The sequence below is a fragment of the Halorussus ruber genome (genome assembly GCF_004765785.1).
Lineage (GTDB): Archaea > Halobacteriota > Halobacteria > Halobacteriales > Haladaptataceae > Halorussus > Halorussus ruber.
On sequence record NZ_SBIT01000001.1, the window covers coordinates 276562 to 387251 of the forward strand.

At 64.1% G+C, this 110690-nt stretch carries 117 protein-coding genes, 1 tRNA gene and 1 pseudogene (2 of these 119 only partly in view); 51 read left to right on the forward strand and 68 right to left on the reverse strand.

Features of this window, described 5'->3' with window-relative positions; genetic code table 11:
- Positions 1-425 carry the 3' portion of a sugar phosphate isomerase/epimerase family protein gene (locus tag EPL01_RS05925; protein ID WP_135824335.1) on the forward strand. It extends 544 nt beyond the left edge of the window, so only the last 425 of its 969 coding nucleotides appear in the window; the start codon falls outside the window, past its left edge; the stop codon is at positions 423-425.
- Here the strand turns inward: EPL01_RS05925 and EPL01_RS05930 are convergent, their stop codons facing one another.
- Positions 426-866 (reverse strand): NUDIX hydrolase, encoded by a 441-nt coding sequence (locus EPL01_RS05930; RefSeq protein WP_135824336.1) that lies wholly within the window; start codon positions 864-866, stop codon positions 426-428.
- A 192-nt stretch (positions 867-1058) separates the two neighbouring features.
- Between EPL01_RS05930 and EPL01_RS05935 the strand changes: the two genes are divergently transcribed.
- From EPL01_RS05935 to EPL01_RS05945, 3 genes are all read left to right on the forward strand, one after another.
- Entirely contained in the window at positions 1059-1478 is a 420-nt protein-coding gene (locus EPL01_RS05935) for a DUF7522 family protein (protein ID WP_135824337.1), read from the forward strand.
- 12 nt (positions 1479-1490) lie between these two features.
- The gene (locus EPL01_RS05940; protein WP_135824338.1) at positions 1491-2249 is read left to right on the forward strand and encodes a class I SAM-dependent methyltransferase; all 759 of its coding nucleotides are present in this window, start codon (positions 1491-1493) and stop codon (positions 2247-2249) included.
- 66 nt (positions 2250-2315) lie between these two features.
- Entirely contained in the window at positions 2316-3425 is a 1110-nt protein-coding gene (locus EPL01_RS05945) for a Gfo/Idh/MocA family protein (protein WP_135824339.1), read from the forward strand.
- On the opposite strand, the gene EPL01_RS05950 is transcribed toward EPL01_RS05945, so the two are convergent.
- Positions 3318-3617 (reverse strand): hypothetical protein, encoded by a 300-nt coding sequence (locus EPL01_RS05950; protein WP_135824340.1) that lies wholly within the window; start codon positions 3615-3617, stop codon positions 3318-3320. The genes EPL01_RS05945 and EPL01_RS05950 overlap by 108 nt on opposite strands.
- Before the next feature lie 64 nt (positions 3618-3681).
- Entirely contained in the window at positions 3682-4533 is an 852-nt protein-coding gene (locus tag EPL01_RS05955) for an eIF2B alpha/beta/delta subunit family protein (RefSeq protein ID WP_135824341.1), read from the reverse strand.
- Between the two features lie 593 nt (positions 4534-5126).
- Here EPL01_RS05955 and EPL01_RS05960 point away from each other — a divergent pair.
- Complete coding sequence (locus EPL01_RS05960; protein WP_246045634.1) at positions 5127-5474, forward strand: DUF7969 family protein; 348 nt, start codon at positions 5127-5129, stop codon at positions 5472-5474.
- 19 nt (positions 5475-5493) lie between these two features.
- Here EPL01_RS05960 and EPL01_RS05965 read toward each other — a convergent pair whose 3' ends face one another.
- The 3 genes from EPL01_RS05965 to EPL01_RS05975 form a co-directional block, all read right to left on the reverse strand.
- On the reverse strand, positions 5494-5700 hold the full coding sequence (locus tag EPL01_RS05965; protein WP_135824342.1) for a ribbon-helix-helix protein, CopG family: 207 nt from the start codon (positions 5698-5700) through the stop codon (positions 5494-5496).
- A gap of 126 nt (positions 5701-5826) precedes the next feature.
- A complete protein-coding gene (locus EPL01_RS05970; protein WP_135824343.1) occupies positions 5827-6030 on the reverse strand; it encodes a DUF8015 family protein in 204 nt (67 codons plus the stop codon).
- 213 nt (positions 6031-6243) lie between these two features.
- Entirely contained in the window at positions 6244-6504 is a 261-nt protein-coding gene (locus EPL01_RS05975; protein WP_135824344.1) for a hypothetical protein, read from the reverse strand.
- A 124-nt stretch (positions 6505-6628) separates the two neighbouring features.
- Between EPL01_RS05975 and EPL01_RS05980 the strand changes: the two genes are divergently transcribed.
- Positions 6629-6937 carry a HalOD1 output domain-containing protein gene (locus EPL01_RS05980; RefSeq protein ID WP_168215825.1) on the forward strand — a complete coding sequence of 103 codons (309 nt, stop codon included), beginning with the start codon at positions 6629-6631 and terminating at the stop codon, positions 6935-6937.
- 329 nt (positions 6938-7266) lie between these two features.
- On the opposite strand, the gene EPL01_RS05985 is transcribed toward EPL01_RS05980, so the two are convergent.
- Both EPL01_RS05985 and EPL01_RS05990 read right to left on the reverse strand, forming a co-directional pair.
- Positions 7267-8745 carry an RtcB family protein gene (locus EPL01_RS05985; protein ID WP_135824345.1) on the reverse strand — a complete coding sequence of 493 codons (1479 nt, stop codon included), beginning with the start codon at positions 8743-8745 and terminating at the stop codon, positions 7267-7269.
- A 95-nt stretch (positions 8746-8840) separates the two neighbouring features.
- The gene (locus tag EPL01_RS05990; protein WP_135824346.1) at positions 8841-9278 is read right to left on the reverse strand and encodes an archease; all 438 of its coding nucleotides are present in this window, start codon (positions 9276-9278) and stop codon (positions 8841-8843) included.
- Between the two features lie 115 nt (positions 9279-9393).
- Between EPL01_RS05990 and EPL01_RS05995 the strand changes: the two genes are divergently transcribed.
- Complete coding sequence (locus EPL01_RS05995; RefSeq protein ID WP_135824347.1) at positions 9394-9912, forward strand: GNAT family N-acetyltransferase; 519 nt, start codon at positions 9394-9396, stop codon at positions 9910-9912.
- A 39-nt stretch (positions 9913-9951) separates the two neighbouring features.
- Here the strand turns inward: EPL01_RS05995 and EPL01_RS06000 are convergent, their stop codons facing one another.
- Positions 9952-10323 carry a hypothetical protein gene (locus tag EPL01_RS06000; RefSeq protein WP_135824348.1) on the reverse strand — a complete coding sequence of 124 codons (372 nt, stop codon included), beginning with the start codon at positions 10321-10323 and terminating at the stop codon, positions 9952-9954.
- Between the two features lie 109 nt (positions 10324-10432).
- Here EPL01_RS06000 and priS point away from each other — a divergent pair, with 109 nt between their 5' ends.
- Positions 10433-11590: a DNA primase small subunit PriS gene (priS, locus tag EPL01_RS06005; RefSeq protein ID WP_135824349.1), complete on the forward strand. Its 1158-nt coding sequence runs from the start codon at positions 10433-10435 to the stop codon at positions 11588-11590.
- 42 nt (positions 11591-11632) lie between these two features.
- Positions 11633-12616, forward strand: a complete 984-nt coding sequence (locus tag EPL01_RS06010; protein WP_135824350.1) for a hypothetical protein — start codon at positions 11633-11635, stop codon at positions 12614-12616.
- Between the two features lie 381 nt (positions 12617-12997).
- On the opposite strand, the gene EPL01_RS06015 is transcribed toward EPL01_RS06010, so the two are convergent.
- Together EPL01_RS06015 and EPL01_RS06020 are read right to left on the reverse strand one after the other, a co-directional pair.
- A complete protein-coding gene (locus tag EPL01_RS06015) occupies positions 12998-15265 on the reverse strand; it encodes a CDC48 family AAA ATPase (RefSeq protein ID WP_135824351.1) in 2268 nt (755 codons plus the stop codon).
- On the reverse strand, positions 15262-15507 hold the full coding sequence (locus EPL01_RS06020) for a DUF7127 family protein (RefSeq protein ID WP_135824556.1): 246 nt from the start codon (positions 15505-15507) through the stop codon (positions 15262-15264). Before EPL01_RS06020 ends, EPL01_RS06015 begins: the two co-directional genes overlap by 4 nt.
- Positions 15508-15751: 244 nt before the next feature.
- Between EPL01_RS06020 and EPL01_RS06025 the strand changes: the two genes are divergently transcribed.
- Positions 15752-16531, forward strand: coding sequence for an alpha/beta fold hydrolase (locus EPL01_RS06025; RefSeq protein ID WP_135824352.1), 780 nt, complete (start codon positions 15752-15754; stop codon positions 16529-16531).
- Between the two features lie 283 nt (positions 16532-16814).
- Here EPL01_RS06025 and panB read toward each other — a convergent pair whose 3' ends face one another.
- Positions 16815-17627, reverse strand: coding sequence for a 3-methyl-2-oxobutanoate hydroxymethyltransferase (panB, locus tag EPL01_RS06030; protein ID WP_135824353.1), 813 nt, complete (start codon positions 17625-17627; stop codon positions 16815-16817).
- Positions 17628-17671: 44 nt separating this feature from the next.
- Positions 17672-18013 (reverse strand): SHOCT domain-containing protein, encoded by a 342-nt coding sequence (locus tag EPL01_RS06035; protein ID WP_246045635.1) that lies wholly within the window; start codon positions 18011-18013, stop codon positions 17672-17674.
- A gap of 133 nt (positions 18014-18146) precedes the next feature.
- Between EPL01_RS06035 and EPL01_RS06040 the strand changes: the two genes are divergently transcribed.
- Positions 18147-18383, forward strand: a complete 237-nt coding sequence (locus EPL01_RS06040; protein ID WP_135824354.1) for a DUF5822 domain-containing protein — start codon at positions 18147-18149, stop codon at positions 18381-18383.
- A gap of 52 nt (positions 18384-18435) precedes the next feature.
- Here the strand turns inward: EPL01_RS06040 and EPL01_RS06045 are convergent, their stop codons facing one another.
- Together EPL01_RS06045 and EPL01_RS06050 are read right to left on the reverse strand one after the other, a co-directional pair.
- A complete protein-coding gene (locus EPL01_RS06045; RefSeq protein WP_135824355.1) occupies positions 18436-18972 on the reverse strand; it encodes an HAD family hydrolase in 537 nt (178 codons plus the stop codon).
- Between the two features lie 58 nt (positions 18973-19030).
- Entirely contained in the window at positions 19031-20158 is a 1128-nt protein-coding gene (locus tag EPL01_RS06050; protein ID WP_135824356.1) for an acyl-CoA dehydrogenase family protein, read from the reverse strand.
- Positions 20159-20480: 322 nt separating this feature from the next.
- Between EPL01_RS06050 and EPL01_RS06055 the strand changes: the two genes are divergently transcribed.
- Complete coding sequence (locus tag EPL01_RS06055; protein WP_135824357.1) at positions 20481-20780, forward strand: hypothetical protein; 300 nt, start codon at positions 20481-20483, stop codon at positions 20778-20780.
- A 27-nt stretch (positions 20781-20807) separates the two neighbouring features.
- Here the strand turns inward: EPL01_RS06055 and EPL01_RS06060 are convergent, their stop codons facing one another.
- The 6 genes from EPL01_RS06060 to EPL01_RS06085 form a co-directional block, all read right to left on the reverse strand.
- Positions 20808-21227, reverse strand: a complete 420-nt coding sequence (locus EPL01_RS06060) for a DUF8215 family protein (protein ID WP_135824358.1) — start codon at positions 21225-21227, stop codon at positions 20808-20810.
- A gap of 15 nt (positions 21228-21242) precedes the next feature.
- On the reverse strand, positions 21243-22310 hold the full coding sequence (locus EPL01_RS06065; RefSeq protein ID WP_135824359.1) for an mRNA surveillance protein pelota: 1068 nt from the start codon (positions 22308-22310) through the stop codon (positions 21243-21245).
- A gap of 28 nt (positions 22311-22338) precedes the next feature.
- On the reverse strand, positions 22339-22749 hold the full coding sequence (locus EPL01_RS06070) for a hypothetical protein (RefSeq protein ID WP_135824360.1): 411 nt from the start codon (positions 22747-22749) through the stop codon (positions 22339-22341).
- A gap of 74 nt (positions 22750-22823) precedes the next feature.
- Positions 22824-23513 (reverse strand): DUF4013 domain-containing protein, encoded by a 690-nt coding sequence (locus tag EPL01_RS06075; protein ID WP_168215826.1) that lies wholly within the window; start codon positions 23511-23513, stop codon positions 22824-22826.
- 146 nt (positions 23514-23659) lie between these two features.
- Positions 23660-24409, reverse strand: a complete 750-nt coding sequence (locus tag EPL01_RS06080; protein ID WP_135824362.1) for a DUF4013 domain-containing protein — start codon at positions 24407-24409, stop codon at positions 23660-23662.
- A 109-nt stretch (positions 24410-24518) separates the two neighbouring features.
- Positions 24519-24941: a winged helix-turn-helix domain-containing protein gene (locus EPL01_RS06085; protein ID WP_168215827.1), complete on the reverse strand. Its 423-nt coding sequence runs from the start codon at positions 24939-24941 to the stop codon at positions 24519-24521.
- Between the two features lie 110 nt (positions 24942-25051).
- Between EPL01_RS06085 and EPL01_RS06090 the strand changes: the two genes are divergently transcribed.
- A complete protein-coding gene (locus tag EPL01_RS06090) occupies positions 25052-25753 on the forward strand; it encodes a DUF7509 family protein (RefSeq protein ID WP_135824364.1) in 702 nt (233 codons plus the stop codon).
- A 38-nt stretch (positions 25754-25791) separates the two neighbouring features.
- Here EPL01_RS06090 and rqcH read toward each other — a convergent pair whose 3' ends face one another.
- The 6 genes from rqcH to EPL01_RS06115 form a co-directional block, all read right to left on the reverse strand.
- Positions 25792-27912 carry a ribosome rescue protein RqcH gene (gene rqcH, locus EPL01_RS06095; RefSeq protein WP_135824365.1) on the reverse strand — a complete coding sequence of 707 codons (2121 nt, stop codon included), beginning with the start codon at positions 27910-27912 and terminating at the stop codon, positions 25792-25794.
- Positions 27913-28267: 355 nt separating this feature from the next.
- Complete coding sequence (locus tag EPL01_RS06100) at positions 28268-29155, reverse strand: MBL fold metallo-hydrolase (protein WP_135824366.1); 888 nt, start codon at positions 29153-29155, stop codon at positions 28268-28270.
- Positions 29156-29218: 63 nt separating this feature from the next.
- Positions 29219-29344, reverse strand: a complete 126-nt coding sequence (locus EPL01_RS22380; RefSeq protein ID WP_281275336.1) for a hypothetical protein — start codon at positions 29342-29344, stop codon at positions 29219-29221.
- A 9-nt stretch (positions 29345-29353) separates the two neighbouring features.
- The gene (locus EPL01_RS06105) at positions 29354-29866 is read right to left on the reverse strand and encodes a hypothetical protein (protein WP_135824367.1); all 513 of its coding nucleotides are present in this window, start codon (positions 29864-29866) and stop codon (positions 29354-29356) included.
- Between the two features lie 465 nt (positions 29867-30331).
- Entirely contained in the window at positions 30332-31987 is a 1656-nt protein-coding gene (locus EPL01_RS06110; RefSeq protein ID WP_135824368.1) for a tRNA uridine(34) 5-carboxymethylaminomethyl modification radical SAM/GNAT enzyme Elp3, read from the reverse strand.
- Between the two features lie 63 nt (positions 31988-32050).
- Complete coding sequence (locus EPL01_RS06115) at positions 32051-32689, reverse strand: phosphoesterase (protein ID WP_135824369.1); 639 nt, start codon at positions 32687-32689, stop codon at positions 32051-32053.
- A 150-nt stretch (positions 32690-32839) separates the two neighbouring features.
- Here EPL01_RS06115 and EPL01_RS06120 point away from each other — a divergent pair, with 150 nt between their 5' ends.
- Positions 32840-34162: an MFS transporter gene (locus tag EPL01_RS06120; RefSeq protein ID WP_135824370.1), complete on the forward strand. Its 1323-nt coding sequence runs from the start codon at positions 32840-32842 to the stop codon at positions 34160-34162.
- Between the two features lie 286 nt (positions 34163-34448).
- Complete coding sequence (locus tag EPL01_RS22385) at positions 34449-34583, forward strand: hypothetical protein (protein ID WP_281275337.1); 135 nt, start codon at positions 34449-34451, stop codon at positions 34581-34583.
- Positions 34584-34662: 79 nt separating this feature from the next.
- Here EPL01_RS22385 and EPL01_RS06125 read toward each other — a convergent pair whose 3' ends face one another.
- From EPL01_RS06125 to EPL01_RS06145, 5 genes are all read right to left on the reverse strand, one after another.
- Entirely contained in the window at positions 34663-36777 is a 2115-nt protein-coding gene (locus EPL01_RS06125; protein ID WP_135824371.1) for a DHH family phosphoesterase, read from the reverse strand.
- 54 nt (positions 36778-36831) lie between these two features.
- Positions 36832-37068 (reverse strand): hypothetical protein, encoded by a 237-nt coding sequence (locus EPL01_RS06130; protein ID WP_135824372.1) that lies wholly within the window; start codon positions 37066-37068, stop codon positions 36832-36834.
- 49 nt (positions 37069-37117) lie between these two features.
- A complete protein-coding gene (locus EPL01_RS06135) occupies positions 37118-37381 on the reverse strand; it encodes a hypothetical protein (protein ID WP_135824558.1) in 264 nt (87 codons plus the stop codon).
- A gap of 166 nt (positions 37382-37547) precedes the next feature.
- Positions 37548-38165, reverse strand: coding sequence for a YIP1 family protein (locus tag EPL01_RS06140; RefSeq protein WP_135824373.1), 618 nt, complete (start codon positions 38163-38165; stop codon positions 37548-37550).
- A 9-nt stretch (positions 38166-38174) separates the two neighbouring features.
- Positions 38175-38759 carry a thymidine kinase gene (locus EPL01_RS06145; protein WP_135824374.1) on the reverse strand — a complete coding sequence of 195 codons (585 nt, stop codon included), beginning with the start codon at positions 38757-38759 and terminating at the stop codon, positions 38175-38177.
- 480 nt (positions 38760-39239) lie between these two features.
- On the opposite strand from EPL01_RS06145, the gene EPL01_RS06150 reads away from it, so the two are divergent.
- On the forward strand, positions 39240-39449 hold the full coding sequence (locus tag EPL01_RS06150) for a hypothetical protein (protein ID WP_135824375.1): 210 nt from the start codon (positions 39240-39242) through the stop codon (positions 39447-39449).
- Here the strand turns inward: EPL01_RS06150 and EPL01_RS06155 are convergent.
- The gene (locus tag EPL01_RS06155; protein ID WP_135824376.1) at positions 39446-40033 is read right to left on the reverse strand and encodes an NADPH-dependent FMN reductase; all 588 of its coding nucleotides are present in this window, start codon (positions 40031-40033) and stop codon (positions 39446-39448) included. The genes EPL01_RS06150 and EPL01_RS06155 overlap by 4 nt on opposite strands.
- 394 nt (positions 40034-40427) lie before the next feature.
- Here EPL01_RS06155 and EPL01_RS06160 point away from each other — a divergent pair.
- From EPL01_RS06160 to gdhB, 4 genes and pseudogenes are all read left to right on the forward strand, one after another.
- A pseudogene (locus EPL01_RS06160) lies at positions 40428-41520 on the forward strand (PstS family phosphate ABC transporter substrate-binding protein).
- 469 nt (positions 41521-41989) lie between these two features.
- Complete coding sequence (locus EPL01_RS06165) at positions 41990-44929, forward strand: bacterio-opsin activator domain-containing protein (protein WP_135824377.1); 2940 nt, start codon at positions 41990-41992, stop codon at positions 44927-44929.
- An 80-nt stretch (positions 44930-45009) separates the two neighbouring features.
- The gene (locus tag EPL01_RS06170; protein ID WP_135824378.1) at positions 45010-45159 is read left to right on the forward strand and encodes a rubrerythrin-like domain-containing protein; all 150 of its coding nucleotides are present in this window, start codon (positions 45010-45012) and stop codon (positions 45157-45159) included.
- Between the two features lie 3 nt (positions 45160-45162).
- Positions 45163-46452 (forward strand): glutamate dehydrogenase GdhB, encoded by a 1290-nt coding sequence (gene gdhB, locus EPL01_RS06175; RefSeq protein WP_135824379.1) that lies wholly within the window; start codon positions 45163-45165, stop codon positions 46450-46452.
- 218 nt (positions 46453-46670) lie between these two features.
- On the opposite strand, the gene EPL01_RS06180 is transcribed toward gdhB, so the two are convergent.
- Both EPL01_RS06180 and EPL01_RS06185 read right to left on the reverse strand, forming a co-directional pair.
- Positions 46671-47150 (reverse strand): GIY-YIG nuclease family protein, encoded by a 480-nt coding sequence (locus EPL01_RS06180; RefSeq protein ID WP_135824380.1) that lies wholly within the window; start codon positions 47148-47150, stop codon positions 46671-46673.
- A 164-nt stretch (positions 47151-47314) separates the two neighbouring features.
- Positions 47315-48262 (reverse strand): HhH-GPD family protein, encoded by a 948-nt coding sequence (locus tag EPL01_RS06185; RefSeq protein WP_135824381.1) that lies wholly within the window; start codon positions 48260-48262, stop codon positions 47315-47317.
- 84 nt (positions 48263-48346) lie between these two features.
- On the opposite strand from EPL01_RS06185, the gene EPL01_RS06190 reads away from it, so the two are divergent.
- Positions 48347-48592: a hypothetical protein gene (locus EPL01_RS06190; protein ID WP_135824382.1), complete on the forward strand. Its 246-nt coding sequence runs from the start codon at positions 48347-48349 to the stop codon at positions 48590-48592.
- A gap of 1 nt (position 48593) precedes the next feature.
- Here the strand turns inward: EPL01_RS06190 and EPL01_RS06195 are convergent, their stop codons facing one another.
- Positions 48594-48851 carry a YgaP family membrane protein gene (locus EPL01_RS06195; RefSeq protein WP_135824559.1) on the reverse strand — a complete coding sequence of 86 codons (258 nt, stop codon included), beginning with the start codon at positions 48849-48851 and terminating at the stop codon, positions 48594-48596.
- A 412-nt stretch (positions 48852-49263) separates the two neighbouring features.
- On the opposite strand from EPL01_RS06195, the gene EPL01_RS06200 reads away from it, so the two are divergent.
- The 3 genes from EPL01_RS06200 to EPL01_RS06210 all read left to right on the forward strand — a co-directional run bounded on the left by EPL01_RS06200 (position 49264) and on the right by EPL01_RS06210 (position 51627).
- Positions 49264-49599: a ribbon-helix-helix protein gene (locus EPL01_RS06200; protein ID WP_135824383.1), complete on the forward strand. Its 336-nt coding sequence runs from the start codon at positions 49264-49266 to the stop codon at positions 49597-49599.
- Positions 49600-49601: 2 nt separating this feature from the next.
- Complete coding sequence (locus tag EPL01_RS06205) at positions 49602-50846, forward strand: lactate racemase domain-containing protein (RefSeq protein WP_135824384.1); 1245 nt, start codon at positions 49602-49604, stop codon at positions 50844-50846.
- A gap of 400 nt (positions 50847-51246) precedes the next feature.
- Positions 51247-51627, forward strand: coding sequence for a tautomerase family protein (locus EPL01_RS06210; protein ID WP_135824385.1), 381 nt, complete (start codon positions 51247-51249; stop codon positions 51625-51627).
- 31 nt (positions 51628-51658) lie between these two features.
- On the opposite strand, the gene EPL01_RS06215 is transcribed toward EPL01_RS06210, so the two are convergent.
- The 4 genes from EPL01_RS06215 to EPL01_RS06230 form a co-directional block, all read right to left on the reverse strand.
- The gene (locus EPL01_RS06215) at positions 51659-53290 is read right to left on the reverse strand and encodes an SLC13 family permease (protein ID WP_135824386.1); all 1632 of its coding nucleotides are present in this window, start codon (positions 53288-53290) and stop codon (positions 51659-51661) included.
- 148 nt (positions 53291-53438) lie between these two features.
- Positions 53439-53684, reverse strand: a complete 246-nt coding sequence (locus tag EPL01_RS06220) for a hypothetical protein (RefSeq protein WP_135824387.1) — start codon at positions 53682-53684, stop codon at positions 53439-53441.
- A gap of 55 nt (positions 53685-53739) precedes the next feature.
- Complete coding sequence (locus EPL01_RS06225) at positions 53740-56511, reverse strand: ATP-dependent helicase (protein WP_135824388.1); 2772 nt, start codon at positions 56509-56511, stop codon at positions 53740-53742.
- 320 nt (positions 56512-56831) lie between these two features.
- Positions 56832-57254, reverse strand: coding sequence for an SRPBCC family protein (locus tag EPL01_RS06230; protein ID WP_368279130.1), 423 nt, complete (start codon positions 57252-57254; stop codon positions 56832-56834).
- 219 nt (positions 57255-57473) lie between these two features.
- On the opposite strand from EPL01_RS06230, the gene EPL01_RS06235 reads away from it, so the two are divergent.
- The 3 genes from EPL01_RS06235 (at position 57474) to EPL01_RS06245 (ending at position 59500) form a co-directional block, all read left to right on the forward strand.
- Positions 57474-58211: an MBL fold metallo-hydrolase gene (locus EPL01_RS06235; protein ID WP_135824389.1), complete on the forward strand. Its 738-nt coding sequence runs from the start codon at positions 57474-57476 to the stop codon at positions 58209-58211.
- Between the two features lie 141 nt (positions 58212-58352).
- A complete protein-coding gene (locus EPL01_RS06240) occupies positions 58353-58832 on the forward strand; it encodes a VOC family protein (protein ID WP_135824390.1) in 480 nt (159 codons plus the stop codon).
- Positions 58829-59500 carry an alpha/beta hydrolase gene (locus EPL01_RS06245; RefSeq protein WP_135824391.1) on the forward strand — a complete coding sequence of 224 codons (672 nt, stop codon included), beginning with the start codon at positions 58829-58831 and terminating at the stop codon, positions 59498-59500. The genes EPL01_RS06240 and EPL01_RS06245 overlap by 4 nt, the downstream gene beginning before the upstream one ends.
- Before the next feature lie 636 nt (positions 59501-60136).
- Here EPL01_RS06245 and EPL01_RS06250 read toward each other — a convergent pair.
- The 3 genes from EPL01_RS06250 to EPL01_RS06260 form a co-directional block, all read right to left on the reverse strand.
- Positions 60137-61354, reverse strand: a complete 1218-nt coding sequence (locus EPL01_RS06250) for an alanyl-tRNA editing protein (RefSeq protein WP_135824392.1) — start codon at positions 61352-61354, stop codon at positions 60137-60139.
- A gap of 58 nt (positions 61355-61412) precedes the next feature.
- The gene (locus tag EPL01_RS06255; RefSeq protein ID WP_135824393.1) at positions 61413-61859 is read right to left on the reverse strand and encodes a hypothetical protein; all 447 of its coding nucleotides are present in this window, start codon (positions 61857-61859) and stop codon (positions 61413-61415) included.
- A 103-nt stretch (positions 61860-61962) separates the two neighbouring features.
- Positions 61963-62742, reverse strand: coding sequence for a phytanoyl-CoA dioxygenase family protein (locus EPL01_RS06260; RefSeq protein ID WP_135824394.1), 780 nt, complete (start codon positions 62740-62742; stop codon positions 61963-61965).
- A 208-nt stretch (positions 62743-62950) separates the two neighbouring features.
- Between EPL01_RS06260 and EPL01_RS06265 the strand changes: the two genes are divergently transcribed.
- Positions 62951-63541: a GNAT family N-acetyltransferase gene (locus EPL01_RS06265; protein ID WP_135824395.1), complete on the forward strand. Its 591-nt coding sequence runs from the start codon at positions 62951-62953 to the stop codon at positions 63539-63541.
- Positions 63538-64890, forward strand: a complete 1353-nt coding sequence (locus tag EPL01_RS06270) for a lysine N(6)-hydroxylase/L-ornithine N(5)-oxygenase family protein (RefSeq protein WP_135824396.1) — start codon at positions 63538-63540, stop codon at positions 64888-64890. Before EPL01_RS06265 ends, EPL01_RS06270 begins: the two co-directional genes overlap by 4 nt.
- Before the next feature lie 3 nt (positions 64891-64893).
- On the opposite strand, the gene EPL01_RS06275 is transcribed toward EPL01_RS06270, so the two are convergent.
- The 3 genes from EPL01_RS06275 to EPL01_RS06285 form a co-directional block, all read right to left on the reverse strand.
- Positions 64894-65814 carry a DMT family transporter gene (locus tag EPL01_RS06275; protein WP_135824397.1) on the reverse strand — a complete coding sequence of 307 codons (921 nt, stop codon included), beginning with the start codon at positions 65812-65814 and terminating at the stop codon, positions 64894-64896.
- Positions 65815-65882: 68 nt separating this feature from the next.
- On the reverse strand, positions 65883-67214 hold the full coding sequence (locus EPL01_RS06280; RefSeq protein ID WP_135824398.1) for an aminotransferase class III-fold pyridoxal phosphate-dependent enzyme: 1332 nt from the start codon (positions 67212-67214) through the stop codon (positions 65883-65885).
- Positions 67215-67301: 87 nt separating this feature from the next.
- Positions 67302-68567: an MgtC/SapB family protein gene (locus EPL01_RS06285; RefSeq protein WP_135824399.1), complete on the reverse strand. Its 1266-nt coding sequence runs from the start codon at positions 68565-68567 to the stop codon at positions 67302-67304.
- Between the two features lie 196 nt (positions 68568-68763).
- On the opposite strand from EPL01_RS06285, the gene EPL01_RS06290 reads away from it, so the two are divergent.
- From EPL01_RS06290 to EPL01_RS21500, 3 genes are all read left to right on the forward strand, one after another.
- A complete protein-coding gene (locus EPL01_RS06290; RefSeq protein ID WP_210424095.1) occupies positions 68764-69213 on the forward strand; it encodes a DUF7528 family protein in 450 nt (149 codons plus the stop codon).
- 211 nt (positions 69214-69424) lie between these two features.
- Complete coding sequence (locus EPL01_RS06295) at positions 69425-70351, forward strand: DUF1028 domain-containing protein (RefSeq protein ID WP_135824401.1); 927 nt, start codon at positions 69425-69427, stop codon at positions 70349-70351.
- Positions 70352-70685: 334 nt separating this feature from the next.
- Entirely contained in the window at positions 70686-70832 is a 147-nt protein-coding gene (locus tag EPL01_RS21500) for a hypothetical protein (RefSeq protein ID WP_168215828.1), read from the forward strand.
- A 710-nt stretch (positions 70833-71542) separates the two neighbouring features.
- Here EPL01_RS21500 and EPL01_RS06300 read toward each other — a convergent pair.
- Positions 71543-71833, reverse strand: coding sequence for an amphi-Trp domain-containing protein (locus tag EPL01_RS06300; RefSeq protein ID WP_135824402.1), 291 nt, complete (start codon positions 71831-71833; stop codon positions 71543-71545).
- A gap of 180 nt (positions 71834-72013) precedes the next feature.
- Between EPL01_RS06300 and EPL01_RS06305 the strand changes: the two genes are divergently transcribed.
- Positions 72014-72301, forward strand: a complete 288-nt coding sequence (locus EPL01_RS06305) for a PadR family transcriptional regulator (protein WP_135824403.1) — start codon at positions 72014-72016, stop codon at positions 72299-72301.
- A 40-nt stretch (positions 72302-72341) separates the two neighbouring features.
- Here the strand turns inward: EPL01_RS06305 and EPL01_RS06310 are convergent, their stop codons facing one another.
- On the reverse strand, positions 72342-73574 hold the full coding sequence (locus EPL01_RS06310; protein WP_135824404.1) for an AI-2E family transporter: 1233 nt from the start codon (positions 73572-73574) through the stop codon (positions 72342-72344).
- A gap of 116 nt (positions 73575-73690) precedes the next feature.
- On the opposite strand from EPL01_RS06310, the gene EPL01_RS06315 reads away from it, so the two are divergent.
- The 3 genes from EPL01_RS06315 to EPL01_RS06325 all read left to right on the forward strand — a co-directional run bounded on the left by EPL01_RS06315 (position 73691) and on the right by EPL01_RS06325 (position 75396).
- On the forward strand, positions 73691-74431 hold the full coding sequence (locus EPL01_RS06315) for a DUF7117 family protein (RefSeq protein ID WP_135824561.1): 741 nt from the start codon (positions 73691-73693) through the stop codon (positions 74429-74431).
- Positions 74432-74625: 194 nt separating this feature from the next.
- Entirely contained in the window at positions 74626-74982 is a 357-nt protein-coding gene (locus EPL01_RS06320) for a hypothetical protein (RefSeq protein ID WP_135824405.1), read from the forward strand.
- A 96-nt stretch (positions 74983-75078) separates the two neighbouring features.
- Complete coding sequence (locus EPL01_RS06325; protein WP_135824406.1) at positions 75079-75396, forward strand: RPA12/RPB9/RPC11 RNA polymerase family protein; 318 nt, start codon at positions 75079-75081, stop codon at positions 75394-75396.
- 31 nt (positions 75397-75427) lie between these two features.
- On the opposite strand, the gene EPL01_RS06330 is transcribed toward EPL01_RS06325, so the two are convergent.
- The 3 genes from EPL01_RS06330 to glyA form a co-directional block, all read right to left on the reverse strand.
- Positions 75428-76321 (reverse strand): bifunctional methylenetetrahydrofolate dehydrogenase/methenyltetrahydrofolate cyclohydrolase, encoded by an 894-nt coding sequence (locus tag EPL01_RS06330; protein WP_135824407.1) that lies wholly within the window; start codon positions 76319-76321, stop codon positions 75428-75430.
- Between the two features lie 110 nt (positions 76322-76431).
- Positions 76432-77070, reverse strand: a complete 639-nt coding sequence (locus tag EPL01_RS06335) for a hypothetical protein (protein WP_135824408.1) — start codon at positions 77068-77070, stop codon at positions 76432-76434.
- A 74-nt stretch (positions 77071-77144) separates the two neighbouring features.
- Positions 77145-78392, reverse strand: coding sequence for a serine hydroxymethyltransferase (glyA, locus tag EPL01_RS06340; RefSeq protein WP_135824409.1), 1248 nt, complete (start codon positions 78390-78392; stop codon positions 77145-77147).
- Between the two features lie 103 nt (positions 78393-78495).
- Here glyA and EPL01_RS06345 point away from each other — a divergent pair, with 103 nt between their 5' ends.
- The 6 genes from EPL01_RS06345 to EPL01_RS06370 all read left to right on the forward strand — a co-directional run bounded on the left by EPL01_RS06345 (position 78496) and on the right by EPL01_RS06370 (position 85891).
- Positions 78496-80616: a hypothetical protein gene (locus EPL01_RS06345; RefSeq protein WP_135824410.1), complete on the forward strand. Its 2121-nt coding sequence runs from the start codon at positions 78496-78498 to the stop codon at positions 80614-80616.
- Positions 80617-81078: 462 nt separating this feature from the next.
- Entirely contained in the window at positions 81079-81903 is an 825-nt protein-coding gene (gene tbsP / locus EPL01_RS06350; protein WP_135824411.1) for a transcriptional regulator TbsP, read from the forward strand.
- 81 nt (positions 81904-81984) lie between these two features.
- The gene (locus EPL01_RS06355) at positions 81985-83742 is read left to right on the forward strand and encodes a YcaO-like family protein (RefSeq protein ID WP_135824412.1); all 1758 of its coding nucleotides are present in this window, start codon (positions 81985-81987) and stop codon (positions 83740-83742) included.
- A 344-nt stretch (positions 83743-84086) separates the two neighbouring features.
- Positions 84087-85043 (forward strand): hypothetical protein, encoded by a 957-nt coding sequence (locus EPL01_RS06360; RefSeq protein WP_135824413.1) that lies wholly within the window; start codon positions 84087-84089, stop codon positions 85041-85043.
- Positions 85044-85224: 181 nt separating this feature from the next.
- Positions 85225-85398 carry a zf-TFIIB domain-containing protein gene (locus EPL01_RS06365; protein WP_135824414.1) on the forward strand — a complete coding sequence of 58 codons (174 nt, stop codon included), beginning with the start codon at positions 85225-85227 and terminating at the stop codon, positions 85396-85398.
- A gap of 118 nt (positions 85399-85516) precedes the next feature.
- Complete coding sequence (locus EPL01_RS06370; RefSeq protein ID WP_168215829.1) at positions 85517-85891, forward strand: CBS domain-containing protein; 375 nt, start codon at positions 85517-85519, stop codon at positions 85889-85891.
- 44 nt (positions 85892-85935) lie between these two features.
- Here the strand turns inward: EPL01_RS06370 and EPL01_RS06375 are convergent, their stop codons facing one another.
- The 3 genes from EPL01_RS06375 to EPL01_RS06385 form a co-directional block, all read right to left on the reverse strand.
- Positions 85936-87063: a DUF63 family protein gene (locus EPL01_RS06375; RefSeq protein WP_135824415.1), complete on the reverse strand. Its 1128-nt coding sequence runs from the start codon at positions 87061-87063 to the stop codon at positions 85936-85938.
- 66 nt (positions 87064-87129) lie between these two features.
- The gene (locus EPL01_RS06380; protein WP_135824416.1) at positions 87130-87594 is read right to left on the reverse strand and encodes an Lrp/AsnC family transcriptional regulator; all 465 of its coding nucleotides are present in this window, start codon (positions 87592-87594) and stop codon (positions 87130-87132) included.
- Positions 87595-87668: 74 nt separating this feature from the next.
- Positions 87669-88463: an inositol monophosphatase family protein gene (locus EPL01_RS06385; protein ID WP_135824417.1), complete on the reverse strand. Its 795-nt coding sequence runs from the start codon at positions 88461-88463 to the stop codon at positions 87669-87671.
- Positions 88464-88793: 330 nt separating this feature from the next.
- On the opposite strand from EPL01_RS06385, the gene EPL01_RS06390 reads away from it, so the two are divergent.
- A complete protein-coding gene (locus EPL01_RS06390; RefSeq protein ID WP_135824418.1) occupies positions 88794-90116 on the forward strand; it encodes an RNA-guided endonuclease InsQ/TnpB family protein in 1323 nt (440 codons plus the stop codon).
- 417 nt (positions 90117-90533) lie between these two features.
- On the opposite strand, the gene EPL01_RS06395 is transcribed toward EPL01_RS06390, so the two are convergent.
- Positions 90534-91265 (reverse strand): hypothetical protein, encoded by a 732-nt coding sequence (locus tag EPL01_RS06395; RefSeq protein WP_135824419.1) that lies wholly within the window; start codon positions 91263-91265, stop codon positions 90534-90536.
- 617 nt (positions 91266-91882) lie between these two features.
- On the opposite strand from EPL01_RS06395, the gene EPL01_RS06400 reads away from it, so the two are divergent.
- Both EPL01_RS06400 and EPL01_RS06405 read left to right on the forward strand, forming a co-directional pair.
- Positions 91883-91967: transfer RNA gene (locus EPL01_RS06400), tRNA-Leu, on the forward strand.
- Positions 91968-92635: 668 nt separating this feature from the next.
- Complete coding sequence (locus tag EPL01_RS06405; protein WP_135824420.1) at positions 92636-92884, forward strand: hypothetical protein; 249 nt, start codon at positions 92636-92638, stop codon at positions 92882-92884.
- A gap of 6 nt (positions 92885-92890) precedes the next feature.
- On the opposite strand, the gene EPL01_RS06410 is transcribed toward EPL01_RS06405, so the two are convergent.
- Positions 92891-94312 (reverse strand): MATE family efflux transporter, encoded by a 1422-nt coding sequence (locus tag EPL01_RS06410; RefSeq protein WP_135824421.1) that lies wholly within the window; start codon positions 94310-94312, stop codon positions 92891-92893.
- Positions 94309-94926 (reverse strand): TetR/AcrR family transcriptional regulator, encoded by a 618-nt coding sequence (locus EPL01_RS06415; protein WP_246045638.1) that lies wholly within the window; start codon positions 94924-94926, stop codon positions 94309-94311. Before EPL01_RS06415 ends, EPL01_RS06410 begins: the two co-directional genes overlap by 4 nt.
- A 117-nt stretch (positions 94927-95043) precedes the next feature.
- Here EPL01_RS06415 and EPL01_RS06420 point away from each other — a divergent pair, with 117 nt between their 5' ends.
- A complete protein-coding gene (locus EPL01_RS06420) occupies positions 95044-95547 on the forward strand; it encodes a hypothetical protein (RefSeq protein ID WP_168215830.1) in 504 nt (167 codons plus the stop codon).
- A gap of 19 nt (positions 95548-95566) precedes the next feature.
- On the opposite strand, the gene EPL01_RS06425 is transcribed toward EPL01_RS06420, so the two are convergent.
- The 3 genes from EPL01_RS06425 to EPL01_RS06435 form a co-directional block, all read right to left on the reverse strand.
- Complete coding sequence (locus EPL01_RS06425; RefSeq protein WP_246045639.1) at positions 95567-96346, reverse strand: PHP domain-containing protein; 780 nt, start codon at positions 96344-96346, stop codon at positions 95567-95569.
- A gap of 208 nt (positions 96347-96554) precedes the next feature.
- Entirely contained in the window at positions 96555-96743 is a 189-nt protein-coding gene (locus tag EPL01_RS06430; RefSeq protein ID WP_246045640.1) for a HalOD1 output domain-containing protein, read from the reverse strand.
- Positions 96731-97579, reverse strand: coding sequence for a helix-turn-helix domain-containing protein (locus EPL01_RS06435; protein WP_210424081.1), 849 nt, complete (start codon positions 97577-97579; stop codon positions 96731-96733). Before EPL01_RS06435 ends, EPL01_RS06430 begins: the two co-directional genes overlap by 13 nt.
- A 147-nt stretch (positions 97580-97726) precedes the next feature.
- Between EPL01_RS06435 and EPL01_RS06440 the strand changes: the two genes are divergently transcribed.
- From EPL01_RS06440 to EPL01_RS06450, 3 genes are all read left to right on the forward strand, one after another.
- Positions 97727-98212, forward strand: coding sequence for a DUF309 domain-containing protein (locus EPL01_RS06440; RefSeq protein ID WP_135824425.1), 486 nt, complete (start codon positions 97727-97729; stop codon positions 98210-98212).
- Positions 98213-98383: 171 nt separating this feature from the next.
- A complete protein-coding gene (locus tag EPL01_RS21985) occupies positions 98384-99079 on the forward strand; it encodes a DUF7344 domain-containing protein (protein WP_210424082.1) in 696 nt (231 codons plus the stop codon).
- A 43-nt stretch (positions 99080-99122) separates the two neighbouring features.
- Complete coding sequence (locus EPL01_RS06450; protein WP_135824426.1) at positions 99123-99923, forward strand: M14 family metallopeptidase; 801 nt, start codon at positions 99123-99125, stop codon at positions 99921-99923.
- Positions 99924-100064: 141 nt separating this feature from the next.
- Here EPL01_RS06450 and psmA read toward each other — a convergent pair whose 3' ends face one another.
- From psmA to EPL01_RS06480, 6 genes are all read right to left on the reverse strand, one after another.
- Positions 100065-100808: an archaeal proteasome endopeptidase complex subunit alpha gene (psmA, locus tag EPL01_RS06455; RefSeq protein ID WP_135824427.1), complete on the reverse strand. Its 744-nt coding sequence runs from the start codon at positions 100806-100808 to the stop codon at positions 100065-100067.
- Between the two features lie 4 nt (positions 100809-100812).
- On the reverse strand, positions 100813-101292 hold the full coding sequence (locus tag EPL01_RS06460; RefSeq protein WP_135824428.1) for an Rpp14/Pop5 family protein: 480 nt from the start codon (positions 101290-101292) through the stop codon (positions 100813-100815).
- Between the two features lie 128 nt (positions 101293-101420).
- Positions 101421-102524, reverse strand: coding sequence for an MBL fold metallo-hydrolase (locus EPL01_RS06465; RefSeq protein WP_135824429.1), 1104 nt, complete (start codon positions 102522-102524; stop codon positions 101421-101423).
- A 365-nt stretch (positions 102525-102889) separates the two neighbouring features.
- Positions 102890-103516 (reverse strand): class I SAM-dependent methyltransferase, encoded by a 627-nt coding sequence (locus EPL01_RS06470; RefSeq protein WP_135824430.1) that lies wholly within the window; start codon positions 103514-103516, stop codon positions 102890-102892.
- Positions 103500-104210: an RNase P subunit p30 family protein gene (locus EPL01_RS06475; RefSeq protein WP_135824431.1), complete on the reverse strand. Its 711-nt coding sequence runs from the start codon at positions 104208-104210 to the stop codon at positions 103500-103502. Before EPL01_RS06475 ends, EPL01_RS06470 begins: the two co-directional genes overlap by 17 nt.
- An 84-nt stretch (positions 104211-104294) precedes the next feature.
- Complete coding sequence (locus EPL01_RS06480; protein WP_135824432.1) at positions 104295-105359, reverse strand: M20/M25/M40 family metallo-hydrolase; 1065 nt, start codon at positions 105357-105359, stop codon at positions 104295-104297.
- A 174-nt stretch (positions 105360-105533) separates the two neighbouring features.
- On the opposite strand from EPL01_RS06480, the gene EPL01_RS06485 reads away from it, so the two are divergent.
- Positions 105534-105962, forward strand: a complete 429-nt coding sequence (locus EPL01_RS06485; protein ID WP_135824433.1) for a GtrA family protein — start codon at positions 105534-105536, stop codon at positions 105960-105962.
- A 600-nt stretch (positions 105963-106562) separates the two neighbouring features.
- On the opposite strand, the gene EPL01_RS06490 is transcribed toward EPL01_RS06485, so the two are convergent.
- Positions 106563-107537 carry a hypothetical protein gene (locus tag EPL01_RS06490; protein ID WP_135824434.1) on the reverse strand — a complete coding sequence of 325 codons (975 nt, stop codon included), beginning with the start codon at positions 107535-107537 and terminating at the stop codon, positions 106563-106565.
- A 152-nt stretch (positions 107538-107689) separates the two neighbouring features.
- Positions 107690-108841: an acyl-CoA dehydrogenase family protein gene (locus EPL01_RS06495; protein WP_135824435.1), complete on the reverse strand. Its 1152-nt coding sequence runs from the start codon at positions 108839-108841 to the stop codon at positions 107690-107692.
- 115 nt (positions 108842-108956) lie between these two features.
- Between EPL01_RS06495 and EPL01_RS06500 the strand changes: the two genes are divergently transcribed.
- Positions 108957-110690, forward strand: partial view of a 3-hydroxyacyl-CoA dehydrogenase/enoyl-CoA hydratase family protein gene (locus EPL01_RS06500; protein WP_135824436.1) — the 5' portion only. Its footprint extends 249 nt past the window's final position; only the first 1734 of its 1983 coding nucleotides appear in the window; it begins with the start codon at positions 108957-108959; the stop codon falls past the right edge of the window.

Genomic DNA, 110690 nt, shown 5'->3' on the forward strand with positions numbered 1-110690 from the left:
TCCGCCTGCGCGAGGAGACCAACGACCGCATCGGCGCGAACTTCGACCCCAGCCACCTCTACTGGCAGGGCATCGACGTGACCGACGCCATCCGATTGCTGGGCGAACACGACGCCATCCACCACTTCCACGCCAAGGACACCAAGGTCTACGACGCGCAGGCCCGGACGAAAGGCGTCCTCGACACGACGCCCTACGACGAGGAGGCCGACCGCTCGTGGCTGTTCCGCTCGGTCGGGTACGGCCACGGCGAGGAACACTGGAAGGACATCGTCAGCACCCTCCGGATGGTGGGCTACGACGGCGCGCTCTCCATCGAACACGAGGACTCGCTGACCAGTTCCAACGAGGGCCTGGAGAAGGCGGTCGCCATGCTCCAGCGCGCGGTGTTCCGCGAGCAACCGGGCGAGGCCTACTGGGCCTGACTACAGGTCCGCCAGCGCCGCCTCGGGATAGAATGGCTCGCCGTCTTCTTCCAACTCGCAGACCGGCTTCCAGACGCACTCGAACGCCTCGCCATCGGGTTCGGAGGCGGTGAACTGCTCGCGCTGGTAGGGCCAGCCGTCCGAAATCTCGACGTCGTAGACTCGCCAAATCTCGTGTTCGGCCCGGCCCTCGAAGGTGAACACGTTTTCGTAGGTTCCGAGAGAGGAGATGTCGGCCAGTTCGACGCCCAACTCCTCGCGGAACTCCCGGCGGAGGGCCTCCTCGCTGTGTTCGCCGAACTCCACGCCACCGCCGAGGAGGTAGTAGAACGATTCGCCCGCTGTTGGGTCGCGCTCGCGGGCCACCAGTAGCTCCTCGGTCCCGCCGCGCGTTCGCCGGACGAGGCCCCGCGCGACGACTCGGATAGCGCGCTCGGTCACGGATTCGGGAGAATGTCCGATTGGTTAAAAAGTGTTTCAATCCCTTCCCGGGTTTTCTGGGTCCTGTGACCCGCTCAACCGGTTCGACCGCTCTGGACTTCTTCGTCAGCCATCGCCAAAACCGTACAGGTCAATTCCCGAATTCCGGTGACGCCAACAGCATTTTTCCCCTAGTCCGTGGTAGTCTCACGCATGCCGGAATCAGTACCGTCAGACCTCGCCGACCAACTCGTCAGTACCTGCCGGACCGCCGTGGGGGACGAACTCCGGAGCGTGACCTACTTCACCGACGACGAGGAGGAACAGATCTACCTGCGCGACGACCTCGAATCCGACGCCGACCTCGTGGGGTTCGCCGACAACGAGCGACTGGGCTTTCACTCCCAGTCGCTGTATCAGGAGACCGAACTCGGCCAGTACCACTTCACCATCCGGGTGTTCGACTACGGCTACCTCACGCGGGTCATCGTCGGCGACCACGGCGCGTTCGTGACCACCGACCCGATGGAGATGGACCGGTTCAAGGAACTGGCCTCGGCGGTCGAGTCGGTCCTCGGCGAGGAGGAAGGCGACGAGGCGAGCGGGAGCAAATCGACCGAAGCCGAGGAGTGACGGAGAGAAAGTTTGGGAGACGACGAAAACGAATCCAATCGCTCCACACCTCCACCCTCGACGGTCGCCGAGGGCTACGACCTGCTGGCCGAGAGGGCCCGAGAAGCCGACGGCGACCTGCATCGCGCGGACAGCCCGTGGGGCGACAGCCACTTCCAGCGACACTACTCGTGGCCCGCGACGGAGCGCGTGCTTCCCGACGTGTCCGACGAGCGAGTCCTCCTCGCGGGGTGCGGCCGCGGCGACCACGTCGAGTGGTTCCGCGAGCGCGGGGCGGGAGTCGTCGGCGTGGACGCCAGCGCGGAGGCGATTCGGACGGCCCGCGAGCGATTCGGCGACGTAGCGGCCTTCTCCGTGGCGGACATCACCGACTCACTCGACTTCGAGGCCGGCGCGTTCGACCTCGTGTTCAGCAACCTCGTGCTGAGCCACGTCGAGGAGTGGACGCCGGTCTTCGAGGAGTTCCACCGCCTCCTCTCGCCCGACGGGCGACTCGTGTTCACCACGGTCCACCCGGAATACCTCCGCGCTGGCACCGACGCGAACTACTACGAGGTCGCCGAGTTCTCGAACAGTTGGCCGGGCGTCGAGATTCCGACCTTCTACCGACCGATTGGCGCGATTGTCGGGGCGCTCCTCGGGGCCGACTACCGACTCGACGCCTTCGAGGAGCCGAAACCCGAACCCGAATTTCGGGACCACTACCCCGACCGGTACGAGGCCGCGATGGACGCGCCCGAGATTCTGGTGGTCCGAGCGCGTCGCGGGTGAGAGACCGCTGGCGAAATTCCGCGCCTGCCTGAACTACTAAGCGTCTCGCTACAGTACACCGCCACGATGACGCTCACAGTCGGAGTCCTCGGCTACCGGTTCATGGGCAAAGCCCACGCCAACGCGATGGCGCGATTACCGATGTTCTTCCCCGACGCGCCCGAAATCGAGCGCCACGTCCTCGTCGGCCGCGACGAGGCGGCGCTCGCGGACGCCGCCGACCAGCTCGGGTTCGAGACCACCGCGACCGACTGGGAGGACGTCGTGGACGAGGTGGACGCCTTCTACAACCTCGGGCCGAACCACGTCCACGCCGAGCCGTCCATCGCCGCGCTCGAAGCCGGGACCCCGGTTCTCTCGGAGAAGCCGCTGGCCAACGACCTCCAGTCGGCCGAGCGCATGGCCGAGGCCGCCGAGTCGGCGGGCGTCCCGACCGCGACCGCGTTCAACTACCGGTTCGTCCCGGCGATTCGGTACGCGAAGAACCTCATCGAGGACGGCGAACTCGGCGAGATTCGGCACTTCCGGGGCACCTACATGCAGGACTGGCTGGCCGACCCCGAGGCCCCGTGGTCGTGGCGCAACTCCGAGGAGATGGCCGGGAGCGGGGCGCTGGGCGACTTGGGTGCCCACACCATCGACCTCGCGCGCTTCCTCGTCGGCGACGTGGAGCGCGTCTCGGGCCACCTCCAGACCTTCGTGGACGAACGCCCGGTGGAGGGCGATGGCGACGAGACCGAGATGCGCGAGGTCACGGTGGACGACGCCTACTCCGCGCAGGCCGAGTTGGAGGGCGACGTGATGGCGACCTTCGAGGCCTCGCGGTTCGCCACCGGGCACAAGAACGACCACAGCATCGAGATTCACGGCTCGAAGGGGAGCCTGAAGTTCTCGCTGGAGCGCCTGAACGAACTCGAAGTTCTGCGGGAAGGGAACCGGGGATACGAGACGATTCTGGTGACCGACGCCGACGACCCCTACGTCGAACACTGGTGGCCGCCGGGCCACGTCCTCGGGTGGGAACACACCTTCGTCCACGAGAACTACGAGTTCCTGAGCGCCGTTGACTCAGGCGAAGCGTATCATCCGAACTTCGCCGACGGTCTCGCAGTCCAGCGGGCGCTGGCGGCGATTCAGGAGAGCGACGAGAACGGTGAGTGGGTCGCGGTGGAGTAGTCGGTCGAAGTCGATGAAGCCGAGCGAACCGAATCCCAGTAGCGCCCCCAAGACGAACAGGAACACCGTTCCGAGGTCCGGCATGCCGAACGGGTGGATGAGCATCGCGCCCGACCCCCAGACCGTGAGCGTGTAGCCGTAGGCTTCGGATTCGGCGACGAGATTGTGCGTGAGCCTGTCCGTGGGGTCCATCGAGAAGGATAACCTCGGGAAGTCCCTTCGGCCTGCTGACTAAACCGCCACGCGCTCGGGGTCCTCAGAACTCGCGGACGCCCTCGTCGGTCACGACCGAGTCGAGGAGGTCGGTCGGCGTCGCGTCGTAGGCCGGATTCTCGACGGAGAAGCCCTCTGCGGGTTCGCGCAGGACCTCGCTGGGCGAGCGGAAGTCGTTCTCGAACCGGAAGCCCTCGCCGACCAGCTTCGCGGAGGAGCCGACCACCGTGACGGGCACGTCGGTCCGGTTCGCGGTCGCGGCCAGCGGGAAGGTCCCGACGCGATTGTAGAGGGTGTCGTCCACGATGCAGTCCATGCCGATGAACACGCGGTCGCACTCCGGCAGGTAGTGGCCACAGGCCCCGTCCACGACGAGGTGGGCGTCCACGCGGTCCATCTCGGCGAGGGCGCGGGCGGTCTTGCGACCGAGGTAGCGCGGCCGGGCCTCGGTGACGTAGACGGTGACGTACCGGCCCTCCGAGACCGCCTGCTCGATGGCCTCCAGCACCGTCGAGGAGTAGTCGTGGGTCAGGATGGTCGCGCCGTCCTCCACGAACTCCGTGGCGTTCTCGGCGGCCCGGCGCTTGGCTGTCTCGACCTGCTGGACCACGTCGTCGATGGCGTCGGCGAGGGTGGCTTTGGCCTCCTCGACAGTCCCGGCGTCGGCGTCCTCGACCATCGAGACGATGGCGCGCTGGGTCGTCACCAGCGAGGCGTGGGAGGGGTTGGCACGCCGGAGCGCCGACGAGTTGCGTTCGAGGTCGCGCTCGAAGTCCTCGACCGAGGCGAAGTCGCGTTCGAGCAGGTCCTCCAGCGCGCGGGCGGCCTTCACCGCGACGACGGAGGAGCTATGGGTCTGCATCTCGCGTATCTCCTCGACCGTCTCGTCTATCATACCCGAATGCTCTCTTCGGCGGGCCAAATGTCTTGCTCCTCGGGGCGCGGGCGGAGATTCACGACGGGGAGTCGGGACCGACTCGGGGTTCGCTCTCGAACAGTTTTCTTCCACTCCGGCGCGCGCTGGCACGACCTCCGTGTCGTGCCATCGGCGTGCGAGGGACGAGTGAGCGACCAGCGGGAGCGAACGAGGAGGCTGGGGAGGCGTGAGGCACGCGCTCAGTGGCACTTTCACCTGCAAACGCTTGACTGAGCAACTGCCACGGGTGGATGAAGGGGCCGCCCGGTCGCGTTCATTTCAGTCGTTGCTCGGCCGCTATCCGAGGTCGGGCGGTGCGGAGAGACCGAGGATATGCCGAGCAACGACTGCGACCGGACGGGGGCTTCAAGAAAACTCCACGATGACAATTCTGCGGTTCGTGCTCACGGTCACGCCACAACGAAGCGACCGAGTAGAGGCTTGCGACCGAGTAGAGGCTTCAGAAACTACCATCGCTAATCGGTTCTCAGTCTTCGACCTGATTCTCGTTCACCTTCGATCCGATTTTCCTAGTCGTCAATCGAAAGTGCCCGGCCCACCTACAACACACCATGACCGAGGTCCGCTACTACTGCCCGCGCTGTGGGGCAATCGCCACCCTCGACCGCGAGGGGTACCTCGCCGACAAGTGCGTGACGCCGACGCCGCTGGACGGGTGGGAGTACGCCGACGCCTACGACGACTTCGAGGAGGCGGACGGCGTGAAAATCGTCTGCGGGGCCGACGAGACCGAGGGCGAAGGCTGTGGCGAAGTCTACTACCTGAGTTTCGTGAAGTACGAGGAGGGAACAGAGATAGACCCCAAAGACCGGTCGTTCGTGCCGCCGTCGGTCGAAGGGCCGTCGATAGACGACCCCGACTCGGACGACGACGGCCCGCGGTTCGACTTCAAACCGTAGGTCACCCTCGAATCGCGGGTCACTCGTCGCAGGGCGCTCCGGATTCGGACTCCTCTGCCTCGGCGTCCGCTCGCTTGCGGGCCTTCAACCACTGGTCGAGGAGTTCCCGAATCGCGGCCTCGCGGTTGTCCCGGTGGTCCGCGAACGCGATGTCGTCGATGCGGTCGAGTTCCTCCTCGGAGAGTTCGAGGGTGACCGACTCCATGTCGAGGTGGTCCTGGTGCATATTGGAAACTCACCGCAGAGCGAACACAAATAAATACGTCAGACGAGCGGCCGACGCGGACGAAGCGAGTCGGGCAAAAGAGTAGTAGTCGAGAAGAGAGCGGGAGTCGAGAAGAGAGCAGTCTATTTATCGCGTTTCGACCAGTGTGGCGGGGGTCTCGACCACGTCGGTCGGCGTGCGGACGAACATCGCGTGGCCAATCATCCCGGCCGAAATCGTGCCAGCGAGCGGGACGGCGGCGGTGAGCGCGAACCCGGCGGTGGTGAGGAGCGCGGTCAGACCGAGGAGGGCGAGCGGGATGAGGCCGAGAACGAGGTCGTAGTAATTCATACTATATACTACGCTCTATGGGTATATAAATACATTGGGTTGGAAAGAGAGTGGTTCAGAAAATAATCTACATAAGTTATGAGCTCGCCGAGAGCGAGGCCCGTCGCTCGACGGACTCACGACCACCGCCACAAAAGACAGCTATAGAGTTATTTAGAAAATAAAAACAAGTTCGAGAGAATGAATTAGATTGCTAGCTCGGTTTCTCCTCGCTCAGTCGCTCGCGCGGCGCTCGACCACCACCTCCTTGGTCTGTTTGGCGTCGATGCCGAACAGGAACCCGGAGATGAACAGCAGTTCGTTGCCGAGGTAGTACCGCTGGACGATGTGGTCCAAGAGCGTAATCTGGGGCGTGGCGACCCCGAGAATCACCAGAACCAGCGCGACGAACGCCGCCAGCCCCGCGAACCAGCGGACGACCGTGCCCGAGACGAATCCGACGACGAAGACGACGAGTGCTTCCAGAAGGGCCATCGTCTCGCCGTTCGCGGGGCAGCCACATCAAATTCCGGGCAAACTGGTGGTTCCGCCCTCGAAAAATAAGAAATAACTGATATTTCCAGCAATGCATATTACACTTCGGATTGCATAATCAGGCATGACCGAGGAGGGTGGGGAAACACCACCAGACTCTGACAGCGTCATCGTCCACCGCGAACTCTTCGAGGGCCAGCTTCCGGGCGACGCCGACGACCCCGAGATCGACATCGCGCGAATCGTCGCGGACCTCGAAGGCGAGGACCCGACCGACATCGGGTCGCTGTACGACACCATCGACCACGTGGTCGAACACCTGTTCTCGAACCCGCCGCCAATCGAAGCGCAGGCCGAACTGGCGTTCACCTTCGAGGGCTACCGCATCGAACTCTCTCAAGACGGGCGGGCGACGTTCCTGAAAATCGACTAGGTGTGTTTTCAGGCCTCTTCTTCGCTCTGTCGCGGCAGTTTGGATTCGGGAGACGAACCGCACCACGACAGAATACGCGGCTGTGAACGCTTCTTGAAGCCCCCGCCCGGTCGCGGTCGCTGAGACGACCACGGGCCTAACGGCCACCGGCGGACAAACCGCGTCCGCCGAGCAGTCGTTCGCTTCGGTCACGACGGCCGCGACCGGGCGGTCCCTTCATCCCCCGGTGGACTGGTCGAGGAAGCTCTTTCTCGGTGGTTTGTTTGGCCGAGCGTTTGCTTGTGGTCTGTTCCACCGAGCGCGCGCTGGCCGAAATCAGGTGTCCGGAGCTACCCCTTGATGTTACAGACCGGGAAGGTCCGGGCCACCTTGTCGCCGATGCCCAGCGCGTCCGAGACCCGAACCACCTCGTCCACGTCCTTGTAGACGCCCGGGGCCTCCTCGGCGACCGTGGCACCGCTCTGGGCCTTGACGTAGATGTGTTCCTGCTCCAGTTCGTCCTGCACGTCGCCGCCCCAGTAGTCCTTCTTGGCCTGCGTGCGGCTCATCGTCCGGCCCGCACCGTGGGCGGTCGAGCCGAAGGTCAGGTCCATCGAGTCCTCGCCGCCCCGGAGGACGTAGCTTCCCGCGCCCATGCTTCCGGGGATGATGATGGGCTGGCCCACGTTGAGGTACGCGCCGGGGACCTCCTCGTGGCCCGCCGGGAAAGCTCTGGTCGCGCCCTTCCGGTGGACGTAGAGTTCTCGCTCCTCGCCGCCCTCGACGGTGTGGGTCTCCTTCTTGGCGATGTTGTGGGCCACGTCGTAGAGGAGGTCCATGCCCATCGACTCCCAGTCGTTACCGAAGACCTTCTCGAACACCTGCCGCGTGCGGTGCATGATGAGTTGGCGGTTCACCCACGCGAAGTTGATGGACGCGCACATCGCGTCGTAGTAGTCCTCGGCCAACTGGCTCCCTGCGGGCGCGGCGGCGAGTTCCTTGTCCGGAAGCTGGTCCAGCAAGCCAGCGTGGGCCTTCTCGATGTCCCGCAGGTAGTCGGTGCAGACCTGATGGCCCAGCCCTCTGCTCCCGCAGTGGATGAGGACGACGATTTGGCCCTCCTCCAAGCCATACGCGTCTGCCACGTCGTCTAGATACGTGTCGGTCACGCGCTGGACTTCGAGGAAGTGGTTGCCCGACCCGAGGCTTCCAATCTGGTTCTTGCCCCGGTCCTTGGCCTTCTGGGACACCTTCGAGGGGTCCGAATCGTGGCGCACGCCCTCGTCCTCGCAGTGGGCCAAGTCCTCTTCGACGGCCCAGCCCTCTTCGAGCGCCCACTCCATCCCTCGGTCGAGGATGGCCTCCACGGTGTCGATGTCGCCCTCGACCACGCCGCCCCCGCCGAGGCCCGAGGGGATGTTGGCGAACAGCGCGTCCAAAAGCTCCTCCTCGCGGCCCTTCAGGTCCTCGTATGTCAGGTCGGTCTTCATCATCCGGACGCCGCAATTGATGTCGTAACCGACCGCTCCCGGCGAGATACAGCCCTCCTCGGCGTCGATTCCGGCCACGCCGCCGACCGGGAAGCCGTAGCCCTGATGGCCGTCGGGCATGCAGACGTTGTACTTCCGGACCCCCGGCAGGTGCGTCGAGTTCTGCAACTGCTCTAAGGTCTTGTCGTCGGCGATTTGGTCGAGTAGCTCCTCGCTGGCCAGCACTCGCGCCGGGACGCGCATGTCCCCCTCTCGGGGAATCTCCCAGACGTAGTCACGGACCTTCTGTAGCGTGACCTCGCCCGCCTCGTAGGTGTCTCCCGCGTCGTTGTCGGTCATACTCGCCAGTTGGTCGCCCTGCCGGAATACGTTTCGCCATTCGTCTCTGCGCGTGACGTGTCAACAGCGGTGCCCCTCGCGCCACGCTCTCGCACTCACACGTCGAAGACGACGTAGGCCCGCCATCCCGACTCGGTCTCCTCTAAGGCCATCTCGGAGTAGGTCACGGCCTTGATTTCGCGGGCCGAGATGTCTGCGAGGGGGAGACCGCGGGCGCTGGCCTCCAACGCCCATTCCCCACTTTCCCCGTCCTCGTCTCCCCTCTCTGGCTCTCGAATCTCCACCTCGTTGTCCACGGGGAGGACCGACCGCACGTCTCGCTCGTAGATGAGGTCGTCGAGATAGTCGAACAGCAGGGCCTCGCGGCCCTCGGCGCGGACCTCGAACTCGAAGCGCTCGCCGCCCGCCTCGGGAATCTCCTCGCACATCGCGGCCGCCAGTCCGTCGCCCGCCGCGGCGAACACCGATTCGAGGGTCGGCCCGGTCGCCTCGACCGCCACGTCGGCGGTGTGGTCCCGAAGTTCGTAGCTCATACCGGTTCTCACGAGGCGACGCCGGAAACTGTTTCGCCATCGCTTCGGGTCGAGTACCGGCGACCGACGCGCGCGGGCGGTGGAATTATATTGACCACGGGCTTACGGCAAACTAGTGAGCGTCAACGTCGATTTCGAAATCGCCCGCCCCGGCGACGATAGCTACGTCGAGGCGGCGTGGCGGCTCAAAGAGCGCATCCGGCGCGAGGAGGACGTGCTGAAACAGCGCAAGGGATTTTTCACCGACGCGTATCGGCGCTCGACGGTCCACCTCCTCGTGACGCGCGAGGTCCGCGGCAGTTCCGAGCGGGGGAGCGGCGGGGGCGACGAGACACTGATGGGGTTCGCGGCGGTCCGGCGCGACGGCTATATCCTCTTTCTCGCCGTCAGCCCGGAGTTCCGCGGCGAAGGAATCGGCAAGCGCCTCGTCGGACAGGTCGCGGAGAACCACGACAGCGTCACCTGCCACGCCCGCGCCAGCAATCAGAACGCCCTCGGGTTCTACGAGCATCTCGGGTTCGAGGTCGAGCGACACATCGAGAACTACTACGAGGACGGCGGCGACGCCTACTACCTCAAACTCGGTGGGAACGGCGGCCTGACCCAGAAGATTTCGGAGTTCATGCGGGGCTGAGGTCGGCCGGGCCGAAGTCGGTCTGTTCGACTGGTCGCGCTACTGGAGGTACTCCCGTCGCTGGAGGACGTAGACAGTCCCGACCAGCGGCGAGAACGGGAGCGCCCCGAGCATGTACAGCGCCCGGTTGGGCGACCACTGCACGTCGGACTCGGCCACCGCGGGCGCGTCGAAGAAGATGCCGACTTCCACGAGGAGCAGGGTCAGAAAGCCTCCGAGGATGAGGACGACGAGTCCGAGTCCGCTCAGGACTGCGAGGAATCGCACCTCGGTCGCCAGATAGAGGCCGATGCCGAGTATCGTCAGGATGGACAGCACCATGTTCACCGGTCCGGCGTACACCAGATAGTGCCACGGGAACCCGTCGTCGGTCGGCGAGTCGGTCTCGGTCGAGTTCGTCTCGACGTTCATACCCGGTTCTGTCTCGTCGGTAATTTAATCGTACCGATATTTGGTGAGGGTTCCCGACCGAGTAGCGATTAGGTAGCGTTTTAGGGTCCGCCCGAGACAGCAAAACAGCATGGAAGAGCGCACCCGAGCGTACCTCCGCGGTCGCTTCCGCGACCACTACCGACGGAGCGAGCTGACGCCGCCGCCGGACCCGCAGTTCCGCGAGTGGGGCTACATCCCGTGGACGACGGGGCCGACGACGATGGTCCGCCACCAGTCGCTGCTGGAACTGGGCGAGGTTGGCGATTTCCTCCAGCGCGAACGCCCGCGCCACGTCTACTTCTCGGCCGGGCGCTACGACGACCCCGGCGCGGACGACATGGAGGAGAAGGGGTGGCGCGACTCCGATTTGGTCTTCGACATCGACGCCGACCACCTGACCGGCGTGGACCCCCAGCGGGACTCCTACGGCGAGATGCTCGCCGAGGGGAAAGAAGAGGTCCTGAACCTCGTGGACCTGCTCGAAGACGACTTCGGCTTCTCGGAGCTGACCGTGGTCTTCTCGGGCGGTCGAGGCTACCACGTCCACGTCCGCGACGAGGGCGTTCGGGGCCTGAATCGGGACGAGCGCCGGGAAATCGTGGACTACATCCGGGGTGAAGGTGTGAATTACGAATCAATTATTCAGAAGAAGCAACGGGTAACAACAACTGCTCGTGTAATTCCGAACGAGGGTGGTTGGGGCCAGCGCATTCATAATACCCTTCTTGCGTTTACTGACGAACTACAGAACCGTGACAAAGATAGCGCATTGAAACGATTGGAATCGTTCGACAGAATTGGCGGTGAACGAGCAGAGAAAATTCTAGAAGCTGTTTACGACGATTATGAGAAAATTAAGTCCGGTAATATCGAAAAAGGAGGACAGGGGATTCGTATCTTAATTAAACATCTCATAAAGGAAACTGTCGAATCCCAGTCGGCCGCCATCGACGAACCCGTCACCACCGACCTCCGGCGGCTCATCCGCCTGCCGGGGAGCCTCCACGGCGGAACCGGACTGAAGGTCATTCGCATCCCGCGCGACGAGGTCGAGGCGTTCGACCCACTCAGCGACCCGGTTCCCGAGACCTTCGAGGGCAACGAGGTCGCAATCGAGGTCACCGACCCCGGCCCGGTGGAACTGAACGACGAAAGCTTTACCCTCTCGGACGGTGACGTATCGGTTCCGGAATACGTCGCGGTGTTCCTGATGGCCCGCGGTCGGGCGGAGAAGGGGCGCGAATGAGTACGACCACGAAACTGACTGGACAAACATGACGGGACGACGATGAATCTGGACGAACTCCGCACGGTACAGAGCAAGGAGCGGTCGAAAGACAGCCTCCAGCACCTGCGGGAGTCGTTTTACGCCGACGTGGCCGACTACATCGCCGACCTGAAAGACCAGCGCGAGCGGGCGGCCGAGCAGGCAGATAGCCCGTTCGACGACCCTGAGGTCAACCGCCTGACCGACGAGGTCAACACCGCCGAGGACGTGGTAGAAGCGATTTACGAGCGCCGCGTCGGCAAAATCGTCAAGCGCGCGAGTCTCGCCGCGGCGGGGATGCCCGCCGACGAGGAGGGCCTGACCAGCGAGGAGCAGGACCTCTTCGAGGGACTGGTAGAGCGCATCGAGTCGAACAAACAGGAGGTGCTGGACATCCTCGCGGGCGAGGCCGAACCACACTCCGAGTCGCCGACCCCGACGCCCGCTGACGACGCCGCGTCGGGCGCAGGCGGAGACTCGACTCCTGCGGCGACCCCCGACCCCGGCGACCCGCCTGTCGGGGATTCGTCCGCTCCCGGCGCGGGCGCAGACGACTCGGGCGAGGTCAGCGCCGCCGACGTGATGGGCGAGACCGACGCCGGAGCGAGCGCCGGGAGTCCGGCGACTGCGTCGTCGGACTCCGGCGCGGCGGGGTCGGACGGAGATTCGGACGGCGCGCGCCCCGCAGCCGCCGAGGCCGCCGCGATTGCCGACGCACCAGACGAGAGCGGGCCTGACGCGGACGGACCTGACGCGGAGACAGCTTCGCCTGGGTCGCCGGACGAGTCGCCGTCCGAAGCAGACCCGGACTCCGAACGTGGTGACGAGGACGGCCCGCTTTCGGGTCTCGCCGAGCGCACGACCGTCCGCATCACCGACGACGTGGGCGAGATTTTCGGCGTGGACGAGCGCACCTACGATTTGGCGCGCGAGGACGTGGTGACCCTGCCCGAGGCGAACGCCGCGCCGCTCGTGGAGCGCGGCGCGGCCGAGGAACTGGAGTGAGGCGACGGCGATTTTCCCGCCAGACGCAGACGGCGTAGCGACCGCTTCGGAAATATACGGATTTATCTAAGAAACGAAAACGTTTCCAAAAGAACGAAAATTGTTTCTTCAATCGGCTTGCGCTCGGCGAGCCAATCCACCCGAGTCACCGCAATCGACCGCGACCGAGGAGCGGCGGCGCGGCGCTTCGCGCCGCGCAAGCGACGAGCGAGCGGACCAAGGGAGGACCAAAGCGAACGAAGTGAGCGGCGGGACGACCGCCGTGTCGTCGGGAGCAAAGCGACCGACTGCTCGGAAGACGCGGTTTGTCTTCCGGTGTTTTTCATGAACGTTTTGCCAGGGAGAGCGCGCCTACGGCGCGCTCGACCGCGGCAAAAGGTTCTACTGGAAGGTCCTTCCGAGCGTGTCCTCCTCGGTCGCGGGTTCCGCGGAGTCGAACTCCTCTTCGATTTCCTCGTAGCGTTCCTTGGTCTCCTCGGTGACGCTCGGGGTCACCTCGTCCAAGGCCTGCTCGAAGTGGTCCTTGCTGATGCGGACGTTACCCACGCTGTCGCCGATCTCCTCGGGGTCCACGCTGTTGATGAACTCCCGGCTGGCGGCCATCGAGGCCTCGCGCGTGACGGCCTCGATGTCCGCGCCGACGTAGCCCTCGGTCTCGCTGGCGAGCCAGTCGAGGTCCACGTCGTCGGCGACCGGCTTGTTCCGGGTGTGGACCTCGAAGATGGCCTTACGGGCCTCCTCGTCGGGCACCGGGACGTGGACGTGGCGGTCCAAGCGACCGGGGCGCAGGAGCGCGCTGTCGATGAGGTCCGGCCGGTTCGAGGTGGCGATGACGACCACGTCCTCCAGTTCTTCGAGGCCGTCCAACTCGGTCAGCAGTTGGGAGACGACCCGCTCGCTGACCTGCGTGCCGCCGCCCCCGCCGCTTCCGCGCTCGGTGGCGATGGAGTCGATTTCGTCGAAGAACACCACGGTCGGGGCGTTCTCGCGGGCCTTGCTGAACACTTCGCGGACGCCCTTCTCGGACTCGCCGACCCACTTCGACAGGAGTTCCGGACCCTTGATCGAGATGAAGTTGCTGTCGCTCTCGTTGGCGACGGCCTTCGCCATCAGGGTCTTGCCGGTCCCGGGCGGGCCGTACATCAGCACGCCCTTGGCGGCCTGCATGTCGAGTTCCTCGAAGACCTCGGGGTAGTCAAGCGGCCACTGGATGGTCTCGCGCAACCGCTCTTTGGTGTCCTCCAGTCCGCCGACTTGGTCCCACGTCACGTCGGGGACCTCCACGAACACCTCGCGGAGCGCCGAGGGTTCGATGCCCTTCAGCGCCTCCTTGAGGTCGCGCTCGGTGACTTTCAGCGATTCGAGCACGTCGGCCGGAATCTCCTCCTCTTCGAGGTCGATTTCGGGCCGGATGCGCCGGAGCGCGTTCATCGCGCCCTCTTTCGCCAGATTTTCGAGGTCAGCGCCGACGAAGCCGTGGGTGTTGTCGGCGTACTCCTCTAGGTCCACGCCGTCCGCGAGGGGCATCCCGCGAGTGTGGACCTGCATGATTTCGAGGCGGCCCTCGCGGTCCGGCACGCCGATTTCGATTTCGCGGTCGAACCGACCGGGACGCCGGAGCGCGGGGTCCACCGCGTCCACGCGATTCGTGGCGGCGATGACCGTGACCTCGCCGCGGGATTCCAGCCCGTCCATCAGCGAGAGGAGTTGCGCGACGACGCGCCGTTCCACGTCGCCACCGGCCTCCTCGCGTTTCGGCGCGATGGAGTCCAACTCGTCGATGAAGACGATGGCCGGGGCGTTCTCCTCGGCCTCCTCGAACACTTCCCGGAGCTTCTCCTCGGACTCCCCGTAGTACTTCGACATAATCTCGGGGCCCGAGATGGTCTGGAAGTGGGCGTCGATTTCGTTGGCGACGGCCTTCGCCATCAGGGTCTTGCCCGTGCCGGGCGGGCCGTGGAGCAGGACGCCCTTGGGCGGGTCGATGCCGAGCCGACTGAACAGCTCGGGGTGGCGCATCGGCAACTCTATCATCTCGCGGACCTGCTCTAGCTCGTCTTCGAGGCCGCCGATGTCCTCGTAGGTCACGCTGGGCGTGCCCTCGGGTCCGCCAGCGCCGCCGCCCTGCGCGATCTCCTCGGCGGCGCGCTCGCTGATGTTGATTTCGGTCGAGTCGGTGACGACCACCGTCCCCTCGGGGTCGGTGCTAGCGACTTTCAGCGGGATGGACTGGCCCGAACCCATCCCCATCAGCCCGAAGCCGAACGGGACGTTCTGGCCCTTCGTGATGGCCTGTCCGCTCAGCTTGTCGCGGACGTGCGGCGTGATGTCGCCCCGAATCTGGAGGTTCTGGGGGAGCGCGATGGTGACGGAGTTCGCGGGCTTGACGTCGGCCTTCTCGATAGTGACCTTGTCGTCGATGCCGACCCCCGCCTCCTGTCGCAGCTGTCCGTCGATGCGGACGACTCCCCGGCCCTCGTCCTCGGGGTAGCCCGGCCAGACGCGGGCGACGGCCCGGCCCTGACTCTTCCCCTCGATGACGATGTAGTCGCCGTTCTCGACGCCGAGTTCGTGCATCGACTGGCGGTCGATGGCGGCCAGTCCGCGCCCGGCGTCCTTCTGTTTTAACGGCTTGACAGTGAGTTTCATAGTCCCACCTCGATAGTGAGGACGCCGTTGGTGATAAACGCTTGTGCCCCACCGTCGGGCAGTTGCAGCTCGATTTGGCGCGAGCCCTCCTCGTCCTCGAAGACGACGATTGCCACGTCGTCGAGGATATCGACGGAGGCGTCGCCCGCGACGCCGAGGTCAGCGACGAGGACCTCCTCGTCGCCGTAGTCGTAGCGCCGGGCGAACACGTCGTCTCTGTCGGCGATGTGCTGTAGTGACATTTTGATGCTAACCATAGGTTAGGGATTCTAATACTTAAATCTTTCTCCAAAAAATCGCAAGAAGGCGACGGGGTATCTGGATACGGCCTGAATTGCGGTTCGGATGGCGAGCGCCGGGTGTATCACGAAGACTGAACTTTCGGCCGAACCGACTGCGCTCCGGACCGAGGACGACTCCGTTCCTGACCGGAGGTTCGCGCTCCTGACCGGAGGTTTGTTGTCTCGCGCACGCGAAGACCGTTACATGCAAGAGGTCACGCACCACGGCAGGACCACGGCCTACCGAGTCGCCGACCGAGGAGCCGAGGAGTCGCCGCTCCTCTGCGTTCACGGCTCCGGCGGCACTCACGAGGCTTGGAAGGGCCAACTCGGCCGATTGGCGAGCCAGCGCCCGGTCGTCGCCCTCGACTTGAGCGGTCACGGCGAGTCGGAGGACTTCGACGCCGACATCGGGTGGGAGACAATCTCGGCCTACGCCGACGACGTGCTGGCGGTGGCCGACGAGACCGACGCGGGGGTGCTGGTCGGCAACTCGCTGGGCGGCGCGGTCGCGCTCCACGTCGCCATCGAGCGCGACCACGGCTTCGACGCGCTGGTTCTGACGGGCACGGGGGCCAAGCTCCCCGTTCTGGACGACCTCCGGCGCTGGCTCGAATCTGATTTCGACCGGGCGGTCGAGTTCCTCCACGGCGAGGACCGCCTCTTCCACGACGCCGACTCGCGCTACACCCAACTCTCGACCGAGGCGATGCGGGCGGTCGGCCAGCGCGTGACCCGCCGGGACTTCGAGTCCTGCCACGTCTTCGACGTGCGCGACAAACTCGGCGAGGTGGACGTGCCGACCCTCGCGCTCGTCGGCGAACACGACCACCTCACGCCGCCGGACTACCACGAGGAGCTAGCCGACGGGATTCCCGACGCGCGCTACCGGGAGGTGCTGGGCGCGGCCCACCTCGCCATGCTGGAGGAGCCCGAGGGCTTCAACGCGGCGGTTCGGGACTTTCTGGACGACGAAGGAATCTGAGTTTCCGGCGGCGACACGGGGACAAATTTTTCTTCCGGTGCGCGTGGGCGCGGCGCGCGAGCGCCGCGCCGCACGTGCGAGGGAGTCGGCCGCCTGCGGCGGCCGACGAGGTTGTGGGGCGTGAGGCCGTCGCGGTGCGGGGCGGTTGCGGTGTCGTCCGTGAGTCGGCAACAGCTAGCTCCTCGCCGCCATTAACAATCCATACCTAGTCTAAATGTGTATACTTATGGCTCAAGAATATAGATGAGGAAAAACGGGCTTCCAGACCAGCACCGAAGCGTCGTCAGTACAGGTCGTCGATTTCGGCTTCCTCGTAGCTGTGTTCCTCGGCGGGGAACTCGCCCGACTCGACCGCGTTGCGGAACCCGGCCACGGCGCGCTCCATCTCGCTTCGCACGTCGCCGAACTGCTTGGAGAAGGAGGGACTGCGGTCGCTCATGCCGAACACGTCGTTGAGGACGAGGACCTGCCCGTCGGTGTCCGGTCCCGCGCCGATGCCGATGGTCGGGATGTCGATGGCTTCGGTGATTTGGCTGGCCACGTTCGAGGGGACGTGTTCCAGCACCAGCGAGAAGGCTCCGGCCTCCTCGTGGGCCGTCGCCAGTTCCAGCATCTCGGCGGCGCTCTCCTCGTCGGTGCCCTGCCGGAAGTAGCCCCCGAGCTGGTTGACGCGCTGGGGCGTCAGCCCGAGGTGGGCCATCACGGGAATGCCCAAGTCCACGAGTCGCTCGGTGAGTTCGACGGTGTGAGGGCCGCTCTCGATTTTGACCGCGTTGGCCTCGGCCTCCTTGAGCATCCGACCGCAGTTCTCGATGGCCTCGCTCTCGTCCACGCCGTAGCTCAGGAAGGGCATGTCCGCGACCACCATCGCGTCGTCCGCCGCCCGCGCGACCGAGGCGGTCCGGCTCTGCATCTCTTCGACGGTCACGGGGAGCGTCGAGTCGTGGCCCATCACCGCGTTGCCCATGCTGTCGCCGACCAGAATGAGGTCCACGCCCGCCTCGTCTACGATTTCGGCCGTCGGTGCGTCGTACGCGGTCAGCATCGTGATCTGCTCCTCGCCCGCCTTCTCCGCGAGGTCCTGAACGGTCGTCATGTTCGTTGACTGGTTCGCGGTGTGTTAAACATGTTCGGTTCCGGTCATCGCGCCGACTCGGAGTCGCCGCCGAGGCGTTCGGCACGTCGCTCGAACTCCGCGTCGTCGATTTCACCCCGAGCGTACTGCTTCCGGAGTTCTTCGAGCGCGGGGTCCACCTCGCCGGTCGCTCGTCCGCGGTCCTCGACGGTCGAGTCCCGTCCGCCGGTCTGAGCTTGCTCGCTCCCCCCGAGCGCGCTCACGAGGAGGTATCCGATTGTGCCGAGGACGAGGGCCATGACCGCGAGACCGACGAAACCGAAGCCGAACCCCCAGCCGCCCGGTCCCATGCCGTTTCCCATCTGGCCGCCGCCCATCTGGAGGGCGACGAGCGGAATCGTACTCACACTTGTGAGTTGGGTTTCGGACCGTAAGTATTGTCTGGCGCTTTCAAGACTGTGAGATTTCTCGCTGCCGAACGCTGTCCGGCTGCCGCGCCGAACTGCAACGTTTAAGCCCCGAGCGACCCGCGTTCCAGACGTGCCCGAACCAGTCGAGTCCCACGACCCCGAGGGCGTCGATTACGGGTGGGTGATGCAGACCACCTTCGTCCTCACCATCGTCGTGGGCGCGCCAGTCGTCGCCGTCGTCGCCCTCCTCGTCGGCGTCTCGCTCCCGACGTGGGCCGCGCGAGCCGAGTTTGCGATTCGAGTCGGCGCGCTGGTGTGGTTCGTGATGGCCGTGGGCGTGTTTCTCTACGCCCGGAGTCAGGAGTAGAATACTCTCGTTCTCTCTCGCCGAGCACCCTCCAAACCCTTTCTCACTCGACTTACTCGACCCACTCGAACTTCGTCCCGGCGCGTTCGGCTGTCTCCTCGTCGCTCGCCGAATCCCCGACGAACAGGACGTTCTCGGGTTCGACGCCCAACTCCTCGATTGCCGCCAACAGGGCGCGCGGGTGGGGTTTGCGCTCGGGCACCGTCCCCCGGCCGACCACGCTCTCGACGTGTTCGGTCAGGTCGTGGCGGTCCAGCGCGATGCGGACCGCCGACTCGTGGTTGAGCGAGCAGACGCCGACCGGAACCTCGTGGTCGGCGAGGGCGTCCGCGAGGTCGAGTCGCCACGAGTCGGCGGCCCCGCCGCGCTCGGCCTCGGCGATGAGTTCGTCGGCCTCGTCGCCGACCCCGGCCTCCTCGGCGGCGTCGAGGAGGTTCCACGCGCTGTGCGGGCCGGTGTCTACGCCCTCGCGCTCCAGCAGGGCTTCGAGTCGGGCCTCTAACTCCTCCCAGTCCACGTCGAGTCGGACCAGCGTCCCGTCGAGGTCGTAGACGACCGCGGCCAACTCGTCGGCGTCGTCTCTGGTCACGACTCGCGGTAGGGCCACCGCGGAAAAAGAGGTGTCGGTCGGCCGAATCTTCTCCCGGCTATTCCAGCACGTTGCGCGCGATGACCTTCTTCTGAATCTCGGAGGTCCCCTCGTAGATGGGTAGAATCTTCGAGTCCCGGTAGAGTCGCTCCACGTCGAAGTCGGTGGTGTAGCCGTAGCCGCCGTGAATCTGGACCGCCTCGTTGGCCACGTCGACCGCGGCCTCGCTGGCGAAGTACTTCGCCATGCTGGCGGCCATCTCGACGTTCTCGCCCTCGTCGTCGCGCCGGGCGGCGTCTCGGGTCAGCAGACGGGCGGCCTGCACCTGCGTCTGCATGTCGGCCAACTTGTGGCGAATCGTCTGAATCTCCGAGAGTGGCTGGTCGAACTGCTCGCGGTCCTGGGCGTAGGCCACCGCCTCGTCGAGCGCCGACTGGGCCAGTCCGACCGACTGGCTGGCGATGCCGATGCGCCCGCCGTTCAGGATGTGGAAGGCCGCAGACAAGCCCCGGCCCTCCTCGGTCAGGCGGTTCTCGGCGGGGATGCGCACGTCCTCGAAGACGAGCGTCGTGGTGTCGCTGGCGCGCAGGCCGAGTTTGTCCTCCTTCTTGCCGACCTCCAACCCATCGGCATCCTTCGGGACGACGAACTGGGTGACCGACCGGGGGTCGTCGCGGTCGGTCTTGGCGAACAGGACGACGACGCCAGCGCGGTGGCCGTTGGTTATCCACTGCTTCTTGCCGTTGATGACGTACTCGTCGCCCTCGCGCTTCGCTTCGGTCGTCATCTCCGCCGGGTTCGACCCGGCTTGGGGTTCCGAGAGCGCGAAGGCTCCGACCGGCCGACCCTCGGCCATGTCGGGGAGCCAGCGCTCCTTCTGGTCCTCGTCGCCGAACTCGGCGATGCAGGAGGTTGCGAGGCTGTGGACCGAGAGCGCGGTCGCCACCGCGAGTTGACCGTAGGCGACCTCCTCGTTGACGATGCTGTAGGTCAGGCGGTCCACGTCGAGGCCGCCGTACTCCTCGGGGACCGTGAGGCTGGTCATGTCGAGGTCGGCGAGGCCGTCCCAGACCTCCTCGGGGAAGGTCTGGTCGGCGTCGCACTCCTCGGCAGTCGGGCGGATTTCTTCGACCGCGAACTCCCGCACCACGTCGCGGATGGCCTGCTGTTCGTCCGAGAGGTTCATACCGGATTTGTGGGCGAGCGGGTGGAAAAAGTTGCCTGTTCCGGAGCGCTCGGAGGAAGACAGCGGTCGGAACAATCGAATAGTGGTCGGGGAGCAGATAGAGTCTCGAAAGCCCTCGCGCGGTTCGCGGTCGCTGACGCGACGTATCCGGCGCGCGCAGAACTGCGCGCGCCGGATAGGGGTCGCGCAGGCGACTAAACTGCACGCGAACCGCGCTCGTCCTTTCAGTCCGCCAAGGAGGTGGAGTGGTTCATCGAGCGAAGCGGCTGAATACTGTCACCTCTCCCGAGGATTTTCGTGGGCCGCCCTCCCAATCCCTTCCGTGACTGCCGACCTGCGCGCCGCCCGCGAGGACCTCCGGGCGCGGGGATTCGACTTCGAGATCTCCGACGAGGAGGACCACGACCCGATTCTCGACGGGCACGTCGAGGTCGAGTATCCCGAACCCGAGGGACTCCTCGGGCGCTTGCTCCGGGCGTTGCCCGTCACTGCCGTTCCGACCGACACCGAGATTCTGCCCGAGGCGGTGGCCTCGGTCGCCGAGGAGTACGACCTCCGGGTTCAGATTCTCGGCGGTGACGGCGAGACGGTCTACGTCGTCCTCTCGGAGAACGGGGTGTGACGGAAACGCGGCGCGTGAGAGGTCGATTCAGGCGGACTGGAGTCGGTCCGCCAGCGACGCGATGCCGCCGAGGGCGCGGGGAAGTGCGGCCGCGCCGACGACCGAGACGATTGCGGCGGTCAGGATTCCCGCGAACGGGGTGGCGAGCGCGGTGTGGGCGGCAGTCCCGAGGGAGGCCGCCCCGGCGATGGTCGCGCTGTAGTAGGCCGAGCGCACCGGGAGGGTGTAGGGGTCGCCCGCCGGAGGCCAGTCGCGGGAGTCGAACCATCCGCCGCGGAAGGTCCCGACCGCGCAGGTCAGGACGACGACGGCGACCAGCCCGGCCAGCGAGATGGGGCCTTGGGGGCTGGCGAACAACAGGACGACCAGCGCCGGAATCGACAGCACCGAGACTTCGAGTCCGGCGAAGAAGACGTGGTCGAGCCAACGTTCGAGTCCGTCCACCATTCGGGTCCCTCTCTGCTACTCCAGCCTGTAGCGCAGGAGCGCGGCGATGCCGCCGAACCCCGAGAGTTGGTCGCCCGGCGCGAACTCGCTGGAGAAGACGGTCACGTCGCCGCCCTTCTGCTCGGTCGTCGTGATGAGGTCGTTCACGTCGAACTCCCACTCGCCGTCCTTCCCCCGTTCCTCGCGGAGGCGCTCGTCCAGAAGCAGGAGGTGTTCGATGGCTCCGAAGTCGGCGGCCTTCTGGACCTGCTCGGCACCGTAGGCCGCGCGCGCCCCCTCGCCGATTCGGCGGGTGAGTTCGTCGATGAGTTCGGCCTCCTCGGCGATGCGGGTCTCCTTCTGGACCTCCTCGACCGCGCCGCGCTTGAGGACCTCGTGGACGCCCCGGTCGCCGACCGCGCTGGTGTCCACGGTCGTGATTTTCTCGGTCAGTTCGGGTTCGTTCTCCTCGATGTAGTCGTAGGCGTCCTGCTTGGTGAACCCCGGCCCGGCGAGGACGATGGCGTCCACGTCGAGGCGCGAGACGGCGTCGGTGAGTTCCGCGAACAGTTCGTCCCGACCCCGAGCGTACTCGCCCTTGCCGGTGGTGCCGGTGAACTCGGCGCGCTCCTCGGCCCCGTACTGGGCGACAGTGTGGATGTGAGCCTTGCCCTCCTCGACCGTGACGATAGCCACGTCGGGGTTGTCGGTGGCCTCCTCGGCCTCCTCGAGGCGGTCGAGTTGATCCGGCTTCCAGACCTTCTCGATGGCGAGTTCCTTGTTCTCCTCGAAGTTGATGGTGTGGTGCTGGCCGAGTTGGTCCTCGCGCGAGCAGTTCTCGATGACGCCGCCGACCCGGAGGCGGTTGGCGAACTTGTGGAACTCGACCGTCTCGACCTCGATGGTGACGTGCATGTGCTCGCGCTCCCCGCCGGTGTCGCGCATCTGGTCGTCGTTGCGCTGGATGCGCCGGGTGGTGTCGCCCGAGACGAGGTCGCCGGGTTCGAGGACGTAGGTGAGATGCCAGAGGTCGTCGAGGCTCTCGGGGACGAGCGTGATGCGCTCGCCGCCCCCGTCGACCCGCTGGCGATTGCTGATTCGCATGCCCGGAAATGGGTCGGCGGGCGATAAGTTACCTGCGGTCGAACGCGGGGGAATTCGGACGACCGTCGCCGTCAGACTCGTCCACTACCGGGTTGCGGAACCGACGGAACAGGTACGGAACCACGACGAACACGATAGACGGGTTCCTGCTGACCGCGTACGCGAGGAGCGACCACAGGACCCCGCCGCCGACCCAGAGTCGGCGGTCCGGATTCCACGGCGAGGAACTCCCTCGGACGATACCGGCATCGGCGTAGAGCGCGACGAAGAAAACCGGCGTGAGGAGGAGACCGAACAGTCCACCGAGCAGGTAGACGAGCGAAACGACGGTTCCCGCGTCGAAGAAGAAGCCGTCTCTCACCACCGTCCCGGCGAGCGACCATCCGAGGTTGACGAGCGTGATTCCGACGAGTGCGTAGCACCACTTCGAGAGCCGCATGCGTTCCAACCACGATGGCACCGGCATGTATCTTCTCATCGTCTCCTCGGTCGAATCGCTCGCGCTCCCCGCGTTCACCGAACGCTTCGCCCGACCAACCGCGAAACAGCGACCAGCGCGTAGAACGACAGCGCGAGGGCGGCGACCTCGCCGGGGCGGCCGAGCGCCGCCAGCGACCCGAGGACGACCACGGAACTCCCGGCGACCAGCAGAGCCGAAATCCACCCGACGAAATACCCGCCGTCGCCCGCGAATTTGCGCAGTCGGCCGCGGTCGAAGCCCTCAGACACCGACCGACGCCGAGCGACCCCGGCCAGCGCCGCGGGCAGGAGGTAGGCGAACGCCAGCGAGACGACCAGCACCGTCGTACTCGCGCCGAAGAGGAGAACCGTCGCGCCGAGGTCCGCTGGTCCACTGCCCGCCGCCGCGCCCCGAATCGTGACCGCGAGCGCGACCGCCGGGACCAGCAGGTAGCCGACCGCGACGACCAGCGCCCGGACGCCGTCGGCCGCGAGCGCCCCGAAGTCGCCGAACCGGGGCGGCGCGTCCGACCGTAGCGAGGAGGAACTGCCGTCGGACTCCGCGGTCGCCCGGACGACCGCGACGGCGTACCCGACCAGCAAAATGGCGGGGAGGAGGCCGAGGAGCGCGAGGACGCCGAGGCGGGCGAGGAGGCCGACGGCGAGCGAGCAGATGACGCCGACTAAGAGGGGCTGCTCGGCGTGGTCTCCTCGAACGGGGTAGGTCAGCGCCTCGCGGAACACGGTGGAGGATTCGCGCAATCGGAGTTAGTTCTGGCGTCTCGTGGTCGCTTTAGATACGTCGGGGGAATAGCCGAAAGAGAATTAATCTGGATTACTAAAGACAACAGAATATTTACTTAGGAAACAAAATTATTACTCGAAACGGGTCACACCGACGCCTGTCGGTCGCCCTCGACAGGTTCCCGACGACCGGTCCCGGTCGCGTCGCGGTAGCCCTGTCCGTAGAGCGCGAACGCGACGACGTTGAGGTAGAACGACGCGAACGGAAGCAGCGCCCAGCCGAGGAGGGGAATCGACGCGAGGCCGCTCACCAGCGCGCCGCCGACGACGAGGACGACCAGCGCGACCAGCCAGCCGGTGGCGTAGGCCCCGCTCGTGAGAACCGGCCAGAGCCGCCCGAACTCGAACGCCGCGCCGAAGCGACCCTCGACCGCGAGGCGGGCGAGCGCCGCGGGCAGGGCGTACCACGCGACCAGCGACGTGAGTCCGGCGAGCGCGAGGCCGCCGAGGACGACGAGAACGCTGAGGGGGTCAGGGCCGACGCTCGTGACTGGTTCGGCGACCGTGGTGGGGTCGGCGACGGACTCCTCGACTGTGGTCTCGACCGAGACCACCACCAGACTCGCTAGCACCGCGGTCAGCAGGACTATCGGTACTGCGACGTACGCTATCACGACCCCGATTGCCTTCAGACCGTCCCAGAATAGGTCGGCCCAGTCGTCGAAGGATGGGGCTGGCTCGCCGTCGTTGGTCCGCGCGAGGACTCGCTGGAGGTAGCCCGCGACCAACACCGCCGGAATCAGGAGCCACCCCAGCAAGGTCAGCAGTCCGCCGACCAGAATCGTCTCGGTCCCGTCGTCGCTATCTACGAGGTATCTGAGTGCTGTTTCGAACATGATTGGGTCCCGAGCAGGCGCTTCGGTAGAACTCGCTCAAGAGAAGGACGCTCGCTATCGGCTTAATCGTTGTGTGGCGAGAGAAGGCATAGGATTAGAATTCGAGACACTACTCGGGGCGTTCCCCATCGACGCTCCAGAGGTCACTCTGAATCTCGCGCTTACCGAGGTTCGTGAGTCGATAGAACGTCTGGCGACCGTCCGCGCCGTCCGGGGCCGGGACCTCCGCGAGCAAGTTCGCTTTCAACAGCGGTCTCATGTGAGTCTGAAGGCCGTTTTTCTCCCGGTCCAGCAGTCGCTTGAGTTCCTTCCGAGGGACCCGCTCGGTCTCCTCGGCGTCTGTCGCCGTGAACAGGTAGTAGAGAATCGCGTAACGGACCGGATGTGCGAGCGCCTGTTTTCGTGCGGTAAACCGTTCGAGCGTGTCGGTACGCTCGTCGAACAGTCGGTCGTCTACGAAATCCACGAGTTCGCCGTCGTCCGGAATTCCCGACCGCGAATTTTCACCCTCGGAACGCGATTCTGTAGCCATCGTATCTGTTACTACTCGGACCATCCTGATTAAGGTTAGGATTTGCTAACCTTCTTTGCCGATAGTCAAAATAGGAAATATTAACCCTCGGCAGTGATGGCATTTCAGTAATGGGCCGACGGGATTTGACGCTCGAATACAGGGGAAAATCCATTTACCGCCACATTCTGGACGCTACGTCCGCGCCTAAAAACCGCCCCGACTTTTTGTGTTACGTCATGGGGCCGTACACGCCGTTCGACTTGACGTACGCCTATTCGGACGAAGATATCGGACGCCCGTACATCGACGCAGAACTCTTCGACCCGGACGAACACGAGGACATGGAGGCGACACTTCGGGACATCTGCACCGAACTCGGAAGTGACCCTGGAATACGGGCGTTTATCGCCACCGATATCGGAATTCCAACGACGAGAGAAGCGAGGAGAGAGCGCTTGGACGAAACCGGTCTGAGTCCGCTCGACCAGTCCATCGAATACGCGACTGTCAGCGATGCCGTCATTTTCATTCTAGACGAGGCCGGTCTCAACGCGGGAGTGGCCAGCGAAATCGGGGCCATACTCGGCGAATTCAACCTTCGGCGCCGAAATCGAAACCCAAGCCGGAAGCCGCGACGACGCTTCCGAATCTATCACTCCGACGGGTTCTCCAGCGCGAGTATCGAGGAGATACCGCACGGCTTCGGAATCGACACCTACGAATACGAAAGCGAGACCGACCTTCTCCGGAATATCCGCAACTTCGTTACTAATGTTGAAAATCTAACTCGGTTCGAAGGTCTCGAACTGTACAACCGACCGAGAGACTGAGTGGTGGCAGTCTGAAAACGCGGTCGAACCGTCGCCGTTTACTCCTCTTTCATCCGACTCCCGCCCGGCGGCAGGAACTCCTGAATCAGGTCGGCGCTGGCCACCTTCCGGACGAAGGAGGTGTCCTCGAATCGCTCGCGGAACTCCCGGTAGATGCGCTTGGCGATGTCGTTCTGGGCGTACCGGCCGGGTTCGACCTCGACGTGGGTCTCGACCTGCGGCACGATGGCCGAGGGCGGACCGCCCAGCACTCGGGTGTGGGGTTCGCAGGCGATACCGACCGCGACGCCGACCTCCACGTCACGGAAGTAGTTGCGGTCGCCGCGGATGGCGAACCCGCCCTTCTCCAGATACTCGCCGCTCTCGGGCGTCTTGCTCACCTGGTCCGGCGTGACCATGTAGGCCTCTCCGGCGAATCGGCCGTCCTTCCAGACCGAGGAGTACGACACCGCGAACTGGGCGGCCTCGCGCTTGCTCTGGTCCGGCACGTCCACGTCGCGGGAGGGTTCGCTCGGGTCGGAGGTCTTGAGGACGGTGACGGGGCCGCCGTGGGCCTGCGTGTGGAAGAACAGGTCGTTGCCCTCCAAGTACTTCTGAACCAACTCCTCGTTCTGGTCGGCGTTGCGCCCGCCGATGACCAGAAAGCCGTCGCTGGTCCGGAACCAGCGGAATCGCTCGTACCACTGCTCTTGCTTGCGAATCGGAATCGAGGGTTCCGAGAGCCAGTCGGTTTCCTCCTGCTCTTCGTCGCCCTCGCCGCTTTCGCCCTCTCCGCTCTCGTCTGGTTCGGCCTCCCACTCTTCCTTGCGGCGCTTGACCTCCTCTAAGTCCTCGCGGGTGTCCTCGATGGCGGCCAGCGCGCCCTCTTTTTTCTCCTCGATGCGCTTGGCCTCGGTGTAGAGTCGGTCGGCGTTCTTCTCGACTCCCATCTCGGCGTCCAGCGGCACGTTCGTCCCGTCGATTTCGACCGTAATCATGCCGTTCTCGGGGTCGACGCCCTGCACGGCCTCGGCGGCAGCGATGCCCTGTTCTGCGCCCTCTGCGAAGCGCTGTTCGATTTCCTCCCACGAGGTCCCCTGGTCGAGGGCGTTCTGGACCGTCGTGAGAATCTCGTCGGCCAGTCCGTAGTGGCCGTAGAGGAGTTCCGCCTTCTCGCGCTCCTGTTCGGCCTCCTGCTCGAACCCCTCGATGGCCTGCTCCTGCTGTTCGATGATGCGCTTTTGCTTCTCGATTTCGGCCTCGAAGTCCGGGCGCTGGTCTCCGGCCCCGGCACCTTCGCCGCCGTCCTCGCCCTCGTAATCGACGTTGGCGAAGTAGAAATCGACCGCCTCGTTGAAGGTGTCGAACGGCTCCGAGTCGAGGTCGGCGTACTCTTCGAGAGCCACCGGAGTCACGTCCACGAGGCGGTCGTCCTCCCGATAGACTCGCGGGTCGAACTCGCGTTCCCGAACCTGCTCGGCGAGGCGCTGGATGGCGTCGAAGACGGCCTCGTAGTCCTCCTCGCTGGCGTCCTCGATGTCTTTTCCTTTCTCGACGCCAGCGCGAGTGCAGACCTCCTCGGCGTAGAGGCCCCCGAAATTGAGCTGCGTGGCGAGGGTCCGCACGATGTCGGTGTCCGACTCCTCCATGTGCGCCGCCAAGGTCTCGTAGTCGATTTCGAGGGGATTGACGCGCTCGTCGGGGAACTCGTATTGGCTCCCCGGCGCGACGGTCCGGGATTTCAGCCGGACGGTGTCGAGGCTATCCACGACTTCGTTGTTCTCGTCCAGCACCGCGACGTTGCCCTGTCCGAACAGTTCGGCGACGATGGTGGTGTCCTCGTCGCCGCGCTCGAAGTGGAACTGGAGGATGCGGTCGAAGCCGTACTGCTCGACGCCCGCGAAGTCCGCCCCGGAGAGTCGATTGCGGAGCATCATGGCGAAGTTCGGCGGTCTGCCGGGCGCGTCGGGGACGTTCTCGGGAGCCGAGACGTGCGCCCGCTTCAGGTCGCCGACTTCCACGAGGAGTTCGACCCGACCCCGGTCGAAGTCCCGCATCTTCAGCCGCAGAAAGTCGTCGTCGTAGAGGTAGGCCTTGTCGAGTTTCGCGCCCTCGTAGGTCCCCAACTCGGAGACGACGGCTGCGAGGTCGATACTCGACAGTTCCCGCTTCTGGTCCATGGCCTTTCGTTTTTTATCGGCGGACAAAGGCGTGTCGTTACAGCGAATCGGACAGTCGCCGACGGGGAGTTACAGCGAACCGGACAGTCGCCGACGAAGACAGTCACGGCGCGCGGCGGCGCAGGCTTCGCCTGCGTCGCTCGCGCGAGGGACGAGGACCGCAGGCCATCGGCCGAGGACCGCAGGAGGGTGGGGAGGTTCGAGGGCGGTGCTGTGCGGTTGCGGTGACGCCTAGGATTCGGAAGTAGTTCGCTCGCCAGTTTTGTCGCGCGTTTCGTCGGTCGGGCTATTTTCCCCATTCGCTATTCGTTCCGTAAATATTGTACCCAATTCCGTGGACCATCACGTTCACGTCTTACACCTCAATGTCCATCCCGTCGCGGCCGAACTCCAGATTCAACTCCGGGAACGCAGATTCGAGGTCGGCGTACTCGCCGGGTCGCCGCCGGTAGATCTCCTCGATTTCGGTCAGGACGGTCCGGTCGGGTTCGACGGTCCGGACCTGTTCGAGCGTCTGGTCGAAGGTGGTCTGATGCTCGCGCTCCTCGGCCCACAGCTCCTCGCTCAGGATGAGGTCGCCGCTCGGCGTCTCGCGGAACATCCCGCACTCTCGGACCCACAAACCGAGGTCGTCGGGCACTTTTTCGAGGTCGAGAAACGTCGTCTCGTCGGGGAAGACGAGCGCCGAGGAGTCCGCATCGCCGGATTCGCCGTCCTCCTCGAACAGGTACCCCATCGCGGCGTCCTCCGGTCCACCGGGGTCGAGGGGTGCGCCGATGGCCGTGACCGCGATACCTCCGCCGAGGTCCATCGTCTCGCCGTCCGCCAGAAACTCGAACTCGGCGTAGCCCCGGTCGTCGTACTGCGATTCGAGGTCGAGCGACTCGGCGATGCGGTCGTAGGTCGTCTCGCTCATCACGACAGTCGCGGGGTCCTCGTTGTTCCAGTCTTCGAGGGGGTACTGGGGTCGCCCGATGGCTTGGACGATTCGCAGGCCGCCGACGTGGTCGACGTGGTGGTGCGAGATGAAGATGTAGTCCACGTCGGTCACCTCCTCGCGGTTCAGCATCGCCCAGATGGACTCGGGGGCGTCCACGACGGCGTTGGCCTCGTGGACGTACGTCGAGTTGCCGAGTCTGGCGTGGGGTCGGCCCTGTTGGCGGGCGGGAGTACAGACGCGGCACTCGCAGGTCGGCATCGGCGTCTGGGAGTCGCCACCCGAGCCTAAGAGAGTGAGGTTCATGCAACGAGTTGCTGGCGAGCGCACTAAAGCCGGATGGCTCCGAGGAGCTGACGAGGTAGGAGATTACTCGTCGCCGACCGTCTCCACTGTCGTGTCGGTTTCGTCCGGATGCCTTCCCTCGACCCATTGGAGTGAATATCCCTTCGGGATTTCCTCTAGATCCATATCGTCATTATCGTCTTTTCGCATGAGTATCGTTTATTCGCGCTCGTATTTATCCCTTCTCCAGAGCGCAACGACTGAGACGACCACGAGCAGAACCACGTCGAACTGGAAGGGATACGACGGAAGGAGTTGGCGAACAGCCACGTAGCCAAAGAAGACGAGCGCCGTTATCGACGCCCAGAGCGCGTTACGGAAGGTTTTCCGTACCGCACCGTATGCGGTCGATAAACGCAGAATCGCTCGTCTGTAGGAAAACATGAGGTGTCGGTAGTGTTCTTCGGCGTTTCTTCCGCTCCGAGCGGACTCGTCTATCTCCTCGACGGCCTCGGCACCGATGCCGTGGGTGAACGACCGTGGTTCGTAAACGCGGACACAACACCAGAGCGCGTAGCCGAACGTCACCAGACCGGCGACGAGCGGAAGACTGAGCGATAGCTTGGAGAGGGAAATCCCAGCGAGGACGGCGCTGACCGTGAGCAAGTCGATTTTCGCCAAATCGACTGCGAGTTGGTTTATCCGGGCGTACGCTTCCCGCTGGTTCTCCATCGTTTTCCGGAGTTCCTCCGCCGACGACCGATAGATTTTCTCTTCCGACGACATCCTCGACGGGACGAAGTTGGCCGCTTTGGTTTATATACTCTCGCGCGAAGGTTGAAAAATGAAGCCGAGTCGGTCGAGCGGTGGCGGGAATTCGCCAGCGTATCGACACGGACAGAGGACCTCTGGAGAAATATATACATTTCTTCCGAATAAATTTGTATGTCTTTAACGATGGTAAGATATACTGGGGCGACGGGCGAGTAGTCGTCGGCCCGCTCGCTGTGCTCGCGGCGATTCAGAGCCGCTTGCTCACGTACGGGCCGTCCTGATAGTAGCCCAACTTCTCGCGGTAGTACGTCCGACCTTTTGCCGCGCTCGTTCGCGCCGCTCACTCGCTGGCAAAACGTCGATGAAAAGCCGTCGTTCGTCCCTTCGGTCCTCACTCGGCCCGCTCGCTGTGCTCGCGGCGACTCAGAGCCGCTTGCTCACGTACGGGCCGTCCTGATAGTAGCCCAACTTCTCGCGGTAGTACTCCCGCGCGCCGATGCCCGAGATGACGCTGACCTTGTCGTAGCCCGCGTCGCCCGCAATCTCCTCGGCCTTGCGGAGGAGTTTCTTGCCGTAGCCCTTGTGCTGCCAGTCGTGGCTCTGGTCGCCGACCTCGACCATCGGGCCGTAGACGTGGAGTTCGCGCACGAGGGCCGCGTCCTCCAGTTCCCGCCGGACCGGGTCGCCGGGGAAGCGCAGTCGGCAGAAGCCGACGAGGAGGTCCTTGTCGGGGTCCTCGTAGCTGATGAAGTGTTCGGTGCCCCCGGCGGCCTCGTAGGTCATCACGTCCAGTTCGACGTTCTCGGGGTCCTCGTCGTTCATCCCGACCTCGCGGCACCGGATGCAGTCACATTCCCACCCGTGGTCGTCCATCTTCTGGCGGGCGAGCTGTCGGAGGTTCGACTTCCAGACCCCGGCGTCGATGAAGTCCGCGGGGATGTCGCGCTGGACGCGCTGGAGGCGGGTGTACTTCGGAATCATCGACTTGATTTCGGCGACGAGTTCGGCGGCCTCCTCGTTCTGGAGCGGTTCGTACTCGTCCTGATACCACCAGTCGTAGGTCGCGGTGCCCCGGACCACGAGCGTCGGGTAGATTTTGAGGTAGTCGGGCTTCCACTTCTCGTCCTCGAAGAGCCGTCGGAAGTCTTCTAGACACATCTCCTTGGACATGCCGGGTTGGCCGGGCATCATGTGGAAGCCGACTTTGAACGCCGAATCTCGCAATCGCTGGTTGGCGTCGATGGAGGCCTGCACGCCGTGGCCGCGGTGCATCTCGCGGTTGATGCGCTCGTAGGTGGTCTGGACGCCGACCTCGACCTTCGTGCCGCCCAAATCGAGCATCCGGTTTATCTGCTCGGGGTCGCACCAGTCGGGCTTGGTCTCGAAGGTGATGCCGATGGCGCGAATGTCGTTCTGCTCGTTCTCCGCGATGACGTCCTCCAGATACCGGAACTGCACCTCCTCGGGGTCCTCGGCGAAACTGACGCCCTCGGCTGGTTCCGGCGACTTGTCGGTGTCGTAGTCGTTCATCGCCTCCAGCGCGCGCTTGACGAACCACTCCTGATAGTCGTGGCTCCGGGCCGTCATCGTCCCGCCCATCAGGATGAGTTCGACCTTGTCTACGGGGTGGCCGATTTCCCGCAACTGTTCGAGGCGGAGCGTGACCTGCCCGTATGGGTCGTAGTCGTTCTGGACGCCGCGCGCCGCGGCGGGTTCGTGACCGGTGTAGCTCTGGGAGGAGGAGAACTCCGACCCCGGCCCGCCCGGACAGTAGAGACACTTGCCGTGGGGGCACTGGTGGGGACTGGTCATGATGGCGACCGGCGAGACGCCCGAGGCGGTCCGGACCGGCTTGTTCTGGAGGACCTCCTGCAAGTCCTCGCGGCGCTCGTCGGGCGCGTAGTCGAGCAACTCGGAGTTCTTCGGAACCTTCGGTGAGGAGTACTCCGAACAGACCGATAGCTTCTCGCTCTCCAAGTCGTCGCGCTCGATGTCGCCGTCGAGGATGCGCTCGACGAGCTCCTCGCAGACTCGCTCGAACGCCTCGGTCTCGGTGGCGTCCGGCGTCTCGGTACTCATTACGTGGTATTTGGTCGGTTGGTCGGGAAAAGGGTGTCGTCTGTGGGTGCGCGACTCGTTTGTTCACGAAATCGCCGAGTCCGGTTCCGCCCGGAACTCGCCGCCGGTCTGGAACCAGAACGCGCCGACAACGACCGCCGCGATGACGAGGAGGGCGACGACCGACTCGGCCCAACTGTGGGCGTCGAGATAGACGCGGTTCGGGACCATCACGACCGGAATCAACAGCGTCGGCCAGAACTTCCGGTCCACGAGCGTCAGGTAGAGCGTCGGCACCAGCGCCATCGTGACGTGACCCGAGAAGTTCCAGAAGGGCGAGAGCGCGATGTAAGGCACCGTGGCGACCGCGAGGGCCTCGGCGTACCCCGGCACGAGCGACCCCCAGTCGTAGCGGTGCCAGACGAACCACATCACCCCGGCGGTGAAGAACATCCCGCCAGCGACGAGCGCGTCCACCTGCCACGCGTTGCCCTTCGTGACCTCGTAGAGGCCCTGTCCGGTGGCGAGGACGTAGAGGCCGGTCGGGACGAGCGAGCAGACGCCCGCGCCGAGGAAGGCACCGAGGCGACGGGCGAGCGCCGACTTGTCGGCGTCTCGTCGCGCCCACTCGTAGTGAATCAGGACGAGCGCCCCCGCGCCGACCATCACCGCGGGGTGGAAGACGTAGGGGTACAGTTCCATCGCGGTCTCGAACGCACTCATGTCCGGTCCAAGTACGCCGCCGCGAGGGAAAACCTCGCTGGCGGTCGAGCAGGGTCGAGGAGGTCCGACGCAGGCCCGAGGAGTGACAGTGTGTGACGGTATAACATCTCGGATAAGCTTCAAATCGCTGTGTGACAACTGTCACACCACATGCCGAGTCGCCCCGAACAGAGCGAAATCCGCGAGAGGGTCGCCGAACGCCTGCCGTCTCGACCCGTCGGCGTATTTTACCTCTACGTCCTCTCGCGGTCGCTGGCGTTCACGGTCCCCATCTACGTCGTCTTCTACCAGTCGCGGGGCCTCTCGCTGGCCCAGTTCGGCCTGCTCGAAGCCACCTTCACCGTCGCAGTCCTCGGCTTCGAGTTCCCGACGGGCTACCTGTCCGACCGCATCGGCAGGCGGAACGGCCTCGCGGTCGCCAACGCGCTCGGGGCGCTCGGCGCGGTGGGGTACGCGCTATCCCACTCCTTTCCGGCCTTCCTCGCGGCGGTCGTGATTCGAGCAATCGGCGCGACGTTCTCCTCCGGCGCGTCGGACGCGTGGCTCTACGAGGTGCTGGCCGACGCGGACGCCGAAGCCGAGTTCGCGCGCGTCTCGGGCCGCGCGCGGGCGCTCGGCCTCGCGGGACAGGCGGGCGCGGCCCTCCTCGGGAGTTGGGCCTACGCCGTCAGCCACCTCCTGCCGTGGGCGCTCGACGCCGTCGCGCTCCTCGCGGGCGTCGCGTTGCTCCTCGTCGCCGTGCCTGCCGCGCAGGCCGAGAGCAATCAGAATAATGCAGAAAGAAATCAAAATAGTGCCCAAAAACATAAAGATGATTCCGACGACCCGGACTACCTCACCGTCCCGGAGGCCGTCGCCGTCACCCGGACCGCGCTCGCCCGGCCCGGCCTCCGGTCGTTCGTGGCCTACACCGCGCTCTTCCTCGGCGTAGTCTCGGCGGCGCTCCTGTTCGTCCAGCCGTTCAGCGTCGAGGTCCTGTCCATCGCGCCCGAGCGCCTCGGCGCGATTTACGCCGGGCTGACGCTGGTCTCGGCCGCCGCCGCGAGCCAGACCGGCCGCATCGAGGCCGTCGTCGGCGTCGAGGAGTGGTTCCGGGTCGCGCCCGTACTCGCGGGCGTCGGCCTCCTCGCGGTCCTCGCGGAGCCGTGGCTCGCGCTCCCGCTGTTCTTCCTCCTGCGGGCGCTCGGCGCGACTTCTCGGCCGCTCGCCGACGGTCGAATCAACGACGCCATCCGGTCGCGCGGTCGGGCCTCGGTCCTCAGCACGGTCTCGATGCTCCGGTCGGTCGCGGTCGCCCCGCTCAAAATCGCCGCCGGGGCGCTCGCGGTCGCGGCGCTCCCCCGGATGCTGGCGGCGCTGGGCGCGGTCCTGCTGGTCGGCGCGGTCGCGCTCGCGGTCTGGGCCGCGCCGCTCTCGGTGGGGGGCGATTCGGAGGCGGTGCGGGCGTCTGCTCCCGCGGACGGCGAGGGGTAGAGCCGCGGATAGTGTCCAGCGTAGCGCGTCCATCAACTAGTTTCGGCCGGTGGGCCAACTGCCATCCTCGGCGGACTGAAAGGGCGAGCGGGCCTCGCGTTTATCACGGTCGTCTGCGCGACCCCTATCTGGCGCGCGCAGTTCTGCGCGCGCCAGATATGTCGCGTCAGCGACCGCGAGGCCCGCGAGGGCTTTCGAAACCACAGTTCCAGAATCGTCGCTCTTCTGACCACGACTACGGCGCACCACCGAAACTACTTATCGAAGTGAAACGAACTCCCGAGCCATGAGCAACGACCACGTCACCAAGCCGAACCCCTCGGCGTTCGACGACGTGCACCTCGTCTGGAAGCTCTTCTGGGTGGTCGCCGGTGGCTTCCTGCTGCTGTTCTGGGCGGCGGTGCTGTTCGGAATGCTCTGACGGCGCGGACTTCGGCAGTCGCTCACCACGAGAAACGGACGGAAGAAGCGTCTTCGACGCTGTTCTGGCTGTCCGCGGATTACAGCTGGTCGCTGATGGCGAGGACCACCGCGTCGAGGGTGGCCTCGCGCTCGCCGGAGAGGAACTCGATGGCTCCGTCGCGGGTGCCCTTCGCGGAGATGCCCGCGTCGGAAACCTCCTCGCTGGCGGCGTCGGCGATGTCGCGGGCGTTGACCCGGCCGTCGCTCCGGATGTGAATCTCGTCCTCGCCCACGCCGAGCGTGACGTGGTCGCCGTCCGAGGCTCCCTCGGCACCGAGTTCGCGCCGGTGAATCTCGTCCAGCAGGAGACCCGTCGGCGGGAAGTCGAACCGGTGAGTGAACGCCTCGGTGTCCAGCACGGTAAAGGAGACGCCGTCGGCACCGCGGACCGAGAGGTTCGGCTCGACGGTGTCGAGTTCGTTCTGGAGCTTCTTGCTGAACTGCTCGCTGACGTGTTCGGCGAGGTCGCGCTTCTCGTGCTCGAACAGCAGGTCCGTAATCAGTTCGCGCTTGTCCTCGTAGGACTGGTAGTAGGCTTCGAGCGCGACCGCCTCGCGGAGCGCGGTGGTGTGGGCCTCGTCGTAGCCCGCGTCGCTGGCGAGGTCGGTGTAGTCCTCGGGGGCCTCGTCCCAGTAGCTGACCGCCGGGAGGTGCGAGACGTCCTCGCGCACGTCGTCGTTGACGTGGGCCGCGAGGTTCGTCCCGAGGAGGCCCGCGGTCACGTCGTCGGCCTCCTCGCCTTCGAGGTACGGGTTGACCGCCACGTCGGCGAGGTCGGTCACGCCCTCGTCGGGGTATCCGGCGTCCACGACCACGCGAGGAGCGTCGTAGATGTCGAGCAACTCGAAGCCGTCGCGGGACTCCTCGGTGCTACCGGCGGAGACGACGACGAACAGCGGGAGCTTCTCGTCGTGGCGCTCCTTGTTGTCGAGCATCGTCGTCACGTCCTTGGTCGCGTCGGCCATGTCGTAGTCGCCGCCTTCGAGCGGTCGCCGGTCGAAGAAGTGGTACTCGGCGTCGCTCTTGGCGTGTTCGTCGCGGACCAGCGGCAGGACCGCGCGCTCGATTGCCGCGCCAGCGACGTAGCCGTCGGCGGTGGCGTTGTGCCGGACGATGACCGGCCGGGACTCCATGACCGCGCGTCGAATCTCCTCGGCGGCGTCCCGGATGCGGCCGTGGACCGCGGCGACCGATTCGTGGTCGGCCAGCAGGTCCACGTCGTCGGGTCGGGCCTCGGCGCGCAGGGCGTCTTCGAGGCGGGTCTGGACGGTCTCGTACTCGTCACCCTCCAGCTTCTGGAGGTCCTCGGTCTCGACCTGCAACTCGTTGTTCCGGAGTTCGACCTCGCCGTCGAGTCGGACGAGGTCGCCCGTCTCGACTTCGGGGTAGGCCCGGACGCCCGCTTCCACGAACGCGGCGCAGTCGACCGTCGCGGTCTCGTCGCGGACCTCGAAGACGGTCGGGCCGCTGGTCTGGCGCGCGCCGACGATTTCGCCCTCGATGCGAATCGTCTCGCCCACGCGGTCGCTCAGCGTCTCGATTTGGACGCGGGAGGGTTCCGAGTCGCTCTCGGACTCGACCTCGGCTTCGGTCGCGGATTCCTCGGCGGCTGCCCCGGTGGTTTCGGCCTCGGACTTGTCGTCGCTCTCTTCCTCGGCGGACTCCTCGGCTTGCTGGGCGTCGCGCTTGGTCTGGGGATCGACCGTGCCAGCACCGTCGGTGGTGGTAGCCTGCTGGTCGTCGCCGTCGTCGCTCTCGCCCTCGTCGGCCTCCTCGGGGAGAATCGCGCCCTTCTCGGGGTCGTCGATTAGCTGCCCGCGGAACTCGCGGTCGGACTGGCGAATCGACCACCCGAGGTCCACGTTGCCGTTGTCGCGGACGCCCGTGACTTGGACGAAGACCTCGTCGCCCTCCTTCCAGTCGAGCGACTCGAGTCGCTGGTCGAGTTCGCTCTTGTGGAGCAGACCAGTCACGCGGTCGCCGATGTTGATGAAGACGCCGAACTCGGCGAATCCGTCGACCGTTCCTTTGTAGTACCGTCCCGGCGTCAGCTGATTCGGATTGCTGCCGGTAAACTCGAAGCGGACGTCCTGCTCGTGGCTGTCGCAGATAGCGCCGTCAGCAGGAGCGCCGCAGATGATACACGAACCCATCTTATACGCGGAAAATATAGCCCCGGCCTAAAACTGTTGTCGAAACTGGTTTGCCTACTCGTCGGGGGCCTCGTCGTCGGCGAACGCCTCGGCTCCCGGCAGGTCCGCCACGCCCTCGTGCGTTCCCGCGTAGTCGGCGTCCTCGACGGTCCGCTCGAAGTCCCCGACGCTCTCGTATTCCCGAATCGTCAGCACGCGGCCCTCCTCGACCGCGAAGACGATTTCGTCGGTTCCGTCCCAGTGCCGGTAGTGGTCCGCCTTTCGGGGGTCGTCGGCGTCATCTCGTGCCATCCGATAGTGGGCCAACGCCGAGTGCCTTGAAAGTTGACTGCCTGCGGTCTCACTCGAAGACCGGACTGTCGTCCTCCATCGCTTCGATGTCGTTTGCGATCTCCCGAACCTGCTCGGGGAACAGCGCGATTTGGACCTCGTTGCCCTCGTCGTCCTCGCAGACGATTTTGACGCGCTTGTCGCCGAACTCGCGGGCCTCGGCCGACTCCACGTCGAAGAGCTTCGCGGTGCCGGACTTGTTCGAGGGACCGACGTTCTTGATTGCTCCGTCCTTCAGCTCGACCATGAAGTCTTCGAGGATGAGGTTGAGCATGGGTCGGGCTACGCGGGCCGTCGCCTTATAAGGGACGGGGAGCGATTTCGGGCAGCCATCCGCGAGGACATCGAGCGTCTCGGCGGCCAAGTCGTCGATAGCTACGCGCTCGTCGGCGGGTACGACTTCCAACTCACCTTCGGGGTCGAAGACGAGGACCTCTGAATCAGAAGAAGCTACTCAGTTCGACGCCGTACCGCGCCAGAAGGGCTTGGCCCGCCGCGAACCCGCGGAAGGCGTAGCCGAAGACCAGCGCGGCGGGAATCGCCCCGGCCACGAGCGCCCGGAGGTACGAGGTGTCGTGGACCGTCCGAAGGCCGACGAAGAACAGCACAGCACCGTAGAGCGCGCAGGCCGCCCGGAGCGTCGGCGAGGGAATCCCGGCGAAGACGCACGGCGCTGTCGCGTAGGCGATGACCTGCACCGTCTCGCTGGTGCCAGCGCGGTCGGAAACTAGTGCCATCAGCAGGACTGTCTGGAGCGCGGCGGTCAGGTGGAGGACCGCGGGCGCGACGAACAGCGCCGCCACCGCGAGGCCGAACAGCGCCGAGAGCGTCGGTCGCCCGCCGAGCGAGGGGGCCGCGCCAGCGACGAGCGCGAACCGGGTCGCTTCCTCTATCAGCACGACGGTCATGGCGAAGACCAGCCCCGGCGCTTGGTCGCCCGGCGCGATGGCGCGCTCGAAGAACCGGCGGGGGCCGGTGAGAACTTCGACCCACGCGCGAGCGAGGGCCGCCGGTCCCCGGTCGCGCCCGCCGGTCGGATTCTCGACCCACTGGGTCATTAGCTCGAACTAGTCGCTCCGGAGGGTATGACAGTTCCGACATCGCGCCTCGTAGGACTCGTCGGCACCGACCATGATGGTCGGGTCCTCGACGTGGGCGGGTTCGCCGCCGATGAGGCGCTGGTTCCGGGTCGCGGGTTCGCCGCACTTCGCGCAGATGGCCTGATACTTGTCCACGTACTCGGCCAGCGTGATGAGTCGCGGGAGAGGTTCGAAGGGTTCGGCCCGGAAGGTCTGGTCTGTGCCCGAGACGATGACCCGGCGGTCGTCGTCCGCGAGGAACTCGCAAACCTCCACGAGGTCATCGGAGAAAAAGTTGGCCTCGTCTACCGCGACGACCTCCTCGCCGTTTAGCTCCTCGGCGATGTCCCAGACGCCCTCGTCGGGGTCCACGATGGTCGCGTCCCACTGGCGGCCGTTGTGCGACCCGACGGTGCCCTCGCCGTAGCGGTCGTCGAGCGAGGGCTTGAAGACGGCGACCTCCTGATCTGCGATTTCGGCTCGCCGGAGTCTGCGCAGAAGCTCCTCGGTCTTGCCGGAGAACATGCACCCCGTTATCACTTCGACCCACCCACTGTTCGTTATCTTGTGCATGTCCGTTCTGCGCTCAAGGGAGCGTCAAAAGGGTTGCCGATTCGGTCGATACGGTGTCGGACGCAGAACTGATCGGAAACGAACCTGCCCTGAAAAACCGAAGACGGCCGCGATGTGAATCGCATCCGCCCCGGCAGGTCCAAACGCGGTTGGAAGTACGATGTCTTTTGGTAAAAACGCCCACCTTGACTTCTACTCGGCCGAATAGGGAAAACAGGTCACACCGTGGACGGCGTCGGGTCGTCGCGCTCCAGAATCTCGTCCACGATTTCTCCGAAGTCCGGTGCGTCTCGCTCGCGGTCCGGTTCGTCGGACGGGTAGTGCGGAACGACCGGCATCGTTCTCACCCTCTCACGTAATCGTATTTCGTTCTCCGAAAAATCTTTTATGATATTTTTGTGACGGAAGTTCCCGCTAGCCTCGGTCGCACCCGGCCGGACTGAGAAACGAATATGTGCGTAGAATGTAGACTTCCGGACGATGGGGCTACTCAGGACGCGGAAAAGCTACAAGTGTCCCGTCTGCGGGGCGATTCACGCTGGCGACGGGAGCGTCACCCGGACGCGACTCAAAATCGTCGGGAAGTACACCGAGGCGCTCTGTCCGGACTGCGACGAGGAGACGCCGTCGAGCGACTCCGCCGACCCGGAACGCCTCTTCGGCGACGACGCGGGCGACGACTCGAACTAATCCACCGCGCCGACGTTCTCCTCGCTCTCCATCGTCGGCGGACTCGGTTCGATAGTGGCGTAGTTGACGACTTCTCGACCGAGTTCGCGGACGCGCTCCTCTAACTTCTCGTCGGTGAACGTGCCGTCGCGGACCGAACTGTGCGAGCGCGGCACGGCGGCCTGATACGGTAGAACCCACGCGTCGAGCGCCCGGCAGACCGACCGGAGGTGTTCGAGCGCCGTGATGGGGAAACTCCCGCCCGAGACGCCCAGCAGGCCGACGGTCTTGTGCTCGAACTCGTCGAACCCGCAGTAGTCGAGCGCGGTCTTCAGGTTCGAGGAGTACGACCCGTGGTACATCGGCGTCCCGAGCAGGACGGCGTCGGCCTCGCGGACTTTTTGGGCGAGTTCGGCCGCGTCGCCCGCGTTCTCGGCGTCCACGTCCGGGTCGTAGGCGGGCAGGTCGTACTCGCGCAGGTCGAGGAGTTCGCCCGCGCCGCCTTCCTCCTCGACGCCCTCCAAAGCGTGTTCGAGCGCGACTCTGGTGACGCTCTCGTCTCGCAAACTCCCGCAAATCGCGGCGATGTGTGGCGAATCAGGCATACTCGGTAGTCGGAAGCGAGTGACTAATAGGTCGTGGCGCGGCCCGACCGACAGCGACGGGTTTCTTTCTCTGCCCGACTGAGCAATTTCTATGCTTGTTTAACAAACGAGTACGATTACTAAGAAAACAAATACAATTTCTAGAGACAGAATTACATGAGTGAAAGCCGAGAAGTGTTTTCGAGCCTGATACGTCCTGCTGAACAAATATCCCGACCGCGAGCGGGAAGCGACCGCGGTCGCTTCCCGCAGAACCGACAAGTCTAGAGAATGGGTCATTTCGGTATGTTCCCCTCGTACCGATTCCCTCTGCTCCCCTGTCGTCGGTGGGACTAAAACCGCTATATGGTATTCATAGCAGTCGATTTCAAAGAGTTGGCCGTTCTTTTACTCGATGACGTTCAACACGTCAGAGAACGGGGACGGGGTTTCGCGGAGAAAATACCTCGCGGCCATGGGTGCGGCCGGGAGTCTCGCTGTAACCGGGACTGCGACGGCACGGCAAGGGAACAACCAAGCACTGAAAATCGGCGGCTCCTCAACGGTGTATCCCATCACGAGTCAGGCCGGGGCGGTCTGGAACTCGAATCCACCGGCGAGCGACGCCGAGTACTGGGGGCCGGGGGAGTGGAACATCGACACGGAAATGAACTACGCCGATTTCTGGGCCAGCCGGTACGGCTTCGAGTCGGGACAGGACCTGCCGTTCAACGTGACGGTCGGGCTGAGCCACTCCGGCACCGGGCTGGAGAAGCTTCGGAACGGCGTCCTCGACATCGGTGACGCGAGCGCGACGGTCGCTCAGGAGTTCCCCCAACGACAGCGAGGAGGAACTGAACAAGTTCGTAGACCACGTGGTCGGCGTGGACGCCCAGCCGCTGGTCGTCAGCAAGGAAATCTACGACGCGGGCGTGACGGAACTCACGCTCCAGCAGGTCCAGCAGATTTACCGGGGCGAGATTTCGAACTGGTCGGAGATAGACTCCTACAGCGGCGAGGACAAGGAGATTCAGGCCATCGGTCGCGCCGAGGGGTCGGGCACCGACACCTCCTTCCGCGCCAACGTGCTGGGCGGGCCGAACGCGTCGATGGAGGGCGTAGACGTGCGCAAGGGCCAGAACCAGCAGGTCCAGACGTTGGTCGCAAACTCCAACAACGCTGTCGCGTACATGGCGCTGGCGTTCGTGGACGAACAGCGGGTCCCGCCGGTCGCGCTCACCATCGAGGACACCACCTACGAGTACGGTAAGAACCTCGGCGCGAAGGACTACCCGCTCAACCGCGACCTCCACTGCTACACGTGGGAGGACACCTCGCCGAAGGAGGCCGCGTTCATCCTCACGATGCTCTCGGACATGGGCCAAGAGCGGTACGTCGCCGCGAACAACTACGTGAAGTTGCCGACGAACCGACAGGAACAGCAGGTCAGCAAGCTCCCCGAACCGGAGCAGGGGTCCCCGCAGGACTACATCGGCGGGAGTAGCTAGACGACCACCACCTCGGAGTAACCGCGCTGGCCCGACCGGGACCGACTCGTCGGTCCCGGTCGCTCTCTGTCGAGGATTTTTCGACCGGCGCGTCGGCCCGCCGCCACGCTGTATTCGGAAAGCACCGCTAGCCACCGACTTCGCTCGGTGCTACAATCAACTCCTGGTGTCTGCGTGAGCGAAGCGAGCGCAGGCTCGTCGGAGCTTGTCTCCGACGGCGGACTGAAAGGGCGAGCGGGGTTCGCGTTTACCGTGGTCGTCTCAGCCGACCCCTATCCGAGACGAACCGAGCGAAGCGAAGGTGAGTCGAGGATATGTCGCTGAGCGACCGCGAACCGCGCGAGGGCTTTCGAAGCCATCATCGCTATTCTCGCGGTTTATCTGAACACTCTTTTTTGCGGTTCACCAGAACACTCTCCGCCGTCGCACAACGAAGACTCTTATCGGCGAGCGCGCCAAAGCGGCGACGATGGATACGACTCGGTCACGAACCACCGCCGAGCGCGTCCGGGTCCTCTTGGTGGGACCGGCCCCGTGGCGCGACCGGCTTCGACCGACGTTCGGTGCCGACGGGTTCTCGGTCCGCGCCGCCGAGACGGCCGAGGAGGCCCTCGACGCCGCGACCGACCGGACCGGCGTCGATTGCGTCGTCGCCGCGCGCCGACTCGCCGACGGACCCGGCGGAGAGCAATCCGGCCTCGAACTGCTCGCGGCCCTGCGAGAGCGCGGCGTCACCGACCCCTTCGTCTTGGCACCGACCGACGGGAGCGAATCGCTCGCCAGCGAGGCCATCGCTGCGGGGGTCGCCGATTACGTTCCCCTCTCCCCGACGGACACCGACCCGGCCGACCTCCCGCGTCGGTGCCGCGAGGCGGTCGAGCGCCGGGCCGCCGAGCGCAGGCGGAGCGCGAAGGCCGACCAGTTCGAGTCCTTCTTCGCCACGCCGGACCAGTTCAGCGCCGTCCTCGACGCCGACGGGACCGTGGTCCGGGTGAATCGGGGCGCGCTCGACGTGCTGGAGGCCGACGAGAGCGCCCTCCTCGGCAAGCGATTCTGGGGGCTTCCGTGGACCGACGATTCGCACCGCGAACTCCAGCGAGCGGTCCAACGCGCCCGGCGCGGCGAGTACACCGAGTTCGAGGCCGGACTGGCGGCCCCCGAGCGCGAGGTCCGATTCGAGTTCACGGTCCGGCCCGTCGTCCAGAACCGCGGGAGCGGTGAGGGCGGAGGAGAGGGCGAGGAATACGACGAGAGCGACGAAATCACTCGTCTCGTCGTGGAGGGCCGCGAAGTCGCCGAGCGCGTCCGATTGGAGGAGGAACTGCGCCGGTCGGAGGAACTCCACCGCGTCACGCTGAACAACATGACCGACACCGTCCTCGTCACCGACGACGACGGCGAGTTCACCTACGTCTGCCCGAATGTCCACTTCATCTTCGGCTACAGCGCCGAGGAGATTCACGATCTGGGCACCATCGACGCCCTGCTGGGCGAGGACCTCTTCGACCGCGAGCGCCTCGACTCGGAGGGCGTCCTCACGAACCTCGAATGCACCGCGACCGACAAGCACGGCCGGGAACACACCCTGCTGGTCAACGTCCGGCAGGTCTCGATTCAGGGCGGGACCACCCTCTACAGCTGCCGGGACATCACCAAGCGAAAACAGCGCGAGCGGGCGCTGACCCAGCTCCACCAGACCAGCAGAAGCCTGCTCTACGCCGAGACGAAGGCCGAAATCGCCGACCGCGTGGTCGCCGACGCCGCCGACATCCTCCCGTCAGCCGCGGCGGCGGTCTACCGGTTCGACCGCGAGGAGAACGTCCTCTACCCGACCGCGGTCTCCGACGAGTTCGCCGACCTCACCGGACCGCTCCCCGAACTCAGACTCGACGGCAGGAGCGCGGTGAGTCGGGCCTTCGTGGAGGACGAGACCCGGACGCGCAACTCCCCCGACCGGGGCGGCCGGAAGGTCCTCCTCGCGGCGCTCGGCGATTACGTCGCGGTCCCGCTGGGCGACCACGGCGTCTTCGTGGCCGCCGCGGGAGACGAAGAGACCTTCGACGAGGTCAGCGAGGAGGTCGCCGAACTGCTCGCGGCGACGACCGAGGCGGCCTTCGACCGGGTCGAGCGCGACAGCGAACTGCGGGAGCGCGACCGGACCCTCAAGCGCCAGAACGAGCGCCTCTCGAAGCTCAACCGGGTGAACGAGTTCATCCGCGAAATCGACCAGGCGCTGGTCGGGGCCGAATCCCGCGAGAAAATCGAGTCGGCGGTCTGCGAGCGACTGACCGCCGACGACCGCTTCCGGTTCGCGTGGATAGGCGAGACGACCGCCGTGAGTCGGTCGCTCAGGCCGCGAGCGTGGGCCGGAGACGAACAGGGCTACCTCGACAGCGTCTCGCTGGAGTTCGGCCCCGACGCCGACAGTACACAGGCGAGTCGCTGGGAGCCGAGCCTCCGGGCTGCAGAGACCCGAGAGGCCACGCTCGTCTCGAACGTCGCCGACCACCTCCGGGCCGACCCGTGGTGCAAGGAGGCGGTGTCGCGGGACTTCCAGTCGGTGCTGTCGATTCCGCTGGTCTACGACGACGTGCTGTTCGGCACGCTAAACGTCTACGCCGACCGCCCCGACGCCTTCGACGAGATGGTCCAGTCGGTCCTGCGCGAACTCGGTGACACCGTGGCCGCGGCCATCAACGCGGCCCAGCGCAAGGAGGCGCTCCGGAGCGACACGGTGGTCGAACTCGAGTACCGCATCCCGAATCCGAGTTCGGTCCTGCACCGACTCGCCAGCGAGACCGGCGCGACGCTTTCGGTCGAGGGCGACGTGCGCCGAGACGACGGCACGACCCTCCTGTTCGCCACCGTGGAGGGCGCGGACCTCGACGGCGTGGTCTCGACGGCCGGAGAGTTCGTCGGCATCGCGGAGGCCGAGGTGATTCGGGCGACAGACGAGGACGGCCTCGTCGGCCTCCGGATTCCGGACGAATTCGTGACCACGGTGCTGGCCGACCACGGGGCCGTCCTCCGACGCTTCAGGGCGACCCCGGAGGACCTCTCGCTGACCGTGGACGTGCCCGACTCGGTCACGACCCGGTCGATAGACGAGGTCGTCTCGAACCGCTACGACGCCGCCGAACCGGTCGCCCAGCGCGAGCGAACTCGGGCGCTGGACACGAAGGGCCGACCCGGCCGACTCATCGAGGAGCTCACCGAGCGACAGTTGGAGGTCGCCCAGATGGCCTACCACGCGGGATTCTTCGACGCCGACCGGGACGTGACCGGGCGGGACGTGGCCGAGATGCTCGACATCTCCCACACCGCGTTCTACGACCACGTCCGCCGAATCGAGCGAAAACTGTTCTCCTCGCTGTTCGAGAATCGCACGAGTGCGTCCGGGGTTGAATAGTAACCCGCGAAGCTCCGCACCACGGTTTACTATTCAACAATACAGTCGAAGACTACGTAGTTCGTAGCAAATTTTACCGAATGAGCCTCCGCGACCCCGACTACGACTCGGACGCCGACCGCGAGTACGAATGCCTGCGCTGTGGGACGACCGCGCGCGCCGACAGCCACCCCGGCGAGTGCGACGACTGCGGAACCGCGATGCGCAACCGAGGGATGCCCTTCGAGTAACCCATGGCTACGAACACGCTGGACGACCCTGAGGCTGACGACTACTCCGAGACCGAATCGGCCCTCGAAACTGCCCTGCGACAGCTCTCGGCCGCGGCCACGCAGGTCGACGTGGACGAGGGCGTCATCGAGCGCCTCAAACACCCGACTCGAGTGGTCGAGGTCGGCGTGCCCCTGAAGCGCGACGACGGCTCTGTCGAGGTCTACACCGGCTACCGCGCTCAGCACGACGACGTGCGCGGTCCCTACAAGGGCGGCCTGCGGTTCCACCCCGACGTGACCGCCGAGGAGTGCGTGGGTCTCTCGATGTGGATGACCTGGAAGTGCGCGGTCATGGACCTGCCCTTCGGCGGCGCGAAGGGCGGCGTCGTGGTGAACCCCAAAGACCTCAGCACCGAGGAGAAAGAACGGCTGACCCGGCGCTTCGCCGAGGAGATTCGGGACACCATCGGCCCGAAACAGGACATTCCGGCCCCCGACATGGGCACCGACGCCCAGACGATGGCGTGGTTCATGGACGCCTACTCGATGCAGGAGGGCGAGACGACTCCGGGCGTGGTCACGGGCAAACCGCCCGTCATCGGCGGGAGCAAGGGCCGCGAGCAAGCGCCCGGTCGCTCGGTCGCCATCATCGCCCGCGAGGCCCTGCGCTACTACGAGAAGGACATCGGCGAGGCCACCGTCGCAGTCCAAGGCTTCGGGTCGGTCGGCGCGAACGCAGCTCGCCTGCTGGACGACTGGGGCGCTGACGTGGTCGCGGTCAGCGACGTGAACGGCGCGGCCTACGACACGACGGGCCTCGACACCCACGCGGTGCCCTCCCACGAGGAGGAACCCGAGGCCGTGATGAGCTACGACGCGCCGAACACCCTGACGAACGAGGAGGTCCTCGAACTCGACGTAGACGTGGTGATTCCGGCCGCCGTCGGCAACGTCATCACCGCCGACAACGCCGACGACGTGCAGGCCGACATCGTGGTCGAGGGCGCGAACGGCCCGACGACCTCGGCCGCGGACAAAATCCTCGAAGAACGCGGGATTCCCGTGATTCCGGACATTCTGGCCAACGCGGGCGGAGTGACGGTCTCGTACTTCGAGTGGTTGCAGGACATCAACCGCCGCCAGTGGTCCTTAGAGCGCGTCCACGAGGAGTTGGAGTCGATGATGCTCTCGGCGTGGGACAACGTGCGAACCGAGGTCGAGGCCCGCGACGCGAGTTGGCGCGACGCGGCCTACGTCGTCGCGCTGGAACGCGTCGGCGAGGCCAAATCGAGCAGAGGTCTCTGGCCGTAAGGTTCGGATAGAGCGACCAGCACGCGAGCGAAGCGAACTCCGGAGACGGCGGGCGCATCGGGTTCGCATCAAACTAGGGATTTGCTTGCACGGACGAAAGCCGATGCGCCGGGTCAGGGGTGGGCAGTGCAGTCTCAGTTCTCGGAGCGTTCCGTCACGCGCCCGACGAACAACGATATCTCGGTCCGGACGTAGAACAGAAACGGACGTTTCAGTTTCTACGTGCCGGTTTTATTCCACGGCGGTTCCAACTCACTTATCAACTCCTGCTTGACGGCTTTCCGATTATCCGTTTCGTGGAAAAACACGGTTACTGGAGTCCCTTCTACCGTTGCTTCGCGGATTAAAGAGTTTATCCGGCAGTTAGTCTGCTGTCCCCCTTCGAAACAATTCCGGGGTGAAATGTTGCCGATACCGTGGTTCAACTGTCTCTCGAAGTTCGTCGTTTTGCCGACGTACAGAAATTTATCGTCTGTCATCAGAACGTACACACCGGATTTTTCTTCCCAGTCGCCTGAAACGGAGAATTTACAGAACGGACCCCAGCCATATTGGTGGACGTAAGTAGAGTTCGCGTCTTCGTATCGGTGTTGAGGCATTCTCGCCTCTATCGTTCCGTCGTCGTTTCGTCGTGGCTCCAACTCCTCTACGAATTCGAAGGACCATCCCGATATGCTCATGGCGGTCAGCTCTGCCATCTTTCCTCTTATATCCGACAAATGCTCTTGAGTAGTAAAAATGTCGATTCGATGTAGTGAATCCGGATTTCTATTACCCTCGAATCTACCGACTACCTTACGATAATCCCGTGAACGTCCTTCTGACCGCCGAGAACTACTCTGTCGGTGGTCTTCCGAATCGACTATTTCTGAAGCCAAGCAACGAGGTTGCCATCTCGTTGTTCGACCTCGACCAGTCCGTCCTCGGCGAGGTCCGAAAGCAAGCCCTCCAGCCACTCGCGGCCGTACTCTCCGCCCGGCGCGTAATCGACTCGGACCCGAGGACCGAGCGTGTCCAGCGCCAGTTCGTCGTACTCCTTCAGAATCGAGATGACCTTCCCGCGGAACTGCCGCCTGCTCCCCTCGAAACTCGGCTGCGTCGGCACGTCCGGCGCGGTGAAGTCGCCGGTCTCGTAGGCGTGACACCACTCGCGCCACGGACACCCCGCCGAGTCGCACTTCGGGGACTTCTCGCAGGCCACGCCGCCCAGTTCCATGATGGCGTTGTTCCAGACCTCCGATTTCCCCTCGGGCATGGCTTCTGCGGCGGCTTTCTCGAAGGCGGTGTCGTCGTCGGGCACGTCGAAGGCGCGGTGGAGGACGCGCTTGACGTTGGTGTCCACCACGGCGTCGCCGTTGTTGAACGCGAAGGAGGCGACCGCGTTCGCGGTGTAGGGACCGACGCCCATCAGGTTCTGTAGCTCCTCGGGCGTGTCGGGGAACTCGCCGTCGTACTCGGAGACGACCTGCTTGGCGGCCTCGTGGAGGTACTTCGCTCGGTTGTTGTAGCCGAGGCTGTGGTCGGTCCAGAACCCGACCACGTCGGCGCGGTCGGCGTCGGCGAGAGCTTGCGGAGTCGGCCACTCGTCGAGGAAGGCCTCCCACGCGGTCACGACCCGGCCGAGCTGGGTCTGCTGGCTCATGACCTCCGAGACCAGAATCTCGTAGGCGTCGTCGGTCTCGCGCCACGGGAACTGGCGGTGGTCCTCCTCGTACCACGCGGTCAGGGCGTCGCGGACCGCCGGGAGGTCCTCGGGGAGCGAGTAGTCGGCGTCGGAGTCGGATGCGGGGTCCGATTCGGCGTCGCTCATCGCCCCGAGGTTAGGACGAGTCGGGTAAATGGTCGGCGGTTCGGTGGCGGTGGGCCTATCAAATCCGAGCCCGTTCGGGCAGATATGCACAGGTTCGCGTCCGCGACGTTTCTGCTCGGGGTGGCGCTGGCGTCGGTCGCCGCGGTTCTCCTCGCGTTCGGTCCGATGGCGCTTCTGGCGGTCGGCGCGGTTCTGATGGTTCTCGGCGCGGCCGTCGGCTTCACGAGCTACCTCGGAAGCGACGAGAAGTACCGCGTCTCCTGTCCCGACTGCGGGACGAAAAACTGGGCCGAACGGACTCGCTGTCGAGACTGCGGCGCGTCGCTCTGAATCACCGGGGCGTCTCGGTCGGGCGTTCCTCCTCGGGTTCGCTTCCCCGCCGGAAGGTGTTCATCCCGAGGAGGCTGTTGGCCGGACACTTCTGGGTCAGTCCCGTGACGGTCAGGATTGCTCCGACCAGCAGGACGACGAGGCCGAGCCACAGGTCGAGCGCGATTGCGCCGAGCAACCACGCGAGGACGACCACCAGCAGCGCCGGACCGGCGATTAATCGGGCTGTTCTGTCGAATCCGCCCACGTTCTTTTCCATCGTTGTTTCCCCCATCGTAGACGTAGGCCGTCCAGATGCTTGAACTTTTCTTGCGGACTTACAGGATAGTTTCGGATACGCGTGACCAACCACCTGCTTCGGTAGGCCGACCAACCGACTGCGTCCCTGGCGGACTGAAAGGGCGAGCGGGCCTCGCGTCTATCGTGGTCGTCTCAGCGTGGCCCTATTTCGCGGGCGCAGAACTGCGCCCGCGAGATAGCCCGCTGAGTCGCCGAAAATCGAAGATTTTCGAGACGACGAGCGCGAAGCGCTCGAACCACGACCGCGAGGCCCGCGAGGGCTTTCGAGGCCCGGTTCCATCTACTCGAAACCCCGACCCTGTCGCCGCATCCGACTACTGCCTACCCTCTTAGTCGAAAGGCGTTTCCGGCCCGCACCCCACACTCCGGGCATGAGTCTCGACGACCTACAGGATGACCTCGAAGGCGGGTATGCCGACCTCGGCGACGAGATTTCCGTCTCGCTCGACCGCGAGACCAGAAACGAACTGGCGATGCTCGAAGCCGCGTTCGACCCCGAGGAGACCGACGAACTCCTCCGGCGGGCGGTCCACATGCTCTTCCAGCGCACCGTCGATACCGGGAATCTGGACTTCCACCTCCGGAGCGAGTACGACGTGACCTACGACGAGTACCTCTCGGGCATGACCTTCGACGAGATGCGCGGCGGCGGCCAGCAGTTCTCCCAGCAACAGGAGGACCGAGACAACCGGCGCTACCAGTTCTGAGCATGCAACTCCCCTACGGCGACACCGAGATTTCGGTGTCGCTCCCCGACTGCGACGTGACCGTCGCACAACCGCCGGAGTCCGAGGCCGTGGACTCCCGCGAGGCCGCCCAGCGGGCGATGGCCGACCCGCACGGGCCGCCCCTGCACGAGCGGGTGTCTGCCGACGACGAGGTCGCAATCGTCGTGACCGACGTGACCCGCGCCACGCCGGACGACGTGCTGGTGGGCGCGCTGGTTGCTGACCTCCGCGAGGCGGGCGTCGAGCGCGACCAGATTTCAATCGTCGTGGGTCTGGGTCTCCACCGGCCGATGACAGACGGGGAACTGCGCTCGGCGCTCGGCGGGTACGCCGACCTCGCGCAGAACCACGACGCCGAGGCGGCGCGCTCTATCGGCGAAATCGAAGGCCCAGACGGCGAGGCGGTCGAAATCGAACTCAATCCCACCGTCGCGGACGCCGACGCCGTGGTCTCGACCGGGATGGTCGAACCCCACCAGTACGCTGGCTTCTCCGGCGGCGCGAAGACGGTCGCCATCGGCGCTGGCGGCGAGTCGCTCATCCGCTACACCCACGGTCCCGACATGCTGGCCCGCGAGGGGGTCCTCCTCGGACGCGTCGAGGGCAACCCCTTCCGCGAGACGCTCGACGCCGCGGGCGACCTCGTCGGCCTCGACTTTTGTTTGAACGTCACGCACGCGCCCGCAGGAATCTTGGGAGCCAGCGCGGGCGACCACCGCGAGGTCGTCAGAGACCTTACAGAGTTGTGCAAAAGAAATATTTCTATTTCCACGAGAAATAAATACGATGCTATCGTCGCTGGCGTGGGCGCGCCCAAGGACGCCAACCTCTATCAGGCCACGCGGGCGGCGACCTACGTCGCGCTCGGGGACTACAATCCCCTGAAGGAAGGCGGTCGAATCGTCGTCCCCGCTCGCTTGCAGGAGGGCGCTGGCGAAGGCACGGGCGAACAGCGTTTCTACGATTGGTTGAGCGAGGCTGCAAGTGCCGAGGACCTCTACGACGAGATGCGCCGGGGCTACGAACCCGGCGCACAGCGGGCGTTCGTCGTGGCCCGCGTCCTGCGGGACTACGACGTGTTCGTCACGAACAGCGAGCGTCCCGAGGTGGTCGAGGAGTGCCTGATGACCGCCCGCGGGTCGGTCGCGGACGCGGTGGAACCCGGAAGCGACGTGCTGGTCGTTCCGGACGCGCTGGATACGCTGTTGGTCGAAAGTAGTGATTAGCGACGCCGATTGGGAGCGAGTTCAAGTCAGGAGACGCAGACCTCGAAAGCCCTCGCGCTCGGAACCGCAGGAGCAAACTGGACAGCAACGTCCTCGAAAGCCCTCGCGCGGTTCGCCGCCGGAAGACGGTCCTGCTCGCTTCGCTGCGCGGGCTGCGACTTCCGAGGTCTCGTTCGCTCCGCTCACGAGACGGCCGCTCAGCGACATATCGGCGCTCTCCGCACAGTTCGCGCCGATAGGGGTCGCTGAGGCGACCATGTAAACGCGAACCGCACTCGCCCTTTCAGTCCGCCAGGATGACGGTTGTGCCACCGAGCGAAGCACGTGTTTGACAGCGTTTCGCCGATTCTTCGCCAAGGACGACCCCCACACCTAACTCCCCACGGCGGAACCGTCGGGTATGCCGCTCCTTCAGTTCGACTTGACCTGCGAGGCGAGCGCCGACGAGAAGGACGCCTTCGCGGCGACCGTGACCAACCTCTACACCGACGTCATGGAGACGACCGCGGGCCACGTCGCCGTCGCCATTCGAGAGCGAGCGGACGCCGACCTCCACCTCGGACGGGCCGAGTCGGGACCGCTCCTTCTCCTCGACGCCGACGTGCGGGCGGGCCGCCCGGTCGAGCAACGCCGCGAGTTCGCGCTCGCCGTGATGGACGCCGCCAGCGACCGCTGGGGGATTCCGGAACCCAACATGAAAGTCGTCTTCACTCAGCACGACGGCCCGGAGATGATGGGCTACAATCGAGTCGGCGACGAGTGGAACGGCGAGGAGAAGTAGACCGCGAAGGTGGCTGACTACCCGACTGCGCTTACCACAGGATGTGCGGCCAGACGAACTGGAACAGCAGCCAGATGAAGCCGGTCAGCACGACCGTCATCAGCAGGTTGAGGACGATGCCAGCCCGCATCATCTGCTTCTGTTCGAGGTAGCCGCTCCCGAAGACGATGGCGTTCGGCGGGGTCGCAACCGGGAGCGCGAACGCGAAACTCGCCGCGATAGCGCCCGAGACCGAGAGGAACACCGCGGCGGCCACGTCGGTCAGGCCGAGCGTCGCGGCGAACACGCCGCCGATGCTGATGAGGATGGGGACGATGATGGTCGCCGTCGCGGTGTTCGAGGTCATCTCCGTGAGGAAGATGACCAGCAGGACGACCACGGCAACCACGAGAGCGATAGGTGCGCCCGTCAGCGACGAGAAGACGGTGTCGGCGATCCACTTGGTCGCGCCGGTCGCCGCGAGCGCGTCGGCCAGCGCGATGCCGCCGCCGAACAGCAGGATGGTCCCCCAGTCGATGTCGGCCAGTTCCTCCCACTCCATCGTGTCAGCGAGGACGAGCGCCGGGATGGACATCAGGCCGACCATGACGTAGTAGAACAGGCCCTGATGGCCCTCGATACCGAAGATGCTCGCGCCGCTTCCGCCGAACAGCGTGACCGCCCACGCGTCGGAGAGCAGCGGCGCGATGAAGTCTTCGAGGCCGCCGACGACCCACAGGAAGGCCGTCGCGGTGAAGATGACCGCCACGCGCTTGCCGCGGGGGTCGAGCGGCCCCTCCTCGTCGAGGTAGCGCTTGGCCTCGGCGCGGGCGTCGGTCACGTCCTCGACCTGCGGCGGGTAGAGGACGTAGGTGAGGACGTACCAGACGATGGGCAGGGTGACGGCCACGATCGGGAGGCCGATGAGGAGCCACTGGGCGAAGCCGATTTCGTAGCCCAGCATCTTGTTGAGTTGCGAGGCGAGAACCGCGTTCGGGGGCGTCCCGATGAGCGTCCCGACGCCACCGACGCTGGCCCCGTAGGCGGTGCCGAGAAGCATCGAGACCTGGATGTTCGTGAAATCGTCGCTACCGGCCGCGTCGGCCACGCCGGTCGCGCCAGCGCCGTCGGCGGCGACGTCGGAGTCGATGTCCTCGGCCGCCGCGCTGGCGGCCTCGACGCCTTCCCGGCCGATGACCTGCGTCAGGACGCCGAGCGCGATGGGCGTCATCATCGCGGTCGTCGCGGTGTTGGACACCCACATCGAGAGGAAGGCGGTGGCGAGCATGACCGCCAGCACGAGTCGCCGGGGTGACGAGCCCATCGCCGACATCATCCACAGCGCGATGCGCCGGTCGATGTCGTACTTCTGGAGCGCGTTCGCCAGCATGAACCCGGCGATGAACAGGAAGATGAGGTGGTCGGCGAAGCCGACGAGCGCCGCGTCGAGGTCGTCGTACACTCCGAAGAACGTGAGCAACACCGGAATCGAGATGGCGGTGACCGCCAGCGGGAAGGCCCCGGTGACCCAGAGCAGGCCCGCGAAGAACATGGTGGCGAGCGCGAACTGCCCTCTGACCGAGAGTCCTTCCGGTGACGGCGCACCGGCGATGACCGCCGTCCCGAGGAGTGCGATTACGAACATGACAATCCGCCCACGAGCGGACGATGGCGAGCGTATCATTGATACACATCGTCATAGAGCTGTATGTAGTGATTAATAGCTTTCGATTGCCGTGGGAAATGATGTCACGAACGAAAGAGATCTACACAATTGTTTGTGCAATGGCTGCCGGAATACTGCTGGCGCAGCGACTGCAATTGGACGACAGTCAGAAGTTGTCGGCGAGTGCGCGTATCTGGTCGGGATCGAGTTCGGCGGCGTAGAGTTCCAGCAGCGCCCGGCGGCGCTCGACCGAGAGCGCCCGGGTGCCGCTCTCCAGCATCGAGATGTGGGCCTGCATCAGATCGTCCACTTCCCGCTCGATGGCACGCTGTTCGAACCCCGCCGCGACGCGCAGGAGTCGCCACGCGAGCGGCGAGAGTTCTTCGACTTCGACCTCCTCGGCGCTTTCCATCGCTCTCGGCTATGCGCGGCCGGAATGATAAAGTTCGGGACTGGTCGTCGTGAGGTCACTCCGCGGCCGACGCGCCGCCCGCACTCTCGCCCTCGTACTCGCCGCCGATTTCCTCCAGCACGCGGTCGTGGAACTCCTGCAGGACCGCGCTCTCGTCCTCGGCCAGCACCACGTCGCTGGCCATCAGGGTGGCGAGGCCGAAGGCTTTGGGCGTGGGTGTATCGACGCGATTCTGGGTGACCGTCACGTCTCCGGCCTGCACGTCGGCCATCGCGTCCTCGATGGCCGAGACGGCGAGTTTGTCCTCGATGATTTCCCGGTAGGTCTCCTCGATGACCGCGAAATCGTCGAGGTCCTCGGCGAACCCCAGCAGCATCTCGCTGGAGACCTGCTGTTCGCTGGCGGACTTCTCGTAGCCCTTGTACCGCTTGAGAATCATCAGCGACCGGGTGGCGTTGATGCGGAAGTACCGCTGGAGGAGTTCCGTGCCGTCGAGGGCGGCCCGGAGGTCCGAGCGGACCTCCTCGGGGGAAATATCGCGCAGGATTTCGGCCACGTCCACCTTTCGGTTGAGGGGCATCGAGACCGTGAAGCCGTGGTCCGCGACGGCGACCGAGACGTTGGTGTTGGCGGCGTTGGCGCACCGGTAGGCGACGACCCGCGAGAGGCCGTCGTTGAACTTTCGGCCGTAGTTCGAGTGGACGTAGTAGTGGCGCTCGTACTCGTCGCGGTCGAGTTCGATTTCGACCGCGAGGCGCTCGTCGGTGCTGACGCTCTCGGGTCCGGCGTAGCGAATCTGCTCGTCGAACATCCGGGCGATGGCCCGGACGCTGTTCTCGTCCAGCGGGAACTCCCTGAGCCAGACCCTGACCGCGGGCTTGCCGCGCTTCTGGAACTTTTCGAGGAGGTCGCCCTGAAAGTCGAGGATGCCCCGACCGAGGTCGTAGGAGAGGGGCAAGCGCTCGGAGAACCACGAGGGGACGGTCGGGCGGGCGTTGGTCCGGTCGGCGTAGACCTTCGACCCGCGGCGGTACTTGAACTCGAAGTTCTGGCCCCCGAGGACGAACACGTCGCCCTTCTCTAAGGTATCGAGATAACTCTCGTCCAAGTCGCCGACCCACTCGTTGTCGCCGCGGGTGAACACGTCGCAGGTAAACGAATCGGGAATCGTCCCGATGTTGGTCATGTAGATGACGCGAGCGAGTTTGCCGCGCTTGCCGACGAGGGGTCGGCCCACGTCGAACTCGGGATAGTGGTACTCACCCTCCGGCGGGTCGTTCTCGTCGCGCCAGATTTTGGCGTAGACGTTCTTGTCCTCCAGTCCCTCGTAGTCGGAAGTCAGGTACCGAAACAGGGTCTCGAACTGCTCGTCGGTGAAGTTCCGGTAGGGGTAGGCGCGTCTGAGAGTGTCGCGGACCTCCCGTTCGGGCCGGACCGAGTTGATGGCCATGCCGTAGACGTGCTGTGCCGCCACGTCGTAGGCCTCCTCGGGGACGAACACCCGGTCCACGAAGCCCTCCTCGGCCTTCTTGAGCATGACCGCACACTCCACGAGTTCGTCGCGGTCGAGAGCGATGACTCTCCCCGTCACCGTCTGGCCGAGCTGGTGGCCCGCCCGACCGACGCGCTGGAGGAGCGAGGCGACGGACTTGGGCGACCCGACCTGCACCACGAGGTCGATGTGGGGCATGTCGATGCCGAGTTCGAGGCTCGTGGAGGTCGTCACCACGTCGAGGCTCCCGTCCTTCAAATCCTCCTCGATGGACTGGCGGGCCTCCTTCGAGAGGCTTCCGTGGTGGCACCCGGAGTTCTCCTCGTCGTACTCCTCGAATCGCTCTCGCAGGTTGTGCAGAACCCTCTCCGCTCCGGACCGAGTGTTCGTGAAGACGAGGGTGTTGGTGTGTTCGCTGACGAGGTCGCCGAGTTGGCTGTAGAATCGGTCGTTGACCACCTCTCGGGGCGTGTTGATGAGGTCGTCTGTGGGGCACTGCAACTCGATGTCGAACTCGCGGACGAACCGGGTGTCCACGATTTCGCGGTCGCGGGTCCGGTCGCCGCCGGGCGTGGCCTCGTCTCCGTCTTCGCACCCCACCAGAAAGTCCGCGATGTCTTCGAGCGGTTCGACCGTGGCCGAACAGCCGATTCTGGTCGGCGAGGACTCGACCATGTTCTCCAACCGCTCCAGACTCACCGCGAGGTGGGTGCCGCGCTTCCCGTCGGCGAGGCTGTGAATCTCGTCCACGACGACGTACTCGACCGATTCGAGCTTCTTCTTGAACTTCGGCGAGTTGAGCAGGATAGCGAGCGTCTCGGGCGTCGTGTTCAGGATATGGGGCGTCTCCGTCAGCATCTTCTGGCGCGCCGCGTCGTCGGTGTCGCCGTGCCGGATGGCGTGGCGGACCGACGGCTCGCCGTCCATCTTCTCGGCGATTCCTTCCAGCGGAACCTCCAGATTCCGGTGGATGTCGTTAGCCAGCGACTTGAGCGGCGAGACGTAGAGACAGTAGACCGAGTTGTCGAGTCCGTCCTCGGCCTCGCGCTCGCGCCGGAACAACTCGTTCAGAATCGCGGTGAAGGACGCCAGCGTCTTGCCGCTCCCGGTCGGCGAGGCCACGAGCGCGTTCTCGCCGTCCCGAACCAGCGGAATCGCGCGCTTCTGGGGCGGCGTGAAAAAGCCGCCGTTGCCGGGGACGTACTCGCCGAACTCCTCGACCCACCACTCGCGGACCTCGGGTTCCAGCGACTCGAAGACCTCGGCGTCGTCGAGTTCGACCTCCTCGGCGTCGAAGTCGAAGTCCCCGCGCGCCAACAACTCGCGCGCTCCCATTTGACCGTCCGTTGGGGTCGGCCGCTTAAGACGGTTTGGCCACCGGAGTGAAAGTGAAATCCGGGCGCGCTCCGCCGGAGCGCGCCCGGTGGGACAACCGACGGGACGCGCTCGGTCGAGTAACCGGTAGACGCGCTCGACTGACCAACCGCCGTGGGGTGGATGAAGGGGGCTTCAGGAAGACACTCCCACAACGATTCTGCGGTTTGCGGTTGTAGTCACGTCAGAACGAAGCGACCGGGAGGAGGCTTCAAGAAACGTTCACGACACCGATTCCGCGGTCCGGACCCGAAACCACCAAAACAAATACAAAACAATATCTAAGCAATTTCTTTCAGGTTCTGCAACGCCACAGCACACACCGGCGAGTATCCCGCCGCCAACAGCGGGACCTCGAACACCACCCGGCACCCGCCGTCGTCCAACTCCTCGACCCGGTGGCCCGTCGCCGAGATGCCCGCGATTTTCCACGTCCAGCGGTACTCCTCGCAGGTCGTAATCTGGAAGGGGAGGCCGACGCCGAAACTCGTCTCCAGTTCGCCGGTCGTGCCTGCCTGAATCCGGCGGTCCGCGCACAGGACCGCCTCGACCATGGGTCCCCACTCGGCCCACTCCGTCGTGTCGGTCAGCAGTTCCCAGAGGAGGTCGGCGGGCGCGTCGAACTCCCCCGCAACTTCGAGGCGTCTGCCGTCCGGCGTCCGACCGAAGCGCGTCGTGACCATGCCGAAAGCGACGGCGGCCACCACCAAAATTCCGACGCTCCGTCTCAAATTTAAATGTTTGCCACCTGTCGGAAGTGAAATAGTGCGAGTCGAGCGTTCTACGTCGGCTTGAAAGCTCTTTTCCCAGAACCGGGTATAAATATAAACTAAACTCCGAGCGTCCCGAGCGAGGACGACCGAGAATCCGCGGCGCGACACGTCTCCAAAGCCATTAACACCGTTCGGGCCGGGAAACCGGACATGGAAATCACCTTTCTCGGAACCGGAAGCGCGATGCCGACCGGCGAGCGCTATCAGACTGGTCTCGTCGTCGAGCGGGACGACCGCCGGGTGCTGGTCGACTGCGGGAGCGGCGTCCTCCACCGCCTCCAGCAGTCGTCTATCGGCTACGAGAACGTCTCGACCGTCCTGCTGACCCACCACCACTTGGACCACGTTTCCGACCTCATGCCCCTGCTGAAGGCCCGCTGGCTGGCTGGCGAGGAGTTCCTCGAAATCGTCGGCCCCTCGGGCACCAAGTCGCTGGTGGACGACTTGCTGGAGGTCCACGACTATCTGGAGGGGCGCATCGACTTGCGAATCCGCGAGGTCGGTGCCCACGAGTTCGAGGTCGCCGGATTCGAGGTCGAGGGCTACGAGACTCGCCACTCGCTCCCGTGTCTCGCGTACCGCTTCGGCGACGAGTTCACCTTCAGCGGCGACAGCGAGGCCTTCGAGGGACTGGCCAATTTCGCCGACGGCTGCGAGGTGTTGCTCCACGATTGCTCGTTCCCCGACGAGGTGGACGTGGACAACCATCCGACCCCGACCCAACTCGGCGAGGCGCTGGCGGGGTCGGGCGCGGACGTCGGAACGGTGTATCTGACCCACCTCTACCCCCACACCGAGGGCCGCCACGAGGAGATGCTCTCGTCCATCGAAGCGGTGTACGACGGTGACGTGCGGTTCGCAGATGACTTGCGGACGGTCGAACTGTAGAGTGAGACATAACCGCAAGTCATCTGCGGAGGACGACTTGCAAACCATCGAAACAGTTCGGCGACAAATCAGTTACGCTCTCGCTACCTACTTACTCCTCCGTCCGACAAGGCTCAAGGCCGCACTCGGGCTACTCTGGGTATGAGCGACGCAGAGACACCGCCACTTACGACCATCAACCACGTCACGAACATCTGTACCGACGTGGACCGCACGCGGGAGTTCTACGAGGAGGTACTGGGCTTCCACACGGTCAAGCGAACCGAGAACTACGACGACCCCGGCACGAAGCATTACTACTTCTCGTCGACGCCGGAGGGCGAACCCGGAACCATCGTCACCTACTTCGAGTACCCCAACTCGCGGGGGAATCCCGGTCCGAGCGCGTCCCACCACTTCGCGCTGGGCGTCGAGGACGAGGAGACCCTGCGCGAGTGGCGCGACCACCTTCAGGAGCAGGGGGTCCGCGTCTCGCAGGTCCGCGACCGGACCTACTTCAAGAGCATCTACCTCTCGGACCCCGACGGCCTGACCATCGAACTCTGCACCGAGGAGCCGGGCTTCGACGTGGACGAGGACGACCCCGGAAGCGAGTTCGTGGACGCGCCCGACCGGCGATGACGGGCCGGAACCCTCACGCTGGCACGTCGGACCTCCACGACGGCCAGCGGGTCGCCACCGCGGGCACAGACCTCGACTCGGCCGACGTCGCGGTAATCTTCGTCCACGGCCGAGGAGCCACCGCCGAGGGCATGCTGGAGATGGCGACCGAGTTCGACGCCGAGAACGTCGCCTACCTCGCGCCGCAGGCCCGCGGTCGAACGTGGTACCCGACCTCCTTCCTCGCACCCATCGAGGACAACCAGCCGAGTCTCGGCTCGGCGCTGGACCTTCTGGGGAGGGTGCGCCAGCGAGTCGCGGACGCCGGAATCGAGGCCGACCGGACCTGCTTCGTCGGCTTCTCGCAGGGTGCCTGCCTCGCCAGCGAGTTCGTCGCCCGGAACGCACGGCGGTACGGCGGCCTCGCGGTGCTGAGCGGCGGGCTAATCGGTCCTGATGGGACACCAAGGGACTACGAGGAGTCGCTCGACGGGACGCCGGTGTTTCTGGGGTGCGGGGACCGCGACCCCCACATCCCGGTCGAGCGCGTCCACGAGACGCGGGAGGTGCTGGAGGGACTCGACGCCGACGTGACCGAGCGCATCTACGAGGGAATGGCCCACGGCGTCAACGAGGAGGAACTCCGGTACGTGAAAAATTTAGTCGCGGAGGTGGCTTCCGGGGCGTGAATGGGGCTTCAGCCGGTGGTCCATGTGCTGTCCTCGGCGTCTGCGTGAGCGAAGCGAACGCAGGCTTGGGAGACGCGGTTTGTCTTCCAGCGGACTGAAAGGGCGAGCACGGGGCGCGGTCACGCGAGCGAAGCGAGTGTGACTTCGACGGACGCGGTTTGTCCGTCGTCGCAACGCTTGGTCGTCTGCGCAGGCCACTATTTCGGGCGCGCAGTTCTGCGCGCCCGAAATAGCCTGCGTCAGCGACCGCGAACCACGCGAGGGCTTTCGAAACCAAAGTTACTGTTTCTGTGACTTGTCCGAGTCCGCTCGACGTGACTTTTATCGTGATACAATCGCTACCGACGGAGAAAGTCGCAGAGAAGCTAGCTTCAGGCTTGGGCAAAGCCGTCTCCCGCAACAGCACCGCAACCGCACCTCGTCCTCCCAACCTCCTCGCTCACTCCCGCTGGTCGTTCGCTCGCCCCTCGCGCGGTTCGGCGCGCTCACAAGAGAGCGCGCCGGAAGACAACCTGCGTCTTCCGAACAGTCGGTCGCGTGGCTCCCGACGACGCCAGCACGCGCCGACTGCAGAGAAATAAAAACAAATGCTAGAAAATTGAGGTGGGTTCTAAAGGATAGGTTTTTATTTCTCTATCATTCTTCTAGGTATTCGACAACCTCCTCCGGGTCGGCGTCCAACCCACCGCCCTGCGCGAATTGCGGACTGCCGCCGCCTCCGCCGCCGAACTCCGCGGTTACGTCCTCGACCACGTCGCCCGCGTCGAGGTCCCCGTCGGTCGCGGCGACCACGAACGTCGCGCCGTCCTTGCCTGCCAGAACAACCGCATCGGCCGCCTCCTCATCGTCACCGGCCAGTTCCCGAGCGCGGTCGGCGACCTCGTTCGGGCCGAAGTCCTCGACGGTGCCGACGACCCACTCGTCGCCGTCGCGCTCGACCGGGTTCTCGCGGAGATCCGCGAGGAGGCCGCTCAGGACCGTCTCCTTGGCGTCGGCGAGTTCGGCTTCCAACTCCTCGACTTGCTGGCTGACGCGCTCGGCGGCCTCGGGGAGTTCGGCCACGCCGACGTCGAGGGTCTTGGCGGCCTCGCGGGCGGCGCGAACGTCCTCGGCGCGGCGACGAATCGCGCTCGGCCCGACCGCGAACTCCACGCGAGTCAGGCCCTCGCCGGGGTTCGAGCGGTCGAGGACGGTCACGGGGCCGATTTCGCGGGTGTTCGAGACGTGCGTGCCGCCGCAGGCCGCCCAGTCGAACCCCTCGATGGTGACGACTCGCACCGTCTCGGAGTCGCTCATCACGCCCTCCTCGGTCTTGGTGTTGAACGCGATTTCCTCGCGCTCGCGGGCCTCTCGCTGTGGAATCTCCTCCCACGAGACCGGCCGGGAGTCCCAAATCGCCCGGTTGGTCAGGCGCTCCAGTTCCGCGAGCGTGTCGTCGGTGATGTCGGTCGCGGTGGTGAAATCGACGCGGACTTTCTGTTCGCCGATGTCGAACCCGCCGTAACCCAGTTCGTCCAGAATCTTCCGTCCGGCACCGTAGAGGGCGTGACTGGCGGTGTGAGCGCGCATCGCGTAGGTCCGGAACTCGTCGTCGATTTCGCCCCGCACCGTCTCGCCGACCTCGAAATCGAGGGCGTCTGCGGGGTCTTCCGCGAGGAGATGCACGATTTCGCCGTCCTCGCGCTTCTGCACGTCCTCGACCAGCGCGCCGCCGAGGGTGCCCCTGTCGGCGGGTTGCCCGCCGCTCTCGGCGTAGAAGTACGTCTCGTCCAGCACGACCTCGCGCCCCTCGACGGCCTCGACAGTGGCTTCGAAGCTCCTCGTCTCTGGTTCCCGTGCCGCCAGTTGGCTCATATCGGGGGAGAGTCGGCGGGCGGACTAAAGCGTCACGCTGGCGGCGACATAGACAAAATCACGCCGAGTCGCTCGCGAGCAGGTCGGCCTGCACGCGGTGTTTGAGATAGTCGATGCCCGCGATGGCGGCCGGTCCCGACAGGCAGAACGCGGCCAACAGCGCCCGGTCGCGCGGCCCCAACTCGACCCCGAGCGCGGCCATCGCAATCACGAACAGCGCCGCGGTCGCCGCGACCCCGCCGACCTTCCGACTCGCCCGCGCCCAGTCGAACCCGGTCGCGGGCCGCCACAGCAGGTTCTCGGCCGCGATTGCCAGTCCGATGCCTTCGACCGCGCCGAGGAGGACGTACGCTCCGGCCGGATACGCCGGAAGCGGGTCGGGGAGCGCGACCACCGCGAGGACCGCCGCGACGCCGAGCGCGCCCGCGACTCGGCTGCGGAGGGCGGCGAGCAGGCGCGCCACCAGCGAGGGGTCCTCTCGGAGCGAATCGCTGAGTTGGTACATACCGCCGAATTGGGCGATTCGCGTTATCAATCTTGTCGGGGGTTTCGGGGAGAGGCTAGAGCGTGTCCGGAGATCGCGGCCGGAGAAATCGGAAAGCGACGACTTACTCTTGCGGTGGTTCCGTAGTCGCGTTGAGACCGTGCCAGTCCTCGCCCTTCACCACGATTGCCTCGTGGTCGTCGTACATGATGGGCGAGTCGGTCTGGACGTTGACTAATGGGGTTGTCATGCGGCACGAGACAGTACGCCGGGGTTCGTCGGTGTCGTTGTCGAGCGTCTGGTGGAGCAGTCGCGAGTTGTAGACGAGGAACTCGCCGGGTTCGAGTTCGACGCTGACTGCTTCACTCTCGTCGAAGTGGTCGGGGTCGGCGTAGCCCTGTGATTCGGCACCGCTGGCCTCGGTGTGAGGGATGTAACCCTCGTGGGACCCCGGGATCACTTGGAAGCATCCTGACTCCTCGTCGTAGGGATGAAGTGCGAGGTCAAGCGTGGCGGTGATGGGCGGTTCGATGGCGCTGAAGTGTTGTTCCTGATGCCACGGAACGCCCTCCTCGCCGGGGCCTTTCTCCCAGAGGTGTGAGGTCCACAGCAGGAGGTTCGGACCGTAGAGATCGCTTATCTTCTCGACGATACCGGGTTGGGTCACGAAGTCGTAGACGAGACGTGAGTCTCGGTGACGGTCGTGGCGTGACGACACGTCGGCGTCCTGAAGCGGATGTTCTTTGGTGTCCAATACGTCCCACGCCTTCTCGCGGAACTCGCGGGCCGCTTCGGGCGAACAGGCCTTGAGTGGACCGAGATATCCCTCTTCGTAGAATTGTTTCACTTGTTTGTCGCTGAGTCCGTACTCCTCGTTTGCTTCCACGTCGGGCTGGGAACTCATCGTCGTTTGCCTCTACCGGACATGGTGTCTTCTTATTTATAATTATTGTGTGTCAACCTATACCTAGATATTTTATCTCTTCTATAAATTAATACCGTAACTAATTTATTAGAAAATAATACAGTAGTAGCTACAAACAAATGTGCGAACAGTTCCGGACTGGGGTACTGCTACCAGACAACCGCAGACAGACAAACTCGATACTCGGATGACCGGCCCTCGAGAGACTGTCAGTTCGACGTATAGTTACCGGAGATACAGCGACGACATCGACAAGACCATCGCGTTCAGAGAGGTCTCGCTCAACCGGGACCTCGGACGGCTTCACTCGTGGCTGAACGAACCGCACGTACTGCCGTACTGGACGCAGGACGACCCGCTCCCACAGGTGCGCGACACCATCGCCGAGCGTGCCGCGAACGACGACCAGACGCTGTACGTAGGGTATCTTGACCATGTTCCGATGAGTTACTGGGAGTCGTACTGGGCGGCCCGTGACGGGCTTTCAGCGTATTACGATGCGCGACCCACAGACCAAGGTATCCACCTCCTCATTGGACCACCGGAGTACCTTGGCTACGGGTACGCGACTCCGCTCCTCAAATCCATGGTCGCCTTCCAGTTCCAACACTCCGAGACGCAACGAATCGTGACCGAACCCGACGTGCAAAACGAGAAGGCGATTCACGTGTTCGAGAACTGCGGATTCGAGCCTCAGCGAGAGATAGCGATGGACGAGAAAGACGCACTACTCATGTTCTGTGAGCGCGAGCGGTTCGAGTCGGAGGTGGACGTATGAGCCAGCACGTCCACGACATCGTCGCGGTCGGTGTCGGGCCGTTCAATCTGGGGTTGGCCGCGCTCGCTGACGACGCCGACACGGACCTCGACGTTGCTTTCCTCGAACAGAAGTCGGAGTTCAACTGGCACGAGGAGATGCTCATCGAGAATACTACTCTCGAGGTGCCGTTTCTCGCCGACCTCGTCACGATGGCCGATCCGACTAGTCAGTACAGTTACCTCAACTACCTGCGAGAGAACGACCGACTCTACGAGTTTTACTTCTACGAGGAGTTTTTCATCCCCCGACGGGAGTACAACGACTACTGCCGGTGGACGGTCGACCAACTCGACACTATCGACTTCGACCGTCGGGTCACGAACGTCCGCGACGACGGCGACGTGTTCGCGGTCGAAGCCGTCGACCCGACGACCGAGGAGACCTACGAGTACTTCGCCGAGAACATCGTCGTGGGTATCGGTACCCGTCCGCAGGTTCCCGAGACGTTCCGGGGCTACTCTGACCAGGACGTGTTCCACTCGTCGTCGTACCTCGACCACCGCGACCGGTGTCTCGACGCCAACTCGATAACGGTCGTCGGGTCAGGCCAGAGCGCCGCCGAAATCTTCCGCGACCTGCTCGAACGTCAACCCGACGCCGACTACAGCCTCGACTGGATTACTCGATCTCGTGGGTTCTTCCAACTTATCGATGCGAAGCTTGGTCACATGGTCTACACGCCCGACTACACCGAATACTTCTACGACCTCGACCAAGAGACTAAAGACGAGGTCCTCGAAGGACAGGACCTGCTCTACAAGGGTATCGACAAGTTGACCAGCGCGAGGATTTACGACGCGCTCTACGAGCAGTCTATCGGCGACTCCGAACCCGACGTCGGCCTGCTGGCGATGACCGAGGTTTCCGACATCGACGCGACCGACGATGGGACCTATCACCTGCGGTGTGAGCAGTGGCAAGAAGAGTCGGCCTTCGTCCACGAGACCGACGTGGTCGTCCTCGCAACGGGCTACGAGCGACCTGAGCCGATGTTCCTTGCGCCGCTCGAAAGCCAGATACACAGAGACGACAGAGACCGACTGGAAGTGTCCGAAGATTACCGACTCGAAACTAGCGACCTGCCCGGTGATATCTTCGTCCAGAACGCCGAACTCCACACCCACGGTATCAATGCGCCCGACCTCGGTCTCGGGTGTTACCGGAACGCGGTCATCCTCAACACCCTAATCGGTGAGGAAGTCTACCCCGCAGGCCGTGCCAGCACTTTCCAAGACTTCAAAGCCGAGAGTTTCGTCGAAAACCGAGACGCCCGTTTCCTCGAAGAGTCGTCGGTTCGGAGCGACTGAGTGTCAGTCTGCTCTCCTCGCGCGAGTCCGGTAGTCGGCGACTCCATCTCGAATCTCGTCTTTCTTCAGGAGCAGGAAGCCGCCGAGGATGCAGAGGTAGCCGCCGACGGTATAGGCGGTAATCTGCTCGCTCAGGAACAGCCACCCGAACAGCGCACCGAAGGCGGCCGCGGCGTACGCGATGAAGTTCATCTCGAACGCGCCCACTCGGTCGAGCAGGTCGAAGTAGATGAAGTACGCCACGGCGCTCGACAACACTGACAGATAGGCTATCATGACCACCAACTCGGCGGTGAACTCCACGCTCCCGCCGGGCCGTGCGAACGCGGCAGCGTGGAGCACCACCGACCCGACGAGCATCGACCACGCTTCCATCGTCACGGCCGGCTGGTCGGCGTCGAACCGCTCGGTGAGGACACTCCCGAGCGCCATGCTCGCGGCCGCCCCGAGGACGAACAACTGGCCGAACACGTCACTGGAGAGGAGATTCGAGGGGTCGGGCCGCGAGATGACGAGGATGCCCGCAAACCCGAGCAGGACGCCGACTACGCCAGCGGAAGTGAGGTCAGTGTCGGGGAGGAGCGCCCCCGAGAAGACCGTCGTGAGTATCGGCATCAGGCCGACCAAAATCCCGGCGACGGCGCTCGGAATTGAGGTCTCGCCGACGAACAGGAATCCGTTGTACGCCGCGATGATCAGGACGCCCCCGAGCGCCACGTTGACCCAGTCGGCGCGCGTCCGGGGCCGCCAGTAATCGGTGGAGTAGGCCACGTATCCGACCATCAGAACGCTAGCTACGTCGTAACGGATCGCCGCGTACAGGACCGGCGAGACGTACTGTAGTCCCGTCTTGATGGCCGGATACGCCCCACCCCAAATCGCTCCTAGTGCGACGAAGAGTACGAGATTTCGATATCGACTCACGGGAAGAAAATAGGTTGGAAAGGTAATAGTATTTTTGAAATAAACGCTAAGATGGGAATTAAACCGCGTCAGGCCACGTCCTCGACCGCGGACCGGAACACGTCGAAGCCGAGTTCGATTTCGCGCTCGGTCACGTCGAGCGGCGGGAGGAGTCGGAGCGTCTTGTGGCCACAGCCGAGGGTGAGCAGACCGCGCTTGAGTGCGGCCTTGACGACCGCTTCGCGGCGCTCCTTGCTGTCGAACTCCACCGCCAGCATCAGGCCGCGACCGCGAACGTCGGTGACGTTCGGCAGGTCGGCGTCCGCGAGGAGTTCTCGCATCTGACGGCCGCGCTCGGCGACGTTGTCTAGCAGGTCGTACTCGTGGATGGCGTCGATGGTGAACACGCCCTGCATCGAGTCCACGATCTTGCCAGCGCCCCACGTCGAGGAGAGGCGTGCCTTCTCCTTGGGGAAGAGGTCCGAGTTAGCGACCGTCGCGCCAGCGCGCAGACCCTTCGCGGAGGTAATCACGTCGGGTTCGAGGTCGAGGTGGTCCACGCCCCACATCTCGCCGGTCCGGCCCATCCCGGCCTGAATCTCGTCGCTGATGACGTTCACGTCGAAGCGCTCCCGAATCTCGGCGAGGTCGCTGACGAAGCCGTCGTGGGGGACGCGATAGCCGCCCTCGCCCTGCACGGGTTCGAGGATGATGTAGGCGACCTCCTCGGGGTCGATGATGCCCTGCTCGGGGTCGAGCTTGTCGGCGACGACGTTGCCGCCGGGACCGTCGGTCAGCCAGTCCTTGCGGTACGCGTCTTCGGTCGAGGGGTAGGGGACAGAAATCACGCCGCCGATTTCGGGGTAGCCCTTCCGGTGGTTGACCTTCGAGCGGTTGAGACTGAGCGCGCCGAGCGTCCGGCCGTGGAAGGCCCCGTCGAAGGTGAACGCGCGGTGGCCGCCCTGCGCGTAGCAGATTTTGATGGCGTTCTCGACCGCTTCAGCGCCCGAATTCGACAGGAAGACGGTGTCCATGTCGTAGTGGCTGGTGAGGTCGGTCAGTCGGTCCATGAGCTGTGTCGGCCCCGGAAGCTCGGGGTCCTCGGGCGGCCAACCACCCGCGGCGTAGAAGTCCTGTCCCGCGATTTTGGTCGGGTCCACGAGGTCGAACTCGTCGAACTTCTCCATGATTTTGGGGTTGTTGTACCCCAGCGGCGCGGCCGCGACGTGGCTGGTGAAGTCCATCAGGACGTTGCCGTCGACGTCGGTACAGAACGGCCCAACTGCGTCCTCGGTGAAGTCCCAGACGAAGTCGTAGACGTACGTACTCGGCGCGGAGAACTGGTGATGGTAGTCGGCCCACTCCTGTGCCCGTTTACCGGGCATCTCCTCGACAGTCGGCTCTGCCGTGTCTCGGTTCATGGCACCCGGTTAGGAGGGGGACCCTTTAATGGAATTGGTTCGTTGCGCTTCGCGCAATACTTTCCGAATTTCTGGTACGCTATCACTTCAGACAACAGCTACGACCGCGGCCAGCGCCGACCCCGCCAGTAGCACGCCGCTCCACGCCGCGACGCGATAGCTGAACGACCGGTTCGGTCCCGAGAGGGTCAGCGCGGCCTTGACCGTAATCGAGGAGGCCGTCGCCAGCAAAATTCCGAACACCGAGGTCTGCTGGTCGATGGTGCCGCCCATGTAGAGCAAGACCGCCGAGGAGGTCGCGCCCGCGCTGGAGACCAGTCCCGAGAGCAGGGCAGTCACGTAGAACCCGGCGGAGCCGAACTGCTCTTGGGCAATCGCGCCGCCGACGATGACCAGCAGGAAGATGGCACCGAATCCGAGCGCGTTCCGGAGCGAGAAGGGGCTTTCGAGGTCGATGTCCACGTGTTCGGACCAGTCGGCGGTGTAGGCCGCGATGGCGACACTCCCCAGAATCACCGCGCCGAGGGGAAGTACTGCTCCGATTAGGACCGGCTTGTTGCTCGGCAGAGTGAACGCCAGCGCGATGGCGAGGTTCCGGACCGCCATCGCGGCGTCGGCCAGCAGGATGGCCGCCACGCCGTAGGACGCCGCCTCCGGGCGCTGGCGGACGTGGTCCAGCATCGTCCCGACGACCGCGGTCGAGGACGCCAGCCCCCCGAAGAAGCCCGTGACCGCGATGCCTCGACCGCCGTAGGTCGTCACGACCGCGTAGTTGACGATGCCGATGGCCGCCACCGTGACCACCATCAGCCAGACCGTCCGGGGTTGGATGCCGAACGCGAACTGCTCGTTGGGGAGCAGCGGGTAGATGACGAACGCCAGAATGGCGAACTCGACCGCCGACCGAAGCTCCTGACGGGACATCCCCCACGCGAAACTGTGGAGTTCGCGCTTGAGGACCAACAGGAGCGACGACAGCACCGCCACCGTGACGCCCACGAGGATGTACCCTTCCATCACGAGCGCGCCGACGCCGAACGCGACCAGCATCGACACCGAAGTCGTCAGCGAGAGGCCAACGTCCTCCTCCTCGTCGGCCAGCAGGCCCTGCACGCCGAGCATGATGCCCTGCACGATGACAAGTAGGCCGCCCAGCAGGAGCAACACGTCGCGGTCGAGGATGGTGAACACCGCCCCGAGGAGCGTGATGAGGGTAAACGTCCGAATCCCGGCGGGCTTGTGTGACCACTCGCGCTCCAATCCGAGGAACAGCCCGAGGGCCGCGGCGAGCGCGACCCGCACGACCTCACTGTCTAACGGCACTTGCGTGAGGAACTCGACGATACCCGGCACTCCTCTCACTATAGCTATGTGGGTATAAATATCTCTCTCCAAAACGGGTTTATAAGTCCGGCGAGGTGGGTCTTCCGCGATTCGGCATCGCCACCACCACGATTTATCACCCTGTTCCCGTTACGGACAGACGCAATGTCGAGCCACAGCCTCGCTACCGAGGCCCCCGAGGATAGAGTAAGTCGCCAGTCGGCGGCTGGTCGAGAAATTCTGCGCCGAGACGCCTGCTTCTGACTCCGAGTCGGTTGCCGTCACCGTCGCGGGCGAGACGTATCGCCTCACCAGAGCCGAGGCCGACCAGTTGCGCACAGCGCTCGGCGACGCCCTGACCGAGCGCCGGGAGTTCGTTCGGACAGTCGGCACCCACCGCGAGGACGGAAGCTACGTCGTCGCGCGCCGAGGAGCCGATTCGTCGGGCCACCGCAAGGTGTTCGAGAGCTTCGCCGCACTCCGTCGGCTCTACGACCGACTGCCCGACGAGTTCACCGCCGAGGAGGTCGGTCGGTCCGGACTGACCGGCGGGCGCAGGCACATGCTGGTCCACCACGTCGCCGAGCATCCGGCCTTCGAGTGCGAACTGGACAAGCGCCAGCCCCTGACTGCCAGCAAGGTCCGCGCCGAATCGGGAGGTGAAACCGAAGACTGAATCTTGCGGGAGTCGGAGACCGACACCGCGGCGGTGTTCCGCTGAGTTCTTACCGACCTGCTTCGCTCGGTGTTACAACTGCACCCCTGGCGGACTGAAAGGGCGAACCGCGTGAGGGCTTTCGAAACCATCGTCGCTACTCTCACGACGTTTCTGAACACAACCTGCCGCCGGGCGAACGCTTTTCGGCGTCGGTTCCGACGAGTCTGGCATGGAACCGCGACCAGCCACCTTCTCCATCGTCGCACGAGACCCCGAAACCGAGGCGGTCGGCGTGGCCGTCCAGTCGAAGTTCGTCAGCGTCGGCTCCGTCGTCCCGTTCGCCAGCGCCGACGCGGGCGCAATCGCCACCCAGAGCTTCGCTAACGTGGCTTACGGCCCGGACGGATTGGACCTCCTGCGCGAGGGCAAGTCGGCCGAGGAGGTCGTCTCGGAACTCACCGACGACGACCCGGAGGCCGCCCAGCGGCAAGTCGGCGTCGTCGGGCAGGACGGCTCGGTGGCGGCGTTCACGGGCGAGGAGTGCTTCGACGTCGCTGGCGACCGACAGGGCGAGACCTACACCGTGCAGGGCAACATCCTCGAAAACGAGGACACCCTCGACGCGATGGCGGACGCCTACGAAACGACGGAGGGTGGCCTGCCCGAGAAGCTCCTCGCGGCGCTCCACGCGGGCAACGAAGCGGGCGGCGACAAGCGCGGCGAGCAGAGCGCGGCCCTCTACGTCGTCAAGCCCGAGGGCGGCTACGACGGCAAGAACGACCGCTGGATAGACGTTCGGGTGGACGACCACGAGTCGCCCATCGCGGAGCTAGAGCGCGTGTTCAAAATCTACGACGTGACGCTCCTCGAACGCGAGGAACCCGACGACGTGCGCGAACTCTCGGGCGAGACTGCCGAGGAGGTCTCCTCGACGCTCGCGGAACTGGGCTTCTACGACGCAGAACCGAGCGAGTCCTTCGGCGACGACGAGCGCGACGCCCTCGAAGCCTTCCGCGGGATGAACAACTTCGAGAACCACGACCTCGCGGTCGTCGAGGACGCGCTAGCCCGCGGGTGGGACGACGCCGAGGGCGGGGGCGAAGACCGGATGGTAGACGCGATTTGGCACGGGCTGTCGCGCTTGGACCGGAAGTGAGGCAGCGCGTTAGAGATAAGTATTCGTTTTCTAAAGCAAGAATTCCAATTTCTAAGGAACCAGAAATATTTCTTTACCGCCCGGCGCGCGCTGGCGCACCCCGTCGTGGGTGCGCCAATCCGTGCGAGGGACGAGGGAGCGAAGCGACCGAGGAGGCTGGGGAGGCGTGAGGTTCGCGGTCGCCCTTTGCCCAAGCAGTCGCTGGCTCCGACTAGCCAGCTCCGTCAGCAGTCGCGGAGCGGTCGCGGTCCGTCGAGGTCTGCCCCGAAACCGAACACAACCGAATTTCGATTCCCACCGGACTCATTACGCCCGAACCCGAAACTCACGAAATATGAGAGACGAGGAGGAAATCCGCGAGCAGTACGAGTTCCTCAAAGAACACCTCGACGACGAGGACATGCGCCACGAGGGCGTCCGCGAGATGTTCACCTACTACAAGCGGGCGCTCGGGTGGGTTCTGGAGGAAGAGCATATCTAGACCGCCTTACAATACCGAAAATTTCGCCGCTCTAATTCTGAAACTGGTGTTGGCACCCGATACCGGCACAAGATTCTGGCGGCGTTAGGTTTAAGTTGTTAGGGCGTTTTGGTTCAGGTGACGCTTCGCTTGGAGGGCCGAAGCGTCAGCGGGGACCAATTCAGGGCGGCAAGCGGTTCGCGGGGCTTTTTCACCCCCGCGTTTTCCGCTTTCCTTTCCATATTCCTTTCGAGTGATTACGAGTTCGATAGTGACGGGTGTTTCTACGTGGCGCTACGTGGTCTTTCTGGTTACAGAGTGACTGCGAAACTCGCCATGAGGTTTAGAAGTTGGCTTGAGGCTTCCTGAAGGCTCTGTCCAGTCTATCTTGGTATAGGCACGAGTATGAACAGCAGAACTGCTATGGTTGTGTTTTATTGAAGCCCCCGCCCGGTCGCGGTCGCTGGCCGGGATATTCGCGGGCCTCTCAGCACCGCCCGGCCCGCGAATAGTGGCCCGCCCAGACGACCACGTAAACGCGACCGGGCACCGGAAGACGGTTCTGCTCGGCCTTCGGCCTGCGCGGACTGCGACTTCCGAGGTCACACTCACGTCGTTCGCGTGACCGGCCCCTTCATCCACCCAGACACCGCAGAATGTTCTTCCAAGCGCATCCCGGCGGCTATCCGACGAAACGCAAAAAACACGAGAGTCGAGAGTAGCGCGCCCGGTTACTCGATGTTGAGCGAGGAGTCCCCGGTCTGCTCGCCGTCGCCGCCCTCGTCCCACTCCAGTTCGAACTCGATGCTGAGTTCGCCCTGCCCGCCGCCGGAGGGGGTCTCGCGCTCGGCTTTGACCTCGAACGTCGGCTGTGCGGGCGGTGCGAGTGTCACCGACTGGTCGCCCGCCGAGAGGCTGATGTCCCCGCCCGACTCGAGTTTCTCGGCGACGGTTCGGAGGTAGGAAGCGACTTCGGTTCGGTTCATGCGGCGTTCGGTCTTGAACAGCACTTCTTCTGGCATACGTGTGTAGACGCTGGCGATGGCCTTAAGCCCGCCGCCTGTTTCACCTGACGCTGGTCGGAGAAGTTGGCGGGTGTCGCTCGACGGACCCGAGACGTACCGGCCCGGTTACAATCGGAGAATCGAAACCGAAGGGCCGTTATCTTCATTTCCGTCGATATTCTAAATGATACGTTACCGATGCACGACTTGACAGGATTCCAGAGAGACCTGCTGTACGTCATCGCCGGGCTGGACGAACCGCACGGCCTCGCTATCAAGGACGAACTCGAATCGTACTACGAGAAGGAGATTCACCACGGGCGACTCTACCCGAACCTCGACACGTTGGTCGACAAAGGGCTGGTCGAGAAGGGCCAGCGCGACCGTCGGACCAACTACTACACGCTCACCCGCCGGGGCAAGCGCGAAATCGAGGCCCGTAGGGAGTGGGAGCGCCAGTACGTCGAACTCAGCGTCGAAGCCTGACCGCGCGACGGCGGTGCGTCCAGTCGGCGATAGCGTCCAGTCAGCGGTCGCTCTGACCCGGCGCGCTCTCGGTCGCTTCTTCGCCCTCTGGGGGTGGGGAATCACTCTGCTCCGCATCACTTTCTTCCGCGTCAGTCCCGAGGTCGCTCCGGAACTCCTCGGCCTGCGTCGCCGACTCCGGTTCGAAGAGGTAGGTGGGGTCGACCGCCCACGGCCGGATGGGTTCGCCCGCGACCAGCTCCGGCAGGACGATGCGGACGAAGTGGACCACCAGCACCAGTATCATCGGTCCGAGGAAGATGCCGTACCACCCGAACAGCAGGGGACCGAAGATGTACGCCAGCATCACCAGTCCCACGTGGAGGTTCCGGCCCGAGACGTAGGGCCGCAGAACCAAGTCTGGAATCGTGTCCACGACGACGAGCGAGACCGCGAAGAACAGCATCGGGAACCAGAGCAGGGCGGGACTTGCGAGCGCGGTCTCCAGCCCGAGATACGCCGAAATCGGGAAGTAAACCAGTTTCATCCCGACGATGGGGATGAGGCTCGCCGCGCCGGTCAGCAGGCCGACCAGCGTCGGATAGGGGATGGCGACGCCCGGCGCGAACAGGTTCATCGTGTTGTACGCCGCCGCGCCGATAGTCCCCGTCAGCAGGGCGTTCAGGATGTTGCCGAAGAAGATGCTGTTGAAGTCCCTGTCGACCGCCCGGCCGTAGGCCTCGATAACGCCGCCCTCGTCGGAGAACTGCCGTCGGACGAACCGCGAGAGGCGGTGGTCGTCCCGAAGCAAGTAGAACGCGATGGCTATCATCACGAACAGGTGCAGGACCGCGTTGCCGATGAACCCGAGATACTGGAGCGCAGACTGGCCGATTTCCGACACCAGCGCCGGGTCGGGGTTCGATAGCAGTTCGCCGGGGCGCTGGGCGACGGTCGAAACGTCGAGATACGGCTGAATCGTCGTCTGAAGCCCGTTGATGTCGGTCCGGGTGGCGATGTTGTTGAACTCCTGTAGCGCGATGGCTCCGGTGTAGGCCATCAACAGCAACACCGGGAGCGCCAGCGCCACCAACGCCGTCGCGGCGGCCAGACTCGGCGGGCGCATCCGCCGCCGGAGGCGCTTGTACACCGGCCGAGTCGCGTAGTAGAGGAAGATGCCGAAGACGAAGGTGCCGATAAACGAGTAGACGACGAACAGCACCGCCGCTCCGAGCGCCAGTCCGACGAGCCACCAGCCGAGTCGCGCGCGGTCGATGCGCAAGCCGCCGACCATACCCGTGCCACGGAAGCGCGAGGGTAAAAATGTTCGTAGTTAGGGGGTTCGGCGAGAGCGGAGGAGTCCGCCTCGGAGTCCGCATCGTTTTGTGTCGCCCGGCCAAACAAGCCGACATGAAGATTCGCGGCCAGCGGGAGTGTACCGACTGCGGCGCGCGGTGGTCCTACTACGACACCGGGAGCGTCGAGTGCCCCGACTGCGGGAGCCTCCGGAGCGTCGGCGTCGAGGAGGACCGCCACCTCCACACCGATAGCCCCGCCGAACTCGACTTGACCGAACCGCGGGAGGCCGTAGACGCCCGGCCGCTCCGCGAGGTCGCCGATACCGCGAGTGACCTCGCTCGGGAGTACGTCCGCAAGCGGGGCTTCGTCCGCGGCGGTGACCTCCAGCGGTTGGACGACACCTACCTCGCGGCCCAAGAACTCCGCCACGCCGCCGACGTGGTCGGCAGGGGCCTTGACCTCAGCGACGACGAGGAGTGGTACTTCCTCGCGCTCCTGCGCGGCGCGGACGTCGACCCGGAGACGAATCCCGACGCCGACCGGCGGCCCGCGCCCGGCGAGGTGCCCGAGGCGATGCACCCGATTCGGGGGCTGGCCTACGCCGAGGCCGTCGCCGAGTACCGACGGGACCTCGCCGACTGGGCCGACGAGAACGAGGTCGGCGACGAGGGTCGAGACGCGCTCGAAACCCTCGGCGACCACGTCAAGCGCGTGCAGGCGCTCGACGGCGACGTGGACGCCGACACCGCGGAACTGCTCGTGTCCGCGGCGCGCGACGTGGGCGAGTACCTCCGCGCTGGCGACGCGGACGCCCTCGCCAGCGCGAGAGAGCGGTTCGGTCGGATAGCATAACTTATTGATTCTTTAGAAAACCGAACTATGTCTTCAGACTAGTCGTTTGTTTCCTCAACTCGCGTTCCCGTTCGACCATTCTCTCGCCAATCGGACGTTCTCGTCGAGAAGTCGCCGCCAAGACGCGATTTCCCGCTCGACACGTCCGGTTTCCCGACCAACACTTTTGACGTATGCTAACGTACCACGCCCCTATGGCGACCGACGGCACCTCAAAGTTCCGGTGGGTGGTCAGACTGCTGTTCGTGGCCGCGCTCCTCGTGCCAGTCCTCGGGCCGTGGCTCGGCGTCGCCGACGTGCCCGAAATCGGGAGCGAGACGCTGGTGCGACTCGTCGGCTTCGTCGTGGTCTCGCTCGCCGCGGCGATGCTGGTCCGCCAGAAGCGCCGTCGGAGAGGGCAGGAGACCGATACCGACGTGGAAGGCTCCGGCGACCAGTACTACACCTACGCCTACACCAGCCAGACCGACGCCGCCAAAGAAGGCGACCGCATCACCGAGGAGGCCGAGCGCCTCGCCGAAGCCGACAGCAATCGCCGAGAGAGACGCTGACCGTAGTTGGTAGCACGGTTTCACGAGAATCACCCATCAACCGTTGACGAATCGGAAGTTAACACATATATCCGATACCGGGTATCCCTACGATATATGCAATTCTGTGACGAGTGTGGTTCGCTGATGCACACGGAGGGCGACACGTGGGTGTGTCGCTCCTGTGAGAACGAGGAGCGGCGGGACTCGCAGGCAGAAGCGGCGATGACGACGCAGGATGGACAGCAGGACGACGGGGCACCCGCCGTGGCCGACGCGACACAGGACTCCAACGAGACGATGCAGGAGCCTTGTCCGGCGGACGACTGCGACAGCGACCGGGCCTACTACGAGATGATGCCGAAGCCGGGCGGCTCCTACGAGGTTCGGCTGTTCACCTGCGTCGAGTGCGGCCACAAGTGGCGCGAGTCCTGACGGCACATCTTGCGAACGTTGCTTCTCGGGGTTAGGGCAGGTCTACCTCGACGCCTTCCTGACGACTGGCGGCCTTCACGGCGTTGTAGAGGAGCATCGCGCGGGTCATCGGGCCCACGCCGCCGGGGACCGGCGAGATGGCGCTGGCTTTCTCCTTGGCGCTGTCGAAGTCCACGTCGCCGACGAGTTCGTAGCCCTTGTCGTTGTCGGCGTCCACGCGGTTGACGCCCACGTCGATGACCGTCGTGCCCGGAGAGAGCATCGACCCGTCGATGAGTTCGGGGACGCCGCAGGCCGCAATCACCACGTCGGCCTGCTCGGTCTTGGCTTCGAGGTCCTCGGTGCGGGAGTGACAGACCGTCACGGTCGCGTTTCCGTCGTCGGCCTTCTGCATCAGGAGGTTCGCCAGCGGCTTGCCGACGATGTTCGACCGGCCGACGATGGTCACGTCCGCGCCCTCGGTCTCGACGCCCGCCGATTCGAGCAGTTTCAGCACGCCGTGGGGCGTGCAGGGTCGGTATCGCGCGTGGCCCGCGACGAGGCGACCCACGTTCTCGGGATGGAAGCCGTCCACGTCTTTCTCGGGGTCGATGGCCCGCAGGACCTCGCGGTCGTCCACGTGGTCGGGGACGGGCATCTGGACCAGAATGCCGTGAACGTCCGGGTCGTCGTTGAGGTCCGCGATGGTCTCGTGGAGTTCTTCGGCGGGGGCCTCGGGGTCGATTTCGACGTGGATGCCCTCGATGCCGACCTCCTCGCAGTCGCGCTGTTTCATCGAGACGTAGGTCTCGCTGGCGGGGTCGTCGCTCATCAGCACGGTGGCGAGTCCCACCTCGACGTCCTCGTCGGCGAGCGTCTCGATGCTGTCCTGCAAGTCGGCACGAATCTGCTCGGCGACGGCGTTGCCGTCGATTACCTCTGTCATTACCTGAACGTGGAACACCGAGGACCTTCAACCCTCGGGTTCGTGCTCATTTTCGAACTCACGAAGTAGTTTCTATGCAAGTATGTGGATTAAATCGGGCTGTCGGGGTATCAGGCCTGACGAATCGTCGCCTCCCGCGTCGTCACCGGGACCCCGCAGGTCCGGGTCCGACCGGCGAACGTCAACTCCACGACCACCGTCTCGGGCGCGACTCGTTTCACCCGTCGGTACGACACCGAGGGTTTCGAAATCAGGTCGCCCTCGGGGTCGAGTCTCGTCTGGTGTTCGACCAGCGCGGTCTTCTCGCCGGTCTCCGTCGTCACGCCGGTTGCGATGCCATCGTCGTTTCCGTCGAGTCGCTCGGCCAGCACCTCGCCGACGCGCTCGGCGGCCGCGCTGGCGCACTCGGTCTCGACCCACCGCTCGAACGGAACCGTGGAGTAGACGGGTTGCCGGGTCGGCGTCTCGCCGGAGTGGTTCGTCTGCCACCCCGCCACGTATCTGACGGTGTCGTTCGACTCGACGTATTCGAGGTCGTCGCGCCGAATCGTCGTAGTCACTTCGACGGTGTCGGCGTACTCCCGACTGGTCGTTGTCGGCGTCCTCGATTCGGTCGTCTCGGCCTCCGACACATCGTCACTCGAATCGACGCCTTCCAACCCGCCGTCGCCCAGCGACGAGAGGCATCCGGAGACCGAAGCGACGAGGCCGGCGCTCGCGGCGAGCAACCGGCGACGGGAACCGTTCATGCAAGACGGATTTTCCTGTAAGTGGAATAAGCTTTCTGCCCGAGAAAGAAGGGGATAACGGTCTTAACGGCGGCTTACTCGTACAGGGGGTTCGCGTCGCAGAGTTCCTGCACGTCCTCGGCGACTTCCGCCTTCACGTCCTCGTCACCGACGTTGTTCACCACGCGGGCGATGAGGTCGCCGACGTACCGGCAGTCCTCCTCGTCGAACCCGCGGGTCGTGAGCGCGGGCGTCCCGGCCCGAATCCCGCTGGTGACGAACGGCGAGCGCGTCTCGCCCGGCACGGTGTTGGCGTTCAGCACGATGCCCACGTCTTCGAGGGCCTCCTCGGCCTCCTTGCCGGTCACGTCCGGGTGGGACTCGCGCAGGTCCACCAGCACGAGGTGGGTGTCGGTGCCGCCCGAGACCAACTCGAAGCCGTGTTCTTGCAGGCTCTCGCCGAGGGCCTCGGCGTTCTTGACGGTCTGGGCGGCGTACTCCTCGAACTCGGGCTGGAGGGCCTCGCCGAACCCGACCGCCTTCCCGGCGATGTTGTGCAGGAGCGGCCCGCCCTGCATCCCCGGAATCACGGCCGAGTCGATGGCGTCGGCGTACTCCTCGTCGCAGAGAATCATGCCGCCGCGGCCCGCGCGGATGGTCTTGTGGGTCGAACCGGTCACGAAGTCGGCGACGCCGACCGGCGAGGGGTGTTCGCCCGCGGCGACCAGTCCCGTGATGTGGGCCATGTCGGCGAGGTGGTAGGCGTCCACCGCGTCGGCGGCCTCCTGAATCGTCTCCCACTCGACTGCGCGCGGGTACGCCGAGTAGCCCGAGACGATGATGTCCGGGTCGAACTCCTCGGCGTGGTCTTGGATAGCCTCGTAGTCGAGATAGCCCGTCTCGGGGTCGACCTCGTACTGCTCGACCTCGTACAACTCGCCCGTGAAGTTGGCGTGGTGGCCGTGGCTGAGGTGGCCGCCGTGGGTCAGGTCGAGCGACAGAATCTTGTCGCCGGGTTCGAGCATGGCGAAGTAGACGCCCATGTTGGCCTGCGTGCCCGAGTGGGGCTGGACGTTGACGTGGTCGGCACCCCACAGCTCTTTGGCGCGCTCGATGGCTAACTCCTCGACGGTGTCGATGTGTTCGCACCCGCCGTAGTAGCGCGACCCGGGGTAGCCCTCGGCGTACTTGTTGGTGAAGACGCTGCCTTGGGCCTCCATCACGGCCTCGCTGACGTGGTTCTCGCTGGCGATCATCGCCAGCGTGTCGCGCTGGCGCTCTACCTCTGCTTCGAGGGCATCTGCGACTTCCGGGTCGGAATCGCGGACACGGTCGTACTTCATATCAAAATTCGGTGCGTCCGCGAGTATAAGCTTACCTTTCGCGGGGAACGTCCCGGGCGACAAAAATATAAAGTCCCGGTGAGACACGTTGTACAACGCCGACATGATTGAGTGGGAGGAGACGGATTCTGGGTTGCGCGTATTCGACCGCACGAAGACGGAGGTGTCGATAGAGACCGACAACTGGGAGGCGACCGACGCGGGCTACGACATCGACCGGCCGCTGGACGAGACGGTCTCGGGCTACGTCTCGGAGCTACGGCTCCCGCCTGCGCTGGTAAAAGCCAACAGCCTCACCTCGGACGAGGAGTACAAACACGGCGGCGACGCCGAGGCAATCGACCTCGACGCCGACGAGTACCTCCTCAACGTCAGCCTCAACATCAAGACCTACATCCGGTTCTCCGGCGCTGCGGTCGTCCGCAAGACCGAGGACTACACCGAACTCCACCTCTCCTTCCCCGAACCGACGCTGGTGACCTTCGGCTTTCGGAGCCACCACGAAGCGCCCGTGGACACGATGACGGTTCCGCCGACGCCCGAGGGCATCGCCACCGCAGTCACCTACTCGTCGTCCTCGCACAAGACAACCGGCGCGGATCGCTCGTACCCGACGCTTCGGGGCCACCCGCCCAAAATCGAACTCGGCGGACAGACCGAGATTCCCGACCCCGTGCGCGAGGAGCGATTCGACACGGGTATCGAGATGGTCGTCCCCGACGACTTCCGGTACGCCTTCGTCGCGGCCCCGCTGGCCTACTACTTGCAGGCCGAGATGACCGTCGAGGACCGACGAGCGCCGGTCCTGCGAGCGCCCGAGGCGGGCGTCGAGTACCCGTTCACGCCGCTCCCGGGCTTCCAGCACGAGGTCGTCGAACTCCTCCGGCGAGTGTTCTTCCTCGACTGCCTCGTGCGGAACGCGGGTCCCTACAGTTGGGACTTGGCCGAGATGCCACTCCTCGACCGGGTGGAAATCGACGCCGAGGCCACCTACGAGGCCACGCCCGGCGAGCAGTTGGCGACGTATCTCGACGCCCCCTACGAGCGCATCGACGGCGAACTCCCCGAGTGGCACCTCGCCATGCACGTCGAGCCGGTTCCGGACAACGCCACCTCCCTGCCGTACTTCCTCGACAATCTCGGGTTAGTCTATTTGCCCGAATCGACCGACTTGGAGAAAGACGAACTGCTGAACAAGTCCATCGACGACTTCTACCGCGCGGGCGAGACTCCACCGCGTTCGCCGAAACTCCTCCCACAGAAGTCCGCCGTTGGGATGGCGCGGAAGGGCCCCGGCGAGGTCAAATCCGTGGACCGACGCGACCCGATACTCCACGAGGGGAAGGTGAACGGGTGGCTCGCCGACGGCGTGCCGATAGACGTGTTCAAAGTAGTGCCTGAGGCCTACGAAAACCGGTTCAAGTACCTTGACCCAGAAGGCGGGGACATCGACGTGACGGTCATCCTCAACGACGAGGAGATGGTAGACGAACACGAAACGGCGGCCGAAATCTACGAAAACCGAGCGAGGGACCTCCCAATCGACGTGACCGTCCTCGAACACTGCTCGAAAGACGAACTTGCCAGCGTGTTCGAGTCGTCTCACGACTTCGTTCACTACATCGGTCATTGCGAGGAGGACGGCCTGCGATGCCGAAACGGGAATCTCTCTGTCGAGAGCATCGATGAGAGCAAAGTCCAGACGTTCTTCTTGAACGCCTGTGGGTCGTACTACGAGGGCCGAGACCTCGTGGAGAAAGGAAGCGTGGCGGGCGCGGTTACGTTCACGAAAGTCCTGAACAAGCAGGCGGCGAAAGTTGGTGTGGCGTTCGCCCAGTTGCTGATCAACGGGTACGACATCGCTCACGCCATCCAACTCGCCCGTCGTCGAATCATGATGGGGAAAGACTACGCCGTCGTCGGGGATGGAACTCACCAACTCACGCAAGCAGATAATCGGATTCCAGCACTCGGAGAGATTACTGAGGTCGACAAAGACACCGAGAAAAAGTACGAAATCGAGTATAATTCTCTAACGATAGACCAAATTGGTGGTTGTTACCAGTTGTACTTACCAGATACAGACAAGCTCAAACTTCACGGCAACGACACCACCGTCGCTATTTCTCAATCAGAGCTTCGTTCATTCCTTGACCGGGCAAAAATGCCGTTTATTTTCGATGGAGACCTATACTGGTCAGAGGAACTTGGCGAAAAAATATAGTCTGCTCTATGGTCCCATCGTACTACCGCCTGCTTCCTGCGTACTCAACTCGAGGAAGACTGAACTTCCAAGCATAAGCGAAAACGCGAAGTCCATCGCTCGCGGGTTGTCAGCGAACCATTGTCGAATCTTGCCTTGCATGGCTTGTTTCGTGTTAATCAGCAACACTACTTTATTGTTTCGTATCTTTCATGCGCCCGTAGGAGAAGAATAACCCAAGAAATCCGACGTTAAACCTACGCGAGCGCGTCCCGAATCTGGGACGCGCGAGCGAAATCCCCATTACGTCTTTCGATTTTCTCCGCTCACTGTTAATTGGCCCGGAATCTTCCATGGAACCCAAACCCCACACCGGGACCGGATTAGAATTGTACGACTGACTTCCAATACCATCCGTATAATCCGTGATTTCCCCCCGTTACTAACGTTAAAATTAAGTAGGGGTAAAACGTTTGTCGGTACATGGAGACCGAATCGAATTTACTCGACCAAGAAATAGCCGAAATCCTTCGGACGGTTCTCGACGAGGCCCCGGAGACGATGCTCGTCGTCAATCCGTCGAAGGACGCCATCGAACAGCTAATCAACGTCGCCACCGAGTACGAGGGCGACCTGCCCGAACTGCGCATGCTCGCCCAGTCGGGCACGCTGAAAGACGTGATGGAAGACTTCATCGTCGCCAGTAACGCCGCCGACCTCATCGACGCGGGGTCGCTGTCGCTGCGCACGACCGACGACGTGCCGAGCAACTCCCTGCTCGTCACCGAGGAGGTCGTCATCGCGCTCGTCACGGCCGACGACCGCGTGGGCGGCCTGACCGCCGACGACACCGAGTTCGTCTCGGAGGCCTACGACTCGTACTCCGAGCAGTTCGAGTCGGCCGACGACTTCTCGCTTCGCACGCCGCCGCTCTCGCGCGTCCGCGACACGCTCGGCGACGAGATCAGCCCCGACGCCCAGCACGACTTCGACGAGGTCCTCTCCTCGATGGAGACCGCCCGAGGAGACGGCGACGGGCTGGACGAGGTCACCATCAGCCTCCTCGTCGCGGCGAAGAACGAGGCCCTGCTGTACGACATCAGCAAGTGGGGCGAGGACGTCGGCATCGCCAGCAAGGCGACGTTCTCGCGGACGAAGACCAAGCTCGAGGACATGGGCCTCATCGGCACCGAGAAGGTCCCCATCGACGTGGGCCGACCGCGGCTCCGCCTGAAGCTGGCCAACGACGACCTGCGCAACGCCGACACCGACCAGCTCGCCAGCGTCGCCCAGAGCCTGCTTCACTGACGACCAGACTCACCATTTTTCGCGCGGTAGCTCCCGAGCGATAGCACCGCGTTTTTCCGGTCTCCCCGCCTCGATACCGCCATGAACGCACCGACCGTCGGACTCGTCGGGACCGGGCCGACTATCGATGCAGTAGCGGCGGCGCTCGCGGACGTGAGCGCCGAGACCGTCGAGTGCGGCCCACGACAGGTTGACACCGCCGACTTCGCCGTGGTCGCGGGCGAGGTCGGCGCGCAGGTGTTCGCCGAGGCGAACCGGACAGCGCGCGAGGCCGGGACGCCGTGGCTCGCGGTCGAACTCGGTGGTCTCGGCGGGCGCGCGCTCCCCGAGGTAGACGCCGCAGTCTCGGGATTCGCCTCGGCGACCGCCTGCTGGGAGTGTCTGCGGACCCGCGTCGCGGCGAATCCGGACGACGAAGGGGTGGCGAACGATTCGGCGACCGACTCGCCCCCCGAACCCGACCCGGCGACCGCGCGCTTCGCGGGCGCACTCGCCGGGCGAGAGGCCGCGACCCTCCTCTCGGGTGGCGAGTCGCGGGTTCTGGGCGGCGTCATCGAGGTCCCCCACGCCGAGCGCACTTTCCTCCCGGTGCCGGGATGCGAGGGCTGTGGCCACTCTGAATCCCGCTCCGGCCTCGGCCGCGAGTACCGCGAGACCGACTTGGAGGAGGCTCTCTCGCGGGCCGAGCAGGCCGTGGACGAGCGCGTCGGCGTGGTCTCCTCTATCGGCGAGGCCGAGTCCTTCCCCGCGCCCTACTACTTGGCGAACGTCACCGACACGACGCGCTTCAGCGACGCGCAGGCCGCCGAGCAGGCCGCGGGCGTCTCCGACGACTGGAACGAGGCGCTGATGAAGGCGCTGGGCGAGGCGCTCGAACGCTACGGCGCGGGCGTGTATCGGGCGAGCGACTTCGAGACCGCCAGCGCGGCAGAGTTGGAGACCCCAATCGCTCCCTCGGAGTTCCTCCGGCCAGAGGAGTGGCCCGACTTCTCGTCCGAGGACGAAATCGCGTGGGTCGGCGGCGAGGAGCTACGGACCGGCGAGTCGGTCCACCTGCCCGCCGAGTTCGTCCACTTCCCGCCGCCCGAACCCCGGTACAAGCCAGCCATCACGACCGGCCTCGGCCTCGGGAGTTCGACGGTCGAGGCCCTATTGGCGGGCCTCTACGAGACCGTCGAGCGCGACGCGACGATGATAGCGTGGTACTCGACGTTCGACCCCCTCGGGTTGTCGGTCGAGAGCGAACAGTTCGACGCCCTCCGGTCTCGCGCACGCGCAAAGAATCTAAATGTAACCGCCCTGCTGGTCACGCAGGACGTGGACGTGCCCGTGGTCGCGGTCGCCGTGCATCGGGACGGGGAGTGGCCCCGGTTCGCGGTCGGCTCCGACGCCGACCTGAACCCCGACGCCGCGGCCGAGTCGGCGCTGGCCGAGGCGCTCCAGAACTGGATGGAACTCCGGTCGATGGGCGAGGAGGACGCGGCGGACGCCGACGGCGCAATCGGGCGCTACGCCGACTTCCCCGAGGCGGCCCGCGCGTTCGTCTCGCCCGAGACGACCGTGCCGAGCGCGAGCGTCGGTCCGGACCGCTCCCTCTCCGGGGAAGCCGAACTCGACGCTCTCCTCGCCCGACTCGCCGACGAGAATCTCCCGGCCTACGCCGCGCGCCTGACGCCCCGCGACGTGGCCCAACTGGGCTTCGAGGCGGTCCGAGTCTTGGTCCCCGACGCCCAACCCCTCTTTACTGGGGATGCCTTCTTCGGCGAGCGCGCCCGCGAGGTTCCCTCCTCGCTCGGGTTCGAGTTTCGCCCCGACCGCGAGCATCATCCCTATCCCTGATTTTCTATTTTATCTATCCACCGACCGATTTCGGCCGGTGAACCAACCGATTGATTTCGACCGGCGAACCGATCATCTGCAGTCCTCGGCGGACTGAAAGGGCGAGCGCGGTTCGCGGACCGTAGGTCCGTGGTCGTCTCAGCGACCCCTATCGGCGCGGGCGTTGCTGAGAGCGCCGATATGTCGCTGAGAGACCGCGAACCGCGCGAGGGCTTTCGAGGACATTGCGGTCCCGTCTGCTCCTGCGGTTCTGAGCGCGAGGGCTGTTAAATCGAAGTCTCACCCGTCTCCGAACCTTACCGCAACCACAACCGACAACACGAGTCGCCGAACTACCCACGGGCGTGTACCCGCCGACTCGTCTCGCTGGCTACGCCGTACTGCTGGTGACGCCCGCCGCTCTCCTCGCTCGCGCGCTGGTCGAGACCGGCGTCTCGGTCCCCGTCGCCGGTCTGGAAGTCGGACTGGCCCTCGCCGGAGGAGTCGCGGTGGTCGCCGAACACGAGCGCGCGCTGGTCGCGCCGGATGCGCTCGACCTCGGACCGAGCGACGCCGCCGACGCGCTCGCGGTCGTCGGCGCGGCGGTCGTGACCTACCTCCTGAGCGTTCGCGCCGGACTCGGGCCGGTCGTGGCCTCGGCGCTCGTCGGCCTGCTGGCGGGCGTCCTCGCCGACGAAATCGCGGTCGCGGCCTACTGCGGGTCGTTCGTGGGTATGGCCTCGCCCGCGCTGTTCCCCTCGGTGAGCTACCTCGCGCTGGCGGGCCTGCTGTCGGGCGTCGCGTTCGTCGCGGCCGAGCGCGCCTTTTCGGGGTTCGGCGGCAAGTTGGGCACGCTCGCGCTGTTCGGCTGTGCGACCACGGCGGTCCTGACCGACGCGACCTACGCTGGAGGGAGCGCGCTCTCGTGGACGCAGGCCGCGCTCGTCGTGCCGGTTTCGGTCGCGGGCGCGGTCGGCGCGGTGGTCCTGAGCGTCCGCCTCGAACTGGGTGCGGTCATCGGCTCTGCGCTCGTGGGTCTCATCGCTGGCCTCGGCTTCCCCGCGATTCCGATTGCCCCCGGCGAGACGCTGGCCGCGGCGGCGTTCTGCGCGTCGTTCGTCGGCATGTCCTCCTCGGAGCGCCTCGACGGCGAGGGTCGGGTCGCGCTCGCGGGCGCGGTCTGCGGCCTCGTCTTCGTCGCGGTCGGAGCGGCGTTCGCTGGCGCGGGCGGGAAACTCGGCACGACCGCGTTCGTCGCCTGCGTCACGACCGCTGGCGCGGAGCGCCTGTTCACCGCCGCGGTTCCGCTCCCGAACAACTAATTGCTTCTTTGCTCCTCTCTTAGATTTCTCCATCACCTACCTGTATTTTCGAACTGAGATGACTCCGAAGTCAGCGGACCCCGGTCGGTGACTTGCGTAAGCAGGGGTTTTATGTCGAACACCGTCATACGCGCTAACGTATGACATTCTCGAACAGCGCTCGCTATCGGGGGGTACGCCGATGACGTCCGAGTTCGACCTCGGGTGTGCGACCTGCGGGACGTCGCTGACTCGCCGGGAAGTCGCGGCCGAGAGGCTCGGGTTCGGTTCGTTCGACTCGCTGGAGGTCGCGGAGTGCCCGAACTGCGGGGGTCGGTACTTCCCGGAGACGACGTTGGAGCGATTGGGAACCTGAAACGCCGGTCCGGGGAGTGGGGCGTCGATTTAATCGGATTTCCAGAAAGTAAAATTTTGTTCTACGAGAGCTGATTCCGGGGCAAACCACCATACCGTCCGCATCCATTGATAGCGATATGAGTTCTAACGACAGACCGACCGTCGAAGACGTGATGTCCACGCCGCTGGAAACCATCTCGAAGGACGCGACCGTGACGGAGGCGGCCCAACAGATGCGAGAGAAGGACATCAGCGCGTTAGTCGTTCCGACCACGCCGCGAGCGATTATCAGCAGTACGGACGTTCTCGACGCCGTCGCCGACGGGCGCGACACCTCCGAGCTACAGGTATCCGACGCGATGACGACCGACGTCGAGACCGCCACGCCCGACCTCTACATGGAGGAGGTCGCCGCGATGATGACCACCTACGGCATCAAACACCTCCCGGTCGTCGACGACGGCTACGTCGGGATGGTCTCCTCGACCGACGTGACCGCGCACCTCTCGTAGGCGACGCACGTCGCTCGGAGACGGAACAGAAAAATCGAATCCCGTCAGATACCGAACGTCGCCCGGAGCATGTCTCGCGTGCCGGGACCGAGGCCGACCGCGACGATGGCCACCAGCAGGAGGATGGCGTAGCGCGGACTCTCCTCGAATATCTCCTCGTCGAACACCCAGACGACGAACACCGCGGCCACGATTTTCACCACGAGGAAGGGCCACGCCGTCCCGATGAGGTCCACGACCGGTTCGGGGAACTGCTCGCCGACGCCGATGAGCGCGCGGTTCACGGGATGCTTGGGCACGAGGTCTGCGGGCAGTCCCAACTCCTTCGCCCAGTCGATGCCGACGACGTTCGCCACGCCGTCCACCGAGTGCGCCCAGATGACGACCAGTCCCATCTTCTCGGTGCCCTGATTGACCTCGGGCGCGTAGCGCTTGACCGCCTCCCACGTCAGCCACGTCACGAGGGTCGCGCCAACCAGCACCACGACCGAAATCTGCGGGAAGAAATCGACGTACTCGGTCGTGAACGCGAGGTTGGTTAGATAGGCGATGGAGGTCGCCAGCAGGGCGGTGCCGACGCCCGCCAGCGGATACAGGTAGGTGTCGGTGATTTCCGAGCGCTTGAGCCAGATGCCCCCTAGCAGCGCCGCCAGCGTGATGGCGAACATCGTGAAGTAGATGATCGGGCTGATGATGAGCGTGTTCCACGGGAAGGTGATGGCGGCGTCGGCGGGCGAGAGGCCGTCGAAGGCGTCCTCGACCACGCGGAGCGCGCCGCCGAACAGCATGAACGGGAACAGCGCGTAGAACAGCTCGCGGTCCTGTCCCACGTCGAGTCGCCGGAGCATGAAGACGACGCCCAGCAGCGCTAACAGCATCGTGATGGCGTACCCGACCTCAGAGACCAGCGTGTAGCCGGGATAAGCGACCGGTTCGGCCGCGGCCGAACACGCCGCGGCGTCGTAGAGGTACGACACCGACCCGTCGGCGTAGGCCGCACACTGAGCGCTCTTGGCGTCGGCCAGCACCGGCCCCCAGAAGTAGTGCCAAATAAATCCGTAGTAGACGCGCTCCGGGAAGACGAGCGCACCGCCGACGAGCGCCACGAGTATCGCCGTAATCGCGCCGCCCCAGAGGCGTTCGGTATCCGTACTCTCGGTTGCGGTACCCATGTTTGCCAAGGCGGAACCGGACGGTTTTACGGTTCCGGTCTCGCCTCGGTCGTACCCGGGTCCGAGTTAGATTTCTCCGTCCTCGATGGGAAGTTCCTCGGTCTCGTAGGGCGTCCCGAGAATAACCATCGTCTGCGAGCGGGCGAAGCCATCCATCTGAGCGATATTCTCGAACATGAGCTCGCGGAGCTTGTCGGCGTCCTCCGCGTAGACTCGCATGAGAACGTCCCACGAACCGGTCGTGAGGTGGACCTCCTGCACGCCGGGGATGTCTTCGAGTCGCCCGAGGGTGTCCTGCTCTTGGCCCTGTTCGACTTGCAGGCCCACAACCGCCGAAATTCCGTAGTCTAAGGCCTTGGGGTCCACCTTCGCGTGGTAGCCCTCGATGACGCCCGCCTCCTCCATCCGGTTGACGCGGTCGTGAACCGTCGCACTCGACATGTCGATTCGGCGCGCGATTTCGCTAAACGGCGTCCTCGCGTTCTCTTGCAGGGCTTCTAAGATTTCGCGGTCAGTATCATCGAGTTCCATATCCTACATCAGATTCTTTCAGACTATATATCCTTAGAATTCTCTTCGTCAGCGGCGAGTGATTCTGTTTCTTCTCACTCGACACGTTTCGTGGCTTCGACCAGTTCGTCGTGGGCCTCGCCGTTCGAAGCGACGAGGCTCTCCGAACCGTGTCGCCACGGGTCGCCGTGGAGGTCGGTGACGGTGCCGCCCGCCTGCCGGACCATGTGAACGCCCGCGACGGTGTCCCACGGGTTCGGGTCCACGTTCGTCACGGCCCCCTCCAGCGACCCGGCCGCGACCATGCCGAGGGTGATCTGCGCGGACCCGAACCGCCGGATGTCGGCGAAGCGCTCGACCAGTTCCCTGCACATCGCGGCGTACTCGTCGCGGCGGTCGAACCCCCACCAGAACGTCGGCGCGACGGTGAACGTCTCGGGGTCGGTCCGCTCGCTGACCGTGACGGACTCGCCGTTGAACCGGGTCTCCTCGGGGCCTGCGAGGAAGGTCTCACCGAGCGCGGGGGCGTCGTTGACCGCCGCGACGGGTTCGCCGTCCACCACCGCGGCCACGCTGGTCGTCCACACCGGAATCGACCGGACGAAGTTGTTCGTCCCGTCGATGGGGTCGATGACCCACACCGGCCCCTCGTCGGGAACCTCCTTCAACTCGTCTTCCTCCTCGCCGACGATTGCGTCCTCGGTGTACTCCTCGCGGATGACCTCGATGACCCGCCGCTGGGCCTCTCGGTCGGCCTCGGTCACGACGTCGGTCTTCTCGGACTTGGTCTCGACTTCGATTCCCTGCCGGAAGTTCCGCGCGGCGATTTCGCTCCCCGCCTTCGCGGCGCGCTCGGCGACCGCGAGGCGCTCCTCGGCGTCCTTGGTCATGACTCGGTGGTGGGCCGTCGCGGGAAAAGCGTTGTCGGTTTGTTGGTTCTGACTCAGTTCCATAGGGCTTCGTATCTGGTCGACACTGAGGGTGCTACTTCAGTGCGTTTCCTATCGCCGTCTTTATCTAATTTTAGGCGGGCAAGATCCTTCCCCACCGAGCAACGCAGACCGAAGGCCGAGTAGCGTTGACGAGATCGAAACTCTCGTTCGCACATTAGAACGCTTCGCGTTCTATGAACCAGTAGCGAGGGATACGCCCGCCGTCATCAACCATCAAACGAGCTAAAACGCAAAATTTAACCTAAATTCAGCTTAATAGTCAATAGAATGGTTCAGACACTCCAGCAAAACCTCCGTGGGCTATCCGCCGACGAGTACGAGGTACTGCGGAGTCTGAGCCACCTCTCGAAAAACCTCTACAATAAAACGCTCTACGAAGTGCGCCAGCACTACTTCGACAACGGCGAGTACCTCACCTATTACGACGCCTACGATCAGTTGAAGACCAACTGGAATTACGAGGTACTTCCGAGTCAGGTCGCTCAACAAACGATGAAACAGGTCGATAGGGGATTCAAGTCGTTTTTCACTCTCGTAGAGAAAAAGCACGAGAACAACTACGACGCCGACGTAAGCCCTCCATCGTACCTACCGAAAGACGGGTTCTATACGCTCGAGTATCCGTCGCAGTCGTTTCAGGTCAAAGACGACCACATTCGGCTCGGTATCCCACGAGCGTACCGCGACGAGTTCGACTGTGACCTAACCGAAATCCAAATCCAGTTCACCTACGACGAGGTGCGAGACGCGAATATCAAGCGCGTCCAGATTCTCCCGAAGGCCGACGCGCAATACTTCGAGTACCGTGTGCTGTACGAACAGGATGTGGAGGAAGTCGAGACGATTGAGGGGTCGTGGCTGGGTATCGACCTTGGCGTGGACAATCTGGCGACGTGCGTTGACCATCGAGGCCACTCGTTCATCGTGGACGGTCGGCACCTCAAATCTCAAAATCGGTGGTTCAACAAACGACTCGCCCACTACCAGTCCATCAAGGACAAACAGGGTATCGAGGGCACGACTCGTCGTATCGAACGGCTGCACCAGAAGCGTCGGTACGCCGTCAACGACTACCTCAACAAGACGGTTCGCACTATCACTGACTACTGTATCGAGAACTGCATCGAGACCGTGTACGTTGGTGATGGGAAGGGCTGGAAACAGAACGTGAACCTCGGTGATAGGACGAACCAGAATTTCGTCCAGATTCCGTTCGACACGTTAAAACAGAAGTTGAAGCACAAACTCAACGCCCGAGGTATCGAGTTCGAGTTAGTGCCTGAAGCCCATACGTCGAAATGCTCATTCTACGACGAAGAGACCGTCGAACACCATGACGACTACGTTGGCGAACGTGTTGAGCGTGGACTGTTCGAAGCGTCGGACAAGACGCGCTATAATGCCGACGTGAATGGTGCGGTGAACATGGCTCGAAAGGCCACAGGTAAGCCCAATTCGGACTTGTTTGAGTCCGAGGAGGGTGTAGAGCGGGCTGTGGACGCCCCACGTCGAATAAGCCTCTCGGATATGGAGGAACCTTCGACGGAAGCCCCTGCCTCAAGGAGCGAGCGCGTTAGCGCGACCGAGTAGGCAGGGGTAGTCCACATACCCGCCTCATTAGGGAAAACGTCTGGCGCGAACCCCGGACGGAAGCAAGAGCGGGGCAACCAACCCTGGCCAACGGCGGCGGACTCAAGACGCGCGAGCTAACGCCTTTGCTACCGCCCGCACCGCTACGGCCCTGCTACCCTATTTCGTCATGGGTTTCAGGTTCCATTCGAACCATGACTGAATGGAACCTCAAATCCGAGTCCACCCGGAGTATTGATTCACAATTAGTCGAAGTTGACTTTCCGCTCGTACCGGATGCTGAATCGAAAGGAAGGAAACACCCTGTACGACGTGACGAAGTGGCTCAGTTACACGACTATCCTGACGACGAAAAGGGCCTATTCGCACTTCGACAGGGTGTAAGATTAGTCCGAATTTACGGCCACAGGTTGTCCGTTAATTACCGCGTAGCAGGGAATCTGTTGGTATCGTCTCCGCACCTTCAGGTAGGAGTTCCTGATTCACGAACTGCCGTGCCTCGCCCGACATAAACGCCGGGATTGGATGGCCTCCTTCTCGCTCAACCCCTTCAAGGTTCCTACTTAGGTCAATGCTTCCGTCGAAGAAGTCCACAGTTGTTTGCGAGCCAGCACTCTCGACGGTCAGTTTGAATTTAGTGTAGGTGTCTCCCCCAACATTCGTGAACGGATTATCATCGTTCTCCATCCAGTCCTCCAGTTCGTTTACATCGAGATTGATGCTTCCTTCATCCGTCGCTGTGTACGTCATCTTCTTTCCAGTCGAAGATGGCGAGAACGCATCGTTGAACCGTCCCCCGAGTTTGTGAGGACTTTCCGTGGTTTCGACTACAAGCCGCTTGATGCGACTTGCATTACGGATTGTGCTGTAAACATCTTCTTCGGAGATTCTTCCCATCTCCTGCGAGATGCCCGTCGGTAGCTTCTTTTGAAGCGCGTCTTGGAACCGGCCTTTTATGCCAATGTTACCCCGTTCTTCCAGAACTACGATTGCTTCCTGCGGCTCTTCTTCCGGGATGTGGAGCAGGAAGTAATAGGGTGTGTCTGGAGCTTCAACAGAGTCTATGACTTCGGACTCCGATTCTCCGGTTTCCGTGTTGTAGATGTCATACCGTTGGCCGTACTCGCCGTAGCGGAAAATGCCCTCCACGATGTGGTGGTCGTAGTCTATCCCCAGTTCCCCGTCCTCTCCGCTGACCCGGAGGGTTTTTTGGAGGTCTTGGTCAACGTGGGCACCTTGACGAGTCTGCCAGTCTTCACAGTACCGCTCGAAGAGTTCGATGAATGTCTGCGGTGCGTTTGACAGGTCTTCTCGGTATTCGTCCTCGAAGGTGTTTGTGTAGATGAGATTCAGCAGGTCCGCGTATTCGATAGTTTGCCCCTTCTCCCGTACCTTGAGATTATACGGAATCAGTTTGTTTCTCGCTACCGTGTTGGGTTGGTTGTCATAAAGCCTTTTTGAGACCAGAGTGAAAGTGAAACTGTATCAGCGAAACAGGCAGGCAAGCAGACGGTACTCACGGTGCTGGTATTATATAAATAATTTGTATATTTGGACCGCGTCTGGGCGCGGCGCGTGTGTTTACTGACGCATACCGAAGGTTGGTACAACCACAACAAGCGATGCAGAGCCGTTCCAACCGCAAGTGGAGTTAGTCCGATTCCGAAGAGGTTTAAATATCCGAAACCCTTTGGAACAAACGGGAACCCGAATCCCAAAACCAAAAAGACCGCATCACGCCCCAAGACGGCGGGTGCAAAACAAGTGCGAGGGTAGCCAAGCCTGGCCAACGGCGGCGGACTCAAGATCCGCTCCCGTAGGGGTCCAAGGGTTCGAATCCCTTCCCTCGCACTCACAGCGTGGCTTTGCCACGTTACAAACGAGTGCAGGAAGACCGCTTCGGAGCGTTCTTCCCTCGCAAAACTGACGGCCCACGCGGGCCCTCGCAAACTTCTCCGACGCTACTTGGGTAGTGGCTTCTTTGGGGTTTTCTCGACGCAACCGTGAGCGCGAACTGCAGAAGTAGCGTGATGAATGCTTCTTGAAGCCCCCGCCCGGTCGCTTTGGATTACGACCGATTCGAGGGGGATTCGTCACCGTGAACGCCTCTTGAAGCCCCCGCCCGCTCGCGGTCGCTCCGCGGCATATCCTCGGCTCTCAGCACCGGAAGACAAACCGCGTCTTCCGAGCCGTCACCTCACTTCGTTCGGTGAGACACCGCCCGCCTCGGATAGGGGCCGCGGAGCGACTAAACTGAACGCGACCGGGCGGCCCCTTCATCCCACCCACGGCAGTTGGTCGGTCGAGCGTTTGCCCCGGTGGAAAGTCCCACAGAGCGCGTGCCTCACGCCTCCCCAGCCTCCTCACTCCTTCGCGTTGCTCAGTCGTTCGTCCCTCGCGCGAAATGGCGCGGCGATAAACCGCCGCGCCAGCACGCGCCGAAAGTCCTCGTTCCATCCGGCTCTCGCAGTCCCGTAGCCACCAACACCTAATCCCGTGCAGGTTGTGAACACACCGTTATGCACTGGGAACGACGCAGAGACCTCGAAGGCGGCAAAGAAATCGGCGTCTGGCTACTCGTGGACGACGGAAGCGTCGAGCGCGAACTCTACGTCGAGAGCCACGAGTACCGCGGCGGGAACTTCGACGTGTACACGATGGCTGACGACGAGTGGAACCACGAAGGCGAGTTCGACACCAGCGAGGAGGCCTTCTCGCGGGCGCTCGAAATTCTGGACGAGAGCGGACACCCAGTCGAGGGCGACTGACCGCGGTCAGTCGTCCGAGGGAACGCCCGGTTTCTCGTCGTCCCGAACGTCGGCGTCGCGCCACGTCCCGCGCTTGAACCACGCGACGGCGACGACAGCGCCGACGATGTTCGAGACGACGAACGCCCACCAGATGCCGGTCTGGTCCATCCCGGCGTACTGGGTGTTGTACCACGCGACAGGCAGGCGGACGATGCCGAGCATCAGGATGGCGATGGCCGCCGCGACCATCGTCTTGCCAGCGCCGCGGAACCCGCCGGTGTAGGCTCGCATCACGCCGATGAAGCCGAAGGTGGGCGCGACGTACCGGAGGAAGGTCGCGCCGATGTCGATGACTTCGGTCTCGTCGGTGAACACCGAGACGATGGGTTCGGCCCCGAACCAGATGAGGACGCCCATCGCGGCCAGCACGACGAACATGATTTTGGCGGCGAAGTCGTTGGCGCGCGCCGCCCGGTCCGGTTTGCCCGCGCCGATGTTCTGGCCCGACATGGTCTCGACGCCGCGGGCCACCGCGATGGCGGGCAGGAAGATGACCGAGAACACTCGCACGCCGATGCCGAACGCCGCGACCACGGTGTAGGGAAACAGGCCGACGACGTACATCAGCAGGTTGACCGAGAGCGCCCGGCCGGTCCCCTCGATGGAGGCCGGAACGCCGATAGCGAGGAGTTTCTTGAAGTAGTCGAGGTCCGGGCGCATCTGCGAGAGGTGAATCTGGACGCCTCGCTCGCCCTGCAGCATGATGCCCAGACCGACCACCATCGCCAGCGCCCGAGAGAAGATGGTGGCGACGGCCGCGCCCTCGATGCCGAGCGTGGGGAACGGTCCCCAGCCGAAGATGAGGAAGGGGTCGAGAATCACGTTCACCACGACGGTTCCGAACATCACCACCATCGGCGTCACGGTGTCGCCGTAGCCTCGCATCAGCGAGACGAACACGAAGAAGCCGAACATGAACGCGATGCCGAGCGAGATGACCTGCATGTACGACTCGGCGCGCCACAGCACGTCGGGCGAGGCCCCCAGAAACGCGAGGAAATCGCCGACGAAGGTGTAGCCGATGACGCCCAGCACGACCGACGCGAGGAGCGAGAAGGTAACGGTCTGAGACGCGGCGTACTCGGCCTTCTCGGGTTCCTCGGCCCCGGTGTGCTGGGCGACCAGAATCGACCCCGCCACCGACAGACCCATCCCGAGCGAGATGAGCAGGAACACCATCGGGAAGGCGAAGCTGATCGCCGCCAGCGCCTTCGTGGAGTACTGGCCGAGCCAGAAGGTGTCAGCGAGGTTGTAGGCGGTCTGGAGCAGGTTCGTGATGACGATGGGCAGCGAGAGGTAGAACAGCGGCCATCCGACCGACCCGTCGGTCAGGTCCAACTGCGACTGGTCTTTGAACAGGCTTCCGAGTCGCTCGCGGACGCTCATTCGAACTCGACCTCCCGGTCTACGTCCTCGGCCAGCAAGTCGCGCTCGACGTACTCCGCCAGCGAGCGCCGCGCCCCCGAGAGGGGTTCGTCGGTCGAGATGGCGCGGGTGTGCGCCCCGTCGAAGACGGTTGCGAAGAACTCCGCGACCTCCTCGGGGTTGGCGTCCGCCCGAAAGACGCCCGACTCCACGCCGTCGGCGACGATACCCCGAATGCACTCGCGGATGTGGTTGTCGAACTCGGCGAGGCGTTTGCGGAACTGTTCGTCGTAGGGCGCTTGGGCCTTGATTTCGAGCATCGCGGTCCGGAAGTCCCGGCGGTCCTCGTCGTCGGCCTCGTCTAAGGCCTCGTCCACGACCGCGGCGAGTCGGTCGAGGGGGTCGCCCTCCTCGTCGGCCCCGAATCGGTCGGCGAACGACTCGAAGAGGTGGTCTAAGAAGGCCAGCAGGAGGTCGTGTTTGGTGTCGTAGTGGTAGTGGAGCGACGACTTGCTCGCGTCGGTCCGGTCGGCGATGTCCTGCATCGTCACCTCCGCGTAGCCGTGTTCGCAGAGCGCGCAGTAGGTCGCCTGCATCATATCTTCGGTAGTCTCGTCAGTCTGGCTCGCAGTCACTACCAGAAACTAACTGACCGGTCAGTCAAAAGGGTTCGGAAAGCGGAGCCTGATGATTACTCTACAAGCCACAATTTCCATCTATACAAACTCTTTATTAGTGAGGAAAATTCTCCGATGATGGTTAACGAACTTCCTACAAACAGAGCGCAATCGCGTTTAAGCGAGAAAAATTATACGCCGCATGATGCTGTTATTGAGTTCTATGCACACCTTCTTCAGATGGATAGCGAGGCGATTGATTTGCGCCACGAGATTTCCTCAGAAGACCTTGGATTAACAGGATTCAAAAAATGGCGTACTTTAAAAACGCACGAGTTATCTTATGTAGGAATATTGGATGATTCGATTGAGGCCAGGGAAGCAGTCATCCATGGTGAACCGCATCGTTTTGAGCGGGTAGATACTGGATTTGCAGAGGCGGAAAACGATTTTAGCCGATCAAGGCCAAAAATCACTAAGCAACTGAATTCAACTGTTGACGAACTTGCGCGTACTCGGAGGACCCTTACAGAGAAACAGAATGCCGCAACGACTCGGATGGGACTTACACTCTCGGTCGTTGCGGTCGCTATTTCCATGATCTCTGTTCTCGTCTCCGTCGGCTTGCAGTACCTATAGAATTAGTAGTGAACTCAACTCAGTCGAACAACCGGACCGGCTTCGCCTCCCGCCCCGCGAAGTGGTCGTCCAGTTCGCCCTTCCGCCGTTTCACCTCGGCGGGTTCGTGGGAGTCGGACCCCGCGACGAACCGGACGCCGCGCTCGCGGAGGGTCGCCCGGAAGTCGCTCGCGGGGTGGAACTCGCCGTAGTTCCGGCGCACGCGCCCGGCGTTGATTTCGGGGACGGTTCGGGAGTTCCGGAAGGCGTCGGCGACCATCGCGTGGTGGTCGGGCGTGGTGTACCCCCGGAGTTCGGGGGTGCGCTCCACGAGGTCCGGGTGGGCCGCGATGTCGAACAGCTCCGACGCCACGAGGTCGGCGAGTCGCTCGTAGTAGTCGTCCACGAGTTCGCGGCGCTCGCGCTCGGACATGTCGGCGAAGGGGCGACTGCTCTGGACGTTGACGCCGTCCACGCGGTGAACGCTCCCGATGGCGTAGTCGAAGTCCGCCTCGTCGAGGAGGGCAGCGATGTCCTCCTCGTCGCGCGGGTCGTAGTCGAGTTCCACCGCGTCGAAGATGCGAACGTCTGCCTGTTCGCGCATCGACTCGATGGCCTCGCGCCGGAGGGGATAGGTCTGGTCGAGGTTGAAGCCGAACTCGCGCTTGGCCCGGAGGAGTTCGTCGCGCGCGGCGACGTTGCAGTGGTCCGCGAACCCCACCGCGCGCAGGCCTGCCTCCTCGGCGGCGGCGACCATCGACGGCATCACCTCGCCGTCCGAGTAGTTCGTGTGGACGTGGTAGTCGTGGGCGACGGGCACGCCTACTGCTTCACTCTCTGGAAGCGTATCTGTTTGGGTGGCGTCCCTCGGCGACGGGTCGATATCGACCCGTCGTGACATCCCGGCTGAAGTCCGAGCGACTCCGCGTTGGTGGCCGTACCGGTCAGACAGTTCTATAGACGTTTCAAAGAAATAATAACACGTCTTATAAATATATGTGGATGTGTTTAGATTGATTTCTCATTTCTCACGCGGTCTTCCGGACCACCACTCGTCCCATTCCCTCGACGGTCACGACGCACCCCGCGTATCGGAACGTGACCGAAACGTCCGACTCGCCGCTGTCCCAGGCCCGCTCGAACAGCGCGTTCAGGGCGTCGGTGTCTACTACCTCGTAGAGCGGCGGAAGTACAGTCGGGTCGTTCATGCCGGACACCGACGCTCCCGACAGCGCGGCGACGGCCGCGACGACGGCCTCGCTCGGCGTTTGGTCGGGAATCGGTTGGTACCTGACTTCGCGGTTTGACGCACTCCCCCGGTCGCTGGCCTTTGCCATGCGTTAGCAATGGAGGCCCGACGTGAATCGCTCTTCGTTGGAGGGCCAACCCTTTCAGTACCAGCGTCGGCGTCGCTCTCGCCGTCGAGCGCGTTCTGAACCAGATTCGTCTGTCCGCGCCGGAGTCGCGCCGAGAGGGCTTGGTCGGAGATGCCGAGGTCCGCGGCCAGTTTCGCCAACGTGATTCGGCGCGGTACGTCGAAGTATCCCGCCTCCAGCGCACGGACGAGTGCTTCGCGTTGCGGGGCCGTGATGCCGAACTGGTCGGCGTCGGCGTTCTCTCCCGCCCGGTCGTAAATTCCGATGAGTCGGAAGGGGAGATTGTTCTCGCGGAAGGCGTCCCGGTAGGCCAACAGCGCCTCTCTGTCGGGTACTCGCGCTCGAATCTGTGACTCGGTGGCGTCGGCGGTCACGTCGAGAAACGTGATGTCGTACCTCGCGGCGGTCTCGTGGGTCGTCCGCTCGGGGGCCGCCGGAGAGAGCGTCACCCGGTAGAGCCGCCGGTCGCAGAGATTCACGAGGAGGTTGTAGTCGGCCGCGGTCGGCTCCTCGTCGAGGGCCGCCTCGAAGGCGTCGAAGTCGTCGCCGCTCGCCCAGAAGACGTACTTCTGGCCCTCCTCGGAGGTCTGACGCACGTCCTCGGTCTCGAACTCCATGTCGGGCACCGCGTCCCTCGCGTCCCGAAGTACCGGCGAACTGACCGCGAACTCGACCACCGAACTCGTAGCGGATACTTGGACGTAGCATAAAGATGCCTCTCGTAAGTAAGCATCTCGGCTGGCCTCCTCTGATGCTTGCGAATTCTCGGCTCGTGACTGGTCGCCACCGACGACGTTACCCGACTGTGGGCCGACGTTCCGGGCATGGACGAACACACCCGCGACGAGTCGGTCGGCCCGCCGAGGAGGGGAACCCCGACCGGGTGGCTCCCCGCCGAGGGTCGGTGGGAACACGACACGCTCCGGAGAGCCACCGCCCACGGGATTCGGCTGTTCAACGCCGCGGAGTTCCACGAATCCCACGATTGTTTTGAAGCAGAATGGTACAACTACGGGAGCGGGACCACCGAATCGAAGTTCCTCCACGGGATGGTGCAGGTCGCGGCGGGTGCCTACAAGCACTTCGACTTCGAGGACGACGGCGGGATGCGGAGCCTCTTCGACACCGCCCTCCAGTACCTCCACGGCGTGCCCCGGGACTACTACGGCGTGGACGTGCTGGACGTCCGCGAGACGATGACTCGGGCCTTGGACGACCCGACCGAACTCCACGGCTGGCAGATAACGCTCGACGGGACTCGCCCGGTCGCCGACGAGTCGGATTTCGCCTACGCCGAGTCGCTGGAGTAGCTTCGAAATCGGCCCTGCCACTCGCTTTTACGCCCACTTCGATAGTTTGTATCGGGTTCCGTATGCGTAATCAAAAATATCGACAACTTATAAACCTCGACTCTCGAAAGCTAACACAGAGTGGTCCCCGACTGCTCGCACATCGACCCTCGCCCGAAAGGAGGCTACTAAATGACTACGACCGACTCTTTCCGAGACGCGACGGCGGACGCCCGACCGCACAGTTCCGAGCGCGACGCCTCGCTCGACGCGACTTTCGACGCGCTCGCCAATCGGCGGTGTCGGGCTCTGCTCGGGCACCTCTCCGAGAGCGGCGACGCGCTCGTCGTGGACGACCTCGCGGACCGACTCGCCGACGAGTTGGACGACGATTCGGCGAGCGAGGCCCGTCTGCTGACCTCCCTCCACCACACTCATCTGCCGAAGCTCGCGGACGCGAAACTGGTCGAGTACGACGCCGACCGGGGTCTCGTCCGCTTCCGGTCCGATTCCCGGTTCGACTCGCTGGCCTCGACCGTCGAGTCGCTGGAATCGGCCGACCAGCCGAGTTCGACCGACAGGCTGTTCGAGTTGCTCGCCGACTCCCGGCGGCGACAGGCCCTGCGCACGCTGGTCCGCCACGAAGACCTGTCGCTTCCGGACCTCGCCGACGAGGTCGCCGTCGCCGAGTACGACCGGCCGCTCCCGAACATCGACCCCGACGACGTGCTGAAGATCTACCTCTCGCTGTACCACACCCACGTCCCGAAGCTCGCCGCCGCGGACCTGGTGAACTACGACCAGGACGGCGACCACGTGGCCCTGACCGAGGCTGGCAAGCGACTCGAATCGCCGCTTCGGTCGCTCTGGGACCCCGACGACAGATAGGAGTCGAAACGCTCAAAAGGGAGCGTTGCCGCTTTTTCGTCAGATGCGAATCGAGCAGCTAGGCGAGGGCACGCCGGAGATCGCAGTCGTCGCGGCCATCCACGGCGACGAGCCGTGCGGCGTTCGGGCCGTCGAGCGACTGCTCGCCGAGTCGCCCGCGGCCGAGCGCCCCGTGAAGTTCGTCGTCGCCAACGAGAAGGCCCTCGAACGCGACGTTCGGTACGTAGACGAGGACCTCAACCGCGCCTTCCCCGGCGACGCAGACGCCGACACCCACGAGCGTCGGCTCGCCGACGCGCTGGCCCGCGAGGTTCGGGACTGCACCACCCTGTCGCTTCACTCCACCCAGTCCTACGCCGAACCGTTCGCGCTGGTCGATACGATTGACGCCGTCGCGCGCTCGGTCTGCCCCTACCTCCCGGTCTCGGTCGTGGTCGAGACCGAGGCCGAGAGCGACGGGCGACTCATCGAGTACCCCCACGTCGTCGAAGCCGAGTGCGGCCTCCAGCACTCCGAGGAGGCCGCCGAGAACGCCTACGACCTGATTTGCGGCTTCCTCACCGCGACCGGCGCGCTCGCCGACGACGCCGAACCGGTCGCTGGCGACGACTGCGAGTCGGTCGACGTCTATCGGCTCGGCAGTCCGGTGCCCAAGACCGAGGCCGACGACTACGAGGTACTCGCCGAGAACTTCGAGCGAGTCACCGAGGGCGAGGCGTTCGCCGCCGCCGACGGCGAGGAGTTAGTCGCCGCCGAGTCGTTCTACCCGGTGTTGATGTCCGCCTACGGCTACGAGAACGTCTTCGGCTATCGGGCCGAGCGCATCGGCGTCCTCGAAAGCTAACCGAGACGCCGCGCCGACTGATTCTGCGAAGCGCCGCGCCGACTGGTTCTGCGAAAACCCGCGCTGGACGGCGGAATCCCTTGCGCCGAGGGACACGGAAAGAAGTTTGCGGTCGATTCGACGCTCGGCGACAGCGAGGAGCTACTCCTCGTCCGACGCGAGCAGGTCGTTTTCGCGGAGGTAGGACTCGATTTCGTCGGTGTCGAGCGTCTTGTACTGTTCGGTCTCGACGTCCACGGTCGCAATCGCGGCACCCTCAGGCTCTAGCTTGTCGTCTTTGGCCTGTGCGAGCGCGTTGAGCGACAGCGAGATGCCAGCGTCCAGGTCGAGGTCCTCGGTGTAGTTCTCCTCGAGGTACTCCTGAATCTCGCCGCGGTCGGCACCGATGGCCAGCGCCTTCCACTCGTTGGGCGTGCCACTCGGGTCGGTCTCGTAGAGTCGCGGCTCGCCGTTGGCGATGCCGCCGATGAGCAGCGCCGCGCCGAACGGTCGCGCGCCGCCGACCTGCGTGTACTGCTGGATGTGGTCGGTAATCTCCTTGGTCAGCGTCTCCAGCCCGATGGGTTCGCCGTAGCGGAGGTAGTTGACCTGCGCCTGCTTTCGCGCGAAGTCGATGAGCTGGCGCGCGTCGGCGACGTGGCCCGCCGAGGCGATGCCGATGTGGTCGTCGGCCTTGTGGAGCTTCTCGATGCTCTGTTTCTCCATGAGCTTCGACCGGATGTGCTTGTCCACGGTGAGGACGACGCCGTCGCTCGTTCTCACGCCGACGCACGGCGTGCCGCGTTTGACCGCTTCGCGGGCGTACTCGACCTGGTAGAGCCGTCCGTCCGGGGAGAAGATGGTAATCCCTCGGTCGTAGGCCTGCTGTTGACTTTGTCCCTGCATAGTATCACTCGAAATCGAGTTCCGTCGCGCCCGCGAACGTGCTGTCGGTCCGCACGTCGAGGAGTCCGTCTCGCTCGACTGCCGACCGCTGGTCGTCCCCGAACACGACTTTTCTCTCGTCGTGAATTTGGCCGTCTGCTCCTAAATACTTTTCTTCACAGGCACGGACCGTACCGCTTATACCGCGGACGCGAAGGCCTACGGGGTCGTTTCGGATTTCGTCCACGCAGGCCAGCGCCGCGCGGGCTTGCTGGGCGTGGCCGTGGCGCGCCCGGACGATGGCCTCGCCGGTCCCGTCGCCGAACTCGAACTGGAGGACCTTCAGGTCGGCGTCGGCGCTCCCGGCGTCGCCCAGCAGGTTCTGGGCCGCGAACCAGACGCTCCGCTGGAAGTCCCGCCGGTCGAAGTCCGCGTCGGGCCACGCTTCGAGGCCGACCGCGATGTAGCGCCACCGCGGTCGGAGGTGCTTGGGGAGGTGTTTCATCGGTCAGTTGGCGGTTGTTAGGGTGGCGAGGGCTTGAAAGGTGGGAATCAGAATGGACGAAGAAGAAGCCTCGTAAGACTACGCCCTGCGACCGCACTCAGCTACCGGCAGAGAAGCGACGAACGACTTTAATTCGCCGCGCAGTTGTTCGGCCCCAACTCCAAGTCCTCGGCGTCCTCGGTCAGGGGCTCCTCGCCCCAGTTAATCGACTTAATCTGGTTGTAGTTCGCTGGCTCGTCAGAGAGGCTCTCGACGATAGTCTCGACGAACGCCTCGCGGTCGTCCTCGCCGAACAGGTCGTTGCTCTCTTCGAGGTCACCCAGCGTGGTCGCCAGCGGGCGAATCTCCTCGTCGTTGAAGTGGCCCGGCAGGACCACGGTGTCCTCGGGCAGGTCCGCGAGGAGGTCCAGACTGTCGAATAGCTCCTCGGCCCCCTCGCGGATGTCGGTCTCGGTGTCGCCTTCGAGGTCCGGGCGGCCCACGCTGTCGATGAATAGCGTGTCGCCCGACAACAGGCCATCGCCGACGAGGAGCGAGACGCTCCCCGGCGTGTGGCCCGGCGTGTGGAGGACCTCCAGCTCTCGGTCGCCGACTGCGACGGTGTCGCCGTCAGCAATCGGCTCGTAGTCGTCCAAGTCCCCGCCGTCGTCCTCGTGGAGGTAGTAGGGCACGTCGAGTTCGCGCCCGCCGGAGACGTGGTCGGCGTGGGCGTGGGTGTCGATTGCGCCGACGAGTTCGAGGTCGCGCTCCGCGGCGAGGTCGCGGTACTCGTCGGTGTAGAGGCTCGGGTCGACGACCACGGCCTCGTCGTCGTCGTGGACGAGGTAGGAGACGCATCCCGTGCCGGGACGGACGACCTGAATCACGCCGTCGAGGGACTCGACCTCGTAGGGGACGTGGACTTTGCCCCACCCGCGCATGCCGTCTTCGACCGACTTGGCGTCGTAGCCCTCGTCTTGGAGGTACCCCGCGGCATCGTCGGAGGTGACGCCCCCGATGCAGATGACCGCGATTTCCTCGTCCTCGGGAATCTCGTCCAGCGACTCCTCCAGACCGGAGAGGTCGCCGTCGGCCAACTCGTCGTAGATGGGGAGATTGTGGCTTCCCTCGATGGCCCACTCGTCGTAGTCCTCCTCGTTTCGCACGTCGAGGATGAACAGGTCTTCGTCGTCGCGTCGGTCGGCTACTTCGTCAGGACTGATAGTCGGGCTTTCTTGCTTTGTCTTGCTCATGTCGGGCAAGACTACCGCCCCCGAGCGGATAAACCTAATGGGGTCGTTGGACATCGAGAACTCCGTCCCTGACGCGACTGTCTCCGGCAGAGAGCGCAATTTTCCGCTCTCGACTCGGCGAGTACTTTCCCGCTTCGGACGATGTATCGCCGTCGGTGGCCGTTTTCCGACTGTTTTAATCTTGTAATCCGGACTCAAGACAAATTTGTTCGAGTCCTGATTAGAGAAGGCGAGAGTTGGCCACCGCCGAGGCGGCGGACACGCTGACGAGATGAAAACGCTCAGACAGGTAGGAAAACAAACCTCGTTGTTAGAGAATTGTGTACCTGTCTAAAGAAAACAAGAAGATTGTTTTGCAGAACTCCCTACTCGTCTTCGCCGCCGTCACCGCCGCGCTCGGCCACCAGCACGCCGACCTGCTCGTGGACGCGTTCGACCGCGGTCAGCGCGAATCCGGCGTCGGTCAGCGCGTCCGCGAGGTGGCCCACGGTCGAGGGGTCGTCCACTTCCGGGCTGTAAAACGGCTCGTCGGGGTCGGGTTCGCCGAAGAACATCACGTCGCCGAGGACGAACTTCCGGGGTCCGATTTCGGCAATCGCCTCGATGGCTTCGACCTTCTCGTCGTCGCTGAGGTGGTGCATGGCGAAGTTCGAGACGACGACGTCCGCCTCCTCGACGTTCGGCTCTCGAAATCTCCCTTCCCCGAACTCCACGTTGTCGAGGCCCTGCTCGGCGGCCTTCTCGCGGGCCTGCTCCATCATCCCCTCGCTGATGTCCCGACCGACGACTCTCCCGGCGTCGTCAGCCAGCGAAAGCGCGATGGCTCCCGTGCCGGTACCGAGGTCCGCGACAGTGTCCCCGGAGCCGGGGCTGGCGTGGTCGATTACGAGCGAGACCGACGCGCGGTACTCCTCGGTGTTGTTCTGGCTGTCGTCGTACTCCCTGGCGATGTCGTCGAACCGCGAGGCGTGTTCCTCAAGGCTCCTCTTCATACCTGCCGCGTTTGACCCCCGGTGCAATGAACTCGTCGGACATTCGCTCGCGGTTGCGCTCGGCCAGCACGGCCCACTCTTCCAGTCCCTGCCGAATCTGATCTGTCGAGAACCCGATCGCCTCGCCCACCGCGGCGAGTTCCCGCGGCGCTCGCAGTTGGAGGTGCGAGCGCGGATTCGCGCTGACGACGTAGGGCGCGTCGTACTTCTCGACCAGTTCCCGAAGCTTTCGCAGGTCCTGCAATGCTTGCACTCGCGGCCCGCCGTCGTTCCGGAGGACGCGCGCGAGGTCGAACTCCACCCGAACCCCGTGTTCGACCGCGGCCTTCGCCAGCACGTGGTTGAAGTCACCCCGTTCACGCATCGGATGCGCCAGCACGTCCACCCGGTCGGACTCGACCGCGAACCGGTTCAGCGCGTTGGTCCCGCCGTGGAGCGCCAGAATCGTCTGCTTTGGCCGGTAGTTCCCGACGTGGCCCGACGCCACGTCGGGGTTGTCGGCCCGAATCTCGATGGCGTCCACCATGTCCACGCCGTACTCCTCGGCGATTCGCGCTCGGTCGTAGTCGGCGGTCGCGTCGCTATGGTTGCGCACCACGACGCCGTCGAGGCCGTACTCGGCGGCGGTGGCGGCGAAGCGCGCGACGGTGCTGTCGCCGTCGGGGTGGGCGTGGACGCCTTCGTAGACAGGCATGGACTGCTCTCTGGCGGATATTCTCCCGGCGGCGTTTTGGGTCTGTCCCTTCGACGCCGGGCTTCGAAATCCCCCTTTCGGTCCCTAAATCTCGACCGAGAACGACTCGCGGCCGGACGACTCCTCGGCGAAGGCCGCCAGCAGGTCGGCGGCGGCGTCCAAGTCCTCGGTGTCGATGACCTCGACCGGGGTGTGCATGTAGCGATTCGGCAGGCCGACGTTCAGCGAGGGAATCCCGCCCTGCGAGGTGTAGAAGGCGTCCGCGTCGGTTCCGGTCGAACGCCCGGAGGCCTGCAACTGGACCGGCAGGTCGGCGGCGTCACCGGCCTCTCGGACAGCACTGACGACCTCGGGGTGGTTCGAGGAGCCGCGGGCCACGACCGGCCCGCCGCCGAGTTCGACCTCGCCGTGTTCGTCGTCCTCGTTGCTGATGTCGGGCGAATCCACCGCGTGAGTCACGTCCACGGCGATGGCGGCGTCCACCGGCAGGTCGAACCCGACCATCTTCGCGCCCTGCTTGCCCAGTTCCTCTTGGACGGTGCTGACAGCGTAGACCGTCGCGTCAACGTCGGACTCGGCGGCGCGCCGGGCGGCCTCCGCGGCGACCCAGATGCCCACGCGGTTGTCCATCCCGCGGGCGGCCATCCGGGTGCCCTGCAACTCTCGGACCGGCGTGTCGAAGGTGATGGGGTCGCCAACGTCCACGAGTTCGCGGGCCTCGGCCTCTGACTCCGCGCCGATGTCGATGTGCTGTTCGGCCACGTCCTCGATTTCGTCCTCCTCGGTGTCGCGCAGGTGGATGGCGGTCTGGCCGACCACGCCCCGGACCACGCCGTCGTCGGTGTGAATCTCGACGTGCTGGCCCTTCGTGACGGTGCGGTCGGTGCCGCCGACGCGCGAGGGGTGGATGTAGCCGTCGTCGTCCACGCTGTTGACCATCATGCCGATTTCGTCGGCGTGCCCGGTGAACGCGACTGCGGGGTCGCCACCTTCCACCACGGCCACGGCGTTGCCGTACTCGTCGGTTCGGACCTCGTCGGCGAACTCGGAGACGTACTCGACCCAGACGCGCTGCACGTCGGCCTCGAATCCGGACGGACTCGGGGTAGTTAGCAGACGTTCGAGAAAGTCGCGGTGCGGTTCGTCCATACTTCCGACGAATCAGATGCATGGTAATGAACGTCACGGAAGCGTCGTCCCGTTTCCGACTGGTCGCCCCTTTTGACAGGCCGTCCGGTTCCAGACCGTTTCTCTTCCGACAGACAACGCCTAGTGGCGCGAAACCAGAACGCACTACCTTCTGCAAGTCCTGACGTACCTGTCGTGGGTGACTCAGGATACCGGGCCGTTGCGAACCACCCGACTGTCGTGCGCCTCTATCGGTTCGGCCTCGTCGGCGCGAGCGCAGCGGTCGTCCAGACGGCGGTCCTGTGGCTCCTCGTGGAGTTCGCGGGCCTCAACTACCTGGTCGCGGCCACCGTCGCCATCGAGTTCACCATCGTCCTCCAGTACGTAGCGAACAACGCCTGGACCTTCCAGCACGCGAAGTACACGACGAGATACGACTACTTCGTCGGCCTCGTCCGGACCAACATCGTCCGCGGGAGCGCGATTCCGATTCAACTCGCGCTCCTCTGGGCGTTCGTCAACTGGGCCGGACTGGTCTACCTGCTGGCGAACGGGTTCGCCATCTTCATCAGCGGCCTCTATCGGTACTATCTGGACTCGCGCTGGACGTGGCAGATTGCGTGAATAATTCTCGATGTAAGTATTTGAATCGGTTCCATCTACTTGGCATTCGATTCGACGTATTTACTAAGCTTGCTTACGGGACCTTGATAAGCAACGAAAAGATTAATACTAATCTAACCACCCTCATTCATTATGAGAAAATTACACTTTGGCCGTCGGGGTTTCTTACAATACTTTAGTTGCGGAATTACTGCGCTTCTCGCAGGATGTAGTTCGCAAAATCGGACAAAAGAGTCCAAAAACGAGGAGCTACCTTCATTACGGCGAGTATCTGTAAAAAATCACGATGCAACCACTCGAACAGTCGATGTTGTCATCAAGCGCGACGGTGAAATAATCTATTGGGAGGAATTTGAGATTCGCGGGAAGGATCAGTCGAAAGATATCACATATGGCCCTGAAATTACACCACCAGCGTTCAAATCCATGCCCGCGAAGTGGGCCATCTCATCTCACCTTAGTGGTAAACCGACTGGGAAAACGTTCGACCTTACCGCGAACGGGTCAAGCGGGTGTTACGATGTGATGATTCAGATAAAGGAGGGAACTATCGAGTTCCTCCGTGATACGCCAGAGTGTTCAGAATAAGAGTGAATCGTCCTATTGGACTAACGTCAGCGGAGCCTCGTGGGCGAAGTACATCGGTTTTCCGACGCTATTCAGATGTCGTTCTCGGGTTTCTTCTGAGAGACCTAATTGTTTCGTCCGCTTTGCGATTTTCGCGTACGGAATTTGCTCGACGAGCCATCCCGATTTCGGACGGAAGAGAGTCGTTCCCATCGAAGTCGTTGTTTTCCGTTGGCTCGAAAGATTACTTACTGTTCCTTCTGACGGAACGTAGTCTCCATTGATTGTGAACGTGTAATTCGTGTCACACGCAAGGTCGTAATTACCCACGCACTCGGTCCCGATGTCGAAGACAGAATCATTGGAGTCGGTACACGCTTTGATCCAGCGGAAGAACGAGGTATCCGCTTTCAGATCATTATATGCCCAGATATCGTCGTGGGCGTGAGAGCCGTCCGCACCGGGGTCAACGACATATTTAGCTGCGATATCCGCAGCACTGAACGCGAACGTCGCCAGCGAACTGAGTCTCGTAATCGCTTCTCTTGCGATTGCTAGCGCGAACTCAGTGTGATCGAAATCGTCCGAATCACTGACTTTCGGGTGAACACCGATCTTCTTATCATGAACCGAGATGTACATGTTTTGGGTGGTTCCGTTGGTTAACCACCAAGACTGTTCTTCGACTGCTGGTACGATGTTGTCGTTTTCTGTATCACGTGTTGAAGTTGTGGAGGAGACTCTGAAATCGTGTCCCCAACCATCTCCTCCGCCAATCCAATCAGCGCCATACCATCCGACCGCAGATGAGTGGTAGAGTCCCACGTTCCACGTATTGTAGATTTCGTCGCTGTCGTTCTTCGACCATTTTTCTTGTGGGGTGTCTTCTGCCGCCGCAGGGATGACGGCAGTGTTCGACAGTCCAAGTCCGGCGAACGAGCCACCGAGGCTTAGAGCGCCAGCCTTTTTTAGTGCATCTCTTCTACTAAATTTGTATTTCTCTAGCATGCAATTTCTGGCTAATTGTTGGATGTTTAATTAGTTTTCTAAATATTTATTAAATTAATATAATACATAAACTCACGGAAGACATTGATTCACCGAAACGGCAATTGACTTCAGTTATAAGACGGGAAAAGAAACAGTAAACCGCTGTTCGACTAGAAACCTTTACCAAGAAGCTCGCGGGCGATGATGTTCTTCTGAATCTCGGTGGTGCCCTCGTAAATCTGGGTAATCTTGGCGTCGCGGTAGAACCGCTCGACCGGGAAGTCGTTGACGTAGCCAGCGCCGCCGTGAATCTGGACGGCCTCGTCGGCCACGTCCACAGCGACCTGCGAGGAGAACTCCTTGGCCATGCTGGCGAGCTTCGTGATGTCCTCGCCCTGGTCGACGTTCCACGCGGCCTTGTAGGTCAGGTTGCGCGCGGCCTCGGTCTGGGTGTGCATCTCGGCGAGTTTGTGCTGGATAGCCTGGAACTCCGAGATGGGGCGGTCGAACTGTTCGCGCTCCTCGGCGTAGTCGAGGGCGGCCTCGCAGGCACCCTTGGCGATGCCGACGCCTTGGGCGGCGACCGCGGTCCGGGTCTCGTCGAAGAACTGCATCTGCTGGAGGAAGCCCATGCCGCGCGTGCCGATGAGGTTCTCCTCGGGAACTCGCACGTCGTTCAGGACGAGTTCGGCCGTGTCGGAGGCCCGAATGCCCAGTTTGCCCGTAATCTTGTCGGCCTCGAAGCCGTCGCGGTCGGACTCGACGACGATTTGGGAGAAGCCGTTGTACCGACCGTCGGCGTCGGGGTCGGTCTGACAGAGGACGACGTAGTAGTCGCCGACCGAGCCGTTCGTAATCCACATCTTGTTGCCATTAATCACCCATTCATCGCCGTCCTTCTCGGCCTGCGTCGAGACGCTGGAGACGTCGGAACCGGTGTCGGGTTCGGAGATGGCCGCGCCCATGATGGCCTCGCCCTCGGCGACCGGGGTCAGGAAACGCTCTTTCTGCTCGTCGGTGCCGAACTCCATGATGGCGTCCGCGCCGAACGCCGCCGACGTGATGCAGAGGCCGATACCGGGGTCCACGGCGAACAGCTCCTCGGTGATGATGGCCGACTCGAGGTTGCTGTAGCCCGCGCCGCCGTACTCGATGGGGATGTGGGCACCGAGGAGACCCATCTTCGCGGCCTCGTCCATGATTTCCCACGGATACTCCTCGTTGACGTCGTACTCGCTGGCTATCGGTTCGATTTCGTTCTCGGCGAACCGGCGCACTTCCTCTCGAATCTGCTTCTGTTCGTCGGAGAGTCCGAAGTCCATGGGTCAGGATTACATACCCTGCCCTAAATCCTTTTGTAACCGTAAGTGAACTCGAACGAAGTTTCTAACCTGCGATAGGGAAACGTTGAAACGCCCGGCAACCGAGGGCACGAACATGGACGTCGAAGATATCAACACCATCGCGGTTCTCGGAGCGGGCAACATGGGCCACGGCATCGCCGAAGTCGCCGCCCTCGCAGGGTACGAGGTCAACCTGCGCGACATCAAAGACGAGTTCGTCCAGAACGGCTACGAACAGATCGAGTGGAGCCTCGACAAACTCGCCGAGAAAGACCAGATCTCGCAGGACGAGGCCGACGCGGCCCTCGACCGCGTGACGCCCCTCGTCGACTTCGAGGAGGCCGCCTCGGACGCCGACTTCGTCATCGAGGCGGTGCCCGAGAAGATGGACATCAAGAAGGACGTCTACGGCGAACTCGAAGAGTACGCGCCCGACGAGGCCGTCTTCGCCACCAACACGTCCAGCCTCTCGATCACGGAACTCTCGGAGGTCACCGAGCGACCCGAGCGCTTCTGCGGGATGCACTTTTTCAACCCGCCGGTCCGGATGCAGTTGGTCGAGGTCATCTCGGGCGAACACACCGACGACGAGGTGCTGGACCTGACCGAGGACCTCGCCGAGGAGATGGGCAAGACGCCGGTCCGCGTCCGCAAGGACAGTCCCGGCTTCATCGTGAACCGCGTCCTCGTCCCCCTCATGAACGAGGCGGCGTGGATGGTCGAAACTGGGGAGTACACCATCGAGGAAGTCGACAGCGCGACCAAGTTCGACATCGGCCTCCCGATGGGGAGCTTCGAACTCGCCGACCAAGTGGGAATCGACGTCGGCTACCACGTCCTCGAATACATGCACGACGTGCTGGGCGACGCCTACGAACCCTGCCCGCTCCTCGAAGGGAAGGTCGAGGAGGAGAAACTCGGCAAGAAGACCGGCGAAGGCTTCTACGACTACGACGACGGCGGCGCGGACATCCCCACCGACGCCGGAAGCGAGGACGCCGTCCACCGCCTGCAGGCCGTGATGGCCAACGAAGTCGCCAAACTCGTCGGCAACGACGTGGCCGACCCCGACGCCATCGACGAGGCCGTCATGCTCGGCGCTGGCTTCCCCGAAGGCCCGGCGAAGATGACCGACGACGCGGGTCTCGACACGCTGGTCGAGACGCTCGACGACCTTCAAGAGGAAACCGGCGCACAGCGTTACGAGGCCGCCGACTACCTCCGCGAGGCCGCCGAACAGGGCGGCTTCCGCGGCGGCGAGGACGGCGGCGACAGCGAATCGGGTGCATACGACTACGACACCATCCGCGTCGAGAAGCCCGGCGAGATGGTCGGCAAAGTCGTCCTCGACCGCCCGCACCGGATGAACACCATCAGCGACGAACTCCTTGACGACCTCTCCGACGCCGTGGACGCGCTGGAGGCGGACGACGACGTGCGCGCCATCCTCCTCGTCGGCGAGGGCGACAAGGCCTTCTCCGCCGGTGCAGACGTTCAGAGCATGGCCGCGGGCGGCGGCGACCCCCTTCAGGCGGTCGAACTCTCGAAGAAGGGCCAGGAGACCTTCGGCAAGCTCGAGGAGTGCCCGATGCCGGTCGTCGCGGGCATCGACGGCTACTGTCTGGGCGGCGGCATGGAACTGGCGACCTGCGCCGACATGCGCGTCGCCAGCGAACGCTCGCAGTTCGGCCAGCCCGAACACGACCTCGGCCTCCTCCCCGGCTGGGGCGGCACCCAGCGCCTCAAACACATCGTCGGCGAGGGCCGCGCGAAAGAAATCATCTTCACCGCCGACCGCTTCGACCCCGAGCCGATGGCGGACTTCGGC

Coding starts and splice junctions, on each gene's coding strand:
- EPL01_RS05935 (WP_135824337.1), top strand. CDS start 1,059: ATGCCGGAATCAGTACCGTCAGACCTCGCCGACCAACTCGTCAGTACC.
- EPL01_RS05945 (WP_135824339.1), top strand. CDS start 2,316: ATGACGCTCACAGTCGGAGTCCTCGGCTACCGGTTCATGGGCAAAGCC.
- EPL01_RS05950 (WP_135824340.1), bottom strand. CDS start 3,617: ATGGACCCCACGGACAGGCTCACGCACAATCTCGTCGCCGAATCCGAA.
- EPL01_RS05955 (WP_135824341.1), bottom strand. CDS start 4,533: ATGATAGACGAGACGGTCGAGGAGATACGCGAGATGCAGACCCATAGC.
- EPL01_RS05960 (WP_246045634.1), top strand. CDS start 5,127: ATGACCGAGGTCCGCTACTACTGCCCGCGCTGTGGGGCAATCGCCACC.
- EPL01_RS05965 (WP_135824342.1), bottom strand. CDS start 5,700: ATGCACCAGGACCACCTCGACATGGAGTCGGTCACCCTCGAACTCTCC.
- EPL01_RS05970 (WP_135824343.1), bottom strand. CDS start 6,030: ATGAATTACTACGACCTCGTTCTCGGCCTCATCCCGCTCGCCCTCCTC.
- EPL01_RS05975 (WP_135824344.1), bottom strand. CDS start 6,504: ATGGCCCTTCTGGAAGCACTCGTCGTCTTCGTCGTCGGATTCGTCTCG.
- EPL01_RS05980 (WP_168215825.1), top strand. CDS start 6,629: ATGACCGAGGAGGGTGGGGAAACACCACCAGACTCTGACAGCGTCATC.
- EPL01_RS05985 (WP_135824345.1), bottom strand. CDS start 8,745: ATGACCGACAACGACGCGGGAGACACCTACGAGGCGGGCGAGGTCACG.
- EPL01_RS05990 (WP_135824346.1), bottom strand. CDS start 9,278: ATGAGCTACGAACTTCGGGACCACACCGCCGACGTGGCGGTCGAGGCG.
- EPL01_RS06000 (WP_135824348.1), bottom strand. CDS start 10,323: ATGAACGTCGAGACGAACTCGACCGAGACCGACTCGCCGACCGACGAC.
- priS (WP_135824349.1), top strand. CDS start 10,433: ATGGAAGAGCGCACCCGAGCGTACCTCCGCGGTCGCTTCCGCGACCAC.
- EPL01_RS06010 (WP_135824350.1), top strand. CDS start 11,633: ATGAATCTGGACGAACTCCGCACGGTACAGAGCAAGGAGCGGTCGAAA.
- EPL01_RS06015 (WP_135824351.1), bottom strand. CDS start 15,265: ATGAAACTCACTGTCAAGCCGTTAAAACAGAAGGACGCCGGGCGCGGA.
- EPL01_RS06020 (WP_135824556.1), bottom strand. CDS start 15,507: ATGTCACTACAGCACATCGCCGACAGAGACGACGTGTTCGCCCGGCGC.
- EPL01_RS06025 (WP_135824352.1), top strand. CDS start 15,752: ATGCAAGAGGTCACGCACCACGGCAGGACCACGGCCTACCGAGTCGCC.
- panB (WP_135824353.1), bottom strand. CDS start 17,627: ATGACGACCGTTCAGGACCTCGCGGAGAAGGCGGGCGAGGAGCAGATC.
- EPL01_RS06050 (WP_135824356.1), bottom strand. CDS start 20,158: ATGAACCTCTCGGACGAACAGCAGGCCATCCGCGACGTGGTGCGGGAG.
- EPL01_RS06060 (WP_135824358.1), bottom strand. CDS start 21,227: ATGGTGGACGGACTCGAACGTTGGCTCGACCACGTCTTCTTCGCCGGA.
- EPL01_RS06065 (WP_135824359.1), bottom strand. CDS start 22,310: ATGCGAATCAGCAATCGCCAGCGGGTCGACGGGGGCGGCGAGCGCATC.
- EPL01_RS06070 (WP_135824360.1), bottom strand. CDS start 22,749: ATGCGGCTCTCGAAGTGGTGCTACGCACTCGTCGGAATCACGCTCGTC.
- EPL01_RS06080 (WP_135824362.1), bottom strand. CDS start 24,409: ATGTTCGAAACAGCACTCAGATACCTCGTAGATAGCGACGACGGGACC.
- EPL01_RS06085 (WP_168215827.1), bottom strand. CDS start 24,941: ATGGCTACAGAATCGCGTTCCGAGGGTGAAAATTCGCGGTCGGGAATT.
- EPL01_RS06090 (WP_135824364.1), top strand. CDS start 25,052: ATGGGCCGACGGGATTTGACGCTCGAATACAGGGGAAAATCCATTTAC.
- rqcH (WP_135824365.1), bottom strand. CDS start 27,912: ATGGACCAGAAGCGGGAACTGTCGAGTATCGACCTCGCAGCCGTCGTC.
- EPL01_RS06100 (WP_135824366.1), bottom strand. CDS start 29,155: ATGAACCTCACTCTCTTAGGCTCGGGTGGCGACTCCCAGACGCCGATG.
- EPL01_RS22380 (WP_281275336.1), bottom strand. CDS start 29,344: ATGCGAAAAGACGATAATGACGATATGGATCTAGAGGAAATCCCGAAG.
- EPL01_RS06105 (WP_135824367.1), bottom strand. CDS start 29,866: ATGGAGAACCAGCGGGAAGCGTACGCCCGGATAAACCAACTCGCAGTC.
- EPL01_RS06110 (WP_135824368.1), bottom strand. CDS start 31,987: ATGAGTACCGAGACGCCGGACGCCACCGAGACCGAGGCGTTCGAGCGA.
- EPL01_RS06115 (WP_135824369.1), bottom strand. CDS start 32,689: ATGAGTGCGTTCGAGACCGCGATGGAACTGTACCCCTACGTCTTCCAC.
- EPL01_RS06120 (WP_135824370.1), top strand. CDS start 32,840: ATGCCGAGTCGCCCCGAACAGAGCGAAATCCGCGAGAGGGTCGCCGAA.
- EPL01_RS22385 (WP_281275337.1), top strand. CDS start 34,449: ATGAGCAACGACCACGTCACCAAGCCGAACCCCTCGGCGTTCGACGAC.
- EPL01_RS06125 (WP_135824371.1), bottom strand. CDS start 36,777: ATGGGTTCGTGTATCATCTGCGGCGCTCCTGCTGACGGCGCTATCTGC.
- EPL01_RS06130 (WP_135824372.1), bottom strand. CDS start 37,068: ATGGCACGAGATGACGCCGACGACCCCCGAAAGGCGGACCACTACCGG.
- EPL01_RS06135 (WP_135824558.1), bottom strand. CDS start 37,381: ATGCTCAACCTCATCCTCGAAGACTTCATGGTCGAGCTGAAGGACGGA.
- EPL01_RS06140 (WP_135824373.1), bottom strand. CDS start 38,165: ATGACCCAGTGGGTCGAGAATCCGACCGGCGGGCGCGACCGGGGACCG.
- EPL01_RS06145 (WP_135824374.1), bottom strand. CDS start 38,759: ATGCACAAGATAACGAACAGTGGGTGGGTCGAAGTGATAACGGGGTGC.
- EPL01_RS06150 (WP_135824375.1), top strand. CDS start 39,240: ATGGGGCTACTCAGGACGCGGAAAAGCTACAAGTGTCCCGTCTGCGGG.
- EPL01_RS06155 (WP_135824376.1), bottom strand. CDS start 40,033: ATGCCTGATTCGCCACACATCGCCGCGATTTGCGGGAGTTTGCGAGAC.
- EPL01_RS06165 (WP_135824377.1), top strand. CDS start 41,990: ATGGATACGACTCGGTCACGAACCACCGCCGAGCGCGTCCGGGTCCTC.
- EPL01_RS06170 (WP_135824378.1), top strand. CDS start 45,010: ATGAGCCTCCGCGACCCCGACTACGACTCGGACGCCGACCGCGAGTAC.
- gdhB (WP_135824379.1), top strand. CDS start 45,163: ATGGCTACGAACACGCTGGACGACCCTGAGGCTGACGACTACTCCGAG.
- EPL01_RS06180 (WP_135824380.1), bottom strand. CDS start 47,150: ATGGCAGAGCTGACCGCCATGAGCATATCGGGATGGTCCTTCGAATTC.
- EPL01_RS06185 (WP_135824381.1), bottom strand. CDS start 48,262: ATGAGCGACGCCGAATCGGACCCCGCATCCGACTCCGACGCCGACTAC.
- EPL01_RS06190 (WP_135824382.1), top strand. CDS start 48,347: ATGCACAGGTTCGCGTCCGCGACGTTTCTGCTCGGGGTGGCGCTGGCG.
- EPL01_RS06195 (WP_135824559.1), bottom strand. CDS start 48,851: ATGGAAAAGAACGTGGGCGGATTCGACAGAACAGCCCGATTAATCGCC.
- EPL01_RS06200 (WP_135824383.1), top strand. CDS start 49,264: ATGAGTCTCGACGACCTACAGGATGACCTCGAAGGCGGGTATGCCGAC.
- EPL01_RS06205 (WP_135824384.1), top strand. CDS start 49,602: ATGCAACTCCCCTACGGCGACACCGAGATTTCGGTGTCGCTCCCCGAC.
- EPL01_RS06210 (WP_135824385.1), top strand. CDS start 51,247: ATGCCGCTCCTTCAGTTCGACTTGACCTGCGAGGCGAGCGCCGACGAG.
- EPL01_RS06215 (WP_135824386.1), bottom strand. CDS start 53,290: ATGATACGCTCGCCATCGTCCGCTCGTGGGCGGATTGTCATGTTCGTA.
- EPL01_RS06220 (WP_135824387.1), bottom strand. CDS start 53,684: ATGGAAAGCGCCGAGGAGGTCGAAGTCGAAGAACTCTCGCCGCTCGCG.
- EPL01_RS06225 (WP_135824388.1), bottom strand. CDS start 56,511: ATGGGAGCGCGCGAGTTGTTGGCGCGCGGGGACTTCGACTTCGACGCC.
- EPL01_RS06235 (WP_135824389.1), top strand. CDS start 57,474: ATGGAAATCACCTTTCTCGGAACCGGAAGCGCGATGCCGACCGGCGAG.
- EPL01_RS06240 (WP_135824390.1), top strand. CDS start 58,353: ATGAGCGACGCAGAGACACCGCCACTTACGACCATCAACCACGTCACG.
- EPL01_RS06245 (WP_135824391.1), top strand. CDS start 58,829: ATGACGGGCCGGAACCCTCACGCTGGCACGTCGGACCTCCACGACGGC.
- EPL01_RS06250 (WP_135824392.1), bottom strand. CDS start 61,354: ATGAGCCAACTGGCGGCACGGGAACCAGAGACGAGGAGCTTCGAAGCC.
- EPL01_RS06255 (WP_135824393.1), bottom strand. CDS start 61,859: ATGTACCAACTCAGCGATTCGCTCCGAGAGGACCCCTCGCTGGTGGCG.
- EPL01_RS06260 (WP_135824394.1), bottom strand. CDS start 62,742: ATGAGTTCCCAGCCCGACGTGGAAGCAAACGAGGAGTACGGACTCAGC.
- EPL01_RS06265 (WP_135824395.1), top strand. CDS start 62,951: ATGACCGGCCCTCGAGAGACTGTCAGTTCGACGTATAGTTACCGGAGA.
- EPL01_RS06270 (WP_135824396.1), top strand. CDS start 63,538: ATGAGCCAGCACGTCCACGACATCGTCGCGGTCGGTGTCGGGCCGTTC.
- EPL01_RS06280 (WP_135824398.1), bottom strand. CDS start 67,214: ATGAACCGAGACACGGCAGAGCCGACTGTCGAGGAGATGCCCGGTAAA.
- EPL01_RS06295 (WP_135824401.1), top strand. CDS start 69,425: ATGGAACCGCGACCAGCCACCTTCTCCATCGTCGCACGAGACCCCGAA.
- EPL01_RS21500 (WP_168215828.1), top strand. CDS start 70,686: ATGAGAGACGAGGAGGAAATCCGCGAGCAGTACGAGTTCCTCAAAGAA.
- EPL01_RS06300 (WP_135824402.1), bottom strand. CDS start 71,833: ATGCCAGAAGAAGTGCTGTTCAAGACCGAACGCCGCATGAACCGAACC.
- EPL01_RS06305 (WP_135824403.1), top strand. CDS start 72,014: ATGCACGACTTGACAGGATTCCAGAGAGACCTGCTGTACGTCATCGCC.
- EPL01_RS06310 (WP_135824404.1), bottom strand. CDS start 73,574: ATGGTCGGCGGCTTGCGCATCGACCGCGCGCGACTCGGCTGGTGGCTC.
- EPL01_RS06315 (WP_135824561.1), top strand. CDS start 73,691: ATGAAGATTCGCGGCCAGCGGGAGTGTACCGACTGCGGCGCGCGGTGG.
- EPL01_RS06320 (WP_135824405.1), top strand. CDS start 74,626: ATGGCGACCGACGGCACCTCAAAGTTCCGGTGGGTGGTCAGACTGCTG.
- EPL01_RS06325 (WP_135824406.1), top strand. CDS start 75,079: ATGCAATTCTGTGACGAGTGTGGTTCGCTGATGCACACGGAGGGCGAC.
- EPL01_RS06330 (WP_135824407.1), bottom strand. CDS start 76,321: ATGACAGAGGTAATCGACGGCAACGCCGTCGCCGAGCAGATTCGTGCC.
- EPL01_RS06335 (WP_135824408.1), bottom strand. CDS start 77,070: ATGAACGGTTCCCGTCGCCGGTTGCTCGCCGCGAGCGCCGGCCTCGTC.
- glyA (WP_135824409.1), bottom strand. CDS start 78,392: ATGAAGTACGACCGTGTCCGCGATTCCGACCCGGAAGTCGCAGATGCC.
- EPL01_RS06345 (WP_135824410.1), top strand. CDS start 78,496: ATGATTGAGTGGGAGGAGACGGATTCTGGGTTGCGCGTATTCGACCGC.
- tbsP (WP_135824411.1), top strand. CDS start 81,079: ATGGAGACCGAATCGAATTTACTCGACCAAGAAATAGCCGAAATCCTT.
- EPL01_RS06355 (WP_135824412.1), top strand. CDS start 81,985: ATGAACGCACCGACCGTCGGACTCGTCGGGACCGGGCCGACTATCGAT.
- EPL01_RS06365 (WP_135824414.1), top strand. CDS start 85,225: ATGACGTCCGAGTTCGACCTCGGGTGTGCGACCTGCGGGACGTCGCTG.
- EPL01_RS06370 (WP_168215829.1), top strand. CDS start 85,517: ATGAGTTCTAACGACAGACCGACCGTCGAAGACGTGATGTCCACGCCG.
- EPL01_RS06375 (WP_135824415.1), bottom strand. CDS start 87,063: ATGGGTACCGCAACCGAGAGTACGGATACCGAACGCCTCTGGGGCGGC.
- EPL01_RS06380 (WP_135824416.1), bottom strand. CDS start 87,594: ATGGAACTCGATGATACTGACCGCGAAATCTTAGAAGCCCTGCAAGAG.
- EPL01_RS06385 (WP_135824417.1), bottom strand. CDS start 88,463: ATGACCAAGGACGCCGAGGAGCGCCTCGCGGTCGCCGAGCGCGCCGCG.
- EPL01_RS06390 (WP_135824418.1), top strand. CDS start 88,794: ATGGTTCAGACACTCCAGCAAAACCTCCGTGGGCTATCCGCCGACGAG.
- EPL01_RS06405 (WP_135824420.1), top strand. CDS start 92,636: ATGCACTGGGAACGACGCAGAGACCTCGAAGGCGGCAAAGAAATCGGC.
- EPL01_RS06410 (WP_135824421.1), bottom strand. CDS start 94,312: ATGAGCGTCCGCGAGCGACTCGGAAGCCTGTTCAAAGACCAGTCGCAG.
- EPL01_RS06420 (WP_168215830.1), top strand. CDS start 95,044: ATGATGGTTAACGAACTTCCTACAAACAGAGCGCAATCGCGTTTAAGC.
- EPL01_RS06440 (WP_135824425.1), top strand. CDS start 97,727: ATGGACGAACACACCCGCGACGAGTCGGTCGGCCCGCCGAGGAGGGGA.
- EPL01_RS21985 (WP_210424082.1), top strand. CDS start 98,384: ATGACTACGACCGACTCTTTCCGAGACGCGACGGCGGACGCCCGACCG.
- EPL01_RS06450 (WP_135824426.1), top strand. CDS start 99,123: ATGCGAATCGAGCAGCTAGGCGAGGGCACGCCGGAGATCGCAGTCGTC.
- psmA (WP_135824427.1), bottom strand. CDS start 100,808: ATGCAGGGACAAAGTCAACAGCAGGCCTACGACCGAGGGATTACCATC.
- EPL01_RS06460 (WP_135824428.1), bottom strand. CDS start 101,292: ATGAAACACCTCCCCAAGCACCTCCGACCGCGGTGGCGCTACATCGCG.
- EPL01_RS06465 (WP_135824429.1), bottom strand. CDS start 102,524: ATGAGCAAGACAAAGCAAGAAAGCCCGACTATCAGTCCTGACGAAGTA.
- EPL01_RS06470 (WP_135824430.1), bottom strand. CDS start 103,516: ATGAAGAGGAGCCTTGAGGAACACGCCTCGCGGTTCGACGACATCGCC.
- EPL01_RS06475 (WP_135824431.1), bottom strand. CDS start 104,210: ATGCCTGTCTACGAAGGCGTCCACGCCCACCCCGACGGCGACAGCACC.
- EPL01_RS06480 (WP_135824432.1), bottom strand. CDS start 105,359: ATGGACGAACCGCACCGCGACTTTCTCGAACGTCTGCTAACTACCCCG.
- EPL01_RS06490 (WP_135824434.1), bottom strand. CDS start 107,537: ATGCTAGAGAAATACAAATTTAGTAGAAGAGATGCACTAAAAAAGGCT.
- EPL01_RS06495 (WP_135824435.1), bottom strand. CDS start 108,841: ATGGACTTCGGACTCTCCGACGAACAGAAGCAGATTCGAGAGGAAGTG.